Genomic DNA, 86,357 nt, shown 5'->3' on the forward strand with positions numbered 1-86,357 from the left:
AGGTAATTGATTCTGTGTTTTACCATTTCATCATTTCCTCCGGTGATAACTCCGATTAAATAATTGTTTTTTAATGCTTTAACTACGGCGTATCCGTCCAGAACATTCATTACCCTGCACATATTTCCACCGGGCATCAGATACACGCTTCCGTCTGTAAAAACGCCATCTACGTCGAATACAAACGCTTTAATATTTTTTAATTTCTCTTTATAACTCATACATTTTCTGAATTGAGTGATTCATTGTCTTATAAATTTCCAGACTTTCTCCATGCAGTAATTGTTCGTGCAGCTCCAGTATTCTTTTGTCGTTCCTTACTGCGGGACCGGTCTGGGCAGATCGGGGCTCAATTTCGTAAATTTTCTGTACAGTTTCGTCAATCAATGGTAAAAAATAACCAAAAGGAATTTCCTGAGAATCTGAAATTTCTTTAGCCCTTGCAAACAGATGATTGACAAAATTGCAGGCAAAAACTGCGGTAAGATGAATGTATTTTCTTTTTTCATGGGTACTTTCCATCACGTTTTCTGAAATCTTCGAAGCAATTTCAAACAGAATTTTTTTATCCTGCTCGTTTTCTGTTTCAATAAAAAACGGAATTTTAGAATAATCCAGTTCCTTCGATTTCGAAAACGTCTGCAAAGGATAGAAACTTGCCTTCCGATAATCTCCTTTTAAGCTTTCTTTGGGTAGCGATCCGGAAGTATGAACAACAAGACAGTCTTTTTTGGGAATCATTTCTGAGACCTCTTCAACGGAGTTATCACTTACGGCAATGATGTATAAATCTGAATCGACTAAATTTTTAGTTGAATAAGATGTTCCCAATTCTTCAGACACTTTTTTCAATTCCTCTTCATTCCTTCCAAAAATCTGAGCCAAAGGAATCTTATTCTGAACGAATGCTTTTGCCAGATGATAGGCTACATTTCCTGAACCGATAATTACAATTTGCATAAAACAAATATAAACTTTCTGGTTTGATTTAAAAGTGAATATTTAATTTTCAAATCTAAATCTGGATAACGATTATTGTATAGTGAATTTTTTATTCAGAGCCATAAATTTCTTTATTTTAAAGTAATTCTAAGGATATAAGATTATCAATAAATAAGAACACAATGAAAACGTTTAAAATAATTCATATATTTAATAAAGATATTTGGACTAAAAATTGAAGGAGTAATTTAACTTTCAGTTATTTTTGTAATCCAAAACAATGAAAGCATCCTATGAAGATTAAAGACACGGAAATTATTTCGTTGATGCAAGATCCGCGAACTCAGGAAAAAGGAGTTCGTGCACTGATGGATGCTTATCAGAGTAGATTGTATTGGCACATAAGAAGAATTATTGTGGACGGAGATCTTGCGCAGGACACTTTGCAGGAGACTTTTATTAAAGCTTATCAGAATTTTCATCAGTTTAAAAATGACAGCCAGTTGTACACATGGCTGTACAGAATCGCCACCAATGAGGCGCTTCAGCAGATTAATAAACTGAAGAAAATGCAGAAGACCGATGAAGATCCCGAATATCATATGCAGAATCTTATTGCTGACAATACAGACGGAGATGCAGAAGAGATACAGATTTTGCTGCAGAACGCCATACAAAGCCTGCCGGAAAAGCAGAAACTGGTATTTATGATGCGGTATTATGATGATTTGCCTTACGAAGAGATATCTAAAATTGTAGATATGTCCGTAGGAACATTAAAAACAAATTATCATTATGCCAAACAGAAGATAGAAGAATACATCAAAGAGAATTACGAAAGATAATTTTTGAGAAAAAACAGCATGAAAGATTTTGATCTGGAAAAATTAGAACGCAAAAATATATACAAAGTCCCCGAAAATTTGTTTGAAAATATTCAGGGAAAGGTATTGAGCGGAATGAATGATTTTGATCTGGAGCAATTGGAACGTAAGAATATTTACACCGTTCCGGAAAATGTATTTGAAACAGTTCAGAATAATGTGGTAAAACATATTCTGCCTGTTAAAAAAGCACCGATTTTTAAACTTAACTGGGCTTATGCAGCGGCGGCATCGCTTGCCTTGATTTTTGGAGCGACTTTTGTTTTCAACAACGGAGATTCTGCAGATCAGGTACAGCAACAGGTTGCAGCAAACAATCAGGAGCCTAAAACGGAAAGCCAGATTGCTTATGAAACCTTAAAATCTGATTTAACTTCTGTTGAGAATAACAATCAAACAGGTAGCAGTCAGGACAACAATAAGTCTTTAGCGAAAGAAGAAAAACCGGCTAAGACGGCAGATGAAGCAAGACCAAAATCTTCACCATCTGTTTCGAAACAAAATGAGGCTCAGATGAACGAGTACCTGGATTCCTTCTCAAATTCCGAAATTTCGGAACTGGCAAGCAATTCTACACAGGACGTTTATTTGGACTTATATAATTAAAAGAAAATGAAAAAGATATTATTTACGCTTTTTATTATCTATAGTTTTGGTCTGAATGCCCAAAGGACAGATTATGACTGGAAGAAGATGGATCCTAAACAGAGAAAGGAGATCATCAATAATCTTTCTCCTGAGGAAAGAAAGAATCTTCTGATGAAGTTCAGGAATAATATGGTGATGGATAATCTGGATATTGATCCCAGTGATAAGGAAGAGTTTACCGATATTTATAATGAATATCTGGAAAGCCAAAAGCAGATAAAAAGTCAGTTTAATTCTGATTTTAATCCTGAAAACTTATCGGATGAAGAGGCAAAAGCCAAGCTTCAGCAGAGTTTTGAAGTAGGGCAGAAGCTGCTCGATAACAGGAAAAAGTATGCAGACAAAATGCAGAAAGTAATACCATGCCAAAAAGTTTTGAAGCTTTTCCAGTCTGAGGGAATGATGAGAGATAAAATGAACGAAAGAAAACCTCACGGAAATAATGGCAGTAATAGTGCTTCAAGACAAAACCCATAATAGTTTATTTTTTTAATGTTGGACGACCCTTGCAATTTATTTGTGAGGGTCGTTTAATTTTAAATTAAAACTATATTTTTGCGAAAATTTTTAACGATGAAGAAGATAATTCTGTTTTTGATGTTTTCATGTATTTTAACAGCGCAGAAAACTGAATATATAAAGCTCAACCAAAGTATTAAAGATAAATTCTCACGGGTAAAGTCTTTAACCCTGATTGATAACAGAACTGAAAAAGATTTAGGAACTGTAACCTACAAAAAAGAAAATGTTCAGTTGAAGTTTGAAAATGAGGATCTTAAAAAATATGTAGAAGACTGGTTTACAAACGATAATAAGACCAAAGGAAATAATAACGATATTGTTTTGTTGTTGGAAGAAATCAGGATTGATGATTTTAAAAACACAGGCTTGGCAAAAGCAAAGGTTAAAATCAGCAGTTTTATCAACAGGAACGGCAAATATTATTTCATTAACCGGTACAACAGTACGGTAGGTTTCAATTCAAAATTAACGCCCAACATCCCAAGAGTAATATCTGTAGCCATAGAAACTATTTTTTCCACTTTAATTAAAGATTCTTACTCGCATATCGCTTTGAGTACTCCAATTGCTGAGTCTGATCTTCATAATTATGAGAAAATCGTAGGCAAAAATATCAAATATCTTACAGTCCCTGAACTTACAAACGGAGTGTATAAAGATTTCAGATCTTTTTCTCTTCAAAAGCCGGAAGAAGGATATTATGTAGATAAAAATAAAAAAGGAAAAGTTATCGGGATTAAAAACAGGGAAGATCTTCTTTTATCCGCAGAGTATGTTTTTGGATATGTGGAAGACGGAAAAGCATACCGACTTACGCCTGTTGGCTTCTTAGAAATGCAGAAAGACGATAAAGGATATTATGTAGTTTCTTCAAGACTTGAGCTGTTTCCGCCTCAGAATGTTAATAACGGCGCCATGATTGGTGTAATGATGGGCGGAATTGTCGGCGGACTGATCGGTGCAGCACTCGATTCCGGAAAAACAGCAAGAGATAAACCTGAAAATTTGTCTAATATTTACATCGATCCACTTACGGGAGAATATATTTTTACGAAGTAATTTTAATTTAAAATTTTAATGATGAAGAAGTTTTTGCAGGTTATCATGACTTGTCTGTTGATTGTTTCTTTTGCACAGAATAAAGAAATCATAAAACTAAAAGGCAGTATTCCCAATAATGGAGAAGGAGATTACAACACATTAATTGTTATTGATAACAGAAAAGATAAAACCATCGGAGTTCTGCCTTTTGGAGATGGCAAAGAAATGAAAGAAGTTTCGTTTCAGAACAGTCCGGAAGACGATCTTTCCGAATGGTACCGCAGAAGCAATCTGAAAGGAGGGAAGCAGGATCTTGTGTTAGTTCTTAATGATCTTAAATTATCTGTAAAAGAAACGTACGAAAGGAAAAACATCGGAACCATGAAATTTTCCCTTCAAAGCTTTGTGAAAGAAGAGGGGAAGTATCATTTTCTGTATAAAAAAGACACCACATTTATGTTCAGTCACAGAGATGTTGCCGATGCGATGGTGAGAAATATGCATCATCTATTTTCTTTGTATCTTGAAAAAACATACAAATCCAAACCTTCAAAATATGACCTTACACGGGATGATATTTCCAATTATCAAAACTATGTAAATAATTATCCTGCCTTTAAAAATGAAACCCTGAAAGAAGGAATCTATCTGGATTACAATTCGTTTTTCAGACAGACTCCGGAAGAAGGCTACACATTGGAGCGATGGGAAAATGGAACATTAGATAGGGCTGTAAAAACCGAAAACGGAAAGAAAATGAAAATTCCTTCCCGTAAAATGTTTATCTATGTAGAAAACGGAAAAGCGTTTAAAAATACCTATTCAGGATTTCAGGAACTGTTAAAAAATGAAAAAGGATTTTACATCGTCGCAAAACCTTCAAGTTTATTTCCGCCTCAATATGATATTAAATTAGGGATCATGTTTGGATTGGTCGGCGGAATTGCAGATGCACTACTTTTTAATCCGAATAAGCTGAGTCATAATCCTCAGGAAATTTACATCGATCCGATGACAGGCGAGTACGATTTTAATGATATTTTTGATGAATTACCATAAAAAAGAGAGACAGCGCGTCTATCTTTTAAACTTTCTGCGAATTAAAAAGATTCTTTACTCAGCAAAAAAAATATTCAGCACTTTATGGCTTGTAAATTGATACTACAAAATTTACCGAATTTCAGATGGTAAATGAACAAGTCGATCGTAATTTTAGCTCTTATTTTTAATTGTTTCTTCTTTTTCCATGCACAGGAAAAAAAGGATTCGATCTATTATAAAATTGAAAAATTTTCAGATAAGAGAAAATTTACCAAATTCCTTCACCGTTTTATATTTCGTAGAGAAGCAGATTCCGTTTCTGTAAAAACAACCACCGAAAAAGTTGTGCAGGAAACGCACGACGGAAAATACATCAGAAATATTAAAATCGAAACCATAGATCCTTTCGGATACGGTTCTAAAGATAAGAAAGAGAAATCCAGATGGTACGACTGGTTTACCAATCATCTTCACTCCAATACAAGAATTTCAACAGTTAACAATTATTTACTTTTCCAAAAAGGAGAAGAATACAATGCCCAGAAAATCTATGAGTCTGAACGTTTGCTGAGAACAATGCCTTTTATCAACAGAGTGAACATCAGTATTTCCGACAGTACTTCCTCCAAAGATTCTATAGATGTTATCGTAAAAGTGCTGGATTCATGGAGTCTGAAACCCAGAGCAAGCTATTCCGGAAATAAAATCGGGTTAGGCGTTACCGAAGAAAATTTTCTCGGTCTGGGGCATGACTTAAGTTTTCTGTACCGGAACGATTCCAAAGAAAAACAGAATTATTTACTCGGAAGTTACACCGCATACAATTTATGGGGTTCGTACATCAATGCACAGATTTTGGGAGAAAGGGATTTTGTCAGAAACGAAAGAATCAGCCTTAGTGCAACGCGCGATTTTTTCTCTCCTTTAACGAAATGGGCGGGAGGATTTAATTTTGAATATTTTATGCGTAGGGTTTTGCTGCCGATTGAATCCGAAACCGTTTTTCCTGAAGCTCAGATTAAAGTGTACAGTCAGGATTTATGGGGAGGTTACCAGATTCCCATTGCCTCAAAAACTTCAGAAAAAGTTTCCAGCAATATTGCTTTAATCGGAAGATTCCAGAATTATCAGTACAAAGACAATCCTGCAATAGACAAATATGATTATTTTACCTCTTACAGCAGTTTTCTGGCGTCTGTAGGATTTATACAGCGAAAATTCTCTGTTCAGAAGAATATTTTTCAGTACGATCTTCCGGAAGATATTGCCTACGGAACTTCGGCGAGCCTTACTGCGGGAGGTTTATCAAGAAGCAATAAAATAATTCCTTATGCAGGAATTTCAGCCGCGTATGGAGATTTTACCGACATCGGATATTTCAGTGTGAGAGCGCAATTCGGAAGATTCTTCAACGAAGACAGACAAAACCGCGAATCTTTCCGGTTAGACGGAACCTATTTCACCAATCTTATGGATTGGAAATTTGCCAGTGCAAGACACTTTTTTTCTCCCACGTTCGCCTTGGGAAATCCGCAGCAAAATTATTCTTACAGAGACCGCATCAATCTATCCGCAGGCGATGAGTTTCCGGTGTACAGCGCAGATTATATCGGGACAAAAAAACTCGTTCTGCGATATCAGCTTCAGCTTTTCGTTAATAAAACCTGGAAAAACTTTCATTTCAGTCCTTATTTAACTGCTGCAGCAGGCTGGTTGGCAATGCCCGATGAAAAATTATTAAAAACAAACGTCAATACAAAAATAGGAATCGGTGTTCTCATTAATAATCCTTTTCTGGTCTTCAACCGGATTCAGATTTCCTTCACCTATTATCCAAAAGTTCCTTTTGACAATAATTCATTGTTCGATTTCAACAGCAACCGGAACAATCTTTTGCCAATGAACGGCTTTACCACAGACATTCCGCATTTCGTGAATTTTGGAAATTAAAAAGGCTTAAAATTAAATTTTTGTTCTTCAAAATTAACACTAAGGAATTATCCTGCATTTTGTTATCTTTGCAAATTACAAGATTCTTAAATGAAAAACATACGAAATTTTTGCATAATCGCCCACATCGACCACGGTAAAAGTACTTTGGCGGATCGTCTTTTGGAATATACCAATACGGTGACTCAGAGAGAATTGCAGTCTCAGACACTGGATGATATGGATTTGGAGAAAGAACGTGGAATTACCATAAAATCCCACGCCATCCAGATGGATTATGAATACAAAGGAGAAAAATATATTTTAAACCTTATTGATACACCGGGACACGTAGATTTTTCTTACGAAGTTTCCCGTTCCATTGCTGCCTGCGAAGGAGCACTTCTGATTGTGGATGCTGCTCAAAGTATTCAGGCACAGACTATCAGTAATTTATATTTAGCACTGGAAAACGATTTAACCATCATTCCTATTCTGAATAAAATTGACCTTCCTTCCGCAAATCCTGAAGAAGTAACTGATGAAATCATGAATCTTATCGGTTGTGAATACGAAGATGTTTTAAGAGTTTCGGGGAAAACAGGAGAAGGGGTTCATCATCTGCTTGAGCAGATTGTGGAAAGAATTCCGGCTCCGGTAGGAGATCCGGATGCGCCGCTTCAGGCTTTGATCTTTGATTCGGTTTACAACCCGTTCAGAGGAATTGAGGCTTACTTTAAAGTGGTAAACGGAAGTATTTCTAAAAACGAAAAAATTAAATTCTTCGCAACCGGGAAAGAATACGGAGCTGATGAGGTAGGAACACTGAAATTAAAGCAGGTTCCGAAGAAATCGGTAGAATGTGGAGATGTAGGATATCTGGTTTCCGGGATTAAAGATGCTAGAGAAGTAAAAGTAGGGGATACAATCACTTCTTTTGAAAAACCTGCAGCAGGACCGATTGAAGGTTTCGAGGAAGTGAAACCAATGGTTTTTGCCGGAATTTATCCGATTGACTCTGAGGATTTTGAAGAATTAAGATTCTCTCTTGAAAAATTAAGACTGAATGATGCTTCTCTGGTTTTCGAACCTGAAAGTTCTGCGGCGCTTGGTTTCGGTTTCCGTTGCGGATTCTTAGGAATGCTTCACATGGAAATCGTTCAGGAAAGACTCGATAGAGAGTTCAACATGAATGTTATCACTACGGTTCCCAACGTATCTTACTTCGGATACACCAAAAAAGAGCCTGAAGTTCCGATTATGATTAATAACCCGTCGGAAATGATGGATCCTACCACGATGGATAGAGTAGAAGAACCTTATATTAAAGCTTCTATCATTACAAAATCTGATTTTGTAGGTTCTGTAATGACACTTTGTATCGAAAAAAGAGGAGAAATCGTTAACCAGAGTTACCTGACATCAGACAGAGTAGAATTAATTTTCAATATGCCTTTGGCTGAGGTGGTTTTCGACTTCTACGACAGGCTAAAATCCATTTCTAAAGGGTATGCTTCATTCGATTATCATCCGATCGGTTTCAGAGCTTCCAAGCTTGTAAAAATGGATATCCTAATCAACGGAGATATGGTAGATGCTTTATCTTCATTGATTCACGATTCGAACGCCTACCACATCGGTAAGAAAATGTGTGAAAAGCTTCGTGAGCTGATCCCAAGACAGCAGTTTGATATTGCCGTTCAGGCGGCTTTAGGAACGAAAGTTATTGCAAGAGAAACCATTAAAGCGTTAAGAAAAGACGTTACCGCAAAATGTTACGGAGGAGATATTTCCAGAAAGCGTAAACTTTTGGAAAAGCAGAAAGAAGGTAAAAAGAAAATGAAGCAGATTGGTAGGGTAGAAGTACCGCAATCGGCGTTTATGGCTGTTCTGAAGCTGAATGATTAGTGAAAGAGCCAAGTAAAAAGGCAAAAGATAAAAGTAGAGTCCGTCTCACAACTAGTGAAAACGGACTTTTTTTATGTTTTTTCTCGACCTCCTGATGGAGAATGGTTTTCGTACAGTGGAATCTAAACCCACATCATAGAGTTGTGAGACTAACTCTTTTTTATTGAGATTAATGTTTTTATTTTTTCGTGAACTTGATTTCCATTGTTTTAAATTCTTTTCCTGTTTTAGAATCCGGTCCGTACATTTCCATTTTTTGGGTATTATCATCTACGAAAGTGAAAACTTCTCTTACCTCACAGTCTTTTCCGGGTCTTGATGGATCTGTCATTTTTCCTTTAAATTCAATAGATTTTGTTGACGGATTCCAATCGCCTTCCATATTCATAATTCCTGTTCCCATATTGTCGATCCACGTACTTACAAATTTCTTTTTAGAATTGTCATAAGCCAAAATGCTCATTCCTTCAAATGGCATTCCCATGAAATTTCCTTTGTGATTGCTTACCTGATAACGACCATCGAAAACCATTTTGTTGGTAACTTCAGATTGGCTTATCATTGGTTTTCCGCCGTTTTCCATCCACATGGTATTTTCTCCAGACCAATTTCCGTCAGATTTTGCTAACATTTTGTGCATTTCTCCCGGAGTTGCATATTCTATCCAGGCTTTTGTTGCGGTTGCAGAATCTACGGGTTTCCATTCTTCATTTGTTAAAGAATCTGTTTTATCTGAGTCTGTTTTTGCCACAGTTTTGCCTTTATCACAAGAGAAAAGTAGAAAAAAGGTACAAGCTGTAAAAAATAAATTTTTCATAATTGTTTAGTTTTAAGTTGATTATAAATTTAAATAAAAATTGTCTACAAAGAATAATTATTTTTATGTTGATATTCATGATTCTAAATTGTAACTTTGTGTATTCATAACGCAAATTAAAAAATGGAGTCTCCAAAAAAATTACAGGATATAAAAGTGGCTGTAGATGCAGTAATTTTCGGATATTTTGATAAAAAAGATCTTCAGATCCTTCTCATTAAAAGAAACATTGAACCCTTTAAAGGAGGTTGGGCGCTTCCCGGAGGTCTGGTTTTGGATGATGAAAACCTTGATGATGCCATAAAACGCGAACTCCACGAAGAAGCGGGAATAAAGCCCGATTTTTTGGAGCAGCTTTACACTTTTGGAAATGTAGGTCGCGATCCCCGAAACCGCGTTGTTTCCATCGCTTATTTAGGACTTGTCAATCCATCCTATCATGAATTGTTCGCCGATTCTGATGCCGAAGATGCACAATGGTTCAGCGTCAATCAGCTTCCGAAACTGGCTTTTGATCATCAATCCATTATTGGTATTGCCTTAAAAAGACTTCGCACGAAAATCCAGTATCAGCCGATCGGATTTAATCTTTTGAATGACGAATTTGCCTTTTCAGATCTTGAAAACCTATACAAAACCATTATCGGTAAAGAAATAGACCGCCGTAATTTCCGCAAAAAGATCATGAGCTACGGATTGCTTAATGAAACCAATAATCTTAAAAAAGAGGGCAGCGGAAGACCCGGAAAACTCTTCACTTTCAATCAGGAAAAATACAAGGAACTGGAAGAGCAGGGATTTTATTTCGAAATCAAATAGTGTTTTTAAACACAAATAGCACAAATATTTACACAAATTTTCACGAATGATTCTTTTGCGTTCGCTGTCATTCAGAATGAAGCGAAGCGGAATGAAGAATCTTTACATTTAGACCAAACATAATAATAGATTCTGTGAACTTCGTTCGCATCCCTTCAGGCTGTGTCAGAATGATATAATTTGTGTAAATTTTACCCTCTATATTAATTGATTAAAAATTTGCGCCATTTGCGAAAACATTTGTGCCATTTGTGTTTAAAAAAATAATTTCAAACCGACTTTAGCCAAAATCTAAAGCATAAATAAAATTTGAGCCATTTGTGAAAAACATTTGCGCCATTCGTGTTTAAATAAAATAATTTTTCAATTCAGAAATCTCAATTGGCTTTAGTCTAAACATAAAAACCAATAAATACTTGTGTCCTTTGTGAAAAACATTGTGCCCCTTGTGTTTAAATAAAAAAATTTCAAACCAGCTTTAGCCAAAATCTAAAGCATAAATAAAATTTGCGCCATTTGTGAAAAACATTTGTGCCACTTGTGTTTAAATAAAAATAAATTTTTAGCACTGAAAATCAATCAATTAAAACATTTAGCGTAAAAATAACACAAATAAATTTGGAAGATAAAATCATATTCCTTTAAATTTGTGTAAAAATAACGCAATAATGAAATATACATTAAATAATACCATCGAAAGATTTCATCAAAAAGAAAATCCGGAATTTCTTTTCTTTTGGGGACATACCGTGAAAGATGAAATTACAAAAGCATGCTTCAGTCAGTGGTTTCCTTTTGAGTTTCAAGAAAACGGAATCATGTACAAAACAGCAGAACATTATATGATGGCCGGAAAAGCGAGATTATTTAATGATCATGAAATTTTAGAGCAGATTTTAAAAGCAGAAACTCCGAATCAGGCGAAAAGTTTAGGCAGAAAAGTCAGAAATTTTGATCCGGAAACCTGGAACGAGCATAAATATGAAATCGTGAAACAGGGAAATTTTCTGAAATTTTCACAAAACGAAAAATTTAAAGAATTTCTGCTTTCAACAGACGATACAATTTTAGTAGAGGCAAGTCCGTACGATAAAATCTGGGGAATCGGAATGCTGGAAACCAATGCAAAAGCAAAAGATCCTTCAAAATGGAATGGTGAAAATTTATTAGGATTTGCTTTAATGGAAGTAAGAGACGAATTAAGAGGGTAAAAACACAATAGCCGTAAACCAATTAGAAATCATGAAAAAAACAGAGCTCCATCTTCAGATATTTTTAATAGAAAATTTCCTTTCGGATCAAGAATGCGATCATTATATTGAAATGACGAAGGATAAAGTCTTTGAGGAAGCGAAAATCAATATGAGAGGTCGACAGGTTATGAGCAAAGGAATCCGAAACAACGACAGATTGATGATTTTTGATAATAATTTAGCCGAAAATCTTTATGAAAGAGCGGTTGAATTTCTTCCTCAGATTCATGACAATTATGAAGTTTCGGGATTTAATGAAATGTTCAGGATTTATAAATATTCTCCGGGACAGCAGTTTAAAATGCATCACGATGGAAGCTACATCAGAAATGAAAATGAGAAAAGTTTCTATACCTTTTTAATCTATCTGAATGACGATTTCGAAGGCGGAGAAACTGAATTTGAACACTTGTTCACTGTAGCTCCGAAGAAAGGCTCTGCGTTGGTTTTCTATCATCCTTTGAGACATGAAGGAAAAACACTCATCAGCGGACAGAAATATGTTTTAAGAACAGATGTAATGTATTTAAAGACTTAAAAATGAAAAAGATATATGTTTCAGGAAACGGAAATGTATCCTGGGAAAAGTTTCAGCAGTTTTATATTGAATCGTTAAAGAAATTCAATCTTGATGAGTGTGAGTTTATTATCGGAGATTTTTCAGGGACCGACACATTAATGATGGAATTTTTAAAAGATAAAACAGAGAAGGTAACCATTCTTCATGTCGGAAAAAGACCGAGATATTTTGCCAATTCTTTTAAAACAAAAGCTGAAAAATGGAAAGTGATAGGCGGTTTTACTTCAAATTATGAAAGAGATACCTTTGGAATTGATCTATGCACTCATTTTCTGGCGGTTGATTTCAATACCGATGAAAAAAGAAAAAGCGGAACATTAAAAAATATCGAAAAGTGTTTTGCTTTAAATAAAATAAAAGTGTAAAAAATTTTACCTATAATTTGCGTAAAAAATACACGAAAATTAACAGATTGTTTCACTAAAAATCATAAAGCTATGTTTGGATTTACACACATCAAATTTGATTCTATGACGTACGTTCTTCATTTTAAAAATGGAAAGATCGCCAGAGAAGGAAGAGGTTTATCGTTCTTTTATTTCGCTCCCAATTCGTCTATTGTGGCTATTCCTTTGGGAAGCAACGATCTGCCTTTTATCTTTAATGAAAACACGAACGATTATCAGACCGTGAAAATTCAGGGACAGATCAGCTATAAAGTGACCGATCCGAAAGCACTTTCCAACACGCTGGATTTTACCGTGGACGGAGAAGGAGTTTACAAAAAGAATGACATTGAAAAGCTGAACCAGAGAATCATCAATCTCGCACAGACAGCGACTTCATCATTCATTCATCAGCTCAATTTAAAAGATGCTATCCGTTCTGCCAAACAGATTGAAGATCATATTCTGAAAGGATTAATAGATTCCGAATCTATTAAAAGCATGGGAATTGAAATCTTGGGAGCCAATATTTTAGCCGTTCAGACCACTCCTGAAATGGCAAGAGCCCTGGAAACGGAAACCAGAGAAAAACTGCAGCAGCAAGCCGATGAAGCGATTTATGAAAGAAGAAATTTTGCAGTGGAACAGGAAAGAAAGATCAAAGAATCTGAGCTGAATACAGAAATTGCTGTTGAAGAAAAGCAAAAGCAGATTGAAGAAAAAAGAATGAAAACCGAAGTTCAGCAGGAAGAAAACAACAGAATCCTTCGTGAAATGAAAATTGCCGCCGATATTTCTGTAGAAAACCAGAGAAAAAAACTGATCGAGCAAAAAACGGAAAACGACAGAAAAGAAGCAGAAACACAAGGTTATATTCTGGAAACTTCCTTAAAGCCATACAAAGAAATCGACTGGAAAGTCCTCACTGCTTTGAGCGGAAGACAGGATGCGAGAAATAACATCGCTTTAGCGTTCAGAGAATTGGCAGAAAACGCCGGAAAAATCGGAAACTTAAACATCAGTCCCGATTTGCTGGATAGTATTTTGAAAAAGTAAGAGGCTGGAAGAAGGAAGTTGGAAGCATTTAACGGTCTCAAAAAAAGGATAAAATAGGTTATCGTCTTTGCTGAGCAGAGCGCCTTTGCGAACCTTAAAAACAGTTAGTAGTAAAATAAAAACTTTGCGGACTTTGTGTTAAAATAAAAACTTCTGAATAATTAAAAAATGAAAGTAGAATACGCCATCATCATCAAAAATAAAACCCGTCTTGAGTCTCTGGTCGAAAGATTCAACACGCAGGCTCAGGCGAAGTTTTATATTGAAAGTTCCGGAGGAAATTTTCAGGAATATGTGGATGAACACGAAAAATTCGGTCAGTCATTCTTGGAAGTTCAGACCCAGCTTTCCAAAATCATTAAAAATAAAGTGATTGAAAGAGAGTTTGTTCCCTCCTACATTTTCTCCGAAAATAACCTGATTGTGGTGGTAGGACAGGACGGTTTGGTAGCCAATGTTGCCAAATATTCCAAACATATTCCGATCATTGCGGTGAATCCCGATCCCGAAAGATATGACGGCGTTTTGCTTCCCTTCACCGCAAAAAACTTTTTAAAAGGCGTGCAAGCTGTGATGAACGGAAATTTTAGTTCAAAAAAAATGAAGTTTGCCGAAGCAGTGCTGAATGACGGACAAAAATTACGGGCGGTAAATGATTTATTTGTAGGAATTTCCTCACATTCTTCCGCACGATATAAAATCATGCTGAACGGAAAAGAAGAAACCCATTCTTCCAGCGGAATAATAGTTTCCACAAAAACAGGAAGTACAGGTTGGCTAAGTTCCATTTTCAATATGGCGTTCGGAATTTTAGGCGAAACAGCTTTAAAATATCCGCAGCTGAATGAAGAAGATTTGTATTTTGCGGTAAGAGAACCTTTTAAAAGTATCCGAACGCAAACCGATATCTGCAGCGGAAAATTAAGAAAAGGAAACAAATTAATCATCGAATCACTAATGCCGAATAATGGTTTTATATTTAGCGACGGAATTGAGCAGGATTTTCTACAGTTCAACAGCGGAGCAACAGCAGAAATAAGGCTTTCTGATGATGAAGCAGTTTTAGTTTTAAATTAAAAACAAACCATGAAAACAATAAAATATTTAAAAGGCGATGTAACAAATCCTCAAGTTTAATAAAATAGATCATTATTCAAAATTATAAATATAGCAGAACTCTGAGATCTTAGCTGAGTAGAACGCCTTTGCGAACTTAAAAGCATTTAGTAGTAAAAAAAAACTTAGCGGGCTTTGCGTTAAAAAATAAAAACAAACCATGAAAACAATAAAATATTTAAAAGGCGACGCAACAAATCCTCAAGTTGAAGGAAACAAGATCATCGCACACATTTGCAACGACATCGGAGGTTGGGGAAAAGGTTTTTTCTTAGCCATTTCAAATCGTTGGAAGAAGCCGGAAAACGAATATAGAAAATGGTTTCATGAGGCTGAAAATTTTAATCTCGGAGAAATCCAGACTATTCAGGTTGAAGAAGATATTTGGGTTTGCAACATGATTGGTCAGCATAAAATTAAAACCAATTCAAAAGGAATTTCCCCGATTCGTTATGAAGCCGTTGAAAAATGCCTTGAAAAACTTTCTGATGAAGCAAAGAAAATAAATGCAGGAATTCATATGCCGAGAATCGGTTGCGGTTTGGCAGGCGGAAAATGGGAAGAAATCGAGCCGATTATTGAAAGAACACTCTTGAAAAACAATGTCGAGGTATTCGTTTATGATTTCGAATAATTGGAAAATCTTTGTGATCTTAGCTGAGTAGAACGCCTTTGCGAACTTAAAAACATTTATTAGTAAAATAAAAACTCTGCGGACTTTGCGTTAAAAAAGAAAAAATAAACCATGAAAACAATAAAATATTTAAAAGGCGACGCAACAAATCCACAGTCAGAAGGAAACAGATCATTATCAAAAATTATAAATTTAATAGAACTCTCGGATCTTAGCTGAGTAGAACGCCTTTGCGATTTTAAAAACATTTAGTAGTAACAAAAAACTCTGCGGACTTTGCGTTAAAAAATAAAAATAACATGAAAACAACAACTTTATACAGACCCGTCGGAGAAAAAGAAATGCTCTTAATCATCGAAAGCAATTATAAAAAATTCCCTCCAAGATTAAACTGGCAACCCATTTTCTACCCCGTTCTGAATGAAGAATACGCTTCCGAAATCGCAGGAAAATGGAATACCAGAGACGAAGCCGGAAATTATCTCGGTTTTGTTACGAAGTTTGAAGTTTCTGAGGAAATAGTCAGCAAATATCCCTCACAAAACGTAGGAGCCAGAAATCACAACGAACTCTGGATTCCTTCCGAAGAACTGGAAGAATTTAATCAGGCAATTGTCGGCAATATTGAAGTGACAAAAGTTTTCATGGGAAAAGACTTCAAAAAAGCAGCAAATGAAGAGTTGGAAAATCTATTGGCAAACATTAAAAAACTAACAATGATAAATAAAGGAATGGCGAAAGATACACTGGAAATCTTAGCTAAAAAATATTATATCAACGAAAACAACGAAAAAATCAGCATAGAAAATGAAATGCAGAACTGTATTGAAGAAACCGTTTTGTATTCCTCGGAAGAACTGTCGGAAATGACAAAAAACGAACTTCCGGAAACCCAATTTGAGACTCAGTTTGAAGTCTGGAGATGCAGTTCCCTGAAAGCCATTTTACAGTTAGCCGAAGAAGAAGATCAGGAGAAGCTCATGTGCCTGAATTTTGCATCAGCGAAAAATCCCGGTGGTGGGTTCATTAACGGAGCCGAAGCTCAGGAAGAAAGTCTGGCGAGAACTTCAGGACTTCATGACAGTTTGCTTCAGGGTTGGGAATATTACGAAACCCACCGTGCAATGGAATCCTGTTTTTACACGGATATGATGATTTACAGCCCGAAAGTTCCCGTTTTCAGGAAAGACAAAGGAGAATTGCTGGATCAGCCTGTTTTGTGCAATTTCATCACCTCTCCCGCAGTGAACGCAGGCGTTGTAAAACGTCAGGAACCGGAAAGAGCGGATGAAATCTTCGGAGCAATGGATGTAAGAACAGATAAAATGCTTGCTTTAGCTTTAAACAAAGGAAATGAAACCTTAATTTTAGGAGCTTGGGGATGCGGAGTTTTCAAAAATGATCCGAAAGAAATTGCCGAATTATTCAAAAAGCATCTTCTTGGGAAGTATAAAAATAAATTTAAAAGAGTGGTCTTTGCCATTCTCTCGAAAAAAGAGGAAATGATAAAGCCGTTTGAAGAAATATCATGAAAATCAATTTAAAAAAATATAAAGAACAGCTACAGGATTGGCCGGAAAAAGGCTATCATATCATGGCTCAGTATGATGAAGATAAAATTATTGTCTACCAGTCGTATCGGAAAGAAATAGGCAATTTTGCCGTTAAAAATCAATATTTTGGCGGCGGATTCAGTTTAGAAAGAATGACTTGGATCAAACCGAATTTTCTTTGGATGATGTTCCGAAACGGTTGGGGAACAAAAGAAGGTCAGGAATCTGTTCTTGCCATTCATTTGAAGATGGATGCTTTTAAAAATTATCTGAAAAACGCAGTCTATTCTTCATACAATGAAAAATTAGAAATTTCAAGAGAAGAATGGCAGAATCAGGTGAAAGAATCTTCTGTGAGACTGCAGTGGGATCCGGATCACGATCCTTTCGGAAACAAACTGGAAAGGAGAGCCATTCAGATTGGTTTGAGAAATGATTTCATCAAAACCTTTGCAAAAGAAGACCTCCTTTTCATTGAAGATATTTCAGATTTTGTTAAAGAACAGCATCAGTTTGTTTTGAATGACGATTTAGACAATTTAGTTCTTCCTGAAGAAAAACCGTTGTTGTTTGATGATGAGGATTTAAATAAGAAATTAAGGTTAAAATAATGAAAGATAAAATCTTACTCGCTTCAAAATCACTTACGGGGATTTCCATTGGTGATGCTTTTGGGGAAAGTTTCTTTGGTGAAGAAAGTATGATCAGAATGCACATCCATCAAAGAATCATTCCTGAAAGCACTCTGGATTTTACGGATGATATCATTATGGCAATTGCTGTTTTCAAATCATTAGAAAAATTCGGACAAATCAATCAGGATTTTCTGGCGGAAGAGTTTACCCAAAATTATTATCTTGATATTAATCGAGGTTACGGACCTTCAATGCATCAATATTTCAGAGCAGTAAAGGATGGTGAAAAATGGAAAGAAGTTTCCTATTCAAAATTTGGAGGACAGGGTTCTATGGGAAACGGAGGAGCAATGAGAGCCTCTGTAATCGGAGCTTATTTTTATGATGATCTGGATCAGCTTAAAACAAATGCAGAACTGTCCTGTGAAGTTACCCACGCCAACAAAGAAGCAATAGAAGGCACAAAAGCCATTGCATTGGCCGCAGCTTTTGTCATTCAGGAAAAATTAGGATTGATACAGTTGAATCAGCAGGAATTTATTCAGAAAATTCAGTCTGAATTGAAGGATTCTGATATGAAAAGTAAACTGAACAAAGTCTTATATTTAGACGGAAATCCAAGCATTGAGTTATTAGTCAAAACATTAGGAAACGGAATAAAAATGACCGCTCAGGACACTGTGCCGATTGTACTCTGGATGCTTTCGAGATACCGAAACAATTTTGAAGAATGCCTTTGGAATACCGTTTCAGTTTTAGGCGACAGAGATACAACCTGCGCAATGGCAGGAGGAATAAGTATTTTAAGCTGCGATGAAGCATCAATTCCGGATTGGACAAAGAATGTTGAGGATTGGAAAAAAAGCAAATTTTATGAACATTGAATTAATAAAAGGCGATATCACCAAAATAGAAGCAGACGCTATCGTTAACGCAGCCAACTCTTCCTTATTGGGCGGTGGCGGAGTAGACGGAGCCATTCATCGGGCAGGAGGAAAAAAGATTCTTGATGAGTGTTTAGAAATCCGAAACCGACAGGGCAAATGCAAAACAGGAGAAGCAGTCGTTACAACCGGCGGAAATCTCCCTGCGAAATACGTCATTCATACCGTTGGTCCGGTCTGGAATGGAGATGAAGAAAAAGGATCGAAATTATTGGCAAATTGTTACCATAATTCATTAAAGTTGGCGGAAAGTTTAAAGGTGAAAACCATTGCTTTTCCCAACATCAGCACAGGAATTTATCGGTTTCCAAAAGAATTGGCTGCTAAAATTGCCATAGATGAGGTGGAAAACTTTAAATCGGAGATCATAGAAAAAGTTATTTTCGTATGTTTTGATGATGAAAATGAAAAGATTTACAGAAAATTATTAGAAGAATAAAATTAATGCTTATTTGCTGAGTCAAACGCCTTTGCGAACGAAAATATACGAGATAATTTGAAACAGAATCTTTGCGGACTTAGCGTTAAAAAAAATAACAACCAAATGAAAAAACTAACCATATTAAGCGGTGCTGGAATCAGTGCCGAAAGTGGAATAAAAACCTTCAGAGACGGAGATGGTCTTTGGGAAAATCATAGCATCACAGATGTGGCAAGTCCGGAAGGATGGCGAAAAGACAGGGCTTTAGTCCTTGAATTTTACAACCAAAGACGAAGACAGCTTCACGAAGTAGAACCGAATGAGGCACATCGATTATTGGCAGAACTGGAGAAATATTTTGAAGTTCAGATCATTACCCAGAATATCGATGATCTGCATGAAAGAGCAGGTTCAACCAATATTTTACATTTACACGGCGAATTATTCAAATCCTGTTCTTGCAGCAATAAAAACCTGATTTACGAGCAGAAAGATGATATCAACATCGGCGATAAAGCAGAAGACGGAGCGCAGTTAAGACCATTTATTGTTTGGTTCGGAGAAGATGTTCCGCTAATGAAAGAAGCAACCAAAATGGCAAAAGAAGCCGATATATTTTTGGTAATCGGAACGTCTTTACAGGTGTATCCTGCAGCGGGATTAATTCATGATATCAAGGATGACTGTCTTTTAATCGTGATCAACCCCAACGAAACGGGTTTCGGGTACGGACAGAGAGCTGTTGTGATGAAAGAAACCGCAACACAGGGAATGAAACTGCTTTTTGACAAACTGGTAAATCTTGCATAATGGATAACACAATAAAAGCCGGAATTTTCGGAGTTTGTGTGGGTGATGCTTTAGGCGTTCCGGTGGAATTTAAAACCAGAGAAACTTTAAAAACGTTTCCTGTTGAAAATATGCGTGAATTTGGATCGTGGAACCAGCCGAAAGGAACGTGGAGCGACGACAGTTCGTTAACGCTTTGCATTGCAGACGAACTCACAAAAGGTTATGATCTGGAAAAAATCGGGCAAAGCTTTGTGAAGTGGGTAAAATACGGACATTGGACGGCTCTCGGAAGATTGTTCGATATTGGCGGAACAACAAGGCATTCTGTTGCAAGATTAATAAAAGGAGAAAGTGCAAAGTTTTCAGGAAATATTTTTGAAGAAGATAACGGAAACGGCTCTTTAATGAGAACACTTCCGTTGGCATTCTATCTTAAAGACGAAGAAAATATTGAAAAGCTCTATCAGACGTTAAAAGAAGTCTCTGCAATCACACACGGACATTTTCGCTCGGCGTTTGCCTGCTTTGTTTATGTAATTTTTGCCATTGAATTAATCAAAGGAAAAGATAAAAAAGAAGCATATCATCACACTCAAAAAGTGGTATTGCAATTTGCAGAAGTTCAAGGCTTTAACCCGAAAGAGATACAGCTTTTTGATAGGGTTTTAAAGAATGATATTTCAGAATATCATGAAGATTCCATCAGTTCAGGAGGTTACGTTCTTCACAGTCTGGAAGCCTCATTATGGTGTTTCTTAAATTCTGAAAGTTATCCTGAAGCAGTATTGAAAGCTGTTAATTTAGGAGAAGACACCGACACAACCGGAGCCATCACAGGCGGAATTGCCGGAATATATTATGGTTTTGAGAGTATTCCGAAAGAGTGGATTGATGTTTTGGCGAGAAAGGAGGATATTGAGAAATTGTGTGAAAAATTAAATGAGAAATTGAAATGAAAAAGACCGTCACATTTTACGTTTTGCTTGAATTGAGAGATTTGGAGTTTCTTGCTCAAAATAATTTTAAAGTATTGCCATTCAATGAAATACCATATGCTTTTAAGCAGAAAGAAATTGAAATATTTGCTGAAAGATTAAAGCAATTTAAAGATAATATTTTGATCACTGCAAAAGTAGAATGTGATATTGATAAATTTAAAGAATACAGAGAATCTCATCCGGACGAAAACCCAACAGAGTCTGGTGGACTTTCAGAAACTCAGACGAACACATTCAATTACTCTTTAATAGATAAAATTAAAATAGAGAATGTTTTTGGAAAAAATCTTCAAAATTATGAGAATGAGAAAATTTTATCAATTCTTGAATTTGAAAATAGATTTTTTGAGTTTAGATTAAAAGTTTTTCTCATTACAAATTCTAGAGAGATCATTTCCCATGATGATTTTGTCAGTCCAATTGTAGAAAAACAAGATCCGGAGAATTTTACGGATGAGCAAATAAAGCAACAAATAGAAGAAGTAATTGAAGAGCAGGAAAAAGTTTTAAAAAAAGCAAAAGAAAGAACAGCCACAATAAATTCCGTAGAAGAAGCTGTTGAATTTTTAATTAATGAAGATTTAGATCAAACAAAATTGGATGAAATTAAAAATAAGTCATTGGTTACTCGGTTTGATGATTGTGGAGAACATTTTGGTTACAACATGTATCTTCGGAATGTATTTATTTATCCGAATAAAAATCAGATATTTCTTGAAAATCTTAGAAACTATAATTCGCATTATGTAACTGAAATGGGAGAGTTTGGTGAAGGAATTATTGAAGATTTGCTTTGGAGAAAAGTGAACAATTGTGAAACAACAAAAGATAATAGCAACAAAATAGAAAAAATTCAGAAGCAAATTAAAGAAGGTCTTGAGTTTGATTCTTATTGGAATCTAACGATCAAAATGAAATTACTTTCTTATAATTTAAATGATAATGAAATTGAAAGTTATCTTAAATTAGAAAACATGGAGGAGAATGATAAAGATAACTTTGATGAATACTACTATCAAAAAAAAGCCCTTTTAGCAAGATTAAACAAAAAAGACAGACAAACTTTCGAAAAATTAAAACAAGATTATTTCAACGTACAGAAAGTAATTAATAAATTAAAACAAAAACCATGAACGAACAACATAAAAAAAGAATAAGCAAATACCTAAGCTTTGTGCTTAGACACAAACCCGAAGTTATCGGGCTGAATTTAGACGAAAACGGATGGGCAGATGTGGAAGAACTACAGGAAAAATGTGCAAAACAAAATCGCGCTTTCACACTGGAAGAATTGGATGAGGTCGTGGAAACCAACGATAAAAAACGCTTTATTTTAAACGAGGATAAAACCAGAATCCGTGCAAATCAGGGACATTCGATTGATATTGATCTGGCGCTGAAACCACAACAGCCACCGGAATTTCTTTACCACGGAACCGCAGAAGCCAATCTTGTATCCATCTTTGAAAAAGGAATTGAAAAGAGAAACAGACAGCACGTCCATCTAAGTCAGGATAAAGAAACCGCAACCAAAGTCGGAATGCGTCACGGAAAACCTGTCATTTTAACCATTGAAACCGGAAAAATGCACGAAGACGGAATCTTATTCTACCTTTCAGAAAACAAAGTCTGGCTGACTGATTTTGTAGATGCAGAATATATTTCGAAATGACAACACAGGAATTTGATGAAGCTGTAAAAGACTTTTCTCCGGATAAAGAGGATTTAAAAGAAAAAGTTAATGAATTATTTGGAAAAGGAGCGGGAACCGTAATAACAATACATTTTATTATTGAACATCTAAAGCGTACCTTATCGGAGGCGATGGATATTATAGATTCTTGTCCGAATTATCAAAATAGATTTAAATGAAAAGAACATTAGCAATAGGCGACATTCACGGAGGATTCAAAGCATTGACGCAGGTTTTGGAAAGAGCTGCTGTTACAGAAAACGACACCCTCATTTTTCTCGGAGATTATGTTGATGGCTGGAGCGAATCTTCGCAGATCATTCAGTTTTTAATTGAACTTGCCAAAAAGCAGGAATGTATTTTTATTAAAGGAAATCATGATGCATGGACGGAAGACTGGCTTGCTTTCGGGAAAAGTGAAGATGTATGGCTTTTCAATGGTGGAAAAAGTACGGTAGAAAGCTATTCAGATTTCTCTTTGGAAGAACTTGAAGTTCATCTTGAATTTTTCCAGCGGATGAAAAACTATTATGTCGACGATAAAAAGCGACTGTTTATTCACGCAGGCTATTCGTCCATGCACGGTCCCGAAAAAGAAGTGTATTCCAGCAATTACCGTTGGGACAGAACATTGTGGGAAACAGCCGTTGCAATGGACAAAACTTTGGCGAAAGACTCCGAATTCTATCCGAAAAGGCTGCTTTTATACCACGAAATTTTCATCGGCCATACACCGACACTGCATTTGGGAAGTAAAGAACCCATCAACAAAGCGAATGTCTGGAATTTAGATACCGGAGCTGCCTTCACCGGAGCATTAACAATCATGGATATCGATTCCAAAGAATTCTGGCAAAGCGATTCCCTTCCGTCATTATATCCCAATGAAAAAGGCAGAAATAACTATACTGTTAAACCTAAAAACCGCTAAATATCTTCTCTAAATTGGGAAGATATTTTTTTTGATACTTAAAATCAGCGCCATCAGCAAAATCAGCGGGAGCAAAATACACATTGGTCATGTCATTAAGAATATAAACCGCATTTTTACGAGCGTAGTTCAGAAGGAGAGTGAAAAAGCTTATTCAGAGATAGATCCTTTCTTCATGAGATTTAGTAAAGTGAATGACAATTCTGGAAAGCAACATCTTTGCTGAGTAAAACGCCTTTGCGAACGAAGAATATTTTCAAATTTTTTAATAAAATCTTTACGGTCTCCGCGTTAAAAATAATAGTTTTCACAAACTTTAAGTAATTTTAAAGCCCAAAATACCACTCAATGAAACTGAAATATCTTTTCCTGCTGCTTACTTCTTCATTTCTTTTTGCCCAGAATCAATTTCAGACCCCTTTTGAAAAAGGAAATGGAAATCAGACCGTAAGTTATGATGAAATGAACAGCTATTATCAGAATTTAGCTAAAAATTTCAACACCATTCAGTACCTTAAAAAAGGAGAAGACGACAGCGGAAAAGCAATTTATGTGGTCATTTACAATCCTTTTCCCGAAAAAGACCTTGATAAATTAAGAAAAAACAAAGCCGTTTTGTTCATCAATAACGGAATTCATCCCGGCGAACCGGACGGAATCGATGCGACTATGATGCTGATGAAAAATCTGGCAACTCAGAAAATCAAAACACCACAGAATTTCATTGTCGCAGCCATTTCAGCGTATAACGTAAGCGGAATGCTCAATCGCGGATCATTTTCCAGAGCCAACCAGAATGGTCCGGAACAGTATGGTTTCAGAGGAAATGCCAGAAATTATGACCTGAACAGAGATTTTATTAAAGCAGATACCAAAAATGCCAGAAGTTTTCAGGAAATTTATCAGTGGCTGAAACCGGATGTTTTTATTGACAATCACGTAAGTAACGGAGCAGATTATCAATATACATTTACTTATATTTCTACCTTTAAAGAACGTCTGGGAAATATTTTGGGCGAATATTTTTACAACAGCTATCAGGCTAAAAATTTAGAAGACTTAAAGAAACTGGGTTATGAAAGTACGCCTTACGTTAATATTCATGGCGATATTCCGGAAGTTGGCTTTGCTTCGTTTGAAGATTCCCCGAGATATTCTACAGGATATACCTCGCTGTTCAATTCTCTGGGAACCGTTCCTGAAACGCATATGCTGAAACCATACGACAAAAGAGTGGATGCGACGTACAAATATATGTTGGTGAACCTTCAGAACTTAGATCAGGATTATCAGAAAATAAAACAACTCAGAGTTGAAAATCTAAAACAGTACCAAGCCGGAAAACAGTACGGAATCCGCTGGAAAATAGATTCTGCAAAATATACAACGATGGATTTCAAAGGTTTTGAGGGAAAATACAAACCCAGTGAAATTTCCGGAAAACCGAGACTTTATTACGACAGAAGCAAACTCTTCACGAAAAACATCAGGCTGTTTACAACCGCAGTTCCTACAGGTTATATCACCATTCCGAAGTATTACGTCATTCCACAGTCGCAATACCGTGTTATTGAGGAATTTAAAAGAAATAAAATTCAGATGAAGCCGATTCAGAAGGACAGTACCATTGCGGTGGAATCTTACAGAATCAATGATTTTAAAACCGTTAAAAATCCTTACGAAGGACATTATCTCCATTTTGAAACAACCGTAGATAAAGCGAATAAAAAGATAACTTTTTCAGCAGGTGATTACATGGTTCCGACCGATCAGGAAGGCATAAAATACATCATTGAAACCCTTGAACCGGAAGCGCTGGATTCCTTTTTCAACTGGAATTTCTTCGACGGTATTTTAGCCCAGAAAGAATATTATTCAGCTTATATTTTCGAAGATACCGCCGCAGAATTACTGAAAAAAGATAAAGATTTAAAACAGAAATTCGAAGCTAAAAAAGCAGCCGACAAAAAATTTGCCGACGACGGGACCGCTCAGCTCGACTGGATCTATAGAAATTCTCCCTACTTTGAAGAAAAGACATTCAGACAATATCCTGTTTACAGAATCTTATAAATTTTAAAATTTGATTTAATTTATTGATAATCAGTGTTTAATTTCCGTATTTTTCACATGCGGAACTGTTGTTTTTACTGATGGAATTTAATTTTTATCAGACGAAATTTGCTTTACTAAAACCAATAAAACCAACACTTATGGCAACTAAAAAGCAATTTTTCGTTTCACTGGAAGGCGTAGACCTTACCGACGAACAATTAAAAAACATCGACAAGGGAATTCAGAATGTAGTGCTTTCCGAACTGTCCAAAGTAGACAACACACAGGCTTTCGGCGCACACAGAAATTTCAGAGAACTGACTAAACCCTTAAAAGTGAAAGACTGGTTTCCCTGGGGAATCATTATTTTCAAGCCGGGAATCGATCTTACCAAGCAGGTTACAGAAATCCATAATCAGATAAAAGCTTATGGAGGCTAGTTTTAATTCTTCAAAAAAGATGTGTCCCAGCTATGTTGGAAAAGTTGGGGCGCAGCTTTTCGGAGTCGTCAATAAAGACGGAAAAGTACAGTTTATAACCCCTCTTACCGTCACAGAAGATTTTATTGAACAGAATGAAAACCTTGAGCAGCGATTCCGTTTCACCGGAAAATGTGTGGAAAAAGGCTGCGGACAATGGAATCATGAGGAATCAAGATGTTCTTTATCCAAAAAAGTTCAGGATCTGAATTTCCCGAAAAATACTGAATTATCATTTTGTCCGATCCGTTCGCAGTGCAGATGGTTTTCTCAGGATGGCAAAGAAGCCTGTTTTTCCTGCAATGAAGTCACCCGAAATATGGAAGAATTACTTGTTAATAATTCAACACAATAAAAATCCAACGATAAAATTGGCGGCATATACTTTGAATGATTGATTATTAAGATTTTATCTGAAAATCAATTTTCAAACTTACTATGAGAAAACTTCTAACCGCAGGTATCACAGGAATTTCAGCATTTGTTGCTGTGGTTCTCCTTTTGGGATACGGATATATTTTTAAAGCTTTAGCGATCAATTTAAAAAAAGGACCTTTTACTCCCTCAACAGACGATGAGGAAAAATTTCCTTCACGGGTTATTCGCAACAGACATCCGAAACGCTGGAAGAAACACATCAGTTACAATAAAAAGGAACTTTCAGGACGAGTTTTGGACGAGCTAAAAAAGACAAGGGCATCTTCTCTTCTGGTAATTCACGACGGAAAACTCCTGCACGAAGAATACTGGAAAGATCATGATGCTTCTTCTTTAATGAATTCCTTTTCAATGGCGAAAGGCGTTCTTTCAATCTTAACGGGTTGTGCGATCGATGACGGATATATTGAATCTGAAAACCAGTTGATTTCCACCGTTTTTCCACAATACCAAAACAGCCGTTTCGGAAAACATCTCACTTTTAAACATTTAATGACAATGCAGGCGGGATTGGATTGGGAAGAAGAATACCATCATCCTTTTGCAGAGAATTCCAGACAGTATTTTGTAGACGATCTTGCGGAGCAGGCTTTCGGAATTGGGTTCAAGGAAATGCCGGGCGAAAAGTATGAATATCAAAGTGTTGCTGCGCAATTATTAGGACTTGCGTTAAGAGAAGCAACGGGAAAAGATCTTGCAGTTTATCTTTCAGAAAAAATATGGCAGCCTTTAGGAATGGAATTACCTGCAAAATGGAGCATCGACGAAAAAGGCGTTGAAAAAGCGTTCTGCTGTATCCATGCAATACCAAGAGATTTCGCAAAACTCGGACAGCTTATCATGCAGAAAGGAGAATGGGAAGGAAAGCAGCTCATCAGTAAAGAATATTGTGAAAAACTTTTATCGCCCACAATAGAGAACGATGCATTTTGCTACACCATCTGGGCAGATGACGAAAGTGATCATCAATACAGATTTTTTTACGGCTTTTTAGGACAGTTCATTATCATGGTTCCCGAAAAAAAGATGGTGATCGTGAAAACCGGATTTTACAACAGGCTGGATGTCGATAAAAAGAAAAGACCGCTTCAGGTAAAGCTTTTGGTAGAAGAACTTACAAAACTGATATAAAAAATTAAGCTGCAGAATTTCTGCAGCTCATTTTTTTGATAGTAAATTTAGAATGAATCTCTGTAATTTAGATTCCCTGTTGCTCCCTGCGGAAGAAAAACAACTTTTCTTTTAATGCTTTTTGCTTTTTCCAGAGCTTTAAGAGCCTTTTGACGTTCAACTTCCCTGTTGAAGTGAGAGTTGATGTTCTCAGATTGTGCAGTTGCTTTCATATATGTATATTTTTGGTGTGTTACAGTGAGCTAATCTAAAAATATGCCGTTTTTAGGGTAAATCTTCTAATGAGGTATCAAAAACAAAAAAAATATTTTTTTTCAGTTCTTTGTTATTCTTGGCATAGTAGTTGAATGCCTAATTGCAACTATTAAAAAATAAGCAAATAAGGGATCTTAAATATTTCCCGGAGCAATTCGGGAATATTTTTTATCACTAATTACAGGAAAAACACCAATCACTATAAATATTAATACTTTTGACTAAATCTCCGAATCTTTCGGGGATTTTTTCATGTGGTTTTATTTGATACCTTTACAGAAAAATAGTTCATGGCTTATATAATTAAAACAACATCAGACGGTTTGATTTATGTGAAAGCGTCGAACGTTATCCACGTAAAAAAGCCAAATGCACTGGAAGGAGCAAAGGTTATGGGACAGCCATTGGTTATTAATGTGAATCATATTGGCTTTCTGAGCTACAATATCGAAGGTCATGTTACATTCTTTATGGCAAGCGGGTTCGAGATCTCGATGAAGATATTTTACGAAGAAGCGGAAGAGGCTTTTAACTGTGCAAAAGGAAGTATCGAAAAGATCATCAGGTAAATTTTAATCAATAAAAAAGACGTTTCACCCGAAACGTCTTTCTTTTTTATCTTGGTAAGCCTCTCTTCAGAGCAATTTCTGCTCTTTTTACAGCCACTTTTTCTTTCCAGTCCATGTATTTTTTCTTGAAGTTCTTCTTCATGATATCATCAAATTTACGCTGTACGGTAAGATTCCATAAAGAATGCGCTTTCACCGCCCAGGATTTGTCCCATGCTCTCAGGGAAATAGAAAAACTTCCGTCCAGATATTTCATCCAGTGCCACCATCCGGTTGGCATAAATAAAGTGTCTCCGTGCTCAAGATAACATTCAATACCTTCTACGCCGTCTAAAGCAGGGAATTTTGTGAAGTCAGGATTTTCAATATCATAATCTTCCAGCGCATATGTTGCGTAAGGAATCTGGTAAAGTCTTTCTTTCCATTTGTAATCGAAAAGAAGAATATGTTTTCTTCCGTTGAAGTGCGTATGGAAAATATGAGCCATATCGATATCAAAATGCAGGAACGTTACAGAACCTTTACCTCCGAAAAACATATTGGGATATTTATCCAGAAATCCACCCATTAATTCTTTCGGAGAAATATAATCTTCCAGAAGTTTTGGGGCAAATTTTATAGGATCAAAAAGGAAAATTCTAAGATCGGTAGGTTCTCTCTGGATAAGATCGATATAATCCCCGAATTTCATTCTGGCTGCCGAAGCATTAATGGGAGCTGCAGGATCTGCCTTCGAGCTGTCGTACAACGGAACTTCCACATCACCTACTACCTCCTTCATATATTCCATGGTCCATTTCTGGTACGCTGGCCATTTTCTTGCCATGTTCTTAATGACAACAGGTTTTCTCGGCTTCAGATACTTTTCAATGAATTCTTCCTGAGTAATATCATCTACAATATCTATAGGCTTTAAATTGATTCCCATTTCTTAAAAATTTAATGTTACAAAATTATTAAATAAAAATATATGTTAACAGATTTAAGCTTTTTTTAATCTATGATTCAAATCATTTTTAACTATTTAGACTAAATAAAAAACTGAAAAATAATCTTAAAGGCAAAAAAAACACCCTGCAAAAAAAGAATTGCAGGGTAAAAACACAATTTGATGAATAAAAATTCATTTCTTCCCGCTAAAATAAAAAAATATTTATAACTGATTTTTATCTGAAAGTGAATATTATAAGCTAAAAGTATAGAATTTTTTCTATACCATTCTATAAAATACTGTTGATGGCATTTAAATATAAAACACAAAATAAATTTTGATGAATTTTATTAATTTTCAAATAAAAAATATTTTTTTTTCTACCCAATAAATACGGCGTAATTTGCTGATTTTCTTATGCAGTAACTTTACAATATTATTCATAATTTTATGATATGACACAAATGAGAAATTCGCGAAACATTTTGCGGTGCTCTACCGTAAGATGTATTTCTTTAAAGTCATCATGATGCATCATCCGAACTGTACATTTATTCTAGGCAAAATTGTATAGTTAGGGAAAAATTAATTATTAACGATTCTAAAAGAAAACAAATTTTATGAAAAAGAAAATTTTATTCAGCGCCATGATGGGTATTTCAGTGATGGCGTTTGCGAAAACACTTCAGGCTGTTTGGACTTCAACTTGTGGAGTTAAACATTATACAACATTTACCGGAGATTGGAGCCAATCTGAGATGGCTTTATGGATTGCAGAAAAAAATGCAGACGAATGTGGTAATTATCCTTCAAGTGTAACTTTTAATCCTTAAATTAAGGTCTGTTTCAAATATCACTGTTTGAGAAAGACTTTTCAAATTATTAGCGATGAAATCAAAAAAAATATTTCTTTTACTTGCCATCTTTTTTAGTTTTTTTCCTTTTTCACAGAAGATTTCTTTTGTTCCTTCTATTAGGGTTACATACAATTCTGCGTTAAATTTGGGAGAGAATTTTAAAAAAGAGCAGAAATTTGTTTTAATAGGAAATTCGCAGGATTACTATTTTGGAGCAAATCAAAATTATTTAAATGATACAGGACAATACGAAAGTAAAGGTGTTGATCTGAGAGCAATCAGCGATTATTTTCAAGAAAGGGTTATTGGGAAAAGCGGAATAATCAATACCTTTTTAACAGTTACCGAAAATAAAATAAGATATCAGGAGGCTTTAAAATTACAATGGGTTCTTTATTCTGATACAAAAATGATAAATGGAGTCAAATGCCAAATGGCGACAACAAACAAATTCGGAAGACGATGGATTGCTTACTTTTCTAAAGAATATTCTCAGTCTTTAGGTCCGTATAAATTTAATGGATTGCCAGGTTTAATTTTTGAATTGTATGATACCCGGGATGATTATCATTTTACAGCTTCCAAAGTAGAGAAGTTTAATGATGAATTTAGTTTTAATATAGGAGCATTTAAAAAATATGACAAACAGGATTACTTAAAAGCTTCTTTTAATCTCAGGTTTACTTCAGCTTCTTTGCCCGTTTTACAGGGAGAAATGAGAAAAGAATTTGATGATATGATGAAAAGAAAACAAAAAAGATTTAACAATCCTCTGGAATTAAAACCTTTTGAATAATATTTTACTTCCCTGCGAAATAATAAAACAAAAGAGTCTTAAAACTAAGGCTCAAAACACAAGTGTTAGATAAAAAAACGACTTATTTTTTCAGACTTTTAATCAGTTCTTCAAGCTGAGAACTGATTACTTTTGCTGCTTCAGAATCTGTAATATTGATGATAATTCCCTGCTGAATATCTTTTTGACCAATTGAATTATCGTGCATTTCAAAATTTTCTTGCGAATTTGAAACTGTTGATTTTTGACCATCTTCAAAAAGGTCTTGAATTTTCACCTGAAAAATTTCGGCAAGTTTCGGAATATATTGAGACTTAATATCGGTGATTTCATTTTCCCAGTTGGTATATGTATTTCTGTCTAATCCCAACATATCGGCAATTTCCTGTTGAGAAAATTTGGTTTTGCTTCTCAGCCTTTTAAGATTAGTTCCTACTCCCATAGATGAAATTCTTTTTTTACAAATGTATACAATTAGCCAAAGAATTAATAATAAAACACTTCAAAAATTCAGTCTTTTCATGAAATATGGCTTAATAACAAAATCAAAAGAAAATTTTTCATTCGGGAAAAATTTTTCCTTTAAAAAATAAAGTTCAACACATCAAAAAAATATCACTATGTTTGTAGTGATAAAAAAGAGGTTTAACTTTTGGGCTTAAATACAATCTTTATACTCGTGTAACAAAACGCTTTAACCATTAACTAATTAAGCAAATAATAAATTATGAAAAAGAGAATATCTTTATTCCTGATGATTTTTTTCTCTGTGATCGCTTTTGCACAGAAAACGGTTTCGGGGAAGATCACGGATGAAGACGGGGTTGGAATCCCAAGTGCAAGTGTAACGGTGGAAGAGCCGGGAAAAGATGCCATTCTTGCCTATGGAATTACCAACTCGAAAGGAGAATACAAAGTCACCTTCACTTCAGGAGAATCCAATGTAGACCTTAAAGTAAAGGCTTTTAACCAAAGACCTTTAACGAAGCAGATCAGCAACAGCGATCAGACGCTCAACTTCAAAATGGATTCTGAGGCTACAGAAATTAAGGAAGTGAAGCTTAAAACAAAAATGGTTACGGCAAGAGGAGACACCATTTCCTACGATCTTAAAGCCTTTGACAGCAAAAGTGACAGAACCTTGGCGGATGTTTTGAAAAAAATGCCGGGAATTGAAGTCAATACAGACGGAACGATTCTTTATCAGGGAAATGCGATCAATAAATTCTACGTTAACGGAAAAGACTTAATGGAAGGAGGATATGGAACCATCAACAACTCACTTCCGAAAGATGCAGTACAGAAAGTTGAGGTACTGGAAAATCACCAACCCGTAAAAATCTTACAGGATAAAGTGCCTTCCGATCAGGCAGCCATCAATATCAAGCTGAAAAATTCTGTTACCATGACGGGAAGAGGAGAAGTAGGAGTAGGAGGAAGTCCGCTTTTATGGAATGTAAAACTTACACCGATGTTCTTCGGGCAGAAAAGTCAGTGGGTGGTTAACTACAAATCCAACAACATCGGAGAACAGGTAGAAAACGAAGGGAATATTCTGTCTTTCGGAAACAGATTTGAAGGAAGAAGAATCAACGCGACCCAAAACGACTGGCTGAATGTAGAAAATGCAAGTACTCCGAATCTTCCGGTAAAAAGATATCTCATGAACAGTGTTCACTACGTATCTGCAAATTACCTGACCAATATCGACAAGAAAAAAGAATGGGAACTGAAAGCCAACGCCAATTATACAAATAATGCAGTGGAAAGAGAGTCTTATAATGAGCAGGAATTATTTGCAACGCCTAACAGACAGGCATCTACTATATTGCAGAATATCCGCAATAATTTCTATACAGACAAAGCAAAAGGAGAATTAATTTTTACCAAAAATGCAAAAAAGGGATTCTTTAAAAATACCACAAGTTTTTCTCAGTACTGGAACGCCGACAGAGGAATTGTTGACAGAACTGTAAAAGGTTCTGCAAGCAGTTATACGGCACATGGAGATGAAGCGGTGGAATCGCCAACAACCTCTTTCCAAAACTCATTGAGTACTATTGTTCCCTGGAAAGAAAAAATGGTAAATGTATTATCGTACATCAGTTATCAGACAGACAGACAGACTTTGGATGTTTCACCGGCTTCCTATCTCGCAATTCCTGGCTTTCTTACCACTTCTACAGATTTTGTGAGACAGAATTTAAGACTTAAAACTTTTGAAGCCAATCATTCTGCCAATATTGGTTTTTCTACAAAAGGATGGACATTTACCCCGGAAGTTGGATTCAATTTTAAATCGACCGATTTAGTTTCTGGTTTGTCAAATATTATAACCAATCCTTTTACCAGTCCAGATCCTACACCTGCTTCTAAATACAGTAATGACTTAAGTTATACCACTGCAACACCTTATGGAAGTTTAGGGGTGAATTATAAAAGTGATTCGTGGATGTTGTATGCTAATTTCCCGGTAAACTCAAATAATATTAAAGCAGATGATCCGATAAGACTGGTTTCGAAAGAAGTAAATAAAGTGACATTTGAACCAAGTATTTTTGCGCAATATACCTTTGCCTCTTTCTGGAAAGCTTCCGTAAATGCTAATGTTAATAATAATTTTGGAGAAATAAACACAGCCTATTCAGGGTTTTTAATGACTTCTCCGGCGGGAATCAGTGCGATGGATATTAATAATCCGATTCCTCAGAACAATAATAAATCTGCCGGAACGAGACTAGAATACAGAAATCCGTTGAATAATTTATTCTTTAACATCAACTACAGGTTTTCTGATGCAAAAAGAAACTTAATTTCCAATCCTACGATCAATGAAGCAGGATATACTATCATGCAGTATAAAGAGCAGGACAACCATGTTTTAAATAATGGATATAACCTGGAAGTAGGAAAATATTTTCCGAAGTTTAAAACGAATGCTTCCGTCAGCTACAGCAATAATACAGCAAAATCTGATGCTTTTCTGGATAATGCTTCCTACACGAACAAGAATAACAGTCAGTCATTTGGCGTGAAATTTAACAATACCTATTTCAGTTGGATGAGCATTGATTATAATGCAAGTTTCTCAAGAACAAAGCAGACAAGTACAGGAAGGGTGGTTTCTGATGCTGCAAGAAAAGGATTTACCCATAATTTAGGACTTTTCTTCTATCCGATAGAAAACCATACCATCGGCTTCAACTGGGATCAAGTGAACACCAATGCGGTAGATCAGAAATACCACAACGGATTCTACGATCTTTCTTATCAGTTCACATGGGCTAAAAAGAAAATTGATTTTGAATTGAAATGGATGAATATTGCAAATAAGAGAGTATTTGAAACGTATGAAATTAATGCAACAAATACAAACTACACAAGAATTCAGCTTCGTCCGAGTCAGGTCATGTTTACCGTAAAATTCAACTTTAAATAAAATCAAAACCAGTCTTCAAAGGCTGGTTTTTTTATTTGATAAAAGAAAATTCAGAAACAAATTAAAAAAAATCTGTAACAAAAATCTGAAACCGCTAACTAATTGTATAAACATTCTATTTAAAATGAAAAAACTATTTTCAATATTTCTGGTTGCATTTTTTGCATTGGTAAGTGCACAGGATAAAGACTCAAAAGAAACTGCCAACCGTTTTTTTTATGAACTTACTTTCAAGCCAAAAAGCGATTCTGCAAAACTGGAAAAAGTAATGACGGTTTTAGACATCGTTAAAGACAGATCCGTTTACAGAGATTATACCATGCTTGCTCAGGATTCTATCATGAAAGTTCAGATTGAAGCAATGCAGAAGTCGGGAGTATTCAAAGATATGTCGAAATCTATCAGAATGCCGAAATTCTCAGAAAAAGTGGTTAAAACATATCCTGATATGAAAATCCAGTATATTGAAAGAATAGCAAGCGGATTTTCACCAATGGGAATTGCCTACACAGAAACGCCGAAATTCGACTGGAAAATTTCTAACGAAAAAGAAAAAATAGGAGCTTACAATGCTCAAAAAGCTACGGCTGAATTCGGAGGAAGAAAATGGACAGCATGGTTCACTACAGAACTGCCTTTTCAGGATGGTCCGTATAAGTTTTCTGGACTTCCGGGCTTGATCGTTAAAATAGAAGACGATGCAAAAAACTATTCTTGGGTGCTTCAGGGAAACAGAAAGGTACAGAACTGGGAAGAACTTTCTTATGCAGAAAAAATTTCCAACATGAGCTTAAAAGTAACAGAAATGCCGCGGGAAAAATTCGAGAAAACGTTTAACGAGTTCAAGAAAGATCCTTTCGCTACGGCAAGACCGATGATGACGCAGGAGATTATGTCTAAAACAATTCCGGGAATGGACGGAACAATAGGGGATATGATGAAAAAGCAGGAGAAAATGTATAAAGATTTCTTCAACGCAAACAACAACCCGATCGAACTTACCCAGTCTGCTTCTACAGACAAAAAGAAAAAGTAACATTCATATTTACTAAATTATATTTGAATCAACCCAAATGCGTGAAAGCATTTGGGTTGATTTTTTTCATAGAATACGTTATTTAGATTAAATTTAAATAGCGTATATTTGCAGGTACAAAAATATCGGCTTTGAAACATAAGGATTTACATAAGTTGAGCGGATTTCCCAAAAACAGACTCGGGAAAATAATAGGATATGATAACGACAGCCTGAAAATGCCCAATAAGATCATCGAAATGGGGCTTCTTCCGGAAACATTCTTCAGGATTTTGTATCAGGCACCGTTCAGTGGTCCGATGTATGTGGAGTTTGGTGATGAAAAAAGCCGTATTGCTCTTCGTGAAGAAGAAGGAGATTATATCATCGTTGAAGAATTGAATTAATGCAGAGCGCTCAGAAAAAACAGATTCTTTTAGTCGGGAATCCAAACGTCGGAAAATCTACGGTTTTCAATGCCTTAAGCAATAAAAAGCAAAAGACCGGAAATTACGCGGGAGTTACCGTAGCAAGCCATTCCGGAACATACAGTTATAAGAACGAAGAAGTTGAAATTATCGATTTACCAGGTTCTTACAGCATTTATCCAAGCTCGGAAGATGAGGCTATTTTTTCTAAATTTCTTATTGATGAACAGCAAAATTATGCAGGCGTTATCTATATTCTCGAAGCATTAAGCCTGAAAAGAGGACTTCTTTTGTTTCAGCAGATTCAGGATTTGGGAATTCCGATGATTTTGGTCGTCAATCAGATTGATCAGGCAGAAAGAAGAGGAATCGCGATCAATATCAATAAATTATCTGAGTCTTTAGGGATAAAAGTTTTTGAGACCAATGCTAAAGAACAGATCGGGATTGAAGAAGTAAAAGAAGCCGTTCATCTTAATCAATTTGTAACAACCGAGAAAATTTCTTTCGAAACCCCTTCCGAACACAAAGATTTCATAAGAAAATTATCCCTTCACAAAGGATTTGAAAACGAATATAAAGCATGGATGAGCCTTTCTCTGGGAACAGATCTGGAGAAGCTGGAATCTATTGTAGGACTCATCAACGAGCCGGAATCCAAAAGTCTGGTTCCGAAAAGACTGCAGGTGCAGGAAACGGTAAGAAGATATCAGCATGCAGATAAAATTCTGTCTGATGTTATTTCTAAAAAACCGCAGTTCAAAGAACTTTTAACAGAAAAATTAGACAAAGTTCTGGTTCATAAATTCTGGGGATACGTCGTTTTCCTTTTGATTTTATTAATCATTTTCCAGAGTGTATTTTTCTTAGCCGAATATCCGATGAACTGGATCGACAGTTTCTTTTCTTGGTTAGCAGCTTTCACTTCAGAACATTTACCGGAAGGACCTATCAATTCATTGGTTTCGAACGGAATTATTCCGGGAATCGGCGGAATTGTAGTGTTTGCACCACAGATCGGAATTTTACTGTACTTCCTTTATCTTTTGGAAGATTCGGGATATATGGCGAGAGTGGTTTTCCTAATGGACCGTATTTTAAGACCTTTCGGGCTGAACGGTAAAAGTATTGTTCCTTTAGTTTCCGGAACAGCGTGTGCAATTCCGGCAGTTATCTCAACAAGAAATATCGAAAATTTAAAAGAAAGGCTGCTTACCATTTTAGTAACACCTTTTATGACGTGTTCTGCGAGACTTCCGGTGTACAGCATCATTATCGGGCTTATTATTTCAGACGGAACATTTTTAGGAATAAAATATAAGGCTTTGGTTTTGATGGGAATGTATCTGCTGGGATTTTTAGTCGCATTATTTTCCGCAGCTATTCTCAAAAGATTTATTAAAAATAAAGGAAAAACCTATCTTGTGATGGATTTACCGACCTATAAAAAACCACTTTTTGCGTATGATTTCAAAATGGTTTTAGGCAAAGTATGGGAATTCATTACCGGAGCCGGAAAGATTATCTTCATTGTAAGCATCATCATCTGGTTTTTAAGCTATTTCGGTCCAAAACAGCAGCCGGATCAGTTTGTGGCAACCAATGTGGAACTGGATCATTCCTACCTTGCCAAAATGGGAAAAGGAATTGAGCCGGTAATCGCTCCTTTAGGCTACGACTGGAAAATGGGCGTCGGAATTCTGACAAGTTTCGTGGCAAGAGAAGTGTTTGTAGGAACTATGTCTACCTTGTACAGTCTTGAAGATGATGCTCCCGAAGTAAAAGTAATTGATAAAATGAGACGCGATGTAAAACCGAACGGTGAGAAAGTATTCAGCTTTGCAACCGGAGTTTCCGTCCTCTTATTTTACGCATTTGCAATGCAGTGTGTTTCTACACTTGCAGTAGTCTACAGAGAAACCAAAAGCTGGAAATGGACTGGCTTACAGGTGGCAATGATGACCGGTTTGGCATATTTTGTGTCGATGATAGCCTATCAGATTTTAAAATAATGGATACTTCCTTAATTTTACAATATATTATTGTCTTACTGATCGTTGCATTCGCGTGCTACTCTTTATTCAGAATATTGAAAAAGAATTTTGCACCGAAAAAGTTCAGTTCCAAAAGAAACGGCTGCGATAAAGATTGCGGATGTTCGTAAAAAATAATGTTCTTTGTGGAAAATTAAATATTTTCTAAATTCAAAAATTACTTAATTTTGTGATAGTTGATACCACAATTAGTATGAAAAAAGAATTAATACAAGAACTTTTTCTAAAATTCGAAAATGCATCACATTTATACGATAATATTGAATGTTGGAGCGCTAGAGAGTTACAAGAAATTCTAAATTACACTAAATGGGATAACTTTTTAAAAGTTATTGAAAAAGCAAAAAAGGCATGCGAAAATGCTGGAGGAGATGTATCTGATCATTTTGCCGATATCAGCAAAATGATCGATTTAGCAAAGGGAGCACAACGAGAAATATCGGATATAGCTTTAACTCGATATGGATGTTATTTGGTTGCTCAAAATGGAGATGCTTCAAAATCTGAAATTGCTTTTGCTCAAACATATTTTGCGGTTCAAACAAGAAAACAAGAAATTATTGAAAAAAGATTATTGGAAGTTGAGCGAGTAACTGCTCGGGAAAAATTATCAAAAACTGAAAAAAAGCTTTCAGGGATTATTTATGAAAGAGGAGTTGATGAAAAAAGTTTTTCAATAATTCGTTCTAAAGGTGATCAAGCTTTGTTTGGTGGTTTTACTACAAATGACATGAAAAAAAGATTAGGAGTTCCACAAACACGCCCCTTAGCTGATTTTTTACCAACATTAGCAATTAAAGCAAAAGATTTTGCAACTGAATTAACCAGTCATAATGTGGTTGAAAAAGATTTAAACGGAGATTCTCAAATTACTAATGAACATATTGAAAACAATTTAGCGGTAAGAAAAATTTTGGGAGAGAGAGGGATTAAACCTGAAAACCTTCCTGCATTAGAAGATATTAAAAAGGTTCAGAGAAAATTGGAAGGTGATGAAAAGAAAATATTAAAACAAACAAAGAAAAAATAAAATGTCACTAATAAAAAGCATTTCAGGAATCCGTGGAACCATTGGCGGAAAAGTAAACGATAATTTAACGCCGCTTGATGTGGTAAAATTCGCTTCCGCATTCGGAACCTGGCTTCAGAACAATAAAAATAAAAAAGATTTAACCCTGGTTATCGGGAGAGATGCAAGAATCTCCGGACAAATGGTGTCTTCTCTGGTAACGGCAACTTTACAGGGACTTGGAATTAACGTAGTAGATTTAGGTCTTTCCACAACACCCACCGTTGAAATTATGGTTCCCGAACTGAAAGCAGACGGAGGAATTATTCTCACCGCTTCCCACAATCCAAAACAGTGGAACGCCTTGAAATTACTGAATGATAAAGGAGAATTCATCAGCGGAGAAAACGGAGCTGAGGTTTTGGCTTTGGCAGAAAGCGAAGATTTCAACTATGCAGAAGTAGACGATTTAGGAAAATATGAGACAAGAGAAGATGCTTTTGATATTCATATTCAGCAGATTTTAGACTTGCCGATGGTAGATGCAGAAGCCATTAAAGCTAAAAATTTCAAAGTGGTGTTGGATGCGGTTAATTCTACGGGAGGAATTGCAATTCCGATGCTTTTGGATAAATTAGGATGCGAAACAGTAAAATTATACTGTGAACCAACCGGTCATTTTCCCCATAATCCGGAACCGTTAAAAGAACATTTGGGAGACATTTGTGAGTTGGTAAAAAAAGAAGGCGCAGATTTCGGAATCGTTGTTGATCCGGATGTAGACAGACTGGCTTTAATCGATGAAAAAGGCGAAATGTTTGGCGAAGAATATACTTTGGTTGCCGTTGCAGATTATTTGCTGAAAAATAAAAACGGAGCGGTAATTTCCAACCTTTCATCAAGCCGTGCTTTAAGAGATGTAGCAAACACCCACAATTCCGAATATTTTGCCAGTGCAGTAGGAGAGGTGAATGTGGTCACTTTAATGAAAGAAAAAAATGCAGTGATTGGAGGAGAAGGAAACGGAGGAATTATTTATCCGGATCTTCACTACGGAAGAGACTCTTTGGTAGGAGTTGCTTTATTTTTAACCCATTTGGCAAAAGAAAATAAAACCGTTTCTGAACTGAGAGCAGGTTATCCAAGTTATTTCATGGGCAAAAAGAAAATCGAATTAACGCCGGAAATCAATGTAGATGATATTTTATCCAAAATGGAAAAAGAATATCAGGACGAAGAAGTTTCTACAGTAGACGGTGTGAAAATCGACTTTGAAAACAACTGGGTTCACCTCAGAAAATCAAATACAGAGCCGATCATCAGAATTTATACAGAGGCAAAATCTCAGGAAGAAGCCGATAAATTGGGAGACGATATCATCGCAAAAATTAAAAGTTTAATTTAATCTGAAATAATAGCGGAGCTTTTTAGCTCCGTTTTTTTGTTTAAAAATCGAAAACTTCAAAATTATTGACGATTTGAATCTTCGCAAAAAGCGTTCATCATTATGTTAAATTAACAATAACTCCTCCTTTTTTATCCACAATTCTTTGATGATAATGATCTTTTTACTATCTTTCAGATAGAAATTTACGAAAATAAATGTCAAAAAAATTTCGCAACTTTGCATACATTTTGAATCATAAATTTCAGAAGTAATATTAATTTAAAAAAGTTTGTCGAGGTTTGTAAGCATATTCAGACATTGGCCGACGAAGGATGTGAGTATTGGAAGAGTATTTTGGAAATGAACTTGTGAAGAAGTTCGAAGAAATGATGGAAAATAATGATGAATTCTACTTTGATACAGAAGAATTGGAAGACATTATTGTTTATTACCTGGAGCTGGGAGACTTTAATTACGCCGATATGGCGGTGAATTATGGTTTGAAGCTTCATCCCAATTCTTTGGACATTAAGATTAAAAAACTTGAAGTTCTTTTAGAATGGGAAGATTATAATGCGGCGAAAGACCTTATCGATGAGCTGAAAGGTTCTTCAATGGAAAACACAGACTTTTTGGTATGCTACGCAAAGTATTATTCGAATTTAGGAAATCCTAAAAAATCCATAGAAATTTGTAAAAAAGCACTGGAGCTGAAGGAAGAAGAAAATTTTCTTCACAACTTTATTGCAGACGAATATGTAAATTTAGGAGACCCTTTTAACGCTCTTAAACATTACAGAAAAGCACTGAAAGAAGATCCTACGGATGAATATTCGCTGGAAAATTGTATGGTGTGCTTTGCAGATCTTAATAAGAGCGAGGAGGCAATTGCCTTTCTGAATGAATATCTGGACGAGTTTGCCTATTCTGAAGTAGCGTGGTTGGAATACGGACAGTTCTATTTCAATAGGAAAAATTACGAAGAAGCGATAAAAGGATACGATTATTTATTGGCGATCAATTCCAACTCTGTAGGAGTTTATGCCAATAAAGCGGCTTGTTATGAAGCTTTAGGACAGTATAAAAGAGCAATCGAAGTCTATGAAGAAATGCTGGAACTGGAATATACCAAAGCGTTTACCTTCTATAAAATTGGGCTGTGTTATAAAGCTCTGAAGCAGCCTATCGTTGCCTTAAACTTTTTCCAGAAATCCTTAAGAGAAGATCCGCAGTTCTATCTTGCTATGATGGAGCAGTCGTATCTTTACGAAGAGATGGGCGGAATGACGGAAGCATTGCATTTTGCAAGAGAAGCGACTTATCTAAACGAAAATAACCTTGATTATCAGAAAAGATTGGCTTTTCTCTTTATCGATTCCGGAAAGTTTGAAGAAAGCCTTTCCTGCCTGAAAAAGCTGGTGGATGTAGAACCTTCAAGATTTTACAACTGGTACGCTTACTCGGAAGTTTTAATGCTTTTGGGAGAATATGAAGAAGCGATTATCGTTTTAAAAGAAGCTTTAAAATCGCATAACAGAGCCGAATTGTATTATCAGCTCAGCAACTGTTATTTCAACCTTAAAGATCAGGAAAAAGGCGTTGAATCCCTTCATAATGCATTAGAACTTGATCCTTCATTAGTAACGGATATGCAGAAAAAATATCCTTTCATTAAGGATGAGGTTAAAAAAGTAAAGGCAAAAGTTAAAAAGAAAAATTAGTCATTTGATTTTCCAATGACACAATAAAAATCCTGCAGAAATGCAGGATTTATTTTTTAATTATATTAGATTTTGTCCTTAAAAAGATGAGTCCGGCAATAATAATACTTGCCCCCAAAAACTGTAAAACCGAAAGCTTTTCACCATCCAGAATTCCCCAGATAATTGCAACAATAGGCATCAGTAAAGTTACCGTTGATGCAAATAATGGCGTTGAAACTTTTAACAGACGGTAATTCATCATCATAGCCAATCCGGTTCCGAAAATAGATAGAAGACTTACAAAAAAAAGTCCGGTCAGATTGCTTTCATCAAAACTGAAAGTCGAGAAAAATCCGGTAAAAGTTAAAGCAATTAAGGAAGGAAAAAATAAAACAAAGCCAAACACAAAAGCCGATAAAACGGTAGAAGAAACATCCATAAGCTTGGATTTTACCGTTGTTGTACTTAAAGCATAGCAAAAAGTAGCAAGCAGAAGCAGCAAAATAGGAATCAGTTTAAATTTTCCGCCTTCTCCGTCTCCGCCAAAAGCCAGTAGACAAACTCCGCTGAAACTTATTAAAGTCCCGATAAGCTGTTTCTTTGTTGTTTCAAACTTCCAGATCAGAGCGCCCACAATAATCACGAAAATCGGCATCATAGAATTGATAATTCCCGCAATACTGCTGCTTACTTCTGTCTCTGCAATCGGAAACAGAAACATCGGAAAAAAATTCCCCGTAAAAGCAGCTAAAATCAGCCATTTTAAATGCTTCTTGGGAAAAAGTTTGTATTTTGAAATTGCAACAGGCATCAGAATAATTCCTGCGATTAAAACCCGTAAAGCTCCCACCTGATAAGGACTGAAATGCTCCAGAGATTTTTTGATCAGAATAAATGAGGATCCCCAAATGATACTGAGTACAACCAGAAGAATCCATTTTTCTTTATCTGCGTTCATTATTTTCGTATAAAATTTTTAAAAAATCCTTTTTGGGAATCATTCTTGCTCCCAGACTTTCAAGATGGTCTGTGTGAGACTGGCAATCGATAAGTTCAAGACTGTTTTGATGTTTTTCGGCAAAACAAATAAATCCGGCTTTGGAAGCGTTACTCACTTTGGCAAACATGCTTTCGCCGCAGAAAACATTCCCAATCTGTAAACCATAAAAACCACCAACCAATTCTTCATCCTGCCATACTTCAATGCTTTTTGCCAGTCCGTAATCATGAAGTTTGATGAAAACGTTCATCAACTCGTCCGAAAGCCACGTTCCGGTCTGTCCTTTCCTGCTAATTTCCTGACAGTTTCTGATAACCTCTCTGAAATTTTTGTTTTCCGAAAAAGTAAAAATATTCCTGTTGAGAATTTTTCTCATCGACTTTGAAACCTTAATCTCTTTCGGAAACAATACAAATCTTGGATCAGGACACCACCAGAGAATTTCCTCATCGGGATTATACCATGGAAAAATTCCCAGCTGATAAGCAAACCATACCCTGTCTATTGAAAGATCTCCTCCAAAAGCAATAACACCTTCGTGCCCGTCATAAACCTTCGGATCGGGAAATGAAATTTCGTTTTCGTCTAATCGAACCATTTTCAAAAAAAATCCCACTTGATAAAGCAGGATTTGTATTTTCAGTGTTATCTATTGTATTAGAAAGGAAGATCGTCATCTTCATCATCTGCAAAAGGGTTCTCGTTGGAAACCGGAGAAGCAGACTGCGATGGCGCAGCTTGTGTAGGTTCTGAAGCGTTATCGAATACTTTTTCTACTCTCCATCCAGTAATGGAATTGAAGTATTTTGTTTCGCCTTGTGGAGAAACCCATTCTCTTCCTCTGATGTTGATTCCTACTTTCACATTCTCTCCTTCTCTTAAATTATCCAATAAACTGATCTTATCAGACAAAAATTCTATGTTTATCGGCTGTGGATACTGCTCCTGCGTCAGAATCACCATTTCTCTCTTTTGGAAACCGCTCGCAAAAGTCTGAGCATCAAATATTTTCTTTACCGTTCCTTGTAATTCCATATCATATTAATTAACGCTGTAAAAGTAAGAAAATCAATCGTAATAAAGGCTACGCGAAAAAAAAAATGTAAAAATTTTAATTTTTTTTCCTGAAAAGTTTGGAGGTAAAAGAATTTATCCTATCTTTGCACCACTGAAAACGACAAAACGAAACAAGTTCTTTTAAAAAATAAGTTTTCATCATAATCAACGCGGATGTGGTGTAATTGGTAGCCACGCCAGACTTAGGATCTGGTGCCGAGAGGCGTGGGGGTTCGAGTCCCTTCATCCGCACAGTATGCGAAAATAGCTCAGCTGGTAGAGCACAACCTTGCCAAGGTTGGGGTCGCGGGTTCGAATCCCGTTTTTCGCTCCACGCCTGCCCTGGTGGTGGAACTGGTAGACACGCAGGACTTAAAATCCTGTGCCTCTTTTGGCGTGCGGGTTCAAGTCCCGCCTGGGGTACTAAAACCCTCTGTAATTAATTTTACGGAGGGTTTTTATTTTTTATCAGTTTTATTCTTAAAACTTTAAACAATACATGAAATTGATTTTCTGTGATTCTGAAAATTATTTTTCATTTTCTAAAAAGTAACTTTCCATTCTTCAATTTTTTATTAATTACGCTTAAATCTAATATTTAAGATGCAGTTGAGATTTCTAGGGAAAATAAAATAATGCAGATAATATTTGGTGAAACTGTAATTTTTAATATATTTGAAAAAGATAGATCCTTGCTTTCTTTTTTAAGAAAAGATGATGTTTCGTCATCACTGTAAAATTGCTTAGCTTACGGCACTACATACTATCTTTAATGGGGAAAATGGTACTAGTGGGTACCTTTTCAGTTCATTTTCCGGGAAAATAAAGGTACCCACTAGTACCATTTTCTGGGAGTTGATAGATATAGTCCTTGGAAAATACGAAGGTTTATCCAAACAAGCCCTATAAACGATAGGGCTTTTTATTTATAAAAAACACAACCATGTCACAAAACCTAAGCAGGCAACAAATTTATGACCGTATAAAAGCTTCTTCCAAAGACAGCTATATTTTAGAAGAAATGAAAAGGCTTGGTTTCTGGCAGGAAACTTCTACGCCTTCCTTGCCGGAGCAGCTTATCCAAAAAGAGGTCGTTTTACAAAAAGAACTGCAGGAATTACTTGCGAAAGACCGAAAATACGGCAATCAGGAAGCAATGCTTCGCGAAATGCGCAAAAAGCGGATGCAGGAAGCAAAAGCTAAAAGGGAAGTAACCAGGCAGAAAAACGAAAAAAAACGTCAGGAAAAAGCAGATCGCTGGAAAGAATTGCAGCAGGAGCAGATTATTTATCTGGGCGAAAATGTTTCCAAAGGGCTTCATCAAATGCAGTCTGATACGGAAAAACTGCATCAGTTTTCACTTCCCGTTTTCGAAAATATATTAGATTTTAGCCAGAAATCGGGATTTAGTCTTTCCCAGATCAGATATCTTGCTTTTAACAGAAACGTTTCGGAAAAATCACACTACCATATTTTTGAAGTTTCAAAAAAATCGGGCGGGAAGAGAAAAATATCAGCTCCAAAACCAAAGCTCAAATTATTTCAGCAATGGATTTTAGAAAATATTTTAAACAGAATCTCAGTAGGAGAGGTTGTTCATGGGTTTACGCCTAACAAATCAATTGTTACCAATGCAGAACCCCATCTTGGGAAAGATATTGTGATTAATATTGATCTGCAGGATTTTTTTCCTTCAATAAGTTATAAACGGGTAAAAGGTCTGTTTTCAAAATTCGGATATTCTGAACAATTATCTACTGTTTTTGCATTGATCTGCACACAGGCTCACACAGAAGAAGTTTTGCTGGATGGGGTTAAATATTTTGTTCACAAAGGAGAGCGGTTTTTACCGCAAGGTTCCCCCGCAAGTCCGGCAATCAGCAATAGTATTGCCTATAAATTAGATAAAAGATTACAGGGGCTTGCTAAAAAATTCGGATTTGCGTACACGCGTTATGCGGATGATCTTACTTTTTCTGCTGATCGTGATTCAGAACAGAATATTAACAGGCTTTTATACTTTGTAAAGAAGATTATTAAAGATGAAAATTTCACGATTCATCCGGATAAACTTCACATTATGAGACGGAAGCATCAGCAAAAAGTAACAGGAATTGTAGTTAACGAAAAGCTGAATGTGGAACGGACAAAGCTCAGAAAATTCAGGGCATTGCTGCATAATATTGAAATCAATGGATGGCAAAACCAAACGTGGGGAAAAGCGTATCATCTTATTAATGCTATTGAAGGATATATTAATTTCGTTAATATGGTAAATCCTTCCAAGGCATCAGTTTTTAAAGAAAAATTAAAAACAATTGTAGCAAAACACGGAGTGCCTTTTGTTGAAGTTCAAAAAGTGATCCCAGACGGGATAGAATTGGCTGAAGTTTTAGAACCGGAACAAGATGCGGTTACACCAAAAGAGGAAAAAACAGATTGGTGGAATATCTTTTAATCTGAACCGAAACACATAAATATCAACATCTTAATTCATAAGATAGATGAAAATCATTAAACAGACCAAACTTTTTTTCCACGAAGGAAAATCAGATAAAGTTTACGAAATAGACCTTTGTGAAGTAAATCCCGATGCCTTCATCGTCAATTTCCGTTACGGAAGACGCGGTGCAGCATTGAAGGAAGGCAGCAAAACGCCCACTTTTGTTTCCAGAGAAAAAGCAGAAAATATTTTTGACCAGCTCGAAAAAGAAAAAAGAAATAAAGGCTATCAGTCTGAAATCGAAGTTTTTGTAGAGCTTCCTTCATTGGATGCACTGAATATGAATTCAGCAGAAGGTGTTATTTTAAAACGTCTGGAAGATGCGACACAAGGAATTAATTCTTTTAAAACCGAATGGAAAACTTCGCGGGTTATCTGGAAAGCCGCTCAGATGAAAATCAACGAAGCCGTTCCTTATATATTAAAACTGGCAACAAAAGGCAGCGAAATGCAATTGTATGCTGCTGTTTTTGCCATCAGAACCTTAAAAATTACTCAGGCTTCGGAACTTCTTTACAGTATTGCGCGCAGTTCCAGACACAAAAAGTACATCAGAAATGTTGCTTTTGATGCGCTTTTAGCAATAAGTGACACTTCCGGCTTGGAAAAAATTGTTTCAGAATTACTGGAGAGTCTGCCCTCTGAAATAAAAGATTTTATTGATCAGGGAAATTATGATGATCTAAAACAGTATTATTTCGAAAAATTTAAGAAAAAAGAGAAAACGGACGAGCTGGTTTATCTTTATCTTTTATCAAAAGCGTATCCTTCTTTGGTTCGGATGATAGAAGAAATAATATGGAAAATTCCCTTCGCATCGCCGTATTTCAGAAATATTCGTGCAATTTATAAATTAGCCCGTTTTCGGGATGATGCCCAGATTTTAGGAATGCTTTCCTATTTATTTGAAAAAAAATCTCCGATGTTCAAAAGAACAGCCAGTCTGAATAAAGAAGCATGGAATCAGAACCAGTATTTTTATCAGATCGGAACTTCTGTGAATGTAAGAAAAGAGCTTTCCGGGGAAGAAAGCAGAATTGCATTTTCAAATTTCACCAAGCTTTATTTTCAGAAAAACAGTTTTTATTATTTGAAAGAACTGGGAGAGCAGAACAAAGGAAGAGAATATCTGAGATTTGCTGTTAATGCTCTTATCCAATATACCGATGACAGTTATCTTCCGGCTCGCAAAAGCCCTTTAAGTCATTATGGAACTTATAACTGGAAGGAACGAAGATATTATTATACCGTTGTAGAATCTCCGGAATGTTACCGTTCTCCGCTTCTTACAATCATACTTTTCGGAAGAGATAAGAATCGCAAAATGGATTCAAATCTTGAATTCTACATCAAAAAAGAAGAATTCTGGAGCACGGAATATTATTATCAGGCAAATAAGATCAACAAAGTGGAGCAGGAAAATTCAGCAACATCTGAAACCACTTCAGATAACAAACAGTCGGGATCTTTACATCAGATAATCAATACATTTAAAAATATTTTTGGCTCAAATAAAGAAAAGCCGACACCTTTCCCTCAAAAACAGGAAGAATCTGTTATAAAATCTGAGGAAAACCCGGAAAGACTGGAGCTTTATCCTGAGTTTTGGGATGAAATGCCCGAAGCTTACCTGCAGCTTCTGATGCAGGCAAAGATGGATCTGGTAATGAAATTTGCATACGAAAACGTTTCTGTTCACTCTAAATACAGAGATTTGCTGCAAAAAATAGATCCTGAAATGATGGTCTCGCTGCTTAATAAATCTTCTGAATATCCTCAGAAATTAGCCTTGGAAGTATTATCTGAAAAACAGGAGGAACTGAAAAGAAACGAAAGTTTTGTCGCAAAACTGTTGGTGTGTGAGACCGAAGAAGCAAGAAATTGGGCAAAAACAGCAATCGATAATAATACAGGATATTTTCTGGCTTCCACAGATTTTATGATGCATTTAATCATGAATTCACGAAAAGAATCTAATGAATTTATCAATAATCTGCTTCAGAGTGCATCTTTATCCGAAGAAAGACAGAAAACACTGCTTGGAAAAGTAATTATAGAGCTGCTTTCTATGGAAAATAGCGATAACAATAATGCTGTCGCAGAATCTGCAACGAAAAAGCTTAAAATAACCGCTTTTGATAATTTTTCCGAGATCAGTTGGGAAATTGTTGCCCAGTTATTGACTTCTCCTTTAAATAACAACAGGTTTCTGGCAAGTGAAATCCTGCTTTCGAAGTCTGAAAAATATTCTGTAACGGAAATTCCTGTTTCAATTATTGAACTATTGCTGAATAACACCAACGAATCCATCAGACAAAACGGAATCAGTCTTTTAGAACAGTACCCGAAAGAAGAAATCGCAAGAAACTGGCAGGAAATTCTCCCCCTGCTTTCTTCTGAATATAAAGAAGTTGTGGAATGTATTTTTTCACAAAACGACCGACTGGATTCTAAGTCTGAAGCTCAGATGGAAACGTTTGAAAAGCTGTTTGATCTTCTGATGAAAGAACAGAGATTTGAAAATTCTCATCAGTTGTTTAGAGAGTATCTGGAAAAAACAGCATCAATATATATTAATAAAATTCCGGTAAAATGGATTCTCAGATTACTGTTTGCGGACAGCGTGAAAAATCAGCTTTTTAGCTTCGAACTTCTTAAAAAAATAGAAGACAATAGTAAATTCACCTTAAAACAAGTCATTGCTCTTGCCAATCATGAATTTTTAGCCGTAAGACAATGGGCTTGGAATTTTTATAAAAAGAATGTTGAAAGAATAAAATCCGACCGTAATCATGCGCTTGGCATTTTGGATGCAAAATGGGACGACAGCCGCGAATTTGCCTTTCATTTCTTCAGCACTGAATTTACAGACGAAGACTGGGATACAGATTGCTTGGTAGGAATTGCAGATTCTGTACGTTCTGATGTAGAAAATTTCGGTAAAAACCTTATCATGAAATTTTTCAGAAAAGAACACGGATTGGAGTACCTTACAAAACTCAGTCAACATCCAAGCCAGAATATGCAGCTTTTTGTAACCTCTTATCTTGAAGAATATGCAAGTGATAACCCGGAAAAGATTAAAGAGCTGGAGTTTTACTTCCGATCTGTGCTTTCAAGGGTTAATAAATCCCGTACAGCCAAAAACAGGATTTTGGATTTTCTGGAAAAAGAAGGGCGAAAGAATAATGAATCTGCCGAAACCGTAAGCAAAATTCTGGACGATTTGTCGGCAACCAGTGCTGTTCAGGATAAAGCAAAATGCATTGACGTCATTTCCGAACTGAAAATGATTTATCCTCAGCTTAATGTTCATCTTCAATTAATCTCTTAAGCCATGTTATTCGATTATAAATTTCACAAAGATACTGCCGTTACCAATTCCGCAACGAGCACACAAATGAGCTTTTCGCCGGATCTGCAGAGAGATCCCACATTTTTTGTAGGAAAGCTGAATAAAAAGATCCCTTTTCGGGAAGCCATCTCTGCACTGCATGATGTGGTGGTTTCTGATCTTCGTTTTAAACCTAAAGACAGGGCAGAATACAAAGAATGGGTTACCGAGCAGGAAAAGCTCTGGCTGAGCGATTATATGGCTGAATTTCAGGTGGAAGAGATCCGGAAGAGAATGGCAGAGGTAAGAGGAGAACTGGATTTGGTATATAAAGAAAAGAACAGAGTTTTAGGTCCTTTCAATACAGCCAAAAAAGCTTATTTTGATTATCTGTACCAAAAAGACAAAGACGCGTGGTTTGTTCTGGATCCTGTTATCACGGTTCATCCCGACGAAGTTTTCTTTGAATGTTTCAGCCAGGACGAATCCACTTACGGAAAATTAAGCAGCAGTTATAATGTTTTCACAGAGATTAACGAGTTTAAATGTGGAACCACTAATATTGATTATTCGGCTGCACTTTATAATGAATTCCAAAAAATAAGAGATTATAAAGATACGGAATTTAAAATTGATCCTTCAGGTTTTGAGGCACTTACCACCAATGAAGAAGTGTACAAAGAAGAGAAGATAGATTTGCCGGATTCCTGGGTCAGAGGATTTTTACAGGTAAGTTCAGCCATGACTTTACCCGTAACGACTTTTGATCTTCATCCGATGGATATTTTCAGTATCTGTCAGTTTTTAAGAAGATTTAAAGAAAAAAAAGGACCGAGAGCATTGCGTTTTATCCTTGAACCCGGAAAACCTGTTCAGGCGGTTTTCGAACCGTGGTACGAAACTCTAACATTTCACCGTTCAGTTTATACGGGATCAGAAAGCAAAACTATCAGGATTTGGGGAAGAAGAAGATTGCTGATTCTGGAAAGATTAATCCCGATTGCTAAAAATTTCAGAGTGGTTTTATTAGGAAACGGATTGCCCTCGTTTTATATTGCAGATTTGGGAGATATGGCTTTCACATTGGGACTTTCCGGATGGACGACAAATGACTGGAGCAGAGCCGGGAATTTTGATCTTATGGCTCCCAGAGGAAATGTGGATCTGCTTACTCAGGAAAAAGTTTTTAATACATTAAAAGAAACCTGGTTTGGAACTCCCGCCGAACTTTCAAAAAAATTAAATCTCGATACGGCAACAATTTCTTCTTCGCTTACATCTTATACACAGGCAGGAAGAGTGATTTATGATCTTAATCTCGGATTATACAGGGTTCGTGAGCTCACTCAGGAGCCTTTGGATATGAAACAGTTGCGGTTCTCCAGTCCGCAGGAAGAAAGAGCTAACCAACTGATCGCAGAAGATAAAGTAAAAATAAATTACAGCGCTGAAAATGATATTCTTAAAATTCAGGGAACCATTCAGGAAAGCTATGTAACCTATCAGGCGGAAGCTTTTATTGATAAAGACCAACGATTGACCGACGGAAACTGCCAGTGCGGTTTTTACAGGGCAAACGGATTGAGACAGGGACCGTGTGAACATATTCTGGCTTCAAGAATGATGATTAACAGAAAATAATAGAGCATAATTTTTTTTAAAATTTGATAAAGGAGGATTTTTTATTTTTAAATTTCCTCCTTTATTCATGTCCCATCTTTTCCCTATTTTTGTCTAATTCCAAATTTCAAATGAAAAGAATAATCCTTATCGAAGATGAAACCAGTGTGGTGTCCTTTATCAAAAAAGGGCTGCAGGAAAGCGGATATGAAGTTTCTGTGGCTTTTGACGGTAAAACCGGCGTTCAATTGGTGCAGTCGAATGATTTTGATCTGGTGATCCTCGATATTATGCTGCCGGAAATGAATGGGCTGGATGTCTGCAAAGAAATCCGAAAAACCAATCAGAATGTTCCGATTCTCTTCTTAACCGCTTTAGGAACTTCCGAGAACATTGTTTTGGGCTTGGAAAGCGGAGGTGATGATTATCTGGTAAAACCGTTTAAATTCATAGAACTTGTCGCAAGGATCAAATCTTTACTGAGAAGGAGCAATAGCGGAAATCAGCATGAAAGTGTTGAAGATGAAGAAGATAATGAATATGTGTATCAGTTTTCAGATTTGGTTTTAAATGATTATACCAAAAAAGTGACGCGTGCGGGCGAAGAAATTTCACTTACTTCCACAGAATACAAGCTGCTTTTGTACTTTTTAAACAATCCTGAAAAAGTAATTTCACGAACAGAAGTTTTAGAAGCGGTTTGGGGCGTGAATTATGAACTGGGAACCAATGTTGTAGATGTTTATGTGAATTATTTGCGTAAGAAGCTTGATAATCAGGAAGATAATAAGCTGATTCATACGGTGATAGGAATGGGATATGTTCTGAAAAAATCTTAAGAATGTTTAATAAAGTTGTCACAAATCAGACCAAAACGATGGTGCTTCTGATGTTGGTTTTTACCGCCATCATATTGTTGTTCAGTGGATTGGTGTATTTTTCAATTGTCAACTTTTCTCATCAGAGATTTTACGAGCTGCTGAAAATTCGTACCACCACCATTATTCAGATCGAAAAAGGCAAAGACAATCTGGATCTTCCGGAAAATTACATTCTGAACGGATTAAACGATGAAGAGCTTCCGATGGAGCGGGATTATGTTTTTGCAATTCCGGCAGATTCAAACTTTAAGAAAATTTCGGATGAGGTTCATATTCCCGACTATTTTTTTAAAAGCATTGTAAAAAAAGGCGAGGCGAATTTTAATGACAAGGAGTTTTACTACATCGGGCAGACTTTTAAGCATGATGATAAAAATTATATTGCCATCGCATCCGCCAAAAACCATTATGTGGTTTACTATCTCGGGTTTTTAAAAAGAACCCTCATTACCTGTATCGTTCTTTCGCTCTTTTTCAGTATGATCTTTTCTTTTTATTTATCGAAAACGTTATTTAAGCCCATCCTTAAAATTACAGGAAAAGTAAAGGAAATCAGCTCAGAAAATCTTCATTTGCGTCTGGAACCACAACCCGATAATAAGGAATTAAACGAACTCATCGACACTTTCAACGGAATGTTGAACCGCATCGAAACTTCTTTTGAAACCCAGAATCACCTGATCGGAAATGTTTCCCACGAGCTGAGAACGCCGTTAACATCAATTATGGGTGAAGCAGATGTTGCACTTTCGATTTCCAGAACCAATGAAGAGTATAAAGAAACTTTGGGAATCATTCTGAACGAAGCCGAAAAATTAGACAAAAAAATCAAGGCTTTGCTGATGATCGCACAGACTGGATTTGACGGCAAAATCCAGAAAATGGATAAAGTGCGGATCGATCAGTTGCTTTGGGATGTAATTGAAACCCTCCGAAGGATAGATTCAAGAAATAATATCTATCTCGATATCAGTATGTTGCCCGACAATCCTAAAAAACTGAAAGTTCAGGGAAATGAACAGTTACTGCATCTTGCGGTTGCCAATATTATTCAGAATGGCTGTAAATATTCTAATTTTCAGCAGGTTAAAGTTTCTTTGGGAGCTACGGATTCGGATGTCTACATTATTGTAAAAGATAGCGGCATCGGAATTCCAGGACAGGAAATGAATAAAATTTACGATCCTTTCTTCAGGGCTTCCAACACCAAAAATTACGAAGGTTACGGAATCGGACTTCCGTTGGCAAGAAATATCGTGAGAATACATCGTGGAGAACTAATCGTAAGCTCGCACGAAAATCAGGGAACGACCGTTCAGTTGCGTTTCCCGAATTTCTACAGTATGCAGACAGACGGAAAAGAGATCTAATATAATCATCGTTAATTTTTAAACTGTTAATTCTTTTTAACAGATTCTAATCGTATTTTAATCTCTTTAATCACATTTTAATTCCGTTCCAAAGACGTTCTAATTTGGTCGTTTTAGTTTTGTATCATCAAAAAAGAATAAATACAAATCTAAATCTCATTAATATGAACAAGACGATTTTAATAGCCACCGATTATTCTCTTGAATCTTTGAACATTCTGAAAAAAGTAATGAGAGAAAAAGATGCTTCGGAAGACCAGAATCAATATAACATTCTTTTGGTTTCGGGGTATGATATGGGAGATTCCATCAGAGATCTTCTTTTTAATACAAAAAGTACCATTTTCAATAAAATCAGACCGCAGGAATTCTGCGATGCGTATGAAATTATCAGGAATAAATATCCTCACCTGATCAATAAGATTGTGTGCGATATTTTCACGGGAAGTTTCCAGAGAACATTCAATAATTATGTGAAAGCGGAAAATATTGAAGAAGCATACTATTCTCCTTCTATTAAAAGCAAAGGAAATGGTAAGTTCGATCTTATTCCTTACATCAAAAAATGTAAAGACCTGAAATCTCAGGAAATTTCGGTTGAAGTTCGCAAAAGCCTTCCGGAAAAAGGAAGACTGGCGGAAATCTTTGTGGAAGCTTAACACTAAAGAACTTTAAAAATTTAGAAAAATGCTAAGGAATTATAGTAACAGCAGAACGTTGGGAGACAACATCAGACTGGGAACGCTGACTGCCTTTACGGCAGGTACTATAAACATTGCTTCTCTGTTGATATTTCTCTCTTTTACCTCCAATGTAACGGGACATTATGCTATTCTTGCGGCAGAAATCAGTAAAGCAAACTGGTCACAGGTTGCGGTGGTGGGAATGTGGATCTTCCTGTTCTTTTTCGGGGGATTTGTGTCGAATTTTATTGTGATCACATTCAATCAGAAAAGTAAATATTTCGCCCATGCAATGCCATTGGTTCTTGAGATCGCGTGTTTATTGTTTGTGGGAATCTACGGACAGTTTTATTACCGGAAAACGCTGGAAGAAACAGAATATCTGGTGGCTTTAATGCTATTCGCAACGGGTCTGCAGAATGGTTTAACTGCGAGTATTTCTAATTTCTCGGTAAAAACTACCCACCTTACAGGAACGACCACCGATCTTGGGATTTTATTCTCCATGTTTACGCAGAAAAAATTCAGAAAGAACGGCGAACTGGTCGGAAGAGCAAAACTGCTGATGAGTATCATGATTTCCTATGTTTTGGGTGCGGTTTTTTCAGGGTTAACCTATTATTATCTTGAATTCAGAGTTTTTTATGTAATCAGTCTGTGTTTGCTGGTCGTAATCGGGTACGATGCGTACAAAATTCATATCAGACATTTCAATACGAAATACCGGTACAGCAGAATTTATAAGAAACCGAATCTGATGGCATATTTTTATGATAAAATCCACGGAATTCCGGTGATTAAAGAACAGAAAAGAGACAAGAAAAGGAAGCTTGTATTTGATGAATGAAATGGGCAGAAGCTTAGCATAAAAGATCAAAATTCTTGATAAGATTCTGAATACTTTTTGTAAAGCTTTGCCTGAATAAACAGACAATGTTAAATAAGAGATATAAATATCAGTATTAATTTTGTGTAAACTAGCTGTGAATCAATCCTCTAATTGTATAACGCAATTGGGGGATTGTGTTTTTATGAAAACACCGATAACGAGACATTTTGTCTGAATCTGAAGCATGGCTGGAATGTTGATATGTTGATAAATTAATTTTAATTCAGAAGTTTATAGTTTTAATTCTTATTTTGAATGACTATTTTTGTAAGTTGATTTACGTTTTTTATGTCAGATATTATTCAGCTTTTACCCGATCATGTAGCCAACCAAATTGCGGCAGGAGAAGTAGTGCAGAGACCGGCTTCCATTGTGAAAGAACTTTTGGAAAATGCCATCGATGCAGATGCCACAAAAATTGAGTTGATTATCCGGGATGCCGGAAAAAATCTGATTCAGGTTGTAGACGACGGAAAAGGAATGTCTGAGACGGATGCGAGAATGGCTTTCGAAAGACACGCCACTTCAAAAATCCGCGGAACGGAAGATATTTTTAAAATCTCTACCAAAGGTTTCCGTGGCGAAGCGCTGGCTTCCATTGCGGCCGTTTCTCAGGTGGAATTGAAAACCAAGCAGAAAGACGCTACCATCGGAACGAATATTTACATCGAAGGAGGGGTTTTCCAGTTTCAGGATCCTGTTCAGACGGCAGAAGGTTCTAATTTTCTGGTTAAAAACTTATTTTATAACGTTCCGGCAAGAAGAAAATTCCTGAAAAACAACAATGTAGAATTCCGACATGTTATCGATGAATTTCAAAGAGTTGCTTTAGCGCACGAAACGCTTGAGTTTTCTCTGTTCCATGATGATGAGCCGATTTTCAGGTTAAGAAAAGGAAGCCAGATGCAGCGTATCGTGGATGTTTTCGGAAGAAAACTGCAGCCGCAGCTTATTCCCATCAAAGAAGATATTATTTGGTGTAAGCTTCACGGCTATGTTGCCAAACCGGAAGGAGCCAAAAAAACTAGAGGAGAACAGTTTTTATTTGTCAACGGAAGATATTTTAAAAGTCCATACTTCAATAAAGCCGTTCAGGAAGCATTTGAAGGATTGCTTTTGCCGGGTTATGTGCCTACGTTTTTCCTTTTTTTAGATATTGATCCTGAAAAAATAGACGTTAATATCCATCCGCAGAAAACAGAAGTAAAATTTGAAGACGAACATCTGATCTTTGCTTTATTGCGTTCCACCATTAAACGTTCTCTGGGAATTTATAATGTTTCTCCAAGTCTGGATTTTGAAAAAGATCCTCACTTTGATGAAATTATGCACAAAACGTTCCCGAGTAAAGGTAACAGTGGAGGTGGAACAACACTGAAAATGCCGGAAATCATCGTAGATAAAGACTACAATCCTTTTATTGAAGAACGTGAAGTTGCACAGGCGGAAATTCAGAACCTTACAGAAATGTACCATCAGAATATCACTGCAGAACCCTCCAAGATCAATCTGTTTGAAGATGAAGATTTTGATGAAGATCTGATGAGGTTACCGAACGGATACTGGCTGTTCAACAAAGGGGATGAAACTTTAATGCTGGATTTGGGAAGAATGCACAGACTTGTGGTTTCAGAAAATACAAAACCTGTAAAAAAAGGAACAACCAACGGTCATGCTCTGCTTTTTTCTCTCGAATATCATATGAATGAGATTGAAAAGGCGAAATACAATTCCATTAAAAAATATCTTCCGGAGCTTGGTTTTGAAATGAGCATTGCCCACGAAAGTGTGTTAAGAATAGATGCGGTTCCGGAAGGACTGAAAGAAACGCAGGTTATGAAGTTTCTTGAAAACCTTTTTGAAATTTTGGAATATAAGTCTGAGGAAGAATTCATGCAGTATTATCAGAACCAGTGGAGTAAGCTTCAGTCGAAATCAAGATTCGATTTCATATACAAAAAAGATGCGGAGCAGCTTATCAAGGATTTTACCGCTTTGGGCTTCCCTGAATTTTTACCCAACGGAAAAAGATGTTTCTACGAAGTTCCGTTTAATGATTTTAAAAACAAATTTTAGAAACTATGTTTAACAGTATACCTCCGGTAACGAGAAATATCATTATCATCAATATTGCTGTATTTGTTATAGCCAATTTGCTGTTTCAGGATAGATTTGTAGGATATCTTGCTGCTTTTTATCCCTTCTCGCCATTTTTCAAATCCTGGCAGATTGTTACGCATATGTTTATGCATGGAAGCTTCATGCATATCCTTTTCAATATGTTTACTTTATTCAGTTTCGGACCTATACTGGAAAACAGCTTAGGAGAAAAAAAATATTTAATTCTTTACTTTTTAAGTGGTTTGGGAGCCTTTTTCCTGTTCAATCTGTGGAATTTTGTTGAGGTTCAGCAGATTTCCAGCGAATTGCAGCAGTTAGGATTTAATCTGAATGAATATCTTTCGGGTTCCTCTGTACAATATTCAGGTTCTTCTCAGGCTGTACTTCGACAACAGGAATTGATTGGAGAACTCAACGGAATTATGGGAACGCCGATGGTGGGAGCTTCCGGAGCGATATTCGGTGTTGTGGCAGCATTTGCAACACTTTATCCGGAGGCAAAAATCGGAATTATGTTTATTCCGATTCCTATGAAAGTTAAATATGTATTGCCGGTCGTTGTTATTGGCTCCATTTATCTAGGTGTTTCCGGAAATGGAGGCGGGATTGCACATTTGGCTCACGTAGGAGGAGCGATCGTAGGTTTTATTTTGGCAAGAATTTGGAGAAAGCATTTATACAGATTTAATTAAACCTCTTGAAAATCCTTCGTCTTATTTTTCTCATCCTTCATGCCGGAATATTTATTTTATTATGCGGAATGTTGATGAATGCGTATGTTTCGCCCAAAATATTTCCTTGGCTGAATTTACTTTCTTTAGGTTTTCCTTTATTGATTATTGCTTATATTCTGCTTACTATTTTCTGGATCATCAGTTGGAAGAAAAGAGCTTTTGTCTTTTTTTTCGCGGGACTGCTGTTTTTCAATCCTTTTTTACGCTGGATTAATTTTTCTCAGCCAAAAAATGAAAAAGCAGATTTAAAAATCGTTACTTTCAATGTTAAAAACGGTGTTTTAGGAAAAGAAAATATCGAAAATTTTATCAACAGTCAGGATGCGGATGTTGTTCTGTTTCAGGAGATGGTTAATAAAAAATATGATTTTAAAGATCTGAAGCAAAGCAGCAAAACCCTCCTTACAAGCGTTTTTACAAAACATAAAGTCATTGCTGAGAAAAATTTGCTTGATGGCGAATATGAAAACGGCAATGCAACCCAGACAGATATTGAGATCAATGGAAAAACTTACCGGATCATCAATGTGTATCTGCAGCCTTTCAGATTTGATAAAAGTATGGTTAAACTGAACGGCGACAGTGAAGAAGACGAGCAGAAACTGAAAGATATCGTAAGAAAACTGATTCCTACCTTTAAAATACATCAGGAGCAGATTGTTCCGATAAGAGAAAGCATCGAAAGTTCGCCTTATCCGGTTATTGTGGCTGGAGATTTTAATGCAGTTCCTAATTCGTATGAATATTATGAATTGTCAAAAGATCTTGAAGATTCTTTTATGAAAGCAGGAAGCGGAAGCGCAACCAGTTTCCATGATTATAAATTCCCGATCAGGATCGATTATATTTTCACTTCAAAATCCGTTAAGGCATTGAGCTATAAGGTCGACCGTTCTGCTAAACTTTCAGACCATTATCCTGTTACTGCGACATTTAAGCTCAATAATTAAATCATAAAAACCGTTAATTTTTCTCATGTGGTAGGATTTTTGCTGAAAAGCTCTATATCCCTTAGACTGTTTTCATGAAGCCGCGTCAAGTATTGTTATTTTTCCATATTATTGTTGGTATTTTACTCCTGTGTACATTGGGGAATGCATGGATTCCGCCTAATCTGTTCGGAAATCTGAATCTTCTTTCTCTGGGTTTTCCCTATCTTATTTCATTACATATTATTTTTACACTGATCTGGATTTTCAGAAAAGAAAAAATTGCCATTGCATTCGTTTTGGGAACCTTTTTATTTTATAATCCTATCCGAAGATGGATCAATTTTACGCCCAAAGCAGAAAGTCAGAAATCGATAAGAGATATAAAAGTCATTACTTTTAATGTAAAATACGGCGATTTTGGCTGGGATAAAGTGAAAAAATATATTCAGGATCAGAATGCAGATATCATTCTGGTTCAGGAAAAAGATACCAACCGTGCCTTGAGACAGGATCTGGTGAAATATCCTTCGGTTATTTTAAAAACCAAACATAAAATTGTAAGACAGGAAGAATTAATCACAGATAAATCGCGAGGAAATTCTTTTTATGCAGATGTAGATATCAATGGCAAAATCGTTCGGATTGTGAATGTTTATCTTGAGCCTTTCCGGCTACATAAATCCATGCTTCAGTTCGATGGGCTGAAAAAGGAAGGCGGAAAAATCAATACATTGTTATCGCACATGATTCCTACCTTTAAAGCACATGAAGATCAGATTAAAAAAATCCGAAAAGCGGTAGATCTTTCGCCGTATCCTGTAATTCTGGCGGGAGATTTCAACTCTGTTCCCAATTCTTATGAATATTATAATCTGGGAAAAGATCTTCAGGATGCTTTTTTAGCAGCGGGAAACGGCAGCTCTTCAAGCTTTCACGATTATAAAGTTCCATTGAGAATCGATTATATTTTCAGTTCAAAATCAATTATTCCTTTAAGCTATAAAGTGGATAATTCTGTAAGATTATCGGATCATTATCCTGTAATTGCAGAATTTCTGTTAAATTAGTTCCATGAAAAATTTATCTTTTGCAGCTATTATTTTTTCAGCCTTTGTGATGTCCTGTTCAAAAAAAGAACCGGCAGATTTTTATCCCGCAGACAGCCCGAAAGCAAGTTATGATACTACCGCAATCGATTCTTTCTCGAATGGCGCGATTTCTGTAGATGTTGCAAGGCAGATCAGAATGTCTTCAAAACAGTATCAGGATTCGGTAAAAGAGGCATTAAAACTTCAGGAGCAGGAAAAGAAACTGAAAGAAGAACTTGAAAAGGAAAATAAAAAGAAGGCGGAAGAAGAAAAGAAAAAAGCAGACGAGGAGAAAAAGAAAACATCTGAGCCTTCTGCAGAGGTAAAATCTGCATAATATAAATCACAAAAAAACGTTTTTAAAAAAATTATAAAGTATGAAAAAAAGCATTTTATCTGTACTGATGATCGCAGCCGTGGTTGTGTCATGTACAAAGTCAACATCAAAAACAGAAACTGTTGAAAATCCTGACGGATCAACTACTACCACAACTACTGTTTCTGAAAACGGAATCGGAGTAGATTCGGCAAAAATTAATGAAGTGAAAGAAAACACTCAGGCTAAAATTGATGCTGCCGGACAAAAGATTGATAATGCTGCCGAAGATGCAAAAAATAAAATAGACGCCACTGCAGACAAAACGAAACAGGATCTTCAGAAAGCAGGACAGGACATTAAAGAAGGAGCCGATAAAGTAGGAAAAGACGTGAAAAATGCAGCCGCAAAAGGAGCTTCCAAAGTAGAGGAAGGCGCTAAAAAATTAAAAGAAGATTTAAGCAAGTAAATTAAATCTTTCTGATAAAAATGAAACCGCAGTATTTCTGCGGTTTTTCTATTTATTCAGTTCCAGTAAAGGATCAATATATTCTCGGTCGTTGCTCAGCCTCGGAACTTTATTCTGTCCGCCCAGTTTGCCTTTGGATTCTAGCCAGCAATAGAAAAGATTGGGTTTTGCAATATGAACAATCGGTCTTTTCAGGGTCATATTGTTATAGCGTTTCGCTTCGTAATCGGAATTAATTGATTTAAGATGACTGTCAAAAATATCTATAAAACGCTCTAAATTATCCGGTTTTTCGCAGAATTCAAAAATCCACTCATGAGCTCCGCCTTCGTTCTCTTTCATGAAAACAGGGGCTCCTGTGAAGTCGGAAACAGATGCATTGGTTTCTTCGCAGGCTTTGGTGAGCGCAGACTCAACGTTGGTAATCATCAGTTCCTCTCCAAACGCGTTAATGTAATGTTTCGTTCTTCCTGTTATTTTTATTCTGAACGGATTGATTGAGGTAAAAACAACGGTATCGCCAATGAGATATCTCCACAATCCGCCGTTTGTCGTAATCACCATGGCGTAGTTTTTCCCGATTTCCACATCTTCCAGACTCACGACTTTCGGATTTGAAAAATGGAACTGATCCATCGGAATAAATTCATAAAAAATACCGTAATCGAGCATCAGAAGCATTTCATCACTGTTGGATCTGTCCTGAATTCCGAAAAAGCCTTCGGAAGCATTATAGATCTCGTAGTAATTGATATTTTTTCCGATAATCTGCTTATACTGTTCTCTGTAAGGCTTAAAGCTGATTCCTCCGTGAAAGAATACTTCAAGATTCGGCCACAATTCAGAAATATTTTTGAAGTCAGTTTCTTTCAGAACCCTCTGTAAAAGAACCATCATCCAGCTCGGAACCCCCAAAATACTTCCTACATCCTCCTTTTTAACTTCAGAGGTAATTGCCCTAAGTTTGCTTTCCCATTCTCCCATTAAAGAAACCTTTTTACTCGGAGTGGTGGTTACTTCTACCCAGAAAGGAAGATTGTCAATCAGAATAGCCGATAAATCGCCAAATTTGGTATTAAAATCCGCGTAGAGTTCAGAACTTCCGCCCAGACGAAGATTTTTGTAATTAAAAAGCTGATTTTCGGGGTGGTTGTTGGCGTAAATGGAGACCATATCTTTTCCGGCTTTCATGTGGCAGTATTCAAGGCTTTCCGCAGAAATCGGGATGAATTTGCTTTTGGCATTCGTGGTTCCTGAAGATTTTGCAAAATGTTTGATGTAACCGGGCCAGCTTACATCTTTCTGTCCCTGTCTCGCTTTTTCAATGTAAGGCTCCATTTCTTCGTACGTAACGACCGGAACTTTGTTTTTAAAGTCCTGATAACTCGAAATGGAATTAAAACCATATTTTCTGCCATACTCCGTATCTTCTGCATGAAATAACTGGGAAAATAAGATACCTTTCTGTGTTTCAATAGGATGATTCATGAAATTCTGAATCTGATCTATCCTCTGCCGGATAAACCAATTGACTACCGTATTGAAAAGTGCTTTCGTTGCCATTTCAACAAATATAATAATAATTGGATTTTCAGAGAATTTTTTTGTGATGATAAAATAAAAAAACCGCTACAAATTGTAACGGTTTATATCAGAAATGCTCGTTTACTAGCAATATTCGTCGTAAGCAGCCTGAAGGTTTGCAGCGATTGCTCCTGCAGGATTTCCTTCAATGTGGTGTCTTTCCAGCATATGAACCAGTTCTCCGTCTTTAAATAATGCTACGCAAGGCGAGCTCGGAGGGAACGGTGCTAAATGTTTTCTCGCTTCAACAACGGCTTCTGTATCGAAACCTGCGAAAACAGTAGTTAAATGATCAGGCTTTTTGTCTCCTGTTAAAGAATATACAACTCCCGGTCTTGCAGCTCCTGCAGCACATCCGCATACAGAGTTGATGACCAAAAGGGTAGTTCCTGATTGTTTTAATGCTTCTTCTACCTGAGCCGGAGTTGTCAAGTCTTCGAAACCTTTATCTGTAAGTTCAGCCTTCATCGGCATTACTAAATCTTGTGGATACATATTTTTGTTTTTTGTAAAGTACAAATTTAAGCAATTCTTTACGTTTCATCAATATATAAAAACTATCGGTTGTTTTAGAAAACAAAATGAATTGAATGTTAATAGTTTAATAATAATTGCAAAATTTTAAATTAAATATGTTAATTATCAAAAATAATTACTAAATTTGAAATGATTCTGAAAACAGTTGACCATGAAAAAATATTTACACTGATCCCTCTCAATTTATTTTCTTTCAGTTTTTGCTTTTTACCGAAGCATGAACTGATGTCATTCAGAAAAAATAAATGAAGCCCGAAACTGAAAAGTTCAGGGCTTCTTTAATCAAATCGATATGCAAAGGTTGAATATCCTTATAAAATAGCTGATGTTTTTTGGTTGCTAATTGTAGTTGATGGATAGAAGACCACTCAACTAAAAATTACCAACGATCAGCAATTATGAAAGCAGTTTTTTCGCCATCTCGGAAATGCTTTTTCCGTCCGATTTTCCGGCTAAAGATTTTGAAGCAACTCCCATTACCTTTCCTAAATCTTTCATAGATTCAGAGCCTGTTTCGGCGATAATGTTTTTCATTTCGGCTTCCAGTTCTTCTGCTGAAAGCTGTTTCGGCAAAAACTGCTCAATCACTTTCATCTGAGCTTCCTCCACTTCGGCAAGATCATTTCTTCCCTGTGCAGTAAACTGTTCGGCAGAATCTTTACGCTGTTTTACCATTCTCTGAAGAATAGCAATTTCCTGTTCTGCGCTTACTTCTGCTCCTCTTGCTTCCGTTTTAAGCAGTAATATCTGAGATTTTACAGCACGAAGAGAATCCAAAGCCACTTTGTCTTTGGCTCTCATTGCTGTTTTTATAGCTTCGTTTATTGTATTTTCTAAACTCATGGTTTTTAATTTGATAATTTGAAAAAATGAGACAATTTGAAAATGTAATTATTTTAGAATTGAGAATGTATAATTTTCAAATTCTCAAATTGCTACATTTTCAAATTAAATTTTAGTCTACATCTTTATTTAAAAATCTGTTTTCTCTGATCTGCATATTTCCGTTGTTATCAGACAGGTAAGTATTGATGTTCTGGTCGGATGCATTGGTACCTTCAATGGAAATATTTTTTCTCTTGAATGCAGGCACAGATTCAAACTCGCTGGAGCTGTCGAAACTCTGGTAACGTGAATTAAACTCCTTCAGTTTGTTTCTTCTTTCCATTACTCTTTCCTGATCCACGGTTTTATTCACGAACGTGAATTCTTCTTCTGCCGGTTTTGGGGCTTCGGTTTCTGTCTTATTTTCAACAACAGGTTCTTCTTTCAGATGCTGAAAGAAATGTTCCACTTTCTGAAACGGCTCTTCCGTAAGCTGATTCACTTCATTGGAAGTTGCTAATTCTGCTTTTGGCTGTCCGAAATCAGATTTAGGCTCATTTTTTACAGGTTCATTCACAAAGAAGCTGAATTCAACAGGTTTTTCCTCAGAAAAAGTGTTATTGAAAGCAGGATTAGACTGTGGTTCTTCTTTTTTATGATCAAAATCAAATTTAAAAGATTCTATTTCCAGATCATTCGGATCTTCTGCTTCTTCGTCTAATGTGAACAAGCTGAAAGATTCTTCCTCATTGTCTTCGTTTCTCCAGTCCTGAGTGTTATTAACCGTATCTTCCTCTTTATCAAAGAATTTTATTTCAGTTTTAGTCTCTTCGTTGTCAATAGTCATTTTTTTTTCAGTAGACGTAACCCCGAACTGTGGATGGTCGTGGTCTTCGTCGTCCAATCTGAAAAGGTTTTTACCTCCGAAATCATAATCCTGCTCCGCATGAGAATGTCTTTCCTCTCTTGTTTTAAAAGGAGATTCTTTTGGGGTATCAAAGCTGTCGTTCAGGCTGATTTTAATTTTCTCTGTGGGTCCTGCAAATTTTTTGTTATCGTTAGAAAAACCTGTTGCGATTACGAGAACGCTTACAGAATCTCCCAGTTCTTCGTCTGCTCCCACCCCGAAAATAATATCTGCGGTGTTTCCTGCTTCTTTCTGGATATGATCCATGATCACTCCGATCTCGTCCATGGTCACTTCTTCCACGCCACTTCGGATCAATAACAGAACGTTTTTCGCGCCTGTAATCTTATTATCATTCAATAGTGGGGAATCAAGCGCTTTTTTAACTGCTTCTTCGGCTTTATTTTCACCGGAAGCAATTCCTGTAGACATCAAAGCCGTTCCTGAATTCTGAAGCACAGATTTAGCATCTCTAAAGTCAATGTTGACATCAAAGTAACCCGTAATAACTTCCGCCATTCCTTTGGCAGCGTTCGTTAAAACTTCATCGGCTTTTGAGAATCCCTGCTTGAATCCAAGGTTTCCGAATTGCTGTCTTAATTTATCGTTGTTGATGACAATTAATGAGTCAACATTATTTCTTAATTTATCAAGACCGTTTTCAGCCTGTTCCAGTCTTCTTTTCCCTTCAAAACTGAAAGGGACGGTAACGATTCCTACCGTTAAGATTCCCATATCTTTGGCTACTTTAGCAATAACGGGAGCAGCTCCGGTTCCTGTACCACCACCCATTCCGGCAGTGATGAAAACCATTTTGGTATTCTGTCCCATTGCAGCTTTAATATCTTCGATGCTTTCGATCGCAGATTTTTCTCCCACTTCAGGATCGGCTCCTGCGCCAAGACCTTCCGTAATGGTAGTTCCCAACTGTACTTTGTTGGCAACCGGGTTATTATCTAAAGTCTGGGCATCTGTATTGCAAATCACGAAATCCACTCCGTGAATACCTTTTTCGTACATGTGTTTCAACGCATTGTTTCCACCGCCTCCAACACCGATTACTTTTATGATTGATGAATTTCCTTTTGGCAAATCAAATGAAAATCCTTGTGTACCTATGTTTTCCATAATTAGTTTCTTTTAATAATTATAATTGATAAGCGATAAATGAATAATGATTTTGTTTTAATTAAAAATAAATCATCAATTATCACTAATCTTTTATCATTTATATTTTATTCTACTTCTTCAAAGAATTTTTTTACTTTTTCCATCAGCGACTGCCCGAAAGTGAGTTTCGCCGCCTTTTTATTCTCATGCTGTTCTTCTCTAGGCTGTTGTTCCTGTATCGGTGCAACTTCCTGCGGAGCGGGTTGTGAAGTTTCAATCGCAGCTTGTGCAGCAGCATTTTCCGGCTGCTCTTTTTCCAAGACAGGAGTGTCTTCCACCGTGTTCAGCTTTTTATCCCTGATTTTTAAACTTTCCATTAATAAACCAATGGAAGTCGCAAATTCGGGACCTTTAAGATACTGATTTTTATCATTCGCCACATACTCATTTGCAAATCCGATTCTGCTGTCGAATCCTGTTGTATAATTGGCAAGCTGACGAAGGTGTTTCAGGTTGGATCCACCACCCGTTAATACGATTCCAGCAATCAGTTTTTTCTTTTGTTCAAAAGCTCCGTAAGCCTTTAGTTCTGTATTTACCATCTCCAGAATTTCCTCTACTCGAGCATTGATGATCTGTGCTAAAGTTTTCAGGGAAATTTCTTTATCCGGTCTTCCGTGAAGCCCGGGAATGGTAACGTACGTGCTGTCTTTTTCAAGCTCAGGAACCGCAGAACCGAATTTTACTTTCAGTTGTTCCGCGTGTTTCTCGATGATGGAACAACCTTCCTTGATGTCTTCTGTAATAATTCCTCCTCCGTAAGGGATAACACAGGTATGACGGATGATATTATCTTTAAAGATGGCAATGTCTGTAGTACCGCCTCCGATATCTACAATGGCAACTCCTGCCTCTTTTTCTTCTTTTGTAAGAACCGCTTCAGAGGATGCTAAAGGTTCAAGGGTAAGAGCTTCCATTTCAAGCCCTGCTTCTCTCACGCATCTCGCGATATTGCGAATGCTTCCCATCTGTCCTACAACTACATGGAAGTTAGCCTCTAAACGCTTACCGTGCATCCCGACCGGTTCCTGAATTTCACCTTCGGAATCTACTTTGTATTCCTGCGGTAAAACGTGAATGATTTCTTCTCCAGGAAGCATGACCAGTTTTTTTACCTGATCTTTTAATGCTTCAATGTCGTCGTCTGTGATGAATTTATCCGGATGTTCACGCATAATATAATCGGAGTGTTGCAGAGAACGGATGTGTTTCCCTGCGATTCCTACCGTTACTTTACGGATAGGAACTCCTGCGCTGGACTGTGCCTCAGACACAGCAGCTTTGATTGAATTAATGGTCTGCGAAATATTATTCACAATACCTTTGTGAACACCAAGACTTTTCGCCTTTCCTACACCGAGAACTTCTATTTTCCCGTGTGCATTCCTCCTTCCGACAATCGCAACAATCTTTGTTGTCCCGATGTCCAGACCTACTGAATACTCTTGATTTTCCATTTTTATACCGATTTGATTTTTTTTGTTTTTCAGTTCCTGTTTTAATAAGGATCATAGGTTTTCGCCTATGGATATTGATGTTTTTTTATTTTTATTCTATCTTAACTTTTGCTTTAGTTTTCGGTTTTGACGCCGTTGGTTTCTCAGTTTTTTTTGCTTGGGTTACCTTCGGTTTTGAAGGATTTCCCGTTTTCTTAATTTCTTTTTTAACTTCGGCTTTAGGCTTTGGTTCCACACTTTTGGCGACGGCAACCGGAGCTTTTGCCAGTTCTATATTTGCTGCTTTTAAAATACTGTCGTTTTCTTTGTAATTAGGATTTAAGGTGGTTACAATCTGGTTCTGATATTTAATAGAAACCATACTGTACTTTTCCGGATCCTGATACACAAGATACTTTTCTACAAAGGCTTTAAATCCTTTTACTTTGAAATCGATATTATCTAAATCCCCGATCTCGACTTTGTAATTTCCTTCACTGGTAAGAAGATTATAGTCGCCGTTTCGGTCTTTGGATATTCCGATAAAATATTTTTTGCTGAAATCGTCCTTGTCGATCTTTTCAACTAACTCGGCAAGCTTTTCATATTCTTCTTTTTTTACATTTCCTGTCACCAACATGCATGGATGAGAATACGTTTTAGAGATCGGAAATTCTATACCTTTTTCATCTACATAAAAATCTCTGCCTTCTTTGTTTAATCTGAAAACGGGAACCCTCTGTTTGATGTCTAAATTCAGTTTTCCGTTCAGGTTTAAATAAACATTTGCGCTGTCTACCGCCGGAAGATTGTTGATCTTTTTTTCCAGCGCCGGAATATTAAGATCCCCGACTTTTCCAGAAGGGTTTTCTTTTTTTACAATTTCCCGGATATCTTTTTCATCAATGAAGTAAACCGGTGTTTTTTCATTCATTTTCACAGAAATTTTATTGTCCGTAATCTTCTGTCCGCTGAATTTCTTCAAAGAGAAACTCAACAGAAATCCAAGGATGATTACTGTGATGGCAATTTTTAATATTCTGTATTTATTTTTCATTTTGTTTTTTAGCTTTTTTAACGCTGCGTTCGCAAAGGTTTTCTTTAAATTCTTGCTTTTATTTTTATGTTCGCAAAGGCGTTTCACTCAGCAAATGATAGCTGAAAATATTTTTTATAATTTGTTTACTGCTCTTTTTACTCCGTCTTTAAATAAGGTAGAATGAAAATTTAAAATCATTCCTAATTTCATTTCTGTGATTCTTAAATAATTAAGAATTTGGAAAAAATGATATTTATTAATTTCCGGAACTGCTTTTATTTCTATAATTACTTTATTTTCAATTAATAAGTCAACTCTGAATGCTTTCTCAATAATTAAACCTTCATAATTGACACTAATATCTTTTTGACTTTCAATGTTCAATCCGCTATCTTTTAACTCGTGAATTAAACATTGCTCATAAACATTTTCATAAAGTCCGATTCCCAGTTTTCGGTGCACTTTCATCCCTGCATCAAAAACAATGTTTGAAATTTCATTTTCTGTCATTGTGTGTTTTATTTACTCTGAAATGATATTTTCAGCTATCATTTGCTGAGTGAAACGCCTTTGCGAACAAATTTCCGTGTTTTCAAAAAATTCTTTGTGTCCCTTTGCGTTACATTTAAAATTAAATTTTCTCTATCCACTCACAAACAGGATCATACAGTGTGTCAATATTCCCTGCTCCAACTGTAAGAAGAATGTCAAAATCTTTTTCTTTTATTTTACTGAAAGCTTCGCCTAATGTTGAAACTTCTTTTTTATCTAAATTAACTTTTTCCAGCAACCAATCGGAAGTGATTCCTTCAAAATTTTCCTGAAGTTCTCTTGCCGGATAAATATCAAGCAAAATCAGTTCATCAGATTTGCTTAGACTTTCTGCGAATCCGTCTGCAAAATCTCTTGTTCTGCTGAAAAGATGGGGCTGGAAAACCACCAATAATTTCTTTTCAGGGTAAAATGTCCGGATTGAACCCATCACGGCATTAATTTCTGTCGGATGATGTGCATAATCGTCGATGTAAATTTTACCGTTTTTGTAGATGTGTTTTGTATATCTTCTTTTAATTCCTTTGAAATTGGCAATTGCTTTTTTCAGCGTTTCAAAATCTACTCCTAAACTGTTTAAAATAGCCAACGCAACGGTTGCGTTTTCTACGTTGTGAATTCCCGGAATTTCCCAGACAAAATCTTTTACCGTTTCGTTTGGTGTATGAAAATCAAAATAAATTTTATCATGATCCATTCTCAGGTTATTGGAATAATAATCAGCCACTTCGTTTACAGCGTAGGTTTGATGAGGTCTTCCGATTTCAATTCCTTTTCTTACAAAAAGCTGTCTGTCTTCGGGAACCAGAGCCGCAAATTGTCTGAACCCCTCTTCAATGGTATCTTTATCTCCGTAGATATCCAAATGATCCGCATCGGTAGAAGTAATAACTGCCCAATCCGGAGAAAGGTTTAAGAAGCTTCTGTCGTATTCATCTGCTTCCACAACTGAATATTGTGAGCCGTTGTAGAGGAAATTTGATTTAAAATTCTCAGAAATTCCTCCCAGAAAACATGAAAAAGGCAAATCTGCTTCTTTGCACAGGTGTGAAACCAGAGTGGAAGTGGTTGTCTTTCCGTGAGTTCCGGCAACAGCAATGCAGTCTGTGTTTTCCGTGATCAATCCTAAAACTTTTGCACGTTTTAATACTTCAAACTGATTGGTATTGAAATAATCTAAAATATCCAGTTTTTTAATCGCCGGAGTATAAATGACTAACGTATCTTCTTTCTGAAGCGACGTAATTTTTGCATCAATGACATCTTCAAAAACAATATCAATTCCCTCACTCATTAATGTTTGAGTAAGTTTCGTATTGGTTTTATCGTAGCCTGAGACTTTTTTGCCCGAAGCATGGAAATAACGCGCCAAAGCACTCATCCCGATCCCACCGATCCCAACGAAGTAAAAATTTTGATATGTTTCTAAATTGTTCATTTATTTATTTTAATCTTTAATGGCTCGATATACTCAAAGCTACATCGCTAATCCTATTTTATACTATTAGACTTCAACTATTCCGTTAATTTTTTAACGGTGTCAGGCTGAGCCTGTCGAAGCCTATTTAATCTTTCATTCTATTTTTTGATAATTCAGGCAACAATTCCCAATTATCATTTATTATTGCTTCCTTTTTCTTTCTACTCCAACCTTTAATTTGTTTTTCAAATCCTATCGCCTGATTAACATCATTAAATTCATAATAGAAAACAAGTTCTACAGGTTTTCTTGTATATGTATAGCTTTCAGGATTTAATCCGTCATTATGTTCATTAATTCTTTTTTCCAAATCATTGGTAAAACCTGTATAATAAGAATTATCCGAACATTTTACAATGTATACATAATATATTTTCATTCATTTGTGTTGGCTTTTTTAGCCCTTCGACAAGCTCAGGGTGACATCTCTAATACTAACTGTCTATGTTTTGTCAGGTTGAGCTTGTCGAAATTTTCTATTTACTTTATCACGTTAAAAATCTCATCTACAATCTCTTTTGCCGCATTTGGTTTGGCAAAATATTTCAGATTTTCAGACATTTCTTTTCTTACTTTTTCATTTTCGCATATTTCTGAAAGGGTATTCCAGAATTTTTCCTGCATTTCAGAGTCTTTTACCATTCGGGCTGCATTTTTTTCAACCAGATTCATCGCGTTTTTGGTTTGATGGTCTTCCGCCGCAAAAGGGAAGGGAACCAATAACACCGGCTTCTGCGCAACTGCCAACTCTGAAATGGCAATTGCTCCTGCTCTGGAAACAATGACATCTGCTGCAGAATAGGCTGTTTCCATATCTTTGATGAATTCTTTGAGCTGGATGGAAACTGGAAGCCGGAGGTCGGAAGACAACTCGCTGTAGTCTAACTTTCCGGTTTGCCAGATCAACTGATATCCTTTTTCTTTAAGGTTTTCCAGATTGTCTTTCCATCCGTTATTTAATGTTCTTGAACCTAAAGATCCTCCGACAGATAAAATCGTCAGTTTATCTTTATCCAAGCCCATTTTTTCTTTTGCCTGAATGGTTTCCTGCATTCCGGAAATGATATTCTCCCGAATCGGATTCCCCAGAAATTTTATTTTTTCAGTAGGAAATCCTTCTACTTTCGGATAGGCGGTGAATACGGCTTTTGCTTTTTTACTTAAAATTTTATTCGTAACTCCTGCATGAGCATTCTGTTCCTGAATAAAAATAGGAATTCCCAGTTTACTTGCTTCGTACAAAGCCGGTCCGCTTGCGAAACCTCCTGTTCCCACGGCAAAACCCGGAGCAAAACTTTTAATTATCTTCTTCGATTTGGATAAACTTTTTAAAATTTTAAAAGGCAATCCTAAATTCGACAGAAGATTTCCTCTGTTGATTCCGGCAATATCAATTCCTTCGATTTTATAACCTGCCTGCGGAACTTTTTCCATTTCCATTTTTCCGTTGGCTCCTATGAACAAAAATTCAGCATCGGGAAATCTTTTTCTGATTTCGTCCGCAATAGCAATAGCAGGAAAGATGTGTCCTCCTGTTCCTCCTCCCGATAATAATACACGGATGGATTTTGATTTTTGGCTATCTGCTGATTGACTATTCATTTCTGTTTAAATCTTTTTATATTCTTTTTTTATCTTAAGCAATGTCGTTAATCTCTGCTATGCTTTGTTTTTTGCCCATTCCTTCTTCATCGTAAATCTGAATTCTGGAGCTTATGTTTAAAATAATTCCCAACTGCAAATATGTTACCAACATTGAGGTTCCTCCGTAACTTATTAAAGGCAGCGGTTGCCCTGTAACAGGGATTAAATTGACGGCAACTGCAATATTTACAGATAGTTGTATAAAAATCATAACTCCGAGGCTGAGAACGAGTAAAGAGCCGAAAAAAGCAGGCATCTTACTGGCTATCATTACGATACGGATAATCATGATTAAATATAAACTTACCAGAAAAACCGCTCCGATCACTCCGTATTCTTCTACAATCACGGCGAAAATGAAGTCGGAGGCAGACTGCGGAAGCATTTGTTTTAAAGCACTTTTGCCGGGTCCCATTCCTGTAACTCCGCCGTGTACGATGGCTGCTTTTGCCATCATCACCTGATAATTTTTTGCTTTTACACTTTCGTCATCCACATCGGCTGTTTTTGCTTTGCTGGATGTAAATGTTTCAATACGGCTCATCCATGTGTGAACACGGTTTCCTCCGATTAAGTTGGTGTTTAAAGCCACCAGTAAAAACAGAACAATTGCAATGAATGATGCAGAGATAAATCCTGCAATATATTTCCAGTGTAACTGTCCGATGACGAGCACAATCACTGAAACCATTAAAATCATCAATGCGGTTGAACCATTGTCTTTTGCCACCAGAACAAAAACCAGCAGAATCGGACCGAAGATGTACATGATGTTCTCAATCGGAAGCCGTTCCCGCGTTATTTTCTTGGTTAAATATCTGCACAGATAAATAATCAGCATTAAAAAAGCAAAGGAAGACGGCTGGAATGAAATTGGTGTTCCGGGAATTTTCAGCCATCGTGAAGCACTGGCTCCGTCAATAGTTTGTCCTGTGAACATGGTGACAATCAATAGAATAACCATTAAACCAAGCATGATGCTGCTGAGTTTTCCGATGTATTCGTATTTTACCATTCCTACCACTCTCATGATTCCCAAACCTAAGACTACGAAGAACATATGTTTGATAACATGACCGGTTGTGGTTCCGTTATTAACGATATATTCAAGATTTGAACTTGCAGAATAAACCGGGAAAATAGAGAAAATGGAGATCACAAGAATGACCATCCAAAGTACCTTATCGCCCTTCAGGAATTCAAATCTGTTTTCTGTGTCTTGTTCGTTCATATATAATGCTGTTGGCTTTTTGGCTAATTGCCATTGGCTTTTAATACCTGCTCTTTAAACTGATGACCTCTGTCTTCATAGTTTTTGAATAAATCAAAACTTGCACAGCACGGAGACAGTAAAACCGTATCTCCTTTTTCAGCGAGAGATTTTGAGATCTCCACTGCTTTTTCCATGCTCGACGTGTCGTAAATAAATTCTTTTTTGTCTTTAAAGAAGTTGATAATCTTTTCATTATCAATTCCTAAGCAGACAATTGCTTTTACTTTTCTTTTGACTAATTCTTCAATTTCAGTATAGTCATTACCTTTATCTAAACCTCCGACAATCCAAACGGTCGGAGTTTTCATACTTTCTAAAGCGTAATACGTTGCATTAACATTAGTTGCCTTGCTGTCGTTGATGTATTTTACACCCTCAATTTCAGTCACAAGCTCCAGTCTGTGTTCAACCGCCTGAAAAGTCATTAATGAATTTCTTATGTTTTCATTGTTGATTTCCAGTATTTTACCGGCAATTGACGCGGCTAAGCTGTTGGCAACATTGTGAGTTCCCAGAAGAGATAATTCATCAAGTTTCATTGAAAAAGTATCCTTTAGTTTTACTTCAATGGTATCGCCGTTAATGAAACCTCCTTCTTCCAGTTTTTCTTTGGTGGAGAAAGGAATCATTTTCGCTTTAATTTCTAATTTTTCAAGAATATTTTTGCTCATTTCATCATCTTTATTGTAGATGAAAAAGTTGTCATTTTCCTGATTCTCCGTTATTCTGAATTTAGCCAGAGCATATTCTTCATAGTTGTAATTGTACTGATCCAGATGATCCTGTGACAAATTCAACAATAAAGAAATATATGGTCTGAAATTCTGAATATCGTCCAATTGGAAAGAGCTTACTTCCAGAACATAATATTCATGGTTTTCATCGGCAACCTGCTTTGCAAAGCTGTACCCGATATTTCCGCCTAAACCTACGTTTAATCCGTCGTTTTTCAGGATGTAGTAGATGAGAGACGTTGTTGTTGTTTTTCCGTTGCTTCCTGTGATGGCGATGATTTTCGCATCTGTAAATTCCGAAGCAAATTCAATTTCAGAAGAAAGCCTTATTCCTTTCTCGTTAATTTTCTGAATCATTTCTGCCTTTTTCGGAATTCCCGGACTTTTTACAATCCAGTCGGCGTTTAAAATTCTTTCTTCATCGTGGCTTCCTTCTTCGAATTCAATTCCATTCTCGTTCAGAAACTGTCTGTAGTTATCCTTGATGGCACCTTTATCGGAAAGAAAAACTTCCATTCCTTTCTTTTTTGCCAGATAGGCAGCTCCGCAACCACTTTCTCCTCCTCCTAAAACAACTATTTTCATATTTATTCTTTTGTAAAATGTAAAATGTAAAACGTACAATGTATCTGGTGTCTTTTTACATCAATACTTTTTACTTTTTACAAAATTTATCTCATTTTTAATGTGATCAGACATACAATTGCCAACATTACTCCGATGATGATCATTCTGTTCACTATTTTACTCTCATGAAAGCCTCCCTTCTGATAATGGTGATGTAAAGGGGACATTCTGAATAGTCTATTGTTTTGGGCATATTCGAGCCCGAATTTTCTTTTTCTGTATTTAAAAACGACAACCTGAAGCATCACGGAAATATTTTCGATCAGGAAAATTCCGCAAAGGACAGGAATCATGAGTTCTTTTCTTAAAATGATGGCTAACACAGCGATAACTCCGCCTAACATCAGACTTCCGGTGTCGCCCATGAAAACCTGAGCCGGATAGGTGTTGTACCAGAAGAATCCGATTACGGCTCCTACCATTGCGACCACGAATATGGTGGTTTCTCCCATGTTGGGAAGGAACATAATATTCAGATAATCAGCAAAAATGATGTTCCCTGAAAGATAGGCAAACAAGCCGAGCGTTAGTAAAATAACGGTACTGGTTCCTGCGGCAAGACCATCAATTCCGTCGGTAATATTGGCTCCGTTTGAAACGGCTGTTACGATGAAAATTACAATTGGGATAAAAACAATCCAAGCCCATTCGTGGGCATCTTTATCGTTCATCCAAAACAGAATTCCGCTGTAATCGAACTCATTATTTTTAGCAAACGGAACGGTAGAAACGGTTATTTTCTCGGTAGGCATAAAGTTTTGCTCTACATTATTTCTGTTTACTACTTTAGCATCTGCATATTTTCTTTTTACGGTAATATCGGGATGAAAATACATGGTAACTCCTACGATCAATCCCAATCCGACCTGCCCAACAATTTTGAATTTACCGCTTAAACCATCTTTGTTTTTTTTGATCTTTTTTAAATAATCATCCAAAAAGCCTATTGCACCCATCCATATCACGGAAACAATAAGAAGAACAATGTAAACGTTTGTAATTCTGGTAAATAGCAAAACAGGAATTAACGTTGCCAAAATGATGATAAGACCTCCCATTGTAGGAGTACCTTCTTTTTGTTTCTGCCCGTCCAGACCAAGATCACGCACCAGTTCTCCCATCTGTTTTGCTCTCAGATAGTTGATGATTCTTTTTCCATACACCAAAGCGATGGTTAAAGAAAACAGAACCGCCATTCCTGCACGGAAGGAGATGTATTTCAACAGTCCTAATCCGGGAACGTGAATTCCCATGCTGGTTAAATATTCGTATAGATAGTATAACATTTCTTTTATTTCAGTTCTTAAAGATTATACATTTTTGTAAAAACGTTATTTCTGTGTTTGCATAACGAATCAATATTTTTCTCGGGATTTTTAATTGTTAGTCTAATCCCTCCAAAAGGCTCATTATATAACTTTAAAATTTCTTTTTTATATTTTTTATCTTTATTCTCAAGATATTTTTCACAAAGGCAAATTGCTACATCAACTTTTGCATTTGATTCTGATACCTCTAAATAACCAAGCTTTGGCTTGTTGAGTTCATAAGTTTGTTCACAATCTAAAATCTTAATTTTCTTTTTAGAATAATTATTTAAAAGAAAAACTATTAACAATCCTAATCCAAAAACGACGGAAATTATTAATATGATTTTAGAGGTTTTCATTTACTTTAAATATCTCTTATTTTGACATTAATTTCCAAAGTTCATTAATCGTTTCTTTGTCGTCAAAATGATGTTTCACTCCGTTTATTTCCTGATAGGTTTCGTGTCCTTTTCCGGCTACGAGAACGATATCTTTCGGTTCTGCAAACTTTATTGCCATTTTAATGGCTTCTTTTCTGTCCGGAATGGAAGTGTATTTGCTGAAATTCTGAGGTTCAACGCCGGCTTCAATTTCTTTGATGATTGCTGCCGGATCTTCTGTTCTCGGATTATCTGAAGTGATGATTGCCAATGTTGATTTTTTCGTGGCAATATTTCCCATTTCAGGTCTTTTTGAATGATCTCTATCGCCTCCGCATCCGAAAACGGTGATCAGTCTTTCATTTTTTGTTCTGATATCATTAATGCTGTCCAGAATGTTTTCCAATGCATCCGGAGTGTGTGCATAATCTACGATGAAGAAAATTCCACCGTCTGATTTAAAGGTCTCAAATCTACCGGACACTCTTTTTAGTTTGCTGATTGCCTGTAAAATTTCGTCTGATTCAAAACCCAGCTCGGAAGCAATTCCGAAAACCAATAAGAGGTTGTACACATTGAATTTTCCGGTGAGTGTTGTCCAGAATTCTTTTCCGTTGAAATTCAACAGCATTCCGTTGAAATCTACTTCCAGTAATCTTCCGTGAAAATCTGCCATTGTCTTCAAAGCATAAGATCTTTTTGTGGCTTTTGTGTTCTGAAGCATCACATTCCCGTTCTTATCATCCACATTGGTGATGGCAACCGCAGAATCTTCCAACTGATCGAAAAATCTCTTTTTCGTTTTCAGATATTCGTCAAACGTTTTATGATAATCTAAATGATCGTGTGTAAGATTGGTAAATCCGGCAATTTTAAAGTGAAGTCCTTCAATTCTGTTTTGGGCAATTCCGTGGGAGCTTACTTCCATAAAAGCGAATTCACACCCTTCTTCAACCGCCTGAGCTAAAATTTTATTGATGGTAATTACATCAGGAGTGGTGTGTGTTGCCGGAATGATCTTTTCTCCGATTCTGATTTCAACTGTCGAAAGCAAAGCGGAATCATATCCTAAATTTTTAAAAATATCAAAAAGCAGAGTGGAAACAGAGGTTTTTCCATTAGTTCCCGTTACTCCGATTAATTTTAGTTTTTCCGAAGGATTACCGTAGAAATTGGAAGCTAAATGACCTAAAGTTTTAGATGAGTCTTTTACTTTAATATAGGTGGCATTTTCATTAAGATGTTCCGGGAATTCTTCGCAAACAACTGCTGTTGCTCCTTTTTCCACCGAAGATGCAATAAATGAATGTCCATCCACAACCGTCCCTCTCATTGCGATGTACAAGGAGTTTTCCGTAACCTTTCTGCTGTCGAATATCAATTCTGAAACTTCACGGCTCTCGTCACCATGAATTTCTAAAACCGGAATTCTTTTTAATAAATCATTTAACTGCATTTCTCTTTATTTGTTCCATAAGTTTCACTTACGGTTATTTATATTGAACCCTTCGGGTTCTTTTCTTTTTTAATTCTGCAGAGACAGATAAATTCTCTGGTTTCTGCTTATGGTTGTGCCTTCTGTCGGGAACTGCTCTTTAATTCTTCCCACTCCCTTAAAATCTACACGGTAGCCTAAATTTTCAAGCTGTGGAATCACATTTTTACCAATCAGTCCTACTACATTTGGCATCTGTTTATTATTTACTGCGACTTTTACGTTAGGTTCTACCATTTTGTTCAGGTTTACCTTTTTGTCGACAAGCATTTCTCTTTCAATATTCTGAGGGGTTTTCAGGAATGTTTTTCCTGCAATTTCTTTAAATACCGGTGCGGCAACGGTTGCTCCATAAAATCCTTTCGATGTATTCGGTTCGCTGATCATTACATAACAGGTGTATTTCGGATTATCAGCAGGATAAAAGCCTGCGAATGACGAGCGGTATTTCATGGGACCAGGAAGCCAATATTCGAATCTTGCGGTTCCTGTTTTTCCTGCCATTTTTAAATTCGGTGTGAAAATACTTTTTGCTGTTCCTTTTTCAACGGCTTTTGTTAAGGCATTGGTCATCATTTTAATGGCTTTTTCGGATGCCATTTTGTTGACCATTACTTCTGGTTTTGCCGTGTACATTACTTTTCCGTCCTTCATAATTTTATCAATAAATAAAGGCTTCAGCATTTTACCGTTGTTTGCGACTCCGTTATAGAAAGTGGCTAACTGCAACAGGTTTATGTTTGTAGAATATCCGTAGGCAATGGATGCGAGCGTTGCGGCATTCCATCTTTTGCTTTCGGGAGTTAAAATTTTTGGTTTTGTAATTCCTGGAAGTTCAATATCCATTTTATCGAATAGCTTCCATCTTCTTAAATGATCTAAGAAAATCTGAGGCTTTTCAGCATAATATTTCGTAATTAATTTTGCAGAACCTACGTTGCTGGATTTAGCCAACACATCACTGATGTCATACGTTCCGCCGCCGTGACCGTCTGAAATTCTCTGTTTTGCGTACACCCAGATTCCGTTTCCTACATTTACAGTTGTATTTTCATCGATGAAACCGTCATCCATTGCTGCTAAAAGTGAAATGGTTTTAAAGGTAGAACCCGGTTCTATGTTGTCCTTCAAAGCATAATTGTAGGAATCTACATAATCTCCATCTTCAGTTCTTCTTAAATTAACCATGGCGCGGACTTTTCCGGTCTCCACTTCCATTACAATCACTGTTCCGTGTTTTGCTTCGAAGTTCACGAGCTGTTTCTGTAAAGCGGAATGTGCAATATCCTGAATTCTAAGGTCTAATGTGGTGTAAACATCTTCTCCGTCAACCGGTTCCTGGACTTTCCAGTAATCAATCGGTTTCCATTGGGAAGAATTGATTCTCTGCTCCAGTCTTTTTCCGTCTGTTCCTCTTAAATATTTAGAGAAAGCGCCTTCGAGACCTGCTGTGTGAACGCCGTCGTCCATTCCGATGGTTCCTGCTCCGATTTCTGAGGTTGCCAGTTCTCTTTTATAGTTTCGGTCTACGATAAAACCTCCTTTGTTTTTGCCTCTTTTGAATATCGGAAATTTGCGGATTCTGTCGTATTGATCAAAATCAAGCCCTTTAACCAAAGTGTAGTATTGGTTTTTCTTTTTTCTCTGCTCGTCAAATTTCTTTCTGAATTCTGCTCTTGGCTTTCCGAACATTTTGCTGAGAGAATCTGTTAAAGCACCAATATTGTTAGTATAAATGGTGTCTTTCATCGTTTTGAAATCCAGATAGATGTCGTAACGCATAACGGTTGTTGCCAGAATAGAGCCGTCTGACGCAAAAAGATTTCCTCTTGCTGCTTTTAAGGTAGCTTCGCGATAGTTTTTGTTGATGTAATCGTCTTTAATTTCCTGAACGTTCGTATTCTGAAGAATAACGATGCGCGCAAGGAACATTACAAACACGCACAAAGCCACCACTGCAAAGAGGTAGCCCCATCGTAACGTTTTTTTACGTTTGTTGTCGTATTCATTTTGCTTTTGCATCTGTACTGTCCAGTTTTATTAGCAATTTATGAGGATGGTTTTCGAGGGTCATTAAAGAATCCCGTGCAACCTCTTTCCCCAACTCCGATTCCATTTTTACTTTTATCAGCTTACTTTGTGCGTAAGCGTTTCGCGATTTATATTCTTCTGTTTCTTCTTTGAGTGTGTTGACAATTTTAATTTTCTTATTGACGAGGTGATTGCTGTAGATCATTGCCATCATCAATACAAACAACAGCAGAAAATACTTGTAATGTATTTTAATCTCATCACGATTCAGGAAATTACCTTTTATAATGTCTATAAAAGTTAATCTCTTCTGAGGACGATTTGTTGTTGTTCTTTTTGCCATTTGTTTTTTGTTGTCGGTTGTTAGTTGCTGGTTGTTGGTTTTTAAAATTAAAACTGACAACTACTAACTATCAACTAAAAACTATACTTTTATTCCTGTTCTCATTTTAGCACTTCTGGCTCTTGAGTTTTCTTCTATTTCCTTATCATCGGGAATGATTGCTTTGCTCTTTACCAGCTCGAATGCTTTTTTATAATTTCCGTAAATGTCTCTTTCGGGTTCTCCCTCGAACATTCCGTTTTTCAAAAATCTTTTTACCAGTCTGTCTTCTAAAGAATGGTAAGAGATAACCACCAGTCTTCCTTCGGGTTTTAAAACGTTGTATGCCTGAACAAGCATTTCTTTTAAAACTTCCAGCTCCTGGTTTACTTCAATGCGTATTGCCTGAAACAACTGGGCATAAAATTTATTCACTTTATGCGGCGGAAGATAACTGAAGAGTTTTTTCAGATCTTCTGTTGTATCAATACTTTTTGTTTTTCTGTGATGAACGATGTCTCTTGCTAATTTTCTTGCTTCTCTCAGTTCACCGTAATAATAAAAAATGTCGGCAAGCTGCTCTTCATCGTAATCGTTAATCACTCTTTTGGCATCAAGACCCTGCATTACGTTCATTCTCATATCTAACGGAGCATTGCTTCGTGTAGAAAAACCTCTTTCGGCTTCATCAAACTGATGCGAAGAAACGCCCAGATCTGCCAGAATTCCGTCCACCTGAGAAACTCCGTAAATTAATAAAGAGTTTTCCAGAAACCTGAAGTTCTGATTGATGAGCGTAAATCTCGGATCATCAATTGTATTTTTAAGAGCATCTAAGTCCTGATCAAAACTGAACAGTTTTCCTTTATCCGAAAGTCTGCTCAGTATCTCTCTTGAATGGCCACCGCCTCCAAAAGTACAGTCCACATATATTCCGTCTGGATTCGTCACCAAATCATCAACACTCTGCTTCAGCAAAACGGGGTTATGATACATGTTTTAGTTGTGTTTTTTTACGTTTTTACAACGCAGTTATTCTTCTTCGAACGTGCCCATTACATCTTCGGCAAGATTCGCAAAATCGTCTTCACTGATGGAGATTACTTTTTCGTAATCGTCCTTATCCCAGATTTCAAATAATTCTCCTGCACTGGTAATTACAATCTCTTTCTGAAGATTAGCAAAAACAGTGAGGTCTTTAGAAATCTGTAACCTTCCGGCGTTATCCAGCTCCACAATTTTTACACCTGCCGTAAACATTCTAATGAAATCAGCATTCTTTTTAATGAATCTGTTCAGTTTATTAATTTTGCCCATCACTTTATCCCATGCGTTCATCGGATAAACTTCCAGACAGGGTTGGAACACAGATCTTTTGACTACAAACGCCTTGTCGTCGAAGTTTTCCATCTGTTTAATTAAAGATGAAGGAACTTTTAAGCGGCCTTTGTCGTCAATTTTACACTCATATGTTCCAATGAAACTGTTCATTTGGGACAAATTTATATAATAATTTCTAAAATCTCCCACTTTTTCCCACTTTTTACCTTAATGTTAATAAGTTTTATTAAAGATTTAATTTCGATAGTGTAAAGGGTTGATATGTTGGACGTTGATAAACCTCTTATTTACGCCATAATAAATAGATTTTTAAAAAAAACTTTAAAAAAGAGTTTGATATATTATTTTTATTTTAAATTAGGGTAATCAAAATATTTTTGAGGTTTAATTTGTATTTTTGCAAGGCTTTATTAAGGCATTTTATGATATTTAGTACAAAAAAAGAAAAGAAATATACTTTCGTAGAAGCGGGGGAAGGACATCCATTGGTGCTGTTGCACGGTTTAATGGGTGGTTTGAGTAATTTCGATAAGATGGTAGATTTTTTTTCAGACAGAGGATTCAAGGTATATGTTCCTCAGTTGCCGATCTACGATTTGCCGGTACTCAATACTAATCTTACGACATTAGCAAAATATATTGCTAAATTTATAGAAACCCATATTGAAGGTCCTGTAACGATTGTTGGAAATTCCATGGGCGGTCATGTCGGTCTTATTCTTACACTGGCAAGACCGGATTTAATTAAGAATCTTGTTCTTACGGGAAGTTCAGGGCTTTATGAAAGAACTTTCGGGGACAGTTTTCCGAGAAAGAATGACCGTTCCTATATAAGAAAGAAGACTGAGGAGGTTTTCTATGATCCTTCCGTAGCGACCGAAGATCTGGTAGACGAGGTTTTTGCCGTGGTAAATGATCGAATGAAGGGTATAAAAACCGTAATGTTGGCAAGAAGTGCCATTAAACACAATATGCTGAACGATCTGCCGAAGATTAAAACACCTACGTGCCTGATCTGGGGGAAACAGGATAATGTAACGCCTCCTGAAGTTGCGGAAGATATGCACAAATTTATTCCGAATTCAGATCTGTTCTGGATCGATCACTGCGGTCATGCAGCGATGATGGAAAAACCCGATGAATTCAATGAAATTCTTTATAACTGGGTAAAAGATAAAGTTTAAAAAACAATATAAAATAACCATTAAGAGCTTTTCTTAATGGTTTGTTTTTCTAAAAATATTCAACAAAATGGTTATTAAAACAGCAACATTTGTAAAGAGCAGCGGAAAATGGCAGGATTGCCCGGAACCGAATCTTCCTGAGTATGCCTTCATCGGAAGATCGAATGTAGGAAAGTCTTCGCTCATCAATGCAATGATGAATCATAAAGATCTGGCTAAAACGTCCCAGACTCCGGGTAAAACCCAGCTTATCAACCATTTCTTAGTGAACGAAAACTGGTATCTTACGGATTTGCCGGGTTACGGATATGCAAAAGTTTCGAAATCGATCAGAAAGGATTTTGAAAAGCTCATCACGAACTATATTCTGAACCGAAGAAATCTGGTTAATCTTTTTGTTCTGGTAGATTCCAGACACAAACCGCAGAATATTGATCTGGAATTTATCCAGTGGTGCGGTGAAAGCGGCGTTCCGTTTTCCATCGTGTTTACAAAAGCAGATAAGCTGAAGCCGAATGTTGTGATAAAAAATGTGGAGGATTATAAAGCAGAGCTTCATAAAACATGGGAAGATCTGCCGGAATTATATGTAACCTCAGCAGAAAAGAAGGAGGGTGGTGATGAAATTTTAAATTTTATCCAGAAAACCAATGAGTTTTTGATCAATAATAACGTAAGTTTTGATGAGTAATATTGTCTGGAAAATAAAAACCTTCGACGAATTTACGGTTCCTGAACTGTATGCGGTTTTAAAAGCCCGAATTGATGTTTTTGTAGTGGAGCAGAACTGTCCTTATCCGGATTTAGACGGTTATGATCAGAAAGCAGTTCACATCTGGGCGGAAGAAAACGGTGAAGTTTTGGCGAACTGCAGGATTTTCGACAAAGGTATAAAATATAACGAAGCTTCAATAGGAAGGGTTTTAACCACAGAAAAGGCAAGAGGAAAAAACTTAGGCAGACAATTGATCCAATATGCGGTTGAAACGATTGAAAACCGTTTCCATACTTCTGAAATCAGGATTTCTGCGCAGGATTATCTGCTGAAATTTTATGGAAATTTCGGGTTTGAAGATACGGGTAAAAAATATCTGGAAGACGACATTCCGCATACGGAAATGCTCAGAAAATAAAGAAAAGCGAGGAGTTGATTCTTCGCTTTTTTGTTTAGATCATGGGGTTGGGTTTTTCGCCAAGACGCAGGGATTCTATTTATATATTTTTTTATGAAATGCGCAAAGATTTTGTTTACGATAAAAATGACGAGTGAATATTTAAAATATTTATCTTCCTGTCAATGAAACAGTTTAATGTAAAAACAGATAAGTTGTTTCATATGCTGTAATTTTAAAATCCTGTCCGAAGGTTGTATTTGTAATTAAAACGGCTTTCAGACATGAGCAGAAATGCAAAGAAATCGATAACGGAAATAATAACAGGAATAAACGTCCAGCAAAATAACAGGTAAAGAATTCCCATAATGTTCTGCCCCAGATAAAATCTGTGGATGCCTATTCCTCCAAGGAAAAAAGCGAGTAAGACAGTGGTAGATTTTGATTTCATAATTTTTTAAACTCGGGATAAAATTTCGTTTTTCTTTGTTTCAAACTCTTCCTGAGAAATAACTCCGCTTTCTTTTAGTCCTTTCAGTTTCTGTAATAAAGCAAAAGGATCTTCACTTTCAATCAGCAATGGTTTCTTCTCCTCCTGAAACATCTGAGGCTGTGTAATTATGGGCGTTGCATTATTTACGGTAACTCCTCCTGCTGAAGCTCTTAATGTCTCAAGATTTTTTTCTCTTCTTACGCCCCGCATTTGTTCTTCTACTTCCTGTGCAAACTGGTATAGCTTTCGAGCTTGGTTTTTAGGAAGATAATCCATCATATTGGTAAAATGTTTTGTCGTTTTTACGATAAAAGTTGAACCTACAATTCCTTCCTTAATATGGCAGTCTGCAACATCTACCCAACTGTAATCCTGAAAATCCATAGACAAACCAAAGTTTTTGGGTCTGCAGAAAATAATTCTTCTGTTGGTAAGTGCGATGCAGTCGGGAGATAAATTGAGCACAGGTTTTTTCTGAACGGCAATGTATTCCATAGTTTCCTGCGAGGTGAGCAGACTGTTGATTCTCCCTAAAAGCTTTTCAACGGCTTTTGGGTCTTGTTCTTCATTTAAAAATTTTTTTAAGTTCATGATGATATTTTGTTTTTAGTTATTTTACATCTTTATAAAAAACATAACCTTTCTTTCCGGAAGATTTTACTTTCACTTTGTACCATAAACCTTCTTTGGAAAGTGGAATGAGCTTTTCGTTTTTATAAACTCTCGTTACTACTTTAGAGTTGAGAGATGGCTTTTCGTAAATATTGGTGGTGGCAATTCCCACAATGTATCGGTTGGAACTGAGATCTACGTTTACCTCATCAATAAAAACTTTTGGAGGTTTATTGGATTTTGTTTTTGAAGAAGTGTAGTAATCGGAAGCAGTGTGTTTCTTGATTTTTCTTTTCCTAATTGAACTTCTGCTGGAAGAATAACTTTCTGAAGATCCACCGCCGCAAACGCCGCAGGTTCCGCCGCTGCTGCAATGTCCGCACCGCGAACAGTTGGAACAGGCGGTACAATAGGCAGAACCTGTACATCTTCCGTCGTGCCCGATATTGTCGTTTGCTTTAAAGCATGAGTTTAAAATAAAGGAACCAAAGGCGAATATGATGAAGGGTATTAGTTTTTTCATGATTTTATTTTTTTAAAGTTTCATCTGTAATTTCTGCTTTCGGAGCATTCTGTTTTACGGAAGCAATGCCGTTTTCCATTCCGGATTTTGTGCTGTAAAGCTGACTTTTCCCAATGATTTCGCCGTTTCTTGCTTTCAGTACGAAATAATCTTTCTTGTTCACCGCCTCTCTTCTGTCGTATCTGGAATCGTCCTGAGAATTAATTTTTACAGATTCAATTCCTTTTATACAGGATGATTTCTGAACGTAGCCTTCGCTTGTTAAAATAATTTCACCGTTTCCGGCTTTCAGATTAAACTGATACTCTTTGTTGACTCTTTGTGTGATGACGAATCTTCCCATGGTTGTTGGTTTTTAGGATTTCTACATTTAGTTACAGCCGGAACAGTAAGATCTGTCTACGTATTCTTTGCTGTTTCCGGAGTAATAATAACATCCTCCTCTCGATCCAACGAATAACTGATTTCCGTTATACGTACATCCTTTGCTTTGAGAATAAGTTCTGGAGCTTCTGGTTTTGCTTCTCTTTGTTTTTCTGCTTTTCTTGGCTTTAGATTTCTTTGTTTTTTTAGAGAAAAATTCGGTAGTTGCTTTTGAGTTGCTATGGTCTGCTGATGCGGATATGGTTGTCGGTAACAATAATCCTAAACCTAATACTCC

Annotated in this window: 88 protein-coding genes and 3 tRNA genes (1 of these 91 only partly in view); 58 read left to right on the forward strand and 33 right to left on the reverse strand. The window is 36.4% G+C overall.

Annotated features, from left to right (window positions below):
• Together QWT87_RS07395 and QWT87_RS07400 are read right to left on the reverse strand one after the other, a co-directional pair.
• On the reverse strand, positions 1-221 hold the 5' end (the start) of the coding sequence (locus QWT87_RS07395; protein WP_076391067.1) for a KdsC family phosphatase. It extends 301 nt beyond the left edge of the window; 221 of the gene's 522 nt are visible here — the first part of the coding sequence; its start codon is at positions 219-221; the stop codon falls past the left edge of the window.
• Entirely contained in the window at positions 211-960 is a 750-nt protein-coding gene (locus tag QWT87_RS07400) for a Rossmann-like and DUF2520 domain-containing protein (protein WP_302715289.1), read from the reverse strand. Before QWT87_RS07400 ends, QWT87_RS07395 begins: the two co-directional genes overlap by 11 nt.
• Before the next feature lie 275 nt (positions 961-1,235).
• Here QWT87_RS07400 and QWT87_RS07405 point away from each other — a divergent pair, with 275 nt between their 5' ends.
• The 7 genes from QWT87_RS07405 to lepA all read left to right on the forward strand — a co-directional run bounded on the left by QWT87_RS07405 (position 1,236) and on the right by lepA (position 8,915).
• Positions 1,236-1,787 carry an RNA polymerase sigma factor gene (locus QWT87_RS07405; RefSeq protein WP_076391069.1) on the forward strand — a complete coding sequence of 184 codons (552 nt, stop codon included), beginning with the start codon at positions 1,236-1,238 and terminating at the stop codon, positions 1,785-1,787.
• An 18-nt stretch (positions 1,788-1,805) separates the two neighbouring features.
• Positions 1,806-2,432, forward strand: a complete 627-nt coding sequence (locus tag QWT87_RS07410; RefSeq protein WP_302715291.1) for a hypothetical protein — start codon at positions 1,806-1,808, stop codon at positions 2,430-2,432.
• A gap of 6 nt (positions 2,433-2,438) precedes the next feature.
• Positions 2,439-2,951 (forward strand): hypothetical protein, encoded by a 513-nt coding sequence (locus tag QWT87_RS07415; protein ID WP_273076617.1) that lies wholly within the window; start codon positions 2,439-2,441, stop codon positions 2,949-2,951.
• 96 nt (positions 2,952-3,047) lie between these two features.
• Positions 3,048-4,055, forward strand: a complete 1,008-nt coding sequence (locus tag QWT87_RS07420; RefSeq protein WP_302715296.1) for a hypothetical protein — start codon at positions 3,048-3,050, stop codon at positions 4,053-4,055.
• 21 nt (positions 4,056-4,076) lie between these two features.
• Complete coding sequence (locus tag QWT87_RS07425; RefSeq protein ID WP_302715298.1) at positions 4,077-5,096, forward strand: hypothetical protein; 1,020 nt, start codon at positions 4,077-4,079, stop codon at positions 5,094-5,096.
• Between the two features lie 132 nt (positions 5,097-5,228).
• Positions 5,229-7,028 carry a BamA/TamA family outer membrane protein gene (locus QWT87_RS07430; RefSeq protein WP_302715300.1) on the forward strand — a complete coding sequence of 600 codons (1,800 nt, stop codon included), beginning with the start codon at positions 5,229-5,231 and terminating at the stop codon, positions 7,026-7,028.
• Positions 7,029-7,118: 90 nt separating this feature from the next.
• Entirely contained in the window at positions 7,119-8,915 is a 1,797-nt protein-coding gene (gene lepA, locus QWT87_RS07435; RefSeq protein WP_302715302.1) for a translation elongation factor 4, read from the forward strand.
• Positions 8,916-9,093: 178 nt separating this feature from the next.
• Here lepA and QWT87_RS07440 read toward each other — a convergent pair whose 3' ends face one another.
• On the reverse strand, positions 9,094-9,732 hold the full coding sequence (locus QWT87_RS07440; protein WP_302715304.1) for a DUF1579 domain-containing protein: 639 nt from the start codon (positions 9,730-9,732) through the stop codon (positions 9,094-9,096).
• A 123-nt stretch (positions 9,733-9,855) separates the two neighbouring features.
• Between QWT87_RS07440 and QWT87_RS07445 the strand changes: the two genes are divergently transcribed.
• The 21 genes from QWT87_RS07445 (at position 9,856) to QWT87_RS07545 (ending at position 27,646) form a co-directional block, all read left to right on the forward strand.
• Positions 9,856-10,551 (forward strand): NUDIX hydrolase, encoded by a 696-nt coding sequence (locus QWT87_RS07445; protein WP_302715306.1) that lies wholly within the window; start codon positions 9,856-9,858, stop codon positions 10,549-10,551.
• Positions 10,552-11,219: 668 nt separating this feature from the next.
• Positions 11,220-11,762 carry an NADAR family protein gene (locus QWT87_RS07450; protein ID WP_302715309.1) on the forward strand — a complete coding sequence of 181 codons (543 nt, stop codon included), beginning with the start codon at positions 11,220-11,222 and terminating at the stop codon, positions 11,760-11,762.
• Between the two features lie 31 nt (positions 11,763-11,793).
• Complete coding sequence (locus QWT87_RS07455; protein ID WP_302715311.1) at positions 11,794-12,342, forward strand: prolyl hydroxylase family protein; 549 nt, start codon at positions 11,794-11,796, stop codon at positions 12,340-12,342.
• A gap of 2 nt (positions 12,343-12,344) precedes the next feature.
• Positions 12,345-12,749 (forward strand): hypothetical protein, encoded by a 405-nt coding sequence (locus QWT87_RS07460; RefSeq protein WP_302715314.1) that lies wholly within the window; start codon positions 12,345-12,347, stop codon positions 12,747-12,749.
• Positions 12,750-12,821: 72 nt separating this feature from the next.
• Positions 12,822-13,826: an SPFH domain-containing protein gene (locus tag QWT87_RS07465; protein ID WP_302715316.1), complete on the forward strand. Its 1,005-nt coding sequence runs from the start codon at positions 12,822-12,824 to the stop codon at positions 13,824-13,826.
• 168 nt (positions 13,827-13,994) lie between these two features.
• Complete coding sequence (locus tag QWT87_RS07470) at positions 13,995-14,903, forward strand: diacylglycerol kinase catalytic domain-containing protein (protein WP_302715318.1); 909 nt, start codon at positions 13,995-13,997, stop codon at positions 14,901-14,903.
• 199 nt (positions 14,904-15,102) lie between these two features.
• On the forward strand, positions 15,103-15,576 hold the full coding sequence (locus tag QWT87_RS07475) for a macro domain-containing protein (RefSeq protein WP_302715320.1): 474 nt from the start codon (positions 15,103-15,105) through the stop codon (positions 15,574-15,576).
• A 299-nt stretch (positions 15,577-15,875) separates the two neighbouring features.
• A complete protein-coding gene (locus QWT87_RS07480) occupies positions 15,876-17,108 on the forward strand; it encodes a TIGR02452 family protein (RefSeq protein WP_302715322.1) in 1,233 nt (410 codons plus the stop codon).
• On the forward strand, positions 17,105-17,740 hold the full coding sequence (locus tag QWT87_RS07485) for a DUF4291 domain-containing protein (RefSeq protein WP_076391083.1): 636 nt from the start codon (positions 17,105-17,107) through the stop codon (positions 17,738-17,740). The genes QWT87_RS07480 and QWT87_RS07485 overlap by 4 nt, the downstream gene beginning before the upstream one ends.
• Positions 17,740-18,648, forward strand: a complete 909-nt coding sequence (locus QWT87_RS07490) for an ADP-ribosylglycohydrolase family protein (protein WP_302715325.1) — start codon at positions 17,740-17,742, stop codon at positions 18,646-18,648. Before QWT87_RS07485 ends, QWT87_RS07490 begins: the two co-directional genes overlap by 1 nt.
• Complete coding sequence (locus QWT87_RS07495) at positions 18,638-19,147, forward strand: O-acetyl-ADP-ribose deacetylase (RefSeq protein WP_302715328.1); 510 nt, start codon at positions 18,638-18,640, stop codon at positions 19,145-19,147. The genes QWT87_RS07490 and QWT87_RS07495 overlap by 11 nt, the downstream gene beginning before the upstream one ends.
• A 105-nt stretch (positions 19,148-19,252) precedes the next feature.
• The gene (locus QWT87_RS07500; protein WP_302715330.1) at positions 19,253-19,939 is read left to right on the forward strand and encodes an SIR2 family NAD-dependent protein deacylase; all 687 of its coding nucleotides are present in this window, start codon (positions 19,253-19,255) and stop codon (positions 19,937-19,939) included.
• Positions 19,939-20,877, forward strand: coding sequence for an ADP-ribosylglycohydrolase family protein (locus QWT87_RS07505; protein ID WP_302715332.1), 939 nt, complete (start codon positions 19,939-19,941; stop codon positions 20,875-20,877). Before QWT87_RS07500 ends, QWT87_RS07505 begins: the two co-directional genes overlap by 1 nt.
• A 23-nt stretch (positions 20,878-20,900) precedes the next feature.
• Entirely contained in the window at positions 20,901-22,052 is a 1,152-nt protein-coding gene (locus tag QWT87_RS07510) for a hypothetical protein (RefSeq protein ID WP_302715335.1), read from the forward strand.
• Positions 22,049-22,591, forward strand: coding sequence for an RNA 2'-phosphotransferase (locus QWT87_RS07515; RefSeq protein WP_302715337.1), 543 nt, complete (start codon positions 22,049-22,051; stop codon positions 22,589-22,591). The genes QWT87_RS07510 and QWT87_RS07515 overlap by 4 nt, the downstream gene beginning before the upstream one ends.
• Positions 22,588-22,791 carry a hypothetical protein gene (locus QWT87_RS07520; protein WP_302715339.1) on the forward strand — a complete coding sequence of 68 codons (204 nt, stop codon included), beginning with the start codon at positions 22,588-22,590 and terminating at the stop codon, positions 22,789-22,791. The genes QWT87_RS07515 and QWT87_RS07520 overlap by 4 nt, the downstream gene beginning before the upstream one ends.
• On the forward strand, positions 22,788-23,543 hold the full coding sequence (locus QWT87_RS07525) for a metallophosphoesterase family protein (RefSeq protein WP_302715341.1): 756 nt from the start codon (positions 22,788-22,790) through the stop codon (positions 23,541-23,543). The genes QWT87_RS07520 and QWT87_RS07525 overlap by 4 nt, the downstream gene beginning before the upstream one ends.
• Before the next feature lie 348 nt (positions 23,544-23,891).
• On the forward strand, positions 23,892-25,616 hold the full coding sequence (locus tag QWT87_RS07530) for a M14 family metallopeptidase (RefSeq protein ID WP_302715343.1): 1,725 nt from the start codon (positions 23,892-23,894) through the stop codon (positions 25,614-25,616).
• A 140-nt stretch (positions 25,617-25,756) separates the two neighbouring features.
• A complete protein-coding gene (locus QWT87_RS07535) occupies positions 25,757-26,038 on the forward strand; it encodes a hypothetical protein (protein WP_256039485.1) in 282 nt (93 codons plus the stop codon).
• A complete protein-coding gene (locus QWT87_RS07540; RefSeq protein ID WP_302715347.1) occupies positions 26,028-26,432 on the forward strand; it encodes a hypothetical protein in 405 nt (134 codons plus the stop codon). Before QWT87_RS07535 ends, QWT87_RS07540 begins: the two co-directional genes overlap by 11 nt.
• An 83-nt stretch (positions 26,433-26,515) precedes the next feature.
• Entirely contained in the window at positions 26,516-27,646 is a 1,131-nt protein-coding gene (locus QWT87_RS07545; protein WP_302715349.1) for a serine hydrolase domain-containing protein, read from the forward strand.
• Between the two features lie 47 nt (positions 27,647-27,693).
• On the opposite strand, the gene QWT87_RS07550 is transcribed toward QWT87_RS07545, so the two are convergent.
• The gene (locus QWT87_RS07550; RefSeq protein ID WP_157967254.1) at positions 27,694-27,858 is read right to left on the reverse strand and encodes a hypothetical protein; all 165 of its coding nucleotides are present in this window, start codon (positions 27,856-27,858) and stop codon (positions 27,694-27,696) included.
• 333 nt (positions 27,859-28,191) lie between these two features.
• On the opposite strand from QWT87_RS07550, the gene QWT87_RS07555 reads away from it, so the two are divergent.
• Positions 28,192-28,470: a hypothetical protein gene (locus QWT87_RS07555; protein WP_076391105.1), complete on the forward strand. Its 279-nt coding sequence runs from the start codon at positions 28,192-28,194 to the stop codon at positions 28,468-28,470.
• Positions 28,471-28,516: 46 nt separating this feature from the next.
• Here QWT87_RS07555 and QWT87_RS07560 read toward each other — a convergent pair whose 3' ends face one another.
• Positions 28,517-29,398 carry a cupin-like domain-containing protein gene (locus QWT87_RS07560; RefSeq protein ID WP_185207556.1) on the reverse strand — a complete coding sequence of 294 codons (882 nt, stop codon included), beginning with the start codon at positions 29,396-29,398 and terminating at the stop codon, positions 28,517-28,519.
• A 623-nt stretch (positions 29,399-30,021) separates the two neighbouring features.
• On the opposite strand from QWT87_RS07560, the gene QWT87_RS07565 reads away from it, so the two are divergent.
• A complete protein-coding gene (locus QWT87_RS07565) occupies positions 30,022-30,234 on the forward strand; it encodes a hypothetical protein (protein ID WP_288457373.1) in 213 nt (70 codons plus the stop codon).
• Positions 30,235-30,289: 55 nt separating this feature from the next.
• Complete coding sequence (locus QWT87_RS07570; protein WP_302715356.1) at positions 30,290-31,054, forward strand: GLPGLI family protein; 765 nt, start codon at positions 30,290-30,292, stop codon at positions 31,052-31,054.
• An 82-nt stretch (positions 31,055-31,136) separates the two neighbouring features.
• On the opposite strand, the gene QWT87_RS07575 is transcribed toward QWT87_RS07570, so the two are convergent.
• On the reverse strand, positions 31,137-31,496 hold the full coding sequence (locus QWT87_RS07575) for a helix-turn-helix domain-containing protein (protein WP_185207550.1): 360 nt from the start codon (positions 31,494-31,496) through the stop codon (positions 31,137-31,139).
• Positions 31,497-31,781: 285 nt separating this feature from the next.
• On the opposite strand from QWT87_RS07575, the gene QWT87_RS07580 reads away from it, so the two are divergent.
• The 8 genes from QWT87_RS07580 (at position 31,782) to QWT87_RS07615 (ending at position 42,107) form a co-directional block, all read left to right on the forward strand.
• Positions 31,782-34,493 carry a hypothetical protein gene (locus QWT87_RS07580; protein ID WP_302715359.1) on the forward strand — a complete coding sequence of 904 codons (2,712 nt, stop codon included), beginning with the start codon at positions 31,782-31,784 and terminating at the stop codon, positions 34,491-34,493.
• Between the two features lie 124 nt (positions 34,494-34,617).
• The gene (locus QWT87_RS07585; protein ID WP_108411530.1) at positions 34,618-35,529 is read left to right on the forward strand and encodes a GLPGLI family protein; all 912 of its coding nucleotides are present in this window, start codon (positions 34,618-34,620) and stop codon (positions 35,527-35,529) included.
• A gap of 131 nt (positions 35,530-35,660) precedes the next feature.
• Positions 35,661-35,915 (forward strand): FeoA family protein, encoded by a 255-nt coding sequence (locus tag QWT87_RS07590; protein WP_302715363.1) that lies wholly within the window; start codon positions 35,661-35,663, stop codon positions 35,913-35,915.
• On the forward strand, positions 35,915-37,948 hold the full coding sequence (gene feoB, locus QWT87_RS07595; protein ID WP_302715365.1) for a ferrous iron transport protein B: 2,034 nt from the start codon (positions 35,915-35,917) through the stop codon (positions 37,946-37,948). The genes QWT87_RS07590 and feoB overlap by 1 nt, the downstream gene beginning before the upstream one ends.
• Positions 37,948-38,100: a hypothetical protein gene (locus tag QWT87_RS07600; protein WP_302715367.1), complete on the forward strand. Its 153-nt coding sequence runs from the start codon at positions 37,948-37,950 to the stop codon at positions 38,098-38,100. The genes feoB and QWT87_RS07600 overlap by 1 nt, the downstream gene beginning before the upstream one ends.
• A gap of 83 nt (positions 38,101-38,183) precedes the next feature.
• The gene (gene dinD, locus QWT87_RS07605; protein ID WP_302715369.1) at positions 38,184-39,020 is read left to right on the forward strand and encodes a DNA damage-inducible protein D; all 837 of its coding nucleotides are present in this window, start codon (positions 38,184-38,186) and stop codon (positions 39,018-39,020) included.
• Position 39,021: 1 nt separating this feature from the next.
• The gene (gene glmM, locus QWT87_RS07610) at positions 39,022-40,404 is read left to right on the forward strand and encodes a phosphoglucosamine mutase (protein WP_302715371.1); all 1,383 of its coding nucleotides are present in this window, start codon (positions 39,022-39,024) and stop codon (positions 40,402-40,404) included.
• Between the two features lie 323 nt (positions 40,405-40,727).
• Positions 40,728-42,107, forward strand: coding sequence for a tetratricopeptide repeat protein (locus QWT87_RS07615; protein WP_302715374.1), 1,380 nt, complete (start codon positions 40,728-40,730; stop codon positions 42,105-42,107).
• Between the two features lie 49 nt (positions 42,108-42,156).
• On the opposite strand, the gene QWT87_RS07620 is transcribed toward QWT87_RS07615, so the two are convergent.
• The 3 genes from QWT87_RS07620 to QWT87_RS07630 are packed head-to-tail and all read right to left on the reverse strand — an operon-like array spanning position 42,157 to position 44,124.
• Positions 42,157-43,047 (reverse strand): DMT family transporter, encoded by an 891-nt coding sequence (locus QWT87_RS07620; RefSeq protein ID WP_302715377.1) that lies wholly within the window; start codon positions 43,045-43,047, stop codon positions 42,157-42,159.
• On the reverse strand, positions 43,034-43,687 hold the full coding sequence (gene aat / locus QWT87_RS07625; RefSeq protein ID WP_302715379.1) for a leucyl/phenylalanyl-tRNA--protein transferase: 654 nt from the start codon (positions 43,685-43,687) through the stop codon (positions 43,034-43,036). The genes QWT87_RS07620 and aat overlap by 14 nt, the downstream gene beginning before the upstream one ends.
• 59 nt (positions 43,688-43,746) lie before the next feature.
• Positions 43,747-44,124 carry a DUF3127 domain-containing protein gene (locus QWT87_RS07630; protein ID WP_076391131.1) on the reverse strand — a complete coding sequence of 126 codons (378 nt, stop codon included), beginning with the start codon at positions 44,122-44,124 and terminating at the stop codon, positions 43,747-43,749.
• Positions 44,125-44,315: 191 nt separating this feature from the next.
• Between QWT87_RS07630 and QWT87_RS07635 the strand changes: the two genes are divergently transcribed.
• The 16 genes from QWT87_RS07635 to QWT87_RS07710 all read left to right on the forward strand — a co-directional run bounded on the left by QWT87_RS07635 (position 44,316) and on the right by QWT87_RS07710 (position 61,085).
• Positions 44,316-44,397: transfer RNA gene (locus QWT87_RS07635), tRNA-Leu, on the forward strand.
• 6 nt (positions 44,398-44,403) lie between these two features.
• A tRNA-Gly gene (locus QWT87_RS07640) sits at positions 44,404-44,479 on the forward strand.
• A 5-nt stretch (positions 44,480-44,484) separates the two neighbouring features.
• Positions 44,485-44,568 (forward strand) — tRNA-Leu (locus QWT87_RS07645).
• 520 nt (positions 44,569-45,088) lie between these two features.
• The gene (locus QWT87_RS07650; RefSeq protein ID WP_302715382.1) at positions 45,089-46,603 is read left to right on the forward strand and encodes a retron St85 family RNA-directed DNA polymerase; all 1,515 of its coding nucleotides are present in this window, start codon (positions 45,089-45,091) and stop codon (positions 46,601-46,603) included.
• A 46-nt stretch (positions 46,604-46,649) separates the two neighbouring features.
• The gene (locus tag QWT87_RS07655) at positions 46,650-49,982 is read left to right on the forward strand and encodes a WGR domain-containing protein (RefSeq protein ID WP_302715384.1); all 3,333 of its coding nucleotides are present in this window, start codon (positions 46,650-46,652) and stop codon (positions 49,980-49,982) included.
• A gap of 3 nt (positions 49,983-49,985) precedes the next feature.
• On the forward strand, positions 49,986-51,623 hold the full coding sequence (locus tag QWT87_RS07660) for an SWIM zinc finger family protein (protein ID WP_302715386.1): 1,638 nt from the start codon (positions 49,986-49,988) through the stop codon (positions 51,621-51,623).
• Positions 51,624-51,733: 110 nt separating this feature from the next.
• Positions 51,734-52,441 carry a response regulator transcription factor gene (locus QWT87_RS07665; protein WP_302715388.1) on the forward strand — a complete coding sequence of 236 codons (708 nt, stop codon included), beginning with the start codon at positions 51,734-51,736 and terminating at the stop codon, positions 52,439-52,441.
• Between the two features lie 2 nt (positions 52,442-52,443).
• Positions 52,444-53,853 carry a sensor histidine kinase gene (locus QWT87_RS07670; RefSeq protein ID WP_087707028.1) on the forward strand — a complete coding sequence of 470 codons (1,410 nt, stop codon included), beginning with the start codon at positions 52,444-52,446 and terminating at the stop codon, positions 53,851-53,853.
• A 164-nt stretch (positions 53,854-54,017) separates the two neighbouring features.
• Positions 54,018-54,512, forward strand: coding sequence for a hypothetical protein (locus tag QWT87_RS07675; protein WP_087707026.1), 495 nt, complete (start codon positions 54,018-54,020; stop codon positions 54,510-54,512).
• Positions 54,513-54,540: 28 nt separating this feature from the next.
• Positions 54,541-55,383: a YoaK family protein gene (locus tag QWT87_RS07680; RefSeq protein ID WP_185207525.1), complete on the forward strand. Its 843-nt coding sequence runs from the start codon at positions 54,541-54,543 to the stop codon at positions 55,381-55,383.
• 330 nt (positions 55,384-55,713) lie between these two features.
• Positions 55,714-57,501, forward strand: coding sequence for a DNA mismatch repair endonuclease MutL (mutL, locus tag QWT87_RS07685; RefSeq protein WP_087707024.1), 1,788 nt, complete (start codon positions 55,714-55,716; stop codon positions 57,499-57,501).
• 5 nt (positions 57,502-57,506) lie between these two features.
• Positions 57,507-58,238, forward strand: coding sequence for a rhomboid family intramembrane serine protease (locus tag QWT87_RS07690; protein WP_302715395.1), 732 nt, complete (start codon positions 57,507-57,509; stop codon positions 58,236-58,238).
• 5 nt (positions 58,239-58,243) lie between these two features.
• Positions 58,244-59,230 (forward strand): endonuclease/exonuclease/phosphatase family protein, encoded by a 987-nt coding sequence (locus tag QWT87_RS07695; RefSeq protein WP_302715398.1) that lies wholly within the window; start codon positions 58,244-58,246, stop codon positions 59,228-59,230.
• Positions 59,231-59,304: 74 nt separating this feature from the next.
• Complete coding sequence (locus QWT87_RS07700) at positions 59,305-60,279, forward strand: endonuclease/exonuclease/phosphatase family protein (protein ID WP_185207521.1); 975 nt, start codon at positions 59,305-59,307, stop codon at positions 60,277-60,279.
• Between the two features lie 4 nt (positions 60,280-60,283).
• Positions 60,284-60,637, forward strand: a complete 354-nt coding sequence (locus tag QWT87_RS07705; RefSeq protein ID WP_302715401.1) for a hypothetical protein — start codon at positions 60,284-60,286, stop codon at positions 60,635-60,637.
• 40 nt (positions 60,638-60,677) lie between these two features.
• Positions 60,678-61,085, forward strand: coding sequence for a hypothetical protein (locus QWT87_RS07710; RefSeq protein WP_302715403.1), 408 nt, complete (start codon positions 60,678-60,680; stop codon positions 61,083-61,085).
• 48 nt (positions 61,086-61,133) lie between these two features.
• Here QWT87_RS07710 and QWT87_RS07715 read toward each other — a convergent pair whose 3' ends face one another.
• The 19 genes from QWT87_RS07715 to mraZ form a co-directional block, all read right to left on the reverse strand.
• Positions 61,134-62,648, reverse strand: a complete 1,515-nt coding sequence (locus tag QWT87_RS07715; protein ID WP_302715405.1) for a GH3 auxin-responsive promoter family protein — start codon at positions 62,646-62,648, stop codon at positions 61,134-61,136.
• A gap of 105 nt (positions 62,649-62,753) precedes the next feature.
• Complete coding sequence (locus QWT87_RS07720) at positions 62,754-63,164, reverse strand: BrxA/BrxB family bacilliredoxin (RefSeq protein ID WP_076391160.1); 411 nt, start codon at positions 63,162-63,164, stop codon at positions 62,754-62,756.
• Between the two features lie 438 nt (positions 63,165-63,602).
• Positions 63,603-64,049 (reverse strand): GatB/YqeY domain-containing protein, encoded by a 447-nt coding sequence (locus QWT87_RS07725; protein WP_302715409.1) that lies wholly within the window; start codon positions 64,047-64,049, stop codon positions 63,603-63,605.
• A gap of 112 nt (positions 64,050-64,161) precedes the next feature.
• Positions 64,162-66,066 (reverse strand): cell division protein FtsZ, encoded by a 1,905-nt coding sequence (gene ftsZ / locus QWT87_RS07730; protein WP_302715411.1) that lies wholly within the window; start codon positions 66,064-66,066, stop codon positions 64,162-64,164.
• A 107-nt stretch (positions 66,067-66,173) separates the two neighbouring features.
• A complete protein-coding gene (gene ftsA, locus QWT87_RS07735; protein WP_087707063.1) occupies positions 66,174-67,565 on the reverse strand; it encodes a cell division protein FtsA in 1,392 nt (463 codons plus the stop codon).
• A 91-nt stretch (positions 67,566-67,656) separates the two neighbouring features.
• Positions 67,657-68,601, reverse strand: a complete 945-nt coding sequence (locus QWT87_RS07740) for a cell division protein FtsQ/DivIB (RefSeq protein ID WP_076391168.1) — start codon at positions 68,599-68,601, stop codon at positions 67,657-67,659.
• 114 nt (positions 68,602-68,715) lie between these two features.
• Positions 68,716-69,093: a GxxExxY protein gene (locus QWT87_RS07745; protein ID WP_288457297.1), complete on the reverse strand. Its 378-nt coding sequence runs from the start codon at positions 69,091-69,093 to the stop codon at positions 68,716-68,718.
• Between the two features lie 121 nt (positions 69,094-69,214).
• The gene (murC, locus tag QWT87_RS07750; protein ID WP_302715420.1) at positions 69,215-70,573 is read right to left on the reverse strand and encodes a UDP-N-acetylmuramate--L-alanine ligase; all 1,359 of its coding nucleotides are present in this window, start codon (positions 70,571-70,573) and stop codon (positions 69,215-69,217) included.
• 127 nt (positions 70,574-70,700) lie between these two features.
• Positions 70,701-70,994 carry a GIY-YIG nuclease family protein gene (locus QWT87_RS07755; protein WP_268052337.1) on the reverse strand — a complete coding sequence of 98 codons (294 nt, stop codon included), beginning with the start codon at positions 70,992-70,994 and terminating at the stop codon, positions 70,701-70,703.
• 101 nt (positions 70,995-71,095) lie between these two features.
• Positions 71,096-72,217 carry an undecaprenyldiphospho-muramoylpentapeptide beta-N-acetylglucosaminyltransferase gene (gene murG / locus QWT87_RS07760; RefSeq protein WP_302715425.1) on the reverse strand — a complete coding sequence of 374 codons (1,122 nt, stop codon included), beginning with the start codon at positions 72,215-72,217 and terminating at the stop codon, positions 71,096-71,098.
• A gap of 34 nt (positions 72,218-72,251) precedes the next feature.
• Positions 72,252-73,490, reverse strand: a complete 1,239-nt coding sequence (locus tag QWT87_RS07765; protein ID WP_076391176.1) for an FtsW/RodA/SpoVE family cell cycle protein — start codon at positions 73,488-73,490, stop codon at positions 72,252-72,254.
• 23 nt (positions 73,491-73,513) lie between these two features.
• Positions 73,514-74,851 carry a UDP-N-acetylmuramoyl-L-alanine--D-glutamate ligase gene (gene murD, locus QWT87_RS07770; protein ID WP_302715428.1) on the reverse strand — a complete coding sequence of 446 codons (1,338 nt, stop codon included), beginning with the start codon at positions 74,849-74,851 and terminating at the stop codon, positions 73,514-73,516.
• An 86-nt stretch (positions 74,852-74,937) separates the two neighbouring features.
• Positions 74,938-76,179: a phospho-N-acetylmuramoyl-pentapeptide-transferase gene (mraY, locus tag QWT87_RS07775; protein WP_076391180.1), complete on the reverse strand. Its 1,242-nt coding sequence runs from the start codon at positions 76,177-76,179 to the stop codon at positions 74,938-74,940.
• A 17-nt stretch (positions 76,180-76,196) separates the two neighbouring features.
• Positions 76,197-76,562, reverse strand: a complete 366-nt coding sequence (locus QWT87_RS07780; protein WP_302715431.1) for a hypothetical protein — start codon at positions 76,560-76,562, stop codon at positions 76,197-76,199.
• 16 nt (positions 76,563-76,578) lie between these two features.
• Complete coding sequence (locus QWT87_RS07785; protein WP_302715433.1) at positions 76,579-78,039, reverse strand: UDP-N-acetylmuramoyl-L-alanyl-D-glutamate--2,6-diaminopimelate ligase; 1,461 nt, start codon at positions 78,037-78,039, stop codon at positions 76,579-76,581.
• A gap of 69 nt (positions 78,040-78,108) precedes the next feature.
• The gene (locus tag QWT87_RS07790) at positions 78,109-80,100 is read right to left on the reverse strand and encodes a penicillin-binding transpeptidase domain-containing protein (protein WP_087706981.1); all 1,992 of its coding nucleotides are present in this window, start codon (positions 80,098-80,100) and stop codon (positions 78,109-78,111) included.
• Positions 80,084-80,452, reverse strand: a complete 369-nt coding sequence (locus QWT87_RS07795) for an FtsL-like putative cell division protein (RefSeq protein ID WP_076391186.1) — start codon at positions 80,450-80,452, stop codon at positions 80,084-80,086. Before QWT87_RS07795 ends, QWT87_RS07790 begins: the two co-directional genes overlap by 17 nt.
• A gap of 81 nt (positions 80,453-80,533) precedes the next feature.
• Positions 80,534-81,427, reverse strand: coding sequence for a 16S rRNA (cytosine(1402)-N(4))-methyltransferase RsmH (gene rsmH, locus QWT87_RS07800; protein WP_214587899.1), 894 nt, complete (start codon positions 81,425-81,427; stop codon positions 80,534-80,536).
• 36 nt (positions 81,428-81,463) lie between these two features.
• Positions 81,464-81,922 carry a division/cell wall cluster transcriptional repressor MraZ gene (gene mraZ / locus QWT87_RS07805; protein WP_288457275.1) on the reverse strand — a complete coding sequence of 153 codons (459 nt, stop codon included), beginning with the start codon at positions 81,920-81,922 and terminating at the stop codon, positions 81,464-81,466.
• Between the two features lie 272 nt (positions 81,923-82,194).
• Between mraZ and QWT87_RS07810 the strand changes: the two genes are divergently transcribed.
• From QWT87_RS07810 to QWT87_RS07820, 3 genes are all read left to right on the forward strand, one after another.
• A complete protein-coding gene (locus QWT87_RS07810) occupies positions 82,195-82,956 on the forward strand; it encodes an alpha/beta fold hydrolase (RefSeq protein ID WP_087706973.1) in 762 nt (253 codons plus the stop codon).
• A 67-nt stretch (positions 82,957-83,023) separates the two neighbouring features.
• Positions 83,024-83,647 (forward strand): ribosome biogenesis GTP-binding protein YihA/YsxC, encoded by a 624-nt coding sequence (gene yihA, locus QWT87_RS07815; RefSeq protein WP_302715443.1) that lies wholly within the window; start codon positions 83,024-83,026, stop codon positions 83,645-83,647.
• Entirely contained in the window at positions 83,640-84,089 is a 450-nt protein-coding gene (locus QWT87_RS07820) for a GNAT family N-acetyltransferase (protein WP_302715445.1), read from the forward strand. Before yihA ends, QWT87_RS07820 begins: the two co-directional genes overlap by 8 nt.
• A 214-nt stretch (positions 84,090-84,303) precedes the next feature.
• On the opposite strand, the gene QWT87_RS07825 is transcribed toward QWT87_RS07820, so the two are convergent.
• From QWT87_RS07825 to QWT87_RS07845, 5 genes are all read right to left on the reverse strand, one after another.
• Positions 84,304-84,519, reverse strand: coding sequence for a TM2 domain-containing protein (locus QWT87_RS07825; RefSeq protein ID WP_302715447.1), 216 nt, complete (start codon positions 84,517-84,519; stop codon positions 84,304-84,306).
• A 6-nt stretch (positions 84,520-84,525) separates the two neighbouring features.
• Positions 84,526-85,152, reverse strand: coding sequence for a PH domain-containing protein (locus tag QWT87_RS07830; protein WP_302715449.1), 627 nt, complete (start codon positions 85,150-85,152; stop codon positions 84,526-84,528).
• A gap of 19 nt (positions 85,153-85,171) precedes the next feature.
• Positions 85,172-85,696, reverse strand: coding sequence for an SH3 domain-containing protein (locus QWT87_RS07835; RefSeq protein WP_302715452.1), 525 nt, complete (start codon positions 85,694-85,696; stop codon positions 85,172-85,174).
• A gap of 4 nt (positions 85,697-85,700) precedes the next feature.
• Positions 85,701-86,039, reverse strand: coding sequence for a YegP family protein (locus QWT87_RS07840; RefSeq protein ID WP_302715454.1), 339 nt, complete (start codon positions 86,037-86,039; stop codon positions 85,701-85,703).
• 27 nt (positions 86,040-86,066) lie between these two features.
• The coding region (locus QWT87_RS07845) for a hypothetical protein (RefSeq protein ID WP_302715456.1) at positions 86,067-86,357 on the reverse strand (291 nt) is incomplete at its 5' end.

Source organism: Chryseobacterium urinae (assembly GCF_030518295.1).
GTDB classification, from domain to species: domain Bacteria; phylum Bacteroidota; class Bacteroidia; order Flavobacteriales; family Weeksellaceae; genus Chryseobacterium; species Chryseobacterium mucoviscidosis.

Excerpts from the sequence above, each read along its gene's own strand:
- QWT87_RS07425 (WP_302715298.1), top strand. The coding sequence starts at position 4,077 with ATGAAGAAGTTTTTGCAGGTTATCATGACTTGTCTGTTGATTGTTTCT.
- QWT87_RS07550 (WP_157967254.1), bottom strand. The coding sequence starts at position 27,858 with ATGAAAGCAACTGCACAATCTGAGAACATCAACTCTCACTTCAACAGG.
- QWT87_RS07650 (WP_302715382.1), top strand. The coding sequence starts at position 45,089 with ATGTCACAAAACCTAAGCAGGCAACAAATTTATGACCGTATAAAAGCT.
- QWT87_RS07495 (WP_302715328.1), top strand. The coding sequence starts at position 18,638 with ATGAACATTGAATTAATAAAAGGCGATATCACCAAAATAGAAGCAGAC.
- QWT87_RS07420 (WP_302715296.1), top strand. The coding sequence starts at position 3,048 with ATGAAGAAGATAATTCTGTTTTTGATGTTTTCATGTATTTTAACAGCG.
- QWT87_RS07575 (WP_185207550.1), bottom strand. The coding sequence starts at position 31,496 with ATGGGAGTAGGAACTAATCTTAAAAGGCTGAGAAGCAAAACCAAATTT.
- QWT87_RS07795 (WP_076391186.1), bottom strand. The coding sequence starts at position 80,452 with ATGGCAAAAAGAACAACAACAAATCGTCCTCAGAAGAGATTAACTTTT.
- QWT87_RS07410 (WP_302715291.1), top strand. The coding sequence starts at position 1,806 with ATGAAAGATTTTGATCTGGAAAAATTAGAACGCAAAAATATATACAAA.
- QWT87_RS07465 (WP_302715316.1), top strand. The coding sequence starts at position 12,822 with ATGTTTGGATTTACACACATCAAATTTGATTCTATGACGTACGTTCTT.
- QWT87_RS07565 (WP_288457373.1), top strand. The coding sequence starts at position 30,022 with ATGAAAAAGAAAATTTTATTCAGCGCCATGATGGGTATTTCAGTGATG.
- glmM (WP_302715371.1), top strand. The coding sequence starts at position 39,022 with ATGTCACTAATAAAAAGCATTTCAGGAATCCGTGGAACCATTGGCGGA.
- QWT87_RS07690 (WP_302715395.1), top strand. The coding sequence starts at position 57,507 with ATGTTTAACAGTATACCTCCGGTAACGAGAAATATCATTATCATCAAT.
- QWT87_RS07715 (WP_302715405.1), bottom strand. The coding sequence starts at position 62,648 with ATGGCAACGAAAGCACTTTTCAATACGGTAGTCAATTGGTTTATCCGG.
- QWT87_RS07430 (WP_302715300.1), top strand. The coding sequence starts at position 5,229 with ATGAACAAGTCGATCGTAATTTTAGCTCTTATTTTTAATTGTTTCTTC.
- QWT87_RS07790 (WP_087706981.1), bottom strand. The coding sequence starts at position 80,100 with ATGCAAAAGCAAAATGAATACGACAACAAACGTAAAAAAACGTTACGA.
- QWT87_RS07660 (WP_302715386.1), top strand. The coding sequence starts at position 49,986 with ATGTTATTCGATTATAAATTTCACAAAGATACTGCCGTTACCAATTCC.
- QWT87_RS07840 (WP_302715454.1), bottom strand. The coding sequence starts at position 86,039 with ATGGGAAGATTCGTCATCACACAAAGAGTCAACAAAGAGTATCAGTTT.
- QWT87_RS07745 (WP_288457297.1), bottom strand. The coding sequence starts at position 69,093 with ATGACAGAAAATGAAATTTCAAACATTGTTTTTGATGCAGGGATGAAA.
- mraY (WP_076391180.1), bottom strand. The coding sequence starts at position 76,179 with ATGTTATACTATCTATACGAATATTTAACCAGCATGGGAATTCACGTT.
- murC (WP_302715420.1), bottom strand. The coding sequence starts at position 70,573 with ATGAACAATTTAGAAACATATCAAAATTTTTACTTCGTTGGGATCGGT.
- QWT87_RS07545 (WP_302715349.1), top strand. The coding sequence starts at position 26,516 with ATGAGAAAACTTCTAACCGCAGGTATCACAGGAATTTCAGCATTTGTT.
- QWT87_RS07580 (WP_302715359.1), top strand. The coding sequence starts at position 31,782 with ATGAAAAAGAGAATATCTTTATTCCTGATGATTTTTTTCTCTGTGATC.
- QWT87_RS07665 (WP_302715388.1), top strand. The coding sequence starts at position 51,734 with ATGAAAAGAATAATCCTTATCGAAGATGAAACCAGTGTGGTGTCCTTT.
- QWT87_RS07470 (WP_302715318.1), top strand. The coding sequence starts at position 13,995 with ATGAAAGTAGAATACGCCATCATCATCAAAAATAAAACCCGTCTTGAG.
- QWT87_RS07530 (WP_302715343.1), top strand. The coding sequence starts at position 23,892 with ATGAAACTGAAATATCTTTTCCTGCTGCTTACTTCTTCATTTCTTTTT.
- QWT87_RS07500 (WP_302715330.1), top strand. The coding sequence starts at position 19,253 with ATGAAAAAACTAACCATATTAAGCGGTGCTGGAATCAGTGCCGAAAGT.
- QWT87_RS07755 (WP_268052337.1), bottom strand. The coding sequence starts at position 70,994 with ATGAAAATATATTATGTATACATTGTAAAATGTTCGGATAATTCTTAT.
- QWT87_RS07585 (WP_108411530.1), top strand. The coding sequence starts at position 34,618 with ATGAAAAAACTATTTTCAATATTTCTGGTTGCATTTTTTGCATTGGTA.
- QWT87_RS07525 (WP_302715341.1), top strand. The coding sequence starts at position 22,788 with ATGAAAAGAACATTAGCAATAGGCGACATTCACGGAGGATTCAAAGCA.
- QWT87_RS07480 (WP_302715322.1), top strand. The coding sequence starts at position 15,876 with ATGAAAACAACAACTTTATACAGACCCGTCGGAGAAAAAGAAATGCTC.
- murD (WP_302715428.1), bottom strand. The coding sequence starts at position 74,851 with ATGAAAATAGTTGTTTTAGGAGGAGGAGAAAGTGGTTGCGGAGCTGCC.
- QWT87_RS07700 (WP_185207521.1), top strand. The coding sequence starts at position 59,305 with ATGAAGCCGCGTCAAGTATTGTTATTTTTCCATATTATTGTTGGTATT.
- QWT87_RS07835 (WP_302715452.1), bottom strand. The coding sequence starts at position 85,696 with ATGAAAAAACTAATACCCTTCATCATATTCGCCTTTGGTTCCTTTATT.
- QWT87_RS07570 (WP_302715356.1), top strand. The coding sequence starts at position 30,290 with ATGAAATCAAAAAAAATATTTCTTTTACTTGCCATCTTTTTTAGTTTT.
- feoB (WP_302715365.1), top strand. The coding sequence starts at position 35,915 with ATGCAGAGCGCTCAGAAAAAACAGATTCTTTTAGTCGGGAATCCAAAC.
- lepA (WP_302715302.1), top strand. The coding sequence starts at position 7,119 with ATGAAAAACATACGAAATTTTTGCATAATCGCCCACATCGACCACGGT.
- QWT87_RS07710 (WP_302715403.1), top strand. The coding sequence starts at position 60,678 with ATGAAAAAAAGCATTTTATCTGTACTGATGATCGCAGCCGTGGTTGTG.
- QWT87_RS07415 (WP_273076617.1), top strand. The coding sequence starts at position 2,439 with ATGAAAAAGATATTATTTACGCTTTTTATTATCTATAGTTTTGGTCTG.
- QWT87_RS07560 (WP_185207556.1), bottom strand. The coding sequence starts at position 29,398 with ATGGGAATCAATTTAAAGCCTATAGATATTGTAGATGATATTACTCAG.
- QWT87_RS07785 (WP_302715433.1), bottom strand. The coding sequence starts at position 78,039 with ATGCAGTTAAATGATTTATTAAAAAGAATTCCGGTTTTAGAAATTCAT.
- ftsA (WP_087707063.1), bottom strand. The coding sequence starts at position 67,565 with ATGGAAAATCAAGAGTATTCAGTAGGTCTGGACATCGGGACAACAAAG.
- QWT87_RS07515 (WP_302715337.1), top strand. The coding sequence starts at position 22,049 with ATGAACGAACAACATAAAAAAAGAATAAGCAAATACCTAAGCTTTGTG.
- QWT87_RS07830 (WP_302715449.1), bottom strand. The coding sequence starts at position 85,152 with ATGAACTTAAAAAAATTTTTAAATGAAGAACAAGACCCAAAAGCCGTT.
- aat (WP_302715379.1), bottom strand. The coding sequence starts at position 43,687 with ATGGTTCGATTAGACGAAAACGAAATTTCATTTCCCGATCCGAAGGTT.
- QWT87_RS07535 (WP_256039485.1), top strand. The coding sequence starts at position 25,757 with ATGGCAACTAAAAAGCAATTTTTCGTTTCACTGGAAGGCGTAGACCTT.
- QWT87_RS07485 (WP_076391083.1), top strand. The coding sequence starts at position 17,105 with ATGAAAATCAATTTAAAAAAATATAAAGAACAGCTACAGGATTGGCCG.
- QWT87_RS07720 (WP_076391160.1), bottom strand. The coding sequence starts at position 63,164 with ATGTATCCACAAGATTTAGTAATGCCGATGAAGGCTGAACTTACAGAT.
- rsmH (WP_214587899.1), bottom strand. The coding sequence starts at position 81,427 with ATGTATCATAACCCCGTTTTGCTGAAGCAGAGTGTTGATGATTTGGTG.
- QWT87_RS07820 (WP_302715445.1), top strand. The coding sequence starts at position 83,640 with ATGAGTAATATTGTCTGGAAAATAAAAACCTTCGACGAATTTACGGTT.
- mutL (WP_087707024.1), top strand. The coding sequence starts at position 55,714 with ATGTCAGATATTATTCAGCTTTTACCCGATCATGTAGCCAACCAAATT.
- QWT87_RS07680 (WP_185207525.1), top strand. The coding sequence starts at position 54,541 with ATGCTAAGGAATTATAGTAACAGCAGAACGTTGGGAGACAACATCAGA.
- QWT87_RS07445 (WP_302715306.1), top strand. The coding sequence starts at position 9,856 with ATGGAGTCTCCAAAAAAATTACAGGATATAAAAGTGGCTGTAGATGCA.
- QWT87_RS07540 (WP_302715347.1), top strand. The coding sequence starts at position 26,028 with ATGGAGGCTAGTTTTAATTCTTCAAAAAAGATGTGTCCCAGCTATGTT.
- QWT87_RS07670 (WP_087707028.1), top strand. The coding sequence starts at position 52,444 with ATGTTTAATAAAGTTGTCACAAATCAGACCAAAACGATGGTGCTTCTG.
- QWT87_RS07780 (WP_302715431.1), bottom strand. The coding sequence starts at position 76,562 with ATGAAAACCTCTAAAATCATATTAATAATTTCCGTCGTTTTTGGATTA.
- QWT87_RS07825 (WP_302715447.1), bottom strand. The coding sequence starts at position 84,519 with ATGAAATCAAAATCTACCACTGTCTTACTCGCTTTTTTCCTTGGAGGA.
- QWT87_RS07655 (WP_302715384.1), top strand. The coding sequence starts at position 46,650 with ATGAAAATCATTAAACAGACCAAACTTTTTTTCCACGAAGGAAAATCA.
- murG (WP_302715425.1), bottom strand. The coding sequence starts at position 72,217 with ATGAATAGTCAATCAGCAGATAGCCAAAAATCAAAATCCATCCGTGTA.
- QWT87_RS07475 (WP_302715320.1), top strand. The coding sequence starts at position 15,103 with ATGAAAACAATAAAATATTTAAAAGGCGACGCAACAAATCCTCAAGTT.
- QWT87_RS07630 (WP_076391131.1), bottom strand. The coding sequence starts at position 44,124 with ATGGAATTACAAGGAACGGTAAAGAAAATATTTGATGCTCAGACTTTT.
- QWT87_RS07440 (WP_302715304.1), bottom strand. The coding sequence starts at position 9,732 with ATGAAAAATTTATTTTTTACAGCTTGTACCTTTTTTCTACTTTTCTCT.
- QWT87_RS07675 (WP_087707026.1), top strand. The coding sequence starts at position 54,018 with ATGAACAAGACGATTTTAATAGCCACCGATTATTCTCTTGAATCTTTG.
- QWT87_RS07450 (WP_302715309.1), top strand. The coding sequence starts at position 11,220 with ATGAAATATACATTAAATAATACCATCGAAAGATTTCATCAAAAAGAA.
- QWT87_RS07405 (WP_076391069.1), top strand. The coding sequence starts at position 1,236 with ATGAAGATTAAAGACACGGAAATTATTTCGTTGATGCAAGATCCGCGA.
- QWT87_RS07400 (WP_302715289.1), bottom strand. The coding sequence starts at position 960 with ATGCAAATTGTAATTATCGGTTCAGGAAATGTAGCCTATCATCTGGCA.
- QWT87_RS07600 (WP_302715367.1), top strand. The coding sequence starts at position 37,948 with ATGGATACTTCCTTAATTTTACAATATATTATTGTCTTACTGATCGTT.
- QWT87_RS07740 (WP_076391168.1), bottom strand. The coding sequence starts at position 68,601 with ATGAAAAATAAATACAGAATATTAAAAATTGCCATCACAGTAATCATC.
- dinD (WP_302715369.1), top strand. The coding sequence starts at position 38,184 with ATGAAAAAAGAATTAATACAAGAACTTTTTCTAAAATTCGAAAATGCA.
- QWT87_RS07460 (WP_302715314.1), top strand. The coding sequence starts at position 12,345 with ATGAAAAAGATATATGTTTCAGGAAACGGAAATGTATCCTGGGAAAAG.
- ftsZ (WP_302715411.1), bottom strand. The coding sequence starts at position 66,066 with ATGGAAAACATAGGTACACAAGGATTTTCATTTGATTTGCCAAAAGGA.
- QWT87_RS07705 (WP_302715401.1), top strand. The coding sequence starts at position 60,284 with ATGAAAAATTTATCTTTTGCAGCTATTATTTTTTCAGCCTTTGTGATG.
- QWT87_RS07520 (WP_302715339.1), top strand. The coding sequence starts at position 22,588 with ATGACAACACAGGAATTTGATGAAGCTGTAAAAGACTTTTCTCCGGAT.
- QWT87_RS07725 (WP_302715409.1), bottom strand. The coding sequence starts at position 64,049 with ATGAGTTTAGAAAATACAATAAACGAAGCTATAAAAACAGCAATGAGA.
- QWT87_RS07490 (WP_302715325.1), top strand. The coding sequence starts at position 17,740 with ATGAAAGATAAAATCTTACTCGCTTCAAAATCACTTACGGGGATTTCC.
- QWT87_RS07555 (WP_076391105.1), top strand. The coding sequence starts at position 28,192 with ATGGCTTATATAATTAAAACAACATCAGACGGTTTGATTTATGTGAAA.
- QWT87_RS07765 (WP_076391176.1), bottom strand. The coding sequence starts at position 73,490 with ATGAACGAACAAGACACAGAAAACAGATTTGAATTCCTGAAGGGCGAT.
- QWT87_RS07810 (WP_087706973.1), top strand. The coding sequence starts at position 82,195 with ATGATATTTAGTACAAAAAAAGAAAAGAAATATACTTTCGTAGAAGCG.
- mraZ (WP_288457275.1), bottom strand. The coding sequence starts at position 81,922 with ATGAACAGTTTCATTGGAACATATGAGTGTAAAATTGACGACAAAGGC.
- QWT87_RS07455 (WP_302715311.1), top strand. The coding sequence starts at position 11,794 with ATGAAAAAAACAGAGCTCCATCTTCAGATATTTTTAATAGAAAATTTC.
- QWT87_RS07620 (WP_302715377.1), bottom strand. The coding sequence starts at position 43,047 with ATGAACGCAGATAAAGAAAAATGGATTCTTCTGGTTGTACTCAGTATC.
- QWT87_RS07505 (WP_302715332.1), top strand. The coding sequence starts at position 19,939 with ATGGATAACACAATAAAAGCCGGAATTTTCGGAGTTTGTGTGGGTGAT.
- yihA (WP_302715443.1), top strand. The coding sequence starts at position 83,024 with ATGGTTATTAAAACAGCAACATTTGTAAAGAGCAGCGGAAAATGGCAG.